Annotated in this window: 106 protein-coding genes, 7 tRNA genes, 1 other RNA gene and 1 pseudogene (2 of these 115 cut by a window edge); 109 read left to right on the forward strand and 6 right to left on the reverse strand. The window is 53.9% G+C overall.

The window, feature by feature from the left end:
• The 4 genes from WC891_05485 to WC891_05500 form a co-directional block, all read left to right on the forward strand.
• Positions 1-1402, forward strand: the 3' portion of a protein-coding gene (locus WC891_05485) for a DAK2 domain-containing protein (GenBank protein MFA5867397.1). 245 nt of this gene lie to the left of the window's left edge; only the last 1402 of its 1647 coding nucleotides appear in the window; the start codon falls outside the window, past its left edge; its stop codon occupies positions 1400-1402.
• 2 nt (positions 1403-1404) lie between these two features.
• A complete protein-coding gene (locus WC891_05490; protein MFA5867398.1) occupies positions 1405-2259 on the forward strand; it encodes a DegV family protein in 855 nt (284 codons plus the stop codon).
• A gap of 108 nt (positions 2260-2367) precedes the next feature.
• Positions 2368-3228 carry a DegV family protein gene (locus WC891_05495; GenBank protein MFA5867399.1) on the forward strand — a complete coding sequence of 287 codons (861 nt, stop codon included), beginning with the start codon at positions 2368-2370 and terminating at the stop codon, positions 3226-3228.
• A 48-nt stretch (positions 3229-3276) separates the two neighbouring features.
• The gene (locus WC891_05500) at positions 3277-4524 is read left to right on the forward strand and encodes a PucR family transcriptional regulator ligand-binding domain-containing protein (protein ID MFA5867400.1); all 1248 of its coding nucleotides are present in this window, start codon (positions 3277-3279) and stop codon (positions 4522-4524) included.
• On the opposite strand, the gene WC891_05505 is transcribed toward WC891_05500, so the two are convergent.
• The gene (locus WC891_05505; GenBank protein MFA5867401.1) at positions 4474-5667 is read right to left on the reverse strand and encodes a cation:proton antiporter; all 1194 of its coding nucleotides are present in this window, start codon (positions 5665-5667) and stop codon (positions 4474-4476) included. The two genes, WC891_05500 and WC891_05505, sit on opposite strands and share 51 nt — an antisense overlap.
• A 178-nt stretch (positions 5668-5845) precedes the next feature.
• Here WC891_05505 and WC891_05510 point away from each other — a divergent pair, with 178 nt between their 5' ends.
• The 49 genes from WC891_05510 (at position 5846) to WC891_05750 (ending at position 58809) form a co-directional block, all read left to right on the forward strand.
• Complete coding sequence (locus tag WC891_05510) at positions 5846-7474, forward strand: ammonium transporter (protein ID MFA5867402.1); 1629 nt, start codon at positions 5846-5848, stop codon at positions 7472-7474.
• Positions 7471-7815 (forward strand): P-II family nitrogen regulator, encoded by a 345-nt coding sequence (locus WC891_05515; GenBank protein ID MFA5867403.1) that lies wholly within the window; start codon positions 7471-7473, stop codon positions 7813-7815. Before WC891_05510 ends, WC891_05515 begins: the two co-directional genes overlap by 4 nt.
• A 212-nt stretch (positions 7816-8027) precedes the next feature.
• Complete coding sequence (locus WC891_05520; GenBank protein MFA5867404.1) at positions 8028-9260, forward strand: ammonium transporter; 1233 nt, start codon at positions 8028-8030, stop codon at positions 9258-9260.
• A gap of 12 nt (positions 9261-9272) precedes the next feature.
• Positions 9273-9611 carry a P-II family nitrogen regulator gene (locus WC891_05525; GenBank protein ID MFA5867405.1) on the forward strand — a complete coding sequence of 113 codons (339 nt, stop codon included), beginning with the start codon at positions 9273-9275 and terminating at the stop codon, positions 9609-9611.
• Positions 9612-9626: 15 nt separating this feature from the next.
• Positions 9627-11060: a type I glutamate--ammonia ligase gene (glnA, locus tag WC891_05530; protein MFA5867406.1), complete on the forward strand. Its 1434-nt coding sequence runs from the start codon at positions 9627-9629 to the stop codon at positions 11058-11060.
• 21 nt (positions 11061-11081) lie between these two features.
• A complete protein-coding gene (gene recG, locus WC891_05535) occupies positions 11082-13169 on the forward strand; it encodes an ATP-dependent DNA helicase RecG (GenBank protein ID MFA5867407.1) in 2088 nt (695 codons plus the stop codon).
• Positions 13170-13232: 63 nt separating this feature from the next.
• Complete coding sequence (gene rsmD, locus WC891_05540; GenBank protein MFA5867408.1) at positions 13233-13796, forward strand: 16S rRNA (guanine(966)-N(2))-methyltransferase RsmD; 564 nt, start codon at positions 13233-13235, stop codon at positions 13794-13796.
• A 1-nt stretch (position 13797) separates the two neighbouring features.
• Entirely contained in the window at positions 13798-14277 is a 480-nt protein-coding gene (gene coaD, locus WC891_05545) for a pantetheine-phosphate adenylyltransferase (GenBank protein MFA5867409.1), read from the forward strand.
• An 18-nt stretch (positions 14278-14295) separates the two neighbouring features.
• Positions 14296-14799, forward strand: a complete 504-nt coding sequence (locus tag WC891_05550; GenBank protein ID MFA5867410.1) for an ATPase — start codon at positions 14296-14298, stop codon at positions 14797-14799.
• Positions 14800-15354 carry a DUF177 domain-containing protein gene (locus WC891_05555; protein MFA5867411.1) on the forward strand — a complete coding sequence of 185 codons (555 nt, stop codon included), beginning with the start codon at positions 14800-14802 and terminating at the stop codon, positions 15352-15354.
• Positions 15355-15377: 23 nt separating this feature from the next.
• Positions 15378-15554, forward strand: coding sequence for a 50S ribosomal protein L32 (rpmF, locus tag WC891_05560; protein ID MFA5867412.1), 177 nt, complete (start codon positions 15378-15380; stop codon positions 15552-15554).
• Between the two features lie 27 nt (positions 15555-15581).
• The gene (gene plsX, locus WC891_05565) at positions 15582-16565 is read left to right on the forward strand and encodes a phosphate acyltransferase PlsX (GenBank protein MFA5867413.1); all 984 of its coding nucleotides are present in this window, start codon (positions 15582-15584) and stop codon (positions 16563-16565) included.
• 53 nt (positions 16566-16618) lie between these two features.
• A complete protein-coding gene (locus tag WC891_05570; GenBank protein MFA5867414.1) occupies positions 16619-17656 on the forward strand; it encodes a beta-ketoacyl-ACP synthase III in 1038 nt (345 codons plus the stop codon).
• An 18-nt stretch (positions 17657-17674) separates the two neighbouring features.
• The gene (locus tag WC891_05575) at positions 17675-18826 is read left to right on the forward strand and encodes an acyl-CoA dehydrogenase family protein (GenBank protein MFA5867415.1); all 1152 of its coding nucleotides are present in this window, start codon (positions 17675-17677) and stop codon (positions 18824-18826) included.
• Positions 18823-19608 (forward strand): electron transfer flavoprotein subunit beta/FixA family protein, encoded by a 786-nt coding sequence (locus WC891_05580; protein ID MFA5867416.1) that lies wholly within the window; start codon positions 18823-18825, stop codon positions 19606-19608. The genes WC891_05575 and WC891_05580 overlap by 4 nt, the downstream gene beginning before the upstream one ends.
• On the forward strand, positions 19609-20805 hold the full coding sequence (locus WC891_05585; GenBank protein MFA5867417.1) for an electron transfer flavoprotein subunit alpha: 1197 nt from the start codon (positions 19609-19611) through the stop codon (positions 20803-20805).
• Position 20806: 1 nt separating this feature from the next.
• Complete coding sequence (gene fabD, locus WC891_05590) at positions 20807-21718, forward strand: ACP S-malonyltransferase (GenBank protein MFA5867418.1); 912 nt, start codon at positions 20807-20809, stop codon at positions 21716-21718.
• Complete coding sequence (fabG, locus tag WC891_05595; GenBank protein ID MFA5867419.1) at positions 21711-22457, forward strand: 3-oxoacyl-[acyl-carrier-protein] reductase; 747 nt, start codon at positions 21711-21713, stop codon at positions 22455-22457. Before fabD ends, fabG begins: the two co-directional genes overlap by 8 nt.
• 110 nt (positions 22458-22567) lie before the next feature.
• Positions 22568-22810: an acyl carrier protein gene (gene acpP, locus WC891_05600; protein MFA5867420.1), complete on the forward strand. Its 243-nt coding sequence runs from the start codon at positions 22568-22570 to the stop codon at positions 22808-22810.
• A 24-nt stretch (positions 22811-22834) separates the two neighbouring features.
• A complete protein-coding gene (fabF, locus tag WC891_05605) occupies positions 22835-24076 on the forward strand; it encodes a beta-ketoacyl-ACP synthase II (protein MFA5867421.1) in 1242 nt (413 codons plus the stop codon).
• Positions 24076-24762, forward strand: coding sequence for a ribonuclease III (rnc, locus tag WC891_05610; GenBank protein MFA5867422.1), 687 nt, complete (start codon positions 24076-24078; stop codon positions 24760-24762). The genes fabF (WC891_05605) and rnc overlap by 1 nt, the downstream gene beginning before the upstream one ends.
• 2 nt (positions 24763-24764) lie before the next feature.
• A complete protein-coding gene (locus WC891_05615) occupies positions 24765-25586 on the forward strand; it encodes a PIG-L deacetylase family protein (GenBank protein MFA5867423.1) in 822 nt (273 codons plus the stop codon).
• Positions 25587-25690: 104 nt separating this feature from the next.
• Positions 25691-27358 (forward strand): dihydroxy-acid dehydratase, encoded by a 1668-nt coding sequence (gene ilvD, locus WC891_05620; protein MFA5867424.1) that lies wholly within the window; start codon positions 25691-25693, stop codon positions 27356-27358.
• Positions 27359-27375: 17 nt separating this feature from the next.
• Complete coding sequence (gene ilvB, locus WC891_05625) at positions 27376-29100, forward strand: biosynthetic-type acetolactate synthase large subunit (GenBank protein ID MFA5867425.1); 1725 nt, start codon at positions 27376-27378, stop codon at positions 29098-29100.
• Positions 29097-29585 carry an acetolactate synthase small subunit gene (ilvN, locus tag WC891_05630; GenBank protein MFA5867426.1) on the forward strand — a complete coding sequence of 163 codons (489 nt, stop codon included), beginning with the start codon at positions 29097-29099 and terminating at the stop codon, positions 29583-29585. Before ilvB ends, ilvN begins: the two co-directional genes overlap by 4 nt.
• Before the next feature lie 146 nt (positions 29586-29731).
• The gene (gene ilvC / locus WC891_05635; protein ID MFA5867427.1) at positions 29732-30721 is read left to right on the forward strand and encodes a ketol-acid reductoisomerase; all 990 of its coding nucleotides are present in this window, start codon (positions 29732-29734) and stop codon (positions 30719-30721) included.
• Between the two features lie 188 nt (positions 30722-30909).
• Positions 30910-32064 carry an alanine--glyoxylate aminotransferase family protein gene (locus WC891_05640; GenBank protein MFA5867428.1) on the forward strand — a complete coding sequence of 385 codons (1155 nt, stop codon included), beginning with the start codon at positions 30910-30912 and terminating at the stop codon, positions 32062-32064.
• 30 nt (positions 32065-32094) lie between these two features.
• A complete protein-coding gene (serA, locus tag WC891_05645; GenBank protein MFA5867429.1) occupies positions 32095-33681 on the forward strand; it encodes a phosphoglycerate dehydrogenase in 1587 nt (528 codons plus the stop codon).
• Between the two features lie 23 nt (positions 33682-33704).
• Positions 33705-34346 carry a histidine phosphatase family protein gene (locus WC891_05650; protein MFA5867430.1) on the forward strand — a complete coding sequence of 214 codons (642 nt, stop codon included), beginning with the start codon at positions 33705-33707 and terminating at the stop codon, positions 34344-34346.
• Between the two features lie 111 nt (positions 34347-34457).
• A complete protein-coding gene (locus tag WC891_05655) occupies positions 34458-35960 on the forward strand; it encodes a 2-isopropylmalate synthase (GenBank protein MFA5867431.1) in 1503 nt (500 codons plus the stop codon).
• Positions 35961-35992: 32 nt separating this feature from the next.
• Positions 35993-37252, forward strand: coding sequence for a 3-isopropylmalate dehydratase large subunit (gene leuC / locus WC891_05660; protein MFA5867432.1), 1260 nt, complete (start codon positions 35993-35995; stop codon positions 37250-37252).
• Positions 37252-37740 carry a 3-isopropylmalate dehydratase small subunit gene (locus WC891_05665; protein MFA5867433.1) on the forward strand — a complete coding sequence of 163 codons (489 nt, stop codon included), beginning with the start codon at positions 37252-37254 and terminating at the stop codon, positions 37738-37740. The genes leuC and WC891_05665 overlap by 1 nt, the downstream gene beginning before the upstream one ends.
• Positions 37741-37884: 144 nt before the next feature.
• A complete protein-coding gene (locus tag WC891_05670; protein MFA5867434.1) occupies positions 37885-38946 on the forward strand; it encodes a 3-isopropylmalate dehydrogenase in 1062 nt (353 codons plus the stop codon).
• 93 nt (positions 38947-39039) lie between these two features.
• Positions 39040-39954: a branched-chain amino acid transaminase gene (locus tag WC891_05675; protein MFA5867435.1), complete on the forward strand. Its 915-nt coding sequence runs from the start codon at positions 39040-39042 to the stop codon at positions 39952-39954.
• A gap of 531 nt (positions 39955-40485) precedes the next feature.
• A complete protein-coding gene (locus tag WC891_05680) occupies positions 40486-43719 on the forward strand; it encodes a hypothetical protein (protein MFA5867436.1) in 3234 nt (1077 codons plus the stop codon).
• Between the two features lie 53 nt (positions 43720-43772).
• Positions 43773-45335, forward strand: coding sequence for a citramalate synthase (gene cimA, locus WC891_05685; GenBank protein ID MFA5867437.1), 1563 nt, complete (start codon positions 43773-43775; stop codon positions 45333-45335).
• A gap of 97 nt (positions 45336-45432) precedes the next feature.
• A complete protein-coding gene (locus tag WC891_05690) occupies positions 45433-46185 on the forward strand; it encodes a fumarylacetoacetate hydrolase family protein (GenBank protein MFA5867438.1) in 753 nt (250 codons plus the stop codon).
• A gap of 36 nt (positions 46186-46221) precedes the next feature.
• Complete coding sequence (locus WC891_05695) at positions 46222-47298, forward strand: hypothetical protein (protein MFA5867439.1); 1077 nt, start codon at positions 46222-46224, stop codon at positions 47296-47298.
• Between the two features lie 238 nt (positions 47299-47536).
• Positions 47537-48058 carry an RcpC/CpaB family pilus assembly protein gene (locus WC891_05700; GenBank protein ID MFA5867440.1) on the forward strand — a complete coding sequence of 174 codons (522 nt, stop codon included), beginning with the start codon at positions 47537-47539 and terminating at the stop codon, positions 48056-48058.
• On the forward strand, positions 48045-49283 hold the full coding sequence (locus WC891_05705; GenBank protein ID MFA5867441.1) for a hypothetical protein: 1239 nt from the start codon (positions 48045-48047) through the stop codon (positions 49281-49283). Before WC891_05700 ends, WC891_05705 begins: the two co-directional genes overlap by 14 nt.
• Positions 49280-50377: a CpaF family protein gene (locus WC891_05710; protein ID MFA5867442.1), complete on the forward strand. Its 1098-nt coding sequence runs from the start codon at positions 49280-49282 to the stop codon at positions 50375-50377. Before WC891_05705 ends, WC891_05710 begins: the two co-directional genes overlap by 4 nt.
• A complete protein-coding gene (locus tag WC891_05715) occupies positions 50370-51074 on the forward strand; it encodes a type II secretion system F family protein (protein MFA5867443.1) in 705 nt (234 codons plus the stop codon). Before WC891_05710 ends, WC891_05715 begins: the two co-directional genes overlap by 8 nt.
• Positions 51071-51757: a type II secretion system F family protein gene (locus WC891_05720; GenBank protein MFA5867444.1), complete on the forward strand. Its 687-nt coding sequence runs from the start codon at positions 51071-51073 to the stop codon at positions 51755-51757. Before WC891_05715 ends, WC891_05720 begins: the two co-directional genes overlap by 4 nt.
• Before the next feature lie 66 nt (positions 51758-51823).
• Positions 51824-54424, forward strand: coding sequence for a preprotein translocase subunit SecA (gene secA / locus WC891_05725; protein MFA5867445.1), 2601 nt, complete (start codon positions 51824-51826; stop codon positions 54422-54424).
• A 4-nt stretch (positions 54425-54428) separates the two neighbouring features.
• Positions 54429-55527, forward strand: a protein-coding gene (gene prfB, locus WC891_05730) for a peptide chain release factor 2 (GenBank protein ID MFA5867446.1) whose coding sequence is annotated in 2 segments (ribosomal slippage) — positions 54429-54497 and positions 54499-55527 — 1098 coding nt in all. Because the reading frame shifts where the segments join, the coding sequence is not laid out codon by codon here.
• The gene (locus WC891_05735) at positions 55527-56246 is read left to right on the forward strand and encodes a phosphatase (protein MFA5867447.1); all 720 of its coding nucleotides are present in this window, start codon (positions 55527-55529) and stop codon (positions 56244-56246) included. The genes prfB and WC891_05735 overlap by 1 nt, the downstream gene beginning before the upstream one ends.
• Positions 56243-57025 (forward strand): DUF2993 domain-containing protein, encoded by a 783-nt coding sequence (locus tag WC891_05740; GenBank protein MFA5867448.1) that lies wholly within the window; start codon positions 56243-56245, stop codon positions 57023-57025. The genes WC891_05735 and WC891_05740 overlap by 4 nt, the downstream gene beginning before the upstream one ends.
• On the forward strand, positions 57026-57883 hold the full coding sequence (locus tag WC891_05745; GenBank protein MFA5867449.1) for a transketolase: 858 nt from the start codon (positions 57026-57028) through the stop codon (positions 57881-57883). It begins immediately after the preceding gene.
• Positions 57880-58809: a transketolase family protein gene (locus WC891_05750; GenBank protein ID MFA5867450.1), complete on the forward strand. Its 930-nt coding sequence runs from the start codon at positions 57880-57882 to the stop codon at positions 58807-58809. The genes WC891_05745 and WC891_05750 overlap by 4 nt, the downstream gene beginning before the upstream one ends.
• 45 nt (positions 58810-58854) lie before the next feature.
• Here WC891_05750 and acpS read toward each other — a convergent pair whose 3' ends face one another.
• A complete protein-coding gene (acpS, locus tag WC891_05755) occupies positions 58855-59244 on the reverse strand; it encodes a holo-ACP synthase (protein ID MFA5867451.1) in 390 nt (129 codons plus the stop codon).
• 108 nt (positions 59245-59352) lie between these two features.
• Between acpS and ftsE the strand changes: the two genes are divergently transcribed.
• The 6 genes from ftsE to WC891_05785 all read left to right on the forward strand — a co-directional run bounded on the left by ftsE (position 59353) and on the right by WC891_05785 (position 66371).
• Positions 59353-60024 carry a cell division ATP-binding protein FtsE gene (ftsE, locus tag WC891_05760; protein MFA5867452.1) on the forward strand — a complete coding sequence of 224 codons (672 nt, stop codon included), beginning with the start codon at positions 59353-59355 and terminating at the stop codon, positions 60022-60024.
• Positions 60021-60911: a permease-like cell division protein FtsX gene (gene ftsX / locus WC891_05765; protein MFA5867453.1), complete on the forward strand. Its 891-nt coding sequence runs from the start codon at positions 60021-60023 to the stop codon at positions 60909-60911. Before ftsE ends, ftsX begins: the two co-directional genes overlap by 4 nt.
• Positions 60912-60950: 39 nt before the next feature.
• Positions 60951-62165, forward strand: a complete 1215-nt coding sequence (locus tag WC891_05770; GenBank protein MFA5867454.1) for a peptidoglycan DD-metalloendopeptidase family protein — start codon at positions 60951-60953, stop codon at positions 62163-62165.
• Positions 62166-62187: 22 nt separating this feature from the next.
• Positions 62188-63405, forward strand: a complete 1218-nt coding sequence (locus tag WC891_05775; protein ID MFA5867455.1) for a S41 family peptidase — start codon at positions 62188-62190, stop codon at positions 63403-63405.
• A gap of 642 nt (positions 63406-64047) precedes the next feature.
• Positions 64048-65115, forward strand: coding sequence for a ribosome small subunit-dependent GTPase A (gene rsgA / locus WC891_05780; protein ID MFA5867456.1), 1068 nt, complete (start codon positions 64048-64050; stop codon positions 65113-65115).
• Between the two features lie 125 nt (positions 65116-65240).
• Positions 65241-66371 (forward strand): GGDEF domain-containing protein, encoded by a 1131-nt coding sequence (locus tag WC891_05785; protein ID MFA5867457.1) that lies wholly within the window; start codon positions 65241-65243, stop codon positions 66369-66371.
• Positions 66372-66373: 2 nt separating this feature from the next.
• On the opposite strand, the gene WC891_05790 is transcribed toward WC891_05785, so the two are convergent.
• On the reverse strand, positions 66374-66751 hold the full coding sequence (locus tag WC891_05790; protein MFA5867458.1) for a YggT family protein: 378 nt from the start codon (positions 66749-66751) through the stop codon (positions 66374-66376).
• 116 nt (positions 66752-66867) lie between these two features.
• On the opposite strand from WC891_05790, the gene smpB reads away from it, so the two are divergent.
• From smpB to WC891_05830, 8 genes are all read left to right on the forward strand, one after another.
• Positions 66868-67338, forward strand: a complete 471-nt coding sequence (gene smpB, locus WC891_05795; protein MFA5867459.1) for an SsrA-binding protein SmpB — start codon at positions 66868-66870, stop codon at positions 67336-67338.
• Between the two features lie 119 nt (positions 67339-67457).
• Positions 67458-67779, forward strand: a transfer-messenger RNA (tmRNA) gene (gene ssrA, locus WC891_05800).
• A 579-nt stretch (positions 67780-68358) separates the two neighbouring features.
• Positions 68359-68670, forward strand: coding sequence for a ribbon-helix-helix domain-containing protein (locus WC891_05805; GenBank protein ID MFA5867460.1), 312 nt, complete (start codon positions 68359-68361; stop codon positions 68668-68670).
• Complete coding sequence (locus tag WC891_05810) at positions 68667-69062, forward strand: type II toxin-antitoxin system VapC family toxin (protein ID MFA5867461.1); 396 nt, start codon at positions 68667-68669, stop codon at positions 69060-69062. Before WC891_05805 ends, WC891_05810 begins: the two co-directional genes overlap by 4 nt.
• Before the next feature lie 289 nt (positions 69063-69351).
• Positions 69352-69597: a CopG family transcriptional regulator gene (locus WC891_05815; protein MFA5867462.1), complete on the forward strand. Its 246-nt coding sequence runs from the start codon at positions 69352-69354 to the stop codon at positions 69595-69597.
• Entirely contained in the window at positions 69594-69992 is a 399-nt protein-coding gene (locus WC891_05820) for a PIN domain-containing protein (GenBank protein MFA5867463.1), read from the forward strand. The genes WC891_05815 and WC891_05820 overlap by 4 nt, the downstream gene beginning before the upstream one ends.
• 111 nt (positions 69993-70103) lie before the next feature.
• The gene (locus WC891_05825) at positions 70104-70364 is read left to right on the forward strand and encodes a ribbon-helix-helix protein, CopG family (protein MFA5867464.1); all 261 of its coding nucleotides are present in this window, start codon (positions 70104-70106) and stop codon (positions 70362-70364) included.
• A complete protein-coding gene (locus WC891_05830) occupies positions 70351-70788 on the forward strand; it encodes a type II toxin-antitoxin system VapC family toxin (protein ID MFA5867465.1) in 438 nt (145 codons plus the stop codon). Before WC891_05825 ends, WC891_05830 begins: the two co-directional genes overlap by 14 nt.
• 249 nt (positions 70789-71037) lie before the next feature.
• Here WC891_05830 and WC891_05835 read toward each other — a convergent pair whose 3' ends face one another.
• On the reverse strand, positions 71038-72423 hold the full coding sequence (locus tag WC891_05835; protein MFA5867466.1) for a DEAD/DEAH box helicase: 1386 nt from the start codon (positions 72421-72423) through the stop codon (positions 71038-71040).
• A gap of 153 nt (positions 72424-72576) precedes the next feature.
• On the opposite strand from WC891_05835, the gene murI reads away from it, so the two are divergent.
• The 36 genes from murI (at position 72577) to WC891_06015 (ending at position 108248) form a co-directional block, all read left to right on the forward strand.
• On the forward strand, positions 72577-73377 hold the full coding sequence (murI, locus tag WC891_05840; GenBank protein ID MFA5867467.1) for a glutamate racemase: 801 nt from the start codon (positions 72577-72579) through the stop codon (positions 73375-73377).
• A 55-nt stretch (positions 73378-73432) separates the two neighbouring features.
• Positions 73433-74158: a ribonuclease PH gene (rph, locus tag WC891_05845; GenBank protein MFA5867468.1), complete on the forward strand. Its 726-nt coding sequence runs from the start codon at positions 73433-73435 to the stop codon at positions 74156-74158.
• The gene (rdgB, locus tag WC891_05850; protein MFA5867469.1) at positions 74155-74751 is read left to right on the forward strand and encodes an RdgB/HAM1 family non-canonical purine NTP pyrophosphatase; all 597 of its coding nucleotides are present in this window, start codon (positions 74155-74157) and stop codon (positions 74749-74751) included. Before rph ends, rdgB begins: the two co-directional genes overlap by 4 nt.
• A gap of 57 nt (positions 74752-74808) precedes the next feature.
• A tRNA-Pro gene (locus WC891_05855) sits at positions 74809-74886 on the forward strand.
• Between the two features lie 10 nt (positions 74887-74896).
• Positions 74897-74972, forward strand: a tRNA-Gly gene (locus WC891_05860).
• Positions 74973-75065: 93 nt separating this feature from the next.
• Positions 75066-75140, forward strand: a tRNA-His gene (locus tag WC891_05865).
• Between the two features lie 124 nt (positions 75141-75264).
• Positions 75265-75341: transfer RNA gene (locus tag WC891_05870), tRNA-Arg, on the forward strand.
• 254 nt (positions 75342-75595) lie between these two features.
• A tRNA-Lys gene (locus WC891_05875) sits at positions 75596-75671 on the forward strand.
• A 109-nt stretch (positions 75672-75780) separates the two neighbouring features.
• Positions 75781-75865: transfer RNA gene (locus WC891_05880), tRNA-Leu, on the forward strand.
• 313 nt (positions 75866-76178) lie between these two features.
• On the forward strand, positions 76179-77600 hold the full coding sequence (gene tig / locus WC891_05885) for a trigger factor (protein ID MFA5867470.1): 1422 nt from the start codon (positions 76179-76181) through the stop codon (positions 77598-77600).
• Positions 77600-78199, forward strand: a complete 600-nt coding sequence (locus WC891_05890; GenBank protein MFA5867471.1) for an ATP-dependent Clp protease proteolytic subunit — start codon at positions 77600-77602, stop codon at positions 78197-78199. Before tig ends, WC891_05890 begins: the two co-directional genes overlap by 1 nt.
• A gap of 1 nt (position 78200) precedes the next feature.
• On the forward strand, positions 78201-79463 hold the full coding sequence (clpX, locus tag WC891_05895; GenBank protein ID MFA5867472.1) for an ATP-dependent Clp protease ATP-binding subunit ClpX: 1263 nt from the start codon (positions 78201-78203) through the stop codon (positions 79461-79463).
• A gap of 14 nt (positions 79464-79477) precedes the next feature.
• Positions 79478-82114 carry a valine--tRNA ligase gene (locus WC891_05900; GenBank protein MFA5867473.1) on the forward strand — a complete coding sequence of 879 codons (2637 nt, stop codon included), beginning with the start codon at positions 79478-79480 and terminating at the stop codon, positions 82112-82114.
• Complete coding sequence (locus WC891_05905) at positions 82114-83448, forward strand: folylpolyglutamate synthase/dihydrofolate synthase family protein (protein MFA5867474.1); 1335 nt, start codon at positions 82114-82116, stop codon at positions 83446-83448. Before WC891_05900 ends, WC891_05905 begins: the two co-directional genes overlap by 1 nt.
• A gap of 30 nt (positions 83449-83478) precedes the next feature.
• Positions 83479-83874 (forward strand): nucleoside-diphosphate kinase, encoded by a 396-nt coding sequence (gene ndk, locus WC891_05910; protein ID MFA5867475.1) that lies wholly within the window; start codon positions 83479-83481, stop codon positions 83872-83874.
• Between the two features lie 76 nt (positions 83875-83950).
• The gene (locus WC891_05915) at positions 83951-84199 is read left to right on the forward strand and encodes a DUF4321 domain-containing protein (GenBank protein MFA5867476.1); all 249 of its coding nucleotides are present in this window, start codon (positions 83951-83953) and stop codon (positions 84197-84199) included.
• A 44-nt stretch (positions 84200-84243) separates the two neighbouring features.
• A complete protein-coding gene (locus WC891_05920; GenBank protein MFA5867477.1) occupies positions 84244-85260 on the forward strand; it encodes a rod shape-determining protein in 1017 nt (338 codons plus the stop codon).
• 19 nt (positions 85261-85279) lie between these two features.
• On the forward strand, positions 85280-86104 hold the full coding sequence (gene mreC, locus WC891_05925) for a rod shape-determining protein MreC (GenBank protein ID MFA5867478.1): 825 nt from the start codon (positions 85280-85282) through the stop codon (positions 86102-86104).
• Between the two features lies 1 nt (position 86105).
• Positions 86106-86618 carry a rod shape-determining protein MreD gene (mreD, locus tag WC891_05930; protein MFA5867479.1) on the forward strand — a complete coding sequence of 171 codons (513 nt, stop codon included), beginning with the start codon at positions 86106-86108 and terminating at the stop codon, positions 86616-86618.
• Positions 86618-88534, forward strand: a complete 1917-nt coding sequence (mrdA, locus tag WC891_05935; GenBank protein MFA5867480.1) for a penicillin-binding protein 2 — start codon at positions 86618-86620, stop codon at positions 88532-88534. The genes mreD and mrdA overlap by 1 nt, the downstream gene beginning before the upstream one ends.
• A complete protein-coding gene (gene rodA / locus WC891_05940; GenBank protein ID MFA5867481.1) occupies positions 88535-89665 on the forward strand; it encodes a rod shape-determining protein RodA in 1131 nt (376 codons plus the stop codon).
• 88 nt (positions 89666-89753) lie between these two features.
• Positions 89754-90692 carry a DUF697 domain-containing protein gene (locus WC891_05945; protein ID MFA5867482.1) on the forward strand — a complete coding sequence of 313 codons (939 nt, stop codon included), beginning with the start codon at positions 89754-89756 and terminating at the stop codon, positions 90690-90692.
• Positions 90682-92469, forward strand: a complete 1788-nt coding sequence (locus WC891_05950) for a TIGR03960 family B12-binding radical SAM protein (GenBank protein MFA5867483.1) — start codon at positions 90682-90684, stop codon at positions 92467-92469. The genes WC891_05945 and WC891_05950 overlap by 11 nt, the downstream gene beginning before the upstream one ends.
• Complete coding sequence (locus WC891_05955) at positions 92457-92792, forward strand: TIGR03936 family radical SAM-associated protein (protein ID MFA5867484.1); 336 nt, start codon at positions 92457-92459, stop codon at positions 92790-92792. The genes WC891_05950 and WC891_05955 overlap by 13 nt, the downstream gene beginning before the upstream one ends.
• Complete coding sequence (locus tag WC891_05960; GenBank protein MFA5867485.1) at positions 92783-94096, forward strand: Rne/Rng family ribonuclease; 1314 nt, start codon at positions 92783-92785, stop codon at positions 94094-94096. The genes WC891_05955 and WC891_05960 overlap by 10 nt, the downstream gene beginning before the upstream one ends.
• Before the next feature lie 7 nt (positions 94097-94103).
• A complete protein-coding gene (locus WC891_05965; GenBank protein MFA5867486.1) occupies positions 94104-95126 on the forward strand; it encodes an HD domain-containing phosphohydrolase in 1023 nt (340 codons plus the stop codon).
• An 89-nt stretch (positions 95127-95215) separates the two neighbouring features.
• Positions 95216-95545, forward strand: coding sequence for a 50S ribosomal protein L21 (rplU, locus tag WC891_05970; protein ID MFA5867487.1), 330 nt, complete (start codon positions 95216-95218; stop codon positions 95543-95545).
• Positions 95535-95777 carry a 50S ribosomal protein L27 gene (rpmA, locus tag WC891_05975; protein ID MFA5867488.1) on the forward strand — a complete coding sequence of 81 codons (243 nt, stop codon included), beginning with the start codon at positions 95535-95537 and terminating at the stop codon, positions 95775-95777. The genes rplU and rpmA overlap by 11 nt, the downstream gene beginning before the upstream one ends.
• A 17-nt stretch (positions 95778-95794) precedes the next feature.
• Positions 95795-96805 (forward strand): GTPase ObgE, encoded by a 1011-nt coding sequence (gene obgE, locus WC891_05980; GenBank protein MFA5867489.1) that lies wholly within the window; start codon positions 95795-95797, stop codon positions 96803-96805.
• Between the two features lie 70 nt (positions 96806-96875).
• Positions 96876-97964, forward strand: a complete 1089-nt coding sequence (proB, locus tag WC891_05985) for a glutamate 5-kinase (protein ID MFA5867490.1) — start codon at positions 96876-96878, stop codon at positions 97962-97964.
• 27 nt (positions 97965-97991) lie between these two features.
• Positions 97992-99239: a glutamate-5-semialdehyde dehydrogenase gene (locus tag WC891_05990; GenBank protein ID MFA5867491.1), complete on the forward strand. Its 1248-nt coding sequence runs from the start codon at positions 97992-97994 to the stop codon at positions 99237-99239.
• A gap of 181 nt (positions 99240-99420) precedes the next feature.
• Positions 99421-101760, forward strand: a complete 2340-nt coding sequence (fabF, locus tag WC891_05995) for a beta-ketoacyl-ACP synthase II (GenBank protein MFA5867492.1) — start codon at positions 99421-99423, stop codon at positions 101758-101760.
• Between the two features lie 83 nt (positions 101761-101843).
• Positions 101844-102407: a HEAT repeat domain-containing protein gene (locus WC891_06000; GenBank protein MFA5867493.1), complete on the forward strand. Its 564-nt coding sequence runs from the start codon at positions 101844-101846 to the stop codon at positions 102405-102407.
• A 35-nt stretch (positions 102408-102442) separates the two neighbouring features.
• Positions 102443-104467: an HD domain-containing phosphohydrolase gene (locus tag WC891_06005; GenBank protein MFA5867494.1), complete on the forward strand. Its 2025-nt coding sequence runs from the start codon at positions 102443-102445 to the stop codon at positions 104465-104467.
• 899 nt (positions 104468-105366) lie between these two features.
• The gene (locus tag WC891_06010; GenBank protein ID MFA5867495.1) at positions 105367-106392 is read left to right on the forward strand and encodes a diguanylate cyclase; all 1026 of its coding nucleotides are present in this window, start codon (positions 105367-105369) and stop codon (positions 106390-106392) included.
• 26 nt (positions 106393-106418) lie between these two features.
• Complete coding sequence (locus WC891_06015; protein MFA5867496.1) at positions 106419-108248, forward strand: diguanylate cyclase; 1830 nt, start codon at positions 106419-106421, stop codon at positions 108246-108248.
• Here WC891_06015 and WC891_06020 read toward each other — a convergent pair.
• A complete protein-coding gene (locus WC891_06020) occupies positions 108229-108633 on the reverse strand; it encodes a helix-turn-helix transcriptional regulator (protein ID MFA5867497.1) in 405 nt (134 codons plus the stop codon). The two genes, WC891_06015 and WC891_06020, sit on opposite strands and share 20 nt — an antisense overlap.
• Positions 108634-108782: 149 nt before the next feature.
• Positions 108783-108938 carry a hypothetical protein gene (locus WC891_06025; protein MFA5867498.1) on the reverse strand — a complete coding sequence of 52 codons (156 nt, stop codon included), beginning with the start codon at positions 108936-108938 and terminating at the stop codon, positions 108783-108785.
• Positions 108939-108942: 4 nt separating this feature from the next.
• Here WC891_06025 and WC891_06030 point away from each other — a divergent pair, with 4 nt between their 5' ends.
• The 6 genes and pseudogenes from WC891_06030 to leuS form a co-directional block, all read left to right on the forward strand.
• Entirely contained in the window at positions 108943-110493 is a 1551-nt protein-coding gene (locus WC891_06030; GenBank protein ID MFA5867499.1) for a diguanylate cyclase, read from the forward strand.
• Positions 110471-111076, forward strand: coding sequence for a nicotinate-nucleotide adenylyltransferase (nadD, locus tag WC891_06035; GenBank protein MFA5867500.1), 606 nt, complete (start codon positions 110471-110473; stop codon positions 111074-111076). Before WC891_06030 ends, nadD begins: the two co-directional genes overlap by 23 nt.
• Before the next feature lie 10 nt (positions 111077-111086).
• Entirely contained in the window at positions 111087-112553 is a 1467-nt protein-coding gene (locus WC891_06040; protein ID MFA5867501.1) for an LCP family protein, read from the forward strand.
• Positions 112554-112925, forward strand: a complete 372-nt coding sequence (rsfS, locus tag WC891_06045) for a ribosome silencing factor (GenBank protein ID MFA5867502.1) — start codon at positions 112554-112556, stop codon at positions 112923-112925. It begins immediately after the preceding gene.
• A gap of 31 nt (positions 112926-112956) precedes the next feature.
• Positions 112957-113032 (forward strand) — tRNA-Ala (locus tag WC891_06050).
• Between the two features lie 44 nt (positions 113033-113076).
• Positions 113077-115343 (forward strand): annotated as a pseudogene (leuS, locus tag WC891_06055) (leucine--tRNA ligase); it runs 211 nt beyond the window's last position.

The raw sequence follows: 115343 nt of genomic DNA on the forward strand, positions 1-115343 counted from the left end.
GGATGGATCGCTAAAAGGGGCCAGAGGCAATTCGGGAGTCATCTTGTCACAGATCCTGCGCGGCGCCTGCGATGTCATAGCCGATCAGCCGGAAGTTAGCGCCAAGATCCTGGCGAAAGCCTTAACCAGAGGCAGCGATACTGCCTACGAGGCTGTTATGAAGCCGGTCGAAGGCACGATGCTAACCGTTGTCAAGGACATGGCCAGGGAAGCCCGCCGGATGGCCAGGAAGACTGAGAGCATACGCGAGGTGTTGGAGTCGGTGCTGGCCGAGGGGAAAGCGTCGCTTGAACGGACGCCCGATCTGCTACCTACGCTAAAGGAAGCAGGCGTTGTTGACGCCGGCGGGAAAGGCCTGGTCATTATGGCGGAGAGTACTTTAGCGACGCTGACAGGAGATAGGGTTTGGCTTGAACCCCCGGTGGACTATGTGAAGACACCTGCCGCCGCAGCGTTCGAGGAAGAAGAAATCGATCTGGAATATACATATTGCACGGAGTTTGTCGTGAAGAGCGAGGATTTCAACCTGAATGAATTTCGCGCCGAGCTCGACGGACTGGGCGGCAGTTTACTAGTTGTCGGCGAGAACGGTATCACTAAAACTCATATTCACACCAATCAACCGGGACGCGTCTTGACCGCGGCTGCCGTCAGAGGCGAGTTAACCGGTCTTAAAATCGACAATATGCGGGAACAAAGTGAGGCCAAAGCCGCCGGCAGGGAGGACGAGAGTCCCGTCAAACAAAAACCGTTGGGCGTCGTAGCGGTTGCGTCGGGAGAGGGGATAAAGAAGATTCTCCGCAGCTTAGGCGTGGAGGCAGTCGTCGACGGCGGTCAGACGATGAATCCTTCAACCGAGGATCTTGTCCGGGCGGTTGAGCAACTTCGGGCGGACAGCGTGATCATTCTTCCGAATAATAAGAACATAATCCTTACCGCACGGCAAGCGGAGAAACTGACGGATAAGCGCGTATTTGTTATTCCCACCAAAGCGGTTACAGAGGCTTTTGCCGGCCTACTGCAATATGACGAGAACCGGGACCCCGAAACCGTGGCGGCCGCTATGACGGGCGCGGCGGCGGCGGTCAAGACCGCTGAAATAACTTGGGCCAGCCGCGACTCCAACGCCAATAAGCAAAAGATAAAGAAGGGCGACATCATCGGCATCGCTAGCGGCGACCTTGTCGCGGGCGGCAGAACAATCGGAGAAACGGCCCTTAAGCTCCTGAAAGCGCTGATCGATAAGGATAGCGAAATAGTATCTCTCATTAGAGGAGAGAACTTTGACGAAGAGGCGGCCGCGGCCGTCGCCGCAAAAATAGAAAAGGACTATCCGGACGTCGAAGTTCATGTTTACGAAGGCGGTCAACCGCTATATCCGCTGATCATGGGGGTAGAGTAGCGATGCGAATCGGAATCGTGACTGACAGTACGACGGATAGGACGCCCGAAGAGTATAAGCAAATCGACGTGACGATGGTACCGTTGGTCGTCAGATTCGGAGACGAGGTAAAACGCGATTGGATCGATGTTGAGCCCGCTGAATTCTATAAGAGGATGCGGTCGTCCAATATTCTGCCGCAGACTTCGCAGCCGTCCGTTCAAGATTTCGTGGACGCGTATCACGCTCTCGCCAAAGACTACGATCATATCATCTCTATCCACTTAACCTCGAAACTTTCCGGAACAGTTCACAGCGCGGAAGCGGCCGCCGTGATGGTCAAGGATGAAATACCGGTTACGGTTATCGACAGCGAGGTCATATCGCTACTATTATGGGTGGTCGTAAAAAGGATCGACGCTGCCAGAAGGGCCGGGAAGAGCTTGGATGAAATCTTGAATATGATCGATGACAGTAAGCGACGCGCCAAGCTCTTTTTTAGCGTCGACACCATGAAGTATCTGGAAAAAGGCGGCCGGATCGGCAAAGCTCAGGCGTTCTTAGGCCAATTGCTTAGCATCAAGCCGATTCTTACGCTGACCGACGGCGGTATACCGACGCCGAAAGCGAAGGGGAAGGGTACCAAATCGGCGATCAGGGATATGGTCGCGTTCGCGCAAGAAGAGATAGAAAAACTACCGGTCGGGGAGCCTCCGGCTTTGGTTATGGCTCACGCCGACTGTCTTGATACGCTGGCTTATATGGAGCATTTGGTCGACGTAGCCGGGTTGCCTTATTCGGAGAAACTAACCGGTTGGATCGGAGCGGTGGTTGGGTCGCATCTCGGCCCCGGAACGCTCGCCATAGGCATCATTTAGAGGTGAGTAACGTGATGCTGGTGATGGAAGTGAACAAGAATCACTATCATCACTTAAATCACTTTTGTCACTTAACCTAAAAGATAGCAAGAACAAGAGGAGTCATATATGAGAATCGGGATAGTTACGGACAGCACGGCTGATCTACCACTCGAGTACTACACAAAGAACGACGTAGTTATGGTTCCGTTGACTGTACATTTCGGCGACGAAGTCTACAAGGACTGGACAGATATGCCGCCGGACAGGTTCTATCCGACCATGGAAGCGTCAGTGGCCGCGGGGATTCTGCCGAAAACAAGCCAACCGCCTGCCGGTGATTTTGTCGAGACCTATAATGATTTGGCGACCAAGGGCGTCGACCATATTGTCAGCATTCATATATCGGCAAAACTTTCGGGCACGCTGCAATCGGCCAAGGGCGCGACCGGGATTTTCAAAACAGTCCCGGTCACCCTGATAGACAGCGAAAACACGGCCCTGTTAATGGGATCATTTGTCAAAGAGCTGGTGGCAGCGAGAGACGCAGGCGCGGACGCGGACGAGCTGGTCGCCGTGGCGAATCGCTGCAAGGAATGGGGGCGAATGTATTTTACCGTAAAGACTCTTAAGTATCTTGAACTGGGCGGCCGGATCGGCAAGGCATCGGCTTTGCTAGGCACCCTCTTATCCGTTAAACCGCTTCTTACATTAGAGGACGGCGCGGTTAATGCGAAAGGCAAGGCCTCCGGCGCCAAGAAAGCCATGACTGAGATTGCCAACCTGGTCAAGGGGGAAAGTGACAAGCGGCCGGCCGATTATAAGAGCAAACTTATTCTAGCCTACACGGATAATCCGGAAGTCCTGGATTTGGCGCAAGCGGCTGTTGACGCGGCCGGCGTAAAGTACGATTCAGTCGAACGCGGTCAGGTCGGGTCGGTCATCGGAACGTATGTCGGACCGGGCGCGTATATGATCGGCATTCTATAGGCTGACGTGCTATACTCCTCTTGTACATTTGTATAATAGGAGTATCACATGGAAATAACCGTCGCCGAGATTCTAAAGAGCGATTTTCTTAAAGGCGCTAAGGTTATCGCTGGTAAGAAAGGCCTCTACCGGCCGGTATCGTCGGTTACCGTGGGCGAAGTGCCGGACATAGCGGACTGGCTAAAAGGCGGGGAGGCAGTCTTAACCACCCTCTACGCCGTAAGCGAAGACCCCCAAGCCCAACTTGAATTTGTCCGCAAGATTGTTGACAGCCCCGCGGCGGCTCTTCTCATTAAACCGGGCCGTTTCGTTAAAAATCTGAACCAGGATATCGTCAAGACCGCCAAAGAAGCCGATTTTCCTTTGATTGAGGTTCCTCAGGATGTCCGCTGGACGGACCTTGTTCGCGACATATACGACAGCATGATCAAGACCGAAGTGGAAATCCGCATGAAAGGCGACCTGATCGACGACTTGCTGGCCGGACAGTTCAAGGCGGACGAGCTGGTGAGGCGGGCTAGTTTTTTAGGTGCCGATCTGTCGGCCGGAAGCCTGGCGATGTATACGGATGTAGATTCCCTTAGCGCCGCCATAAGCAAGAACAATCTCGACGAGCAAGCCGTTCAGAAGCTTAAAAGAGAGATTCTGAACGCCGCCACCTGGGTGGTCCGCTCATATAGCCGCAACAGTCTGATCAGCTTGAAAAGCGATAACGTAATAATCTTTTTAACGCCCCCCGAAGGTCGGGCCGAAGTCGACATTAGACAGGATTCTGTACGGTTGGCGGAAGAGATAAAAAACAGCTTCTCCGCACGGTTCAAAGATGTGACTATTTCGGTCGGCTTGGGTCGTTTTTACCCCAGCCCGGAACAGATGATTGATACCTTAGAAGAAGCGAGGACGGCCTTAAGTATCGGTCGGACGCTGGGCCGCGTTGATAGCATCACCATGTTTGACGATGTTGGAACATACAAGTTGCTCTTACGCGCTTACGAACAAGAACCGGCAGAGCTGCAGCTGCTGTACTCCGAATCCGTCGCTCCCCTGGTTGCCTACGACAGACAACATAAGAGCGATCTGGTCGCGACGCTGGAATGTTTCCTGCGAAACGACCGTAACCTGAACGCTACAGCCGAAGAGCTGTATGCTCATCGACATACTGTTAGGTACAGACTGGAGCGGATAGCCGGGATATCAGGCCTGAACGTTGACAAGTCTGAAGACTTAGAAAGGCTGAGCTTGGGCCTAAAGGCTATGCGGTTGCTCGGTGGCTTGAATCCCGACAGCGTCACTTAAGCGCGGCCGGAACGCGGCTTTTAAGAAGAACGGGGTCACGAGCGTGGTCAAAACCGAGACCGCCACGATCATCGTGTACACGCTCGGACTAATCACATGCATAGATAGCCCCATCAATCCGATAATCAATCCTACCTCGCCCCGGGGAACCATTCCCAAACCTGTCTGCAACATGACGCGTTTGCCGTGACGGATCGTGCCTAAAGCCCCCGCGATGATTTTGCCAAGGATAGCCAGCATAAATAGGATGCCGATGGTCGATAAGATATGCGGCTTACCAAGGAAGCTCGCGTCGACATAAGTGCCCATAAGAACAAAAAACACGGGCGTCAACATGTGGCTGATCGGGCGCATCCGTTTTACCAGCTCGTCACTGTGTATCGTCTCGCCTAGAAAAACGCCTGCCAGAAACGAGCCTATGATAGCGGCTAAACCGAAACGATCGGCGCCAGCGGCGAACCCGAGCATTACGGCCAGAGCGACAATGAACGGCGCTTCCCCGGCGGCAAGTTTTTCAACCCAAGCGGAATGCTTGCGGGCGGCTCGGGTGCCGAAAATCATGAAGATTGCCAAAAAAGCCAGCATGCCGGCGCCAAGCAAGGCCAGACTGATTGGATTACCGTGACCGGAGGAAAAACCCCTGACGATCGCCAGGACCATCAAGCCTAAAATATCATCGATAACCGCCGCCGCCAGGATAATCCGACCGGCGATCTCATTTATTACTCCCATGTCCGACAGGACACGCGCCGTGATTCCGACGCTGGTTGCCACCAAGGCGGCGCCGACGAACGCGGATTCGTTCAAGCCGAATCCCAGATAGTAAAAGTACAAGAAACCGAACGACAGCGGCAGGACAACCCCTAGAATCGCGACGGATGAAGCCGCTCCCCCGATACGTTTAAGATCGTCAATGCGTGTCTCTAAACCCACCAACATCATCAGTACGACCGCCCCGATTGCGGCTATTGAGGTCAGTGTTTCCGACGGTTTTATAAGGCCAAGCAAAGATGGGCCGAGAAGGATGCCGACCGCTAGTTCACCGATAATCGCGGGTTGTCTAAGCCGGGCCATCAGTTCGCCAGCCGCGGCCGCCGCGATAACGATTATAAAAAGACTAAAAAAGACCGTTCCCGTACCCATCTCGCTCACCTCACATTAAATATTATTGCCCAACGGCGTTCAGGAGCATTATACAAATGGATAAAATAACGAGACCCATGTTTATCAAAAAGGCTGATGAAACTTACACGCCGAGCGTCTATCTTGTGAATATGTACAAGATTCATGGGCGGACCTGAAAAAAAAGGGGGGTGCTGTAATGATTGACGGTCCGGGAATTGATAACGACAACAAAGAAAGGAGGAAGATTATGTTAGGTAAGAAATTGAACGTACGAGTAATATATACCGCGGTCCTGACCGTAATCATGTTCATTATGATGACAGGCATCGCCCTGGCGGCCGACCAGACAGGTGCCGGTACGGACGGTAAGGCGGTATACGATCTCGTTTATTCCGGGCAAGCGCTTAAAGAAGCCATCGGTCGTAACTCCATCGCGATTAACTTCGTTTGGACGCTGGTGGCGGGCTTTCTGGTGTTCTTCATGCAGGCTGGCTTCGCGATGGTGGAAACGGGCTTTACCAGGGCAAAGAACGCCCTGCATACGATGATGATGAACCTGGTGATTTTCGTTGTCGGTTGCTTAGGGTTCTTTATGGTCGGCTTTGCCTTGATGTTCGGCGGTGTGGGCGGCGTCCCTTCGCTGGGCGGCGGCGCTGAATTGAATGGACTGTTTGAGATAATAAAAGGTTGGGGCATATTCGGCTACAAAGGATTCTTCCTGGTGACAGGCGGAACATATTCGGTCGTCGCTTATGCCTATTTCCTTTTCCAGGTAGTGTTCATGGACACGGCGGCCACGATTCCGACAGGCGCTATGGCGGAGAGGTTCCGCTTTAAACCATTCATTATCTACGGGTTTTTCATTTCCATGATACTTTATCCGTTGTACGGTAACTGGGTCTGGGGCGGCGGTTGGCTGGCCGCTTTGGGAAGAAATCTAAGTCTGGGGCACGGTGCGGTTGATTTTGCCGGTTCCGGCGTCGTCCACGCGGTTGGCGGTTTCTGCGCGCTGGCCGGCGCGCTCGCTCTCGGCCCAAGGATCGGTAAATACAATAAGGATGGGACGCCTAACGCGATTCCGGGCCACCATCTGCCGATGGCTTTTATCGGCACGATCGTCCTGATTTTCGGTTGGTTCGGTTTCAATCCCGGGAGCACCCTGGCGGGTACCGATCTCAGAATTGCCGTGGTGGCCGTCAATACTATGTTATCCGGTGTAGCCGGCGGATTCGCGGCGATGTTATTTATGTGGTTGAAATTCGGTAAGCCTGACGGCTCGATGACTGCCAACGGTATTTTAGCCGGGCTGGTTGCCATTACCGCGCCTTCGGCTTTCGTTGAGGGCTGGGCTGCCATCATAATTGGCGCAGTCGGCGGTATTCTGGTGGTAGTCAGCGTTCTATTCGTGGAAAGGAAACTGAAGGTTGACGATCCGGTTGGCGCGGTTTCGGTGCACGGCGTTAACGGGCTTTGGGGTCTACTCGCGCTTGGCTTGTTCGCAGACGGTACATATGGGATAGGCTGGAACGGTGTTGGCGCAACCGCGGCCAAAGGCGTAACAGGCTTGTTCTTCGGCGATCCGGGGCAGCTCATTGCCCAGCTGATAAGCATGGTGGTCGTGGTCGCTTGGGCGTTCGGCGCCTCGTTCATCTTCTTCAAGGTGCTGAACAGGTTCATGCGGCTCCGAGTGAAACCGGAAGAGGAGCTTGAAGGCTTGGATATGACTGAAATCGGCGCGCTGGCTTATCCTGAATTCTCGATTGTGCCGGGTACGGGTTATTCGGCAGAGAAAGTTAATGGCTTGAAAGGGGGAGAGCTGACATGAAAAAAGTTGAAGCGATCTTCAGACACATAAAGATGGAGGATGTTCGCGACGCGTTGGATAAGCTGGGCGTAAACGGGATGACCGTGACCGAGGTTAAAGGATCCGGCACGCAACGAGGCTACGAGGAAACTTACCGGGGCACCAAGATGACCATCCATCTGCGTCCCAAGATAAAGCTCGAGGCGGTTGTCGACGACGCCAAGGTTGATGTGGTAATCGAGACGATTATGGCCAATGCCAGAACGGGTGAGATCGGTGACGGCAAGATATTCATATACCCTGTTGAGGACGTTATCAAGATTAGGACCGGAGAACGCGAATTAACAAAGCCGGAAAAATAATCAGGTAGCAGAAAGGGCCGGCGTCCCTCGCGCTTGGGACGCCGGCCCGAAAAAGTAGTCATATTAAGATAAAGGTTTTGGCCATCGGGCCAAATAAATGCCCAAAAATATGGCTTTCCGCACAAAGACAATCTCGCCTCCTTTTTCTACGATAAAAACGTGGAAAGCGCGCCACATGTCATTTGACGTTCCTAAAATAAAAGGAGGCGAACATGAACACAGCAATAAATTCGGGCGATACCGCCTGGATTCTGATTTCGACGGCGTTAGTCATGTTGATGACGCCAGCGGTCGGCTTTTTCTATGCCGGCATGGTCCGGAAGAAGAACGCTTTATCGACCTTAACAATGAGCTTCGTTCTTCTGGCCCTGATTTCTATTCAATGGGTTCTGATCGGATACACTTTATCGTTTGGCCCGTCGGTGGGGGGTTTTATCGGCGGCTTGAAATGGATGGGGCTGACCATGGTCGGCCAGAACCCGAACGCCGATTACGCGGCGACAATTCCTCATCTGGCCTTTATGATCTTTCAGATGATGTTTGCCGCCATAACGGTTGCGCTGATAGTGGGCAGCGTGGTCGAGCGCATGAAGTTTAGTGCGTTTCTGATTTTCTCTCTGGCCTGGGCGACCCTCGTCTATGACCCGATCGCCCACTGGGTGTGGGGCGTCGGCGGTTGGCTAAGAACTTTAGGCGCGTTGGATTTCGCGGGCGGCACGGTGGTCCACGTAAACGCCGGTATTTCGGCGTTGGCTTTGGTTCTGATACTAGGCAAACGTAAGGGTTATGGCAAGGATAATATGGAGCCGCACAATATTCCTTTCGTCGTTTTGGGCGCGGCGCTCCTCTGGTTCGGCTGGTTCGGCTTTAACGGCGGCAGCGCCCTGGCGGCGAATGGTTTGGCGGCCAGCGCTTTCGTTGTCACGAACATAGCGGCGGCGGCGGCCGGCATCGCTTGGCTGTTGCTGGCCTGGCGGGAACGCAAACCGAGCGCCCTGGGCTTCGCCACCGGGGCGGTAGTAGGTTTGGTCGCCATCACTCCGGGTTCCGGGTTCGTTACGCCGTTGGCCGCCCTCGCGATTGGCGCGATTGCCGCAACCTGCAGTTATTATGCCATCAAGCTTCGCATGAAACTGCGCGTCGACGAGTCCCTGGACGTCCTCGGTTGCCATGGCGTAGGCGGAATGGTCGGCGCCCTGTTGACGGGCGTGTTTGCCAGCAAAGCTGTTAACGCGGCCGGCGCCGACGGGTTGATTTACGGCAATCCGAAACTACTGCTTATCCAAGCGGCCGCGGTAGCCGTAACAATCGTGTATGCGTTCGCCGCGACATGGGTGATCGCCAAGGTGATAGACCTGACGATAGGCCTGCGCGTGGCGGAGAAAGAAGAAGACGTCGGTCTGGATATGTCGCAGCACGCTGAGACGGCATACTCGCTGAGATAGGAGGGGGGAATAATGCTTAAGATAGAGGCCATAATCAAGCCGGAAAAGCTTGAGGGCGTGAAGGAAGCGCTTGACGCGAAGGGTCATAGCAGTATGACCATACAGGACGTTGAAGGCCGTGGCCAGCAGAAGGGTATCCAGCTGGAATGGCGGGTCGGCACCTATAACGTCGAGTTCCTTCCGAAAATCAAGGTGGAAATAGTCTGCGAAGAAGCCGACTGCCAGGAAATCATCGACACGATCGTCGAGGCGGCCCAGACAGGCGAGGTCGGCGACGGAAAGATATTCATTTCAGAGGTCAAGGATGTAGTCAGAATAAGGACGAAAGAGTCAGGCAAAACGGCCATTTAACAAGGAGGTAAGTACGTGAAGGCGCAAGACATCGGCAAAATAATCAAGGAACGAAACATAAAGATGGTGGATCTGAAATTCAACGATCTGCCGGGCCTCTGGCAACACTTTTCGTTGCCGGTTACCGAGGTGTCCGACATCGGAGATGAGACAAGCAGCATCTGGACCGAAGGAGTCGGGTTTGACGGATCGAGTATCCGCGGGTTTCAGAAGATCCAGGAAAGCGATATGATTCTGATCCCCGATGCCTCAACGGCGATCGTCGATCCAGTCTGCGAGATCCCGACGATTAGCCTCATCTGCGACATCTACGATCCTACGACCAAAGAACCGTACACGCGAGACCCGCGCTACATCGCCAAGAAAGCGGAGGCGTACCTAAAGTCGACTGGTATCGCCGACCTAAGCTATTGGGGGCCGGAGCTCGAGTTCTTTGTGTTTGATGACATCCGCTTCGACCAAACTGAGAACGCGGGATACTATTTTGTCGATTCGGTTGAAGGCGATTGGAATACCGGCCGCGACGAGAAGCCAAACCTGGGCTATAAACCTCGCTATAAGGAAGGGTATTTCCCGGTACCGCCGCACGATAGTTTCCAAGATATGCGCAGCGCCATGGTTCTGACGATGATTGAGGCCGGTATCGATGTGGAAGTCCATCATCACGAAGTCGCTACAGCGGGACAAGCCGAAATCGACATGAAATACAACACTTTGACGCTGATGGGCGACAGGATGATGTTATACAAATACATCGTCAAGAATATGGCCCGCAAGGCCGGCAAAGTGGCGACGTTTATGCCCAAGCCGGTCTTCATGGACAACGGTTCCGGCATGCATTGCCACCAGAGTTTGTGGAAGGGCAGCACAAACCTCTTTTACGACGCTAAGGGATATGCCGGCATCAGCGACACTGCCAAATGGTACATCGGGGGCTTGATTAAGCATGGACGCGCTCTGATGGCGTTCTGCGCTCCGACGACCAACAGCTACAAGAGGCTCGTTCCCGGTTATGAGGCGCCGGTTAACTTGGTCTATTCCAAGCGCAACCGGAGCGCCGCTATCCGCATCCCGATGTACAGCGAGAATCCGAAATCCAAGAGGGTGGAATTCCGTCCGCCGGATCCGTCCTGTAACGGCTATATGGCCTTCGCGGCCATGTTGATGGCGGGTTTGGACGGCATCCAGAACAAGATAGATCCGGGTAAAGCGCTGGAGCACGATATCTTCGAGATGACCGAGGCTGAGAAGATAGGCATCCCGCAGGTCCCCGGTTCGCTGGCCGAAGCGCTGGCCGCGCTTAAGGAAGACAGTGAGTTTCTGCTTAAAGGTGGCGTTTTCACGCCCGACGTTATCGACGTCTGGACGGAGTATAAACAGGCTAACGAAATCGACGAGCTGGCCTTACGGCCGCACCCGTATGAGTTCTACCTCTACTTCGATATCTAAGCTGTTTGATATAATCGGGGCGTGGTATCACTAACCGATTCAGTCAGGTACGTAACCGGAGTAGGTCCGAAGCTGGCCGAGAAGTTTCATTCGCTTGGCGTGGAAACAGCTCTGGACCTGCTCCGTTACTATCCCCGCCGCTATCTCGACCGGAGCGCCGTTTCCCCGATAAACAAAGTCAAAATCGGTGAAGAGGTCACCGTAATCGGAACAGTCGTCAAGGTCGATAAGAAATTCCTGCCCCACCGGCGCAAGAAGATTTTGACCGTTGATATTACCGACGGCGACGGGTACCTCTCGGCCGTCTGGTTCAATAACTGGTGGCATGCCGACAAGATGCCCGTGGGCACAGAGGTTTCGCTTAGCGGCAAGGTGGTGTTCAGCTACGGCAGGCTGCAAATAACTAATCCGGCGTATGACATTTTCGGAAGTGAAGAAAGTGATAAAGAAGAAAAGACTAGTGCGCCGCGCTGGAATACAGGGAGGATAACCCCCCTTTATCCAGCGAGCGGGGAAATCCAGACCAATACAATCAGGCGCGTTGTCGTCAACCTTCTTGAAAGTCTGCCGCCGCTTCCGGACCCGCTGCCCGGCGCGTTCATTAAGACCCGCGGCTTGATGCCGTTGCACGCGGCGATGCGCCAGGTTCATCTGCCGGACGACGCGGATTCGGTCAGGGCTTCCAGAAAGCGCTTGATTTACGACGAGTTCTTCTATCTTGAACTGGGTTTAGGGTTTAGGAAAGCGCGCCTGGAAAAGAACCTGAAGGGCTATAAACACGACACTCATGGCGAGTTGGTCGACACTTTCTTCGATGGATTGCCGTTCAAACTAACGGCCGATCAAATAAGAGTTATTGAGGAAATCAAAGAGGACATGGAAAAGCCGGCGCCGATGCACCGCTTGCTGCAGGGTGAGGTCGGGAGCGGCAAGACGGCCGTGGCCGTGGCCGCTTTGGTCATGGCGGTAAACGGCGGTTATCAAGGAGCGATAATGGCGCCGACCGAGGTCTTGGCCGAGCAGCACGCGTTAAAGATCGCCGAACTGCTGCCTGACGGCGTCAACCTGGCGCTTTTAACCGGGTCGACAACAACGGCTAAACGAGCTGACATTCTCGAGAAGGTAAAGAAAGGCGAGATCGATATCGTCGCCGGCACCCACGCGGTTATTCAGGAAGGCGTAGAGTTTAAGAAGCTTGGTTTGGCGGTCGTGGACGAACAGCATCGTTTCGGCGTACGGCAGCGCCTTGAGTTAAGAAAAAAAGGCGACGCGCCTGACGTCCTGGTAATGACGGCGACGCCTATCCCGCGGACGTTGGCCTTGACGCTTTACGGAGACCTAGATGTCTCCATTATTCGTGAATTGCCGGCCGGACGTAGGGAGATAGAGACCATCGTCGCCGACCAAAAACATCGCGCCGAAGCGTATGAGCTCATCAGGCAGCAGAGTGCGATGGGACGGCAAGCCTATGTCGTTTGCGCGCTGGTTGACGAGTCGGACAAGCTGGAGCTCAAAGCGGCCACAGTGGAAGCCGACCGTTTGAGATCAGAGGTCTTTCCCGATCTTAAGGTGGCTGTTTTGCACGGCCAGATGAAGCAAGCGGACAAGGAGCGGATCATGAGCGAACTCCGCGCCGGCGACCTGGATATCCTTATCGCGACAACGGTAATCGAGGTCGGCATTGATATTCCCAACGCGACAGTCATGCTTATTGAGAACGCGGAAAGGTTCGGCTTATCCCAACTTCACCAGCTTCGCGGCCGGATCGGCCGCGGCGAACATAAAAGCTTTTGCATTCTATTCGCCGACCCTACGACAGACGAGGCGAAGGAGAGAATGAAAGCTATAGCCGGGACAACGGACGGTTTTGAGCTGGCCGAAGCCGATTTGCGTATCAGAGGCGAGGGCCAGCTGTTCGGTCCGAGGCAATCAGGCTTGCCCGACTTAAGGATCGCCTCGGTCATCAGGGATCTGCCGCTTCTCATAGAAGCCCGCGACGACGCTTTCGCTCTTGTTAAGACCGATCCGGAACTCAACCGGCATCCGGCGGTGCTGGCCGAGGTCAAAAGCCGTTACGGCGACAGATTCGGCTGGCTGATGAGCGGATGAGAACCAACAACCCAACACTATCGTGCTCCAGGGCACGATAGTGGCACAGGTCAGAGGGATATTTTGAGAGTAATAGCGGGAATTGCCAAAGGCCATAAACTGAAAGCGCCGCCGGGGGACGCGACGAGGCCACCGCTCGACCGACAAAAAGAGGCTCTGTTCAGTATGTTGGGTGAGCAGGTCGAGGAGGCGGACGTTCTGGACCTGTTTGCAGGCAGCGGTTCTTTCGGTATCGAAGCTTTAAGCCGGGGAGCGAAGTCGGCGGTTTTTATCGACTCTTCACCGGAAGCCGCCGAAACCGTCCGGGACAACCTAGCACATACCAAAATGATAGACAAAGGTATTGTGATTAGGGATAATGTAATTACGTTCTTGGCCAAAAACGCCGCCGCGGGCGCTTCCTACGATTTGATTTTTTTAGACCCTCCCTTTAGAATTGATATGGTTGATTTATCGGCTGTCTTTGAGGCTCTCCTGAAAGGCAATCTGGTACGCGCCGGCGGTTTGGTCGTGCTGCGTCTTTTTTCTAAGATAGAGCCCCCGGACAGGCCCGGGTTTTCGCCAACGAAGAACCGCGCCTACGGAGATAGCCGTTTCTTGTTTTACGAGGTAGAAAGGACTGGTTAAAGTGAAGACGGCTATTGTTCCCGGCAGTTTCGACCCCATAACCAGCGGGCACCTTGATATCATCAAGAGAGCGGCGACACTTTTCGACTCGGTGGTCGTAGGGGTGGCCAAGAACGTCGCCAAGAAGCCGCTGTTTACGACAGACGAGCGGGTAGGCCTGGTCAAGAAAGCGACCAGCGATATCGCCAATGTGGCCGTAAAGGAATTTGACTCGCTACTTGTCGAATTCGCTGATAGACAGGATGCTCATGTCATCGTTAAAGGTTTAAGGGCGGTATCTGATTTTGAGCACGAGTTTCAGATGGCCCAACTAAATAGAGAGTTGAACGAAACGGTCGAGACGTTGTTTATGATGGCCAGCCCCGAGTACGCGTACTTGAGTTCCAGTTCCGTTCGGGAGATCGCCGAATATGGCGGGGCAGTAAAGGGCTTAGTGCCGCTGGTCGTCGAAGAGGCCTTAAGGAATAAGTTTTCTTCCTGATGAAAGGAGGAGGAACGAATGGATTTAGAGGCTCAAATCAATGAGCTTGAGGAAATGGTGTCCAAAGCGCGGCGGGTGCCGTTGAGCAGTTCGATCATGGTGTCGGAAAAAGGTATTTTTGACCTGATCGATCAGCTTCGCGCAAACCTGCCAGAGGAGCTTAAGCAAGCCAGGTGGATTATCAAGGAACGCAATGAGAGGCTGGACGAAGGCAAGCGCGAGGCTGACAAAATGATTGCGGAAGCCCGCATCAAGGCCGATGAGATGGTTACGGAAACGGAGGTCGTCAGAGCGGCCAAAAAGGAATCGGCTGAAATCCTGGAAGAAGCCAGGTCGAACGCCCGTAAGATCCGCTTGGAAGCCGAAGATTACGCGGATGAGAAGTTGGCCAACATGGAAGCCACACTGCATCGTATGGTTTCAACGATCCGTAAGGGCCGTGAGAAACTACAAGGAAAGGTCGAGAAGGTCCAAGACGTCGAGATGATTGAAGAAGACGCCTCGGACGAAACGCAGTTCTAGATGAGCGGATTAAGGGTTGACGTCTCGGGGCTCCTGAAAAGCACGGGGGGCGTCGAGACGCTTGTCGTTACGGAGCCTTTGCCGCCTGTTGAGAAGGGACATGACCGGATTGACGTTGTCGGTCCCGTTAGATCTGAGGTTGTTTTAAGGGAAGCGGGCGGAACGGTCTTAGCTGAAGGAACCCTGCTGACCGATGTAGTTTTGACATGCGGCCGCTGCTTAAATAAATATACGCAGCACGTCAAGCAGAAGTTCCGTGAGGTTTACAGGCCACACCGCGACTTTAACCGGGGAGATCCGGAAGAGCGCGAGGAAGAGCAGGCGTTCGCGATCGAAGAAAGCAAGATCGATTTGACGCCGCTTCTTACGCAGACGCTTGTGCTGGCTGTCCCGTTTAAGCCGTTGTGCCGGGAGGATTGCCCTGGTTTATGCCCGGTCTGCGGCGAAGCGCTTGATAAAGGAAAGCACAACCACGGAGAAACAGAAGAAGAAGAAACAGGGTATAAGGCGGCGCTAAAGCGCTATTTGGAAGAACACCCTGAGTTGGACAAGTAAATATTTGGGAGGAATCTAAAGAGATGGCAGTACCGAAGAGGAAGACCTCGAAATCACGCCGCGACAGCCGGCGGGCGCACCATAAGCTGACGGCCCCCAACACGGCGGAGTGCCCGCAGTGTCACCAGCCGAAATTGTCTCATCATGCCTGTCCTAATTGCGGCTACTACCGAGGCCGTCCGGCAATCGAAGTCGACTAGACCCGCACTTCCATGAATTCTGCGAAGATCACGATTGCAATCGACGGCCTGGGCGGCGACTACGCGCCTTTAGAGATCGTCAAAGGTGTCGCTGAATCCGCGCAGCTGCGCCCGGAGATTTTATTCATAATTACCGGCCCTGAAGCGGTCATTCACTCTGAGCTGGGCAAATATCCCTCGTCCGACAATATTAAAGTCGTTGACGCTCCCGAGCTCATAGAAATGGGCGAGGAACCGGGAAAGGCCGTCCGGGGTAAGAAAAACTCATCGATTGTCATTGGAACCGGGTTGGTTAAAGAAGGTAAGGCCGACGCTTTTATGTCGGCCGGTAATACCGGCGCGGCGATGGCGTCCGCGCTGCTGGATTTCGGCCGCATCGAAGGGATCAAGCGTCCGGCTATTGCAGTGCGGTTAACCACCAAAAAAGGCAATGTGCTTCTTCTGGACGCCGGCGCCAATGCGGACTGTAAACCGGAATACTTACCTCAGTTCGCGGTTATGGGCGCGACCTACTCGCGGGACGTATTGGGTGTGGAGAAACCGCAGGTTGGCCTGCTGAATATCGGCGGGGAAGCCGAGAAAGGCAGCCTGTTCACCAAGGAAGCGTTCAAGTTACTGAAAAACTCGCCGGTGGATTTCAGCGGCAACGTCGAAGGCAAAGAGATGTTCAACGGCGATATCGATGTGGTCGTAACGGACGGTTTTACCGGGAACGTGGTTTTGAAGATTGTTGAAGGAGTCGGCTCGCTCTTGCTAGGGATGTTGAAAAACGGCATCATGAGCAGCCCCCGCGCCAAAGCCGGCGGTTTTCTTCTGACGCCGGCGCTAATGGATATAAAGCGGGATATCGACCCGGAAGAGACAGGCGGGGCCGTATTGCTCGGACTAAACGGAGTCTGCATCATCGCGCATGGCAGTTCGTCGGCTAAAGCGATTAAGAACGCGGTGGGCGTAGCCGTCAAATCCGTTGAGAATGACGTGGTCAAGCATATTAAGCAGGGAATGTCATGATCGATTCTCCCAGGCCGAGAAAAACCAAGAAGAAACCGCCCAGCCCGATGCACATGCTGGGTTCAAAGATAAAGGACAGGGCGACAGGCCGGAAGGAACTTGTCTGGGCCGGCATAACCGGACTTGGCAGTTATGTTCCACCCAAAACGGTAACCAACAAAGACCTGGCCGCGACGATTGATACCACCGACGAATGGATCTTTGGCCGGACCGGGATTTCCGAACGTCATATCGCCGCAAAGGGTGTTAACCCGAGCGACCTCGCGGTTAAAGCGGCCAGGAAAGCGCTGAAGGACGCGGGCCGGGAAGCCGCCGACGTTGACCTGATTATAGTTACTTCGGCCTCACCAGACCAGTTGTGGCCATCGACGGCGTGTCTAGTCCAGGCAAAACTGGGCGCCGTCAATGCCAGCGCGTTCGATCTGCAAGCGGCTTGCGCGGGGTTTGTCTACGCGTTAACCGTAGGCTCCCAGTTCGTTGAAACCAGAAGGGCAAAATGCGTTCTGGTTATCGGGGCGGAGACCATGAGCCGTCTGGTTGACTGGACGGACAGGACGACTTGCGTATTGTTTGGCGACGCCGCAGGCGCCGTGGTTCTGGAACGGGTAGAGCACGGCTATGGTTTCATGGCCAGCTTCACCGGAGCCGACGGCACCGGGTCGGACCTTTTAGAGGTCCCGGCCGGCGGTTCAGCCATGCCGGCCAGCGAGGAAACCGTCGCGAAACGCATGCATTACATCAAGATGAACGGCAACGAAGTTTACAAATTCGCCGCCAGGGTTAGCTTGGAAGCAGCCGCCAACGTCTTAAGGCAGGCCGGTTTGCACCGCACGGATATAGATTTCTTTATCCCGCACCAGGCGAACGCCCGGATCACGGAAGCCGCGGCCAAAAGGCTGAAACTTCCGCCCGAAAAGGTGGTTAGCAATATTGAGAAATACGGCAACACGTCGACCGCGTCCATCCCGCTTGCGCTGGATGAACTGTGGCAAAGCGGCCGGCTCAAGTATGGTAACATCTTGCTCATGGTTGGCTTCGGCGGCGGTTTGACCTGGGGCGCCAATGTCATCCGTTGGGCGAAGAAACATTAGAAGGGGGCAACCAAGTATATGGACTATCAGCTGACTGAAGAGCAGCAGATGATTAAAGACTTAACAAGGACTATCGCCGAAGATAAAGTTCTGCCTGTCAGGGCGGAGCTTGACGAGAAAGAAGAGTACCCGACAGAGATTATGAAGGTCATGGCTGATTCGGATCTTTTCCGAGTTTTCGTGCCCGAGGAATACGAAGGCTTGGGCGGCGGGGTAATGGAAGAGTGCATCATAATCGAGGAGGTCAGCCGGGTTTGCGGCGGCGTCGCTTTGAGCTACGCGGCGACCTTGCTGGGCACGATACCGATTCTACTGTTCGGCGACGAAGACCAGAAGAAGAAATACCTGACGAAAGTCGCGGGGGGTTCGCTGGCCGCTTTTGGTTTGACCGAAGCCAGTGCCGGTTCGGACGCCTCCAACATGACGACAACCGCGACCGCGGACGGGGACTTCTATGTCTTGAACGGCACCAAGCAATGGATTACCAACGGCGGTCAGGCGGACGTCTATACGATCATCGCCATGACGGACAAGTCCAAGGGCAGCCGGGGTGCTTCAGCCATAATCGTGGAAAAAGGAACAGACGGTTTTACCTTCGGCAAGAAAGAAAAAAAGATGGGTATACGGTCGTCGGCGACCACTGAACTGATCTTTGACAACTGCCGCGTGCCCAAGGCGAATCTACTAAGCAAGGAAGGTATGGGTTTTGTTATCGCTCTGAAGACGCTGGACCTTTCCCGGCCCGGCGTGGCCGCCCAAGCACTGGGAATCGCCCAGGGGGCTTTTGAGGAAGCGCTTAAGTTCGCCAAGGAGAGAGAGCAGGGAGGCCAGCCGGTCATACAATATCAGGCGGTCGGACACATGCTGGCCGATATGGCTATGCAGATCGAAGCGGCCAGAGCGCTAACCTATGCGGTAGCGCGGACGATTGATTCGGGAGAAAAAACCTATACCAAGCACGCCAGTATGGCCAAGTGCTTCGCTTCCGACGTCGCCATGAAGGTAACGACCGATGCCGTTCAAATTATGGGCGGACATGGCTACATGCGCGAATACCCGGTTGAGAAGATGATGCGGGACGCGAAGATTACCCAGATCTACGAGGGCACGAACCAGATTCAGAGAAACGTCATCCAGGCTGCCTTGATCAAAGAGGCAATAAACAAATGAATCTGGTCGTCCTCATAAAGCAGGTGCCGGGGTCGACCGACATAAAGGTCGATCCTGAGACAAATACCCTAATCAGAGACGGCGTCGAAGCCGTCATCAACCCGTTCGACACCTATGCGGTCGAGGAAGCGGTTCGCCTGAAAGAAGCGCACGGCGGCACGGTGACGGTCATTACGATGGGGCCGCCACAGGCCGCTGAGGCCTTACGACAGGCTGTGGCCGTCGGCGCCGACCGGGGGATTTTGGTTTCCGATAGGGCTTTCGCGGGCGCCGATACCCTGGCGACCTCGTATACTTTAGCCGAGGCAATCAAAAAGGCCGGCCCCGCGGACGTGATTATCTGTGGCAAGCAAACCATCGACGGGGATACCGGCCAGGTAGGCCCGGAAATAGCGACCCACCTAAATATTCCGTTCGCGACCTATATCAAGAAAATAGAGAACGCCGGCGAAGGCAGGATGCGCGTCGAGCGCTTGGTTGAGGACGGCTACGAAGTATTGGACGTTCCATTGCCCTGCCTGATCACGGTGGTTAAAGAGATCAACGAACCCCGGCTTCCCTCACTCCGGGGCATTATGGCGGCTAAAAAGGTTGAGATAGAAACCTGGACGGCCGAGGACCTAGGCGGCGACGGGAAAAGGTACGGTTTGTCGGGCTCGCCGACGCAAGTCGTCGAGTCATTTGTGCCGCAAAGGGACAAGACCGGCGAGATATTTACCGGCTCATTGGAGCATCAGATCGACCAGCTCGTCAGCAAGCTGAAGGAAGCGGGTGTTCTCTAGATGGCCGTGAAGGTAACCAAAAAGTGCATCGGGTGCGGCGTTTGCGTCGATGTTTGCCCCTATAGCGCGCTTGAACTATTTGAAGGTCAGGCAATTGTTAGCGGACACTGCACGGTCTGCGGCGCCTGCGCCGAAATCTGCCCGGTCGACGCCATTGTCATCGAGGGCACGGCTTCGGAAGGGCTGGCCGCCCAGACCAAAACGGATTGGAGCGGTATTTGGGTGCTCGCTGAAACCGATGGCGGCAATATCGCCCCGGTGGCGCTGGAGTTACTGCACGAGGCGGACCAGCTGGCAGCGGAATTGAAGGAACCGGTTTCGGCTATTCTTATCGGTTCCGGAGTTACGGATCTGGCTAAGACCTGTGCCGCGAACGGAGCGAGCAAGGTTTACGTCGTCGATAACGAGGCCATGAAAAACAACCTTGTTGAGCCTATGACAAGGGTGCTTGTGGATATTATCAGCCGGGAGAAACCGGCCGTTCTCTTGGCGGGGGCGACGGTGCTCGGCCGGACGCTAATGCCGGCGGCGGCGGCGGTTCTGGAAACCGGATTAACGGCCGATTGTACGGCTCTGGCCATCGATACCGAGACGAAGCTCTTGAGGCAGACGCGTCCCACGTTCGGCGGCAATCTTATGGCGACTATCATCTGTCCGGAACGACGTCCCCAGATGGCGACCGTCAGGCCGCATGTCTTTAAGAAAGGTGAGCCGGATAGCTCAAGGACCGCCGACACAGTCCAGGTCAAACTCGACCCGGCCTTGTTTGCGTCCAAAATTACGTTCGTCGACAAACACACGGAGTTGGCGGCCGACGAAAAGCTGGAGGACGCCGAGGTTATCGTGGCCGGCGGCCGGGGCATGGGCAAGCCGGAGAATCTTCAGATTCTGAACGAGCTGGCCAAACTGTTCCACGGCGCCGTCGGGTCATCCAGGCCGCTGGTCGACGAAGGCTGGCTGCCGTATGTGCATCAAGTTGGACAAACTGGTAAGACAGTCTGTCCGAAACTTTATCTCGCCTGCGGCATTTCGGGAGCTATTCAGCACGCGGCCGGCATGGCGACCTCGGAAGTCATAGTTGCCGTCAACCGCGACGCCGACGCGCCGATCTTTGACCTTGCCGATTATGGTATCGTCGGCGACGTGAACGAAGTCCTCCCCGCGCTGCTGGAAAGGCTAAAAAAGGAGCGCGCTTAGCATGGGCGGCAAGACCGCTATTATGTTTCCAGGCCAGGGCAGCCAGGCAGTCGGCATGGGCAGGGATATCTGCGCCATTCATCCCGAGGCCGCGGCCGTTTTCGACCGGGCCGACCAACTTTTGAACCGGGATCTGACCGAGCTCATCTTCGACGGGCCGGCTGAAATCTTAAACGAGACCGTTAATACGCAGCTCGCAGTGTACGCAATGAATCATGCTGCTTATGTTTTATACAAGAAGTCAGGGCGTCCCGCCGATTTTTCCCTAGGCCACAGCCTGGGCGAATACAACGCTTTGGTCGCGGCGCGGGTGATTGATTTCGACGAAGGCCTGGCGCTGGTCGCCGAACGAGGCAGTCTGATGCAGGAAGCCGCGTCCCGGCGCAGCGGCAAGATGCTAGCCGTCTTAGGACTCGAAGACGACGAGGTCAGCCGAATCGTCTCAGACGCCCCTAGTGGCGGATTCTTAAGCGTCGCCAACTACAATTGTCCCGGCCAGGTTGTCGTGTCGGGCGAATCAACGGCGGTTGACGTGTTAAAGGAAAGGTTCGCCGACGCCGGCGCCAAGAAGGTCGTCGAGCTGAATGTGAGCGGCGGCTTTCATTCGCCCTTGATGGCCGCGGCGGCCGACGAATTCAAGGAGGACCTTAATAACGCGGAGTTCGCGCAGGCTTCAATCCCTGTTTGCTCTAACTTCACGGGTGAATTGTCAAGTGATCCGGAGGTTCTCCGGGACGCTCTGAAACAACAAATGACCGGCTCGGTTCAATGGACGAAGTCGGTCAAGACGGTGATGAACGCGGGAGCCGGCAGATTTGTCGAGCTAGGCGAGGGCAAGATCCTGAGCGGTTTGGTAAAACGGATTGCCGGTTCTGACGCGTCGATAGATAACGGGAGGAACGCTTATGAATAACCTTAAGGGCAAGGTAGCCGTAATTACGGGCGGAGCGCGCGGCATCGGCGCGGCTATCGCGCGAAGGCTGGCCGGCGAGGGCGCCGATATCGTTGTCAACGACATCGCCGCGGGGGATACGGCCGACCAACTGGTCGCGGAATTAACCGCCGCCGGGGTCAGGGCGAATTTCATCGCCGCCGACATTTCCAAATCGGTCGAGGCCAAGCGGTTGATCGAGGAGTCGATTGCGGCCATGGGCCGGATAGACGTTCTGGTAAACAACGCCGGTATAACTCGCGATAATCTGATTATGAGGATGAGCGAAGAGGAATGGGACGCGGTCATAGCCGTGAACTTGAAGGGAACCTTCAACTGTATTCAGGCGGTTACCAGGCCGATGCTCAAACAACGCTCGGGAGCGATCGTGAATCTGGCCAGCGTCGTCGGCGTCGCCGGGAATCCCGGCCAGGCCAATTATTCGGCCTCCAAAGCCGGCGTTATCGGACTGACCAAAACCGCCGCCAAAGAGCTGGCTTCTCGGGGAATCCGCGTAAACGCAGTCGCGCCGGGCTTTATCGAAACCGACATGACCAAGAAGCTGCCCGAGGAGTATTCAGGTAAGTTGAAAGAGCTGATTCCGCTCGGCGTATTCGGCGCGCCCGAGAACGTCGCCGACGTGGTTACTTTTCTGGCCGGAGACGACGCGGCTTACGTAACAGGCGAGGTCATTAAGATAGACGGCGGCCTGTTTATTTAGCTAAGAGCCTAGAGCCTAGAGCGGACAAAAGCTCTCCGCCCTGTGCCCTATGCTAAACGACCGGGTATAATGTAAACTCTTAACATTATGTGCTTTAAGGAGGTGGATTCATGGATCGCGATCAGGTATTTGAGAAAGTTAAGGAACTAATCGTCGAGCACTTAGGCGTAAACGAAGCGCAGATAAAACCGGAGGCGACCTTCGCCGACGACCTAGGCGCCGATTCCTTGGACATCGTCGAGCTGGTTATGGCTATGGAGGAGAAGTTCGGGGCGGAAATCTCGGACGAGGCCGCCCAGAAGATCGCCACCGTCGGCGACGCAGTCCAGTATATAGTTGACCAGCAAGGTTAGTCCCCGCTTTAAGGAGACGCGTATTTGTCGCAACGTGTAGTCATTTCCGGCGTAGGCGTAATCGCGCCGAACGGGTTGGGTAAAGAGACTTTCTGGAACGCCCTGACGTCGGGCAAGTCAGGCATCGGCAAGATCACTTGCTTTGACGCCAGCTCTTATCCCGCCCGTATCGCCGGCGAGGTAACCGATTTTGACCCGGCGGAATACCTCGACCACAAAGAAATCCGTCGTTTGGATAGGTTCTGCCACTTTGCGGTGGCTGCTTCAGGCATGGCTTTAGGAGACGCGGGCCTAAGCGACGGCGCGTTCGTTCCGGAACGGGCCGGCGTTATCGTAAGCTCCGGCATCGGCGGAATAATAACGATGGAAAAACAGCACGTGGTCCTGCTTGAACAAGGGCCGCGGCGGTTAAGTCCTTTTGTCGTACCGATGATGATCGTGAATATGGCCTCAGGCCATGTCAGCATCCGTTACGGTTTGAAAGGGCCGAATATGTGCATCGTTACCGCTTGCGCGACCGGCACCAACTCAATCGGTGAGGCCTTCCGGATGGTTAAGAATGGCCTAGCCGATGTTATGCTGGCCGGAGGCGCCGAAGCGGCCATCAGCGGCTTAGGTATCGGCGGTTTCTGCGCGGCCAAGACCTTGTCCACCCGGAATGACGAACCCGAGCGCGCCAGCCGGCCGTTCGATAAAGACCGGGACGGCTTCGTCATGGGCGAAGGCTGCGGCGTCGTCGTTTTGGAGGAGTTGTCGCACGCTTTGAACCGTGGCGCGAACATATACGCGGAGGTCGCGGGCTATGGCGCGACCGCGGACGCCTATCACATGACGACGCCTGACCTCGACGGGGACGGCGCGACAAGAGCGATGACGTTGGCGGTCGAGGAATCCGGTTTGAAACCTACGGATATCGATTACATCAACGCGCACGGCACCTCCACGGACTACAATGACAAGATTGAAACGCTGGCAGTCAAGAAGGTTTTCGGCGACTACGCTTACAAGATTGCTTTAAGCTCGACCAAGTCGATGACCGGTCATCTATTGGGGGCGGCCGGAGGCGTGGAAGCCGTTGTGACCGCCCTGGCCGTTAAATCGGGCGTTATCCCGCCGACGATCAACTACGAGAACCCGGATCCCGAATGTGACCTGGACTATACGCCGAACAAAGCGGTCAAACGGGAAATCAAAGCGGCCATGTCCAACTCATTCGGTTTCGGCGGCCAGAACGCGGTGCTTCTTTTTAAGGCATTTACGGCCTGATGAGCGGTTTGAAACAAGCCGCTGCCGATTTGGGGCTGGATTTTAATAACGAGAAACTTCTCCGGCAAGCCTTAACTCATCTTTCGAATGTCTACGAACACAATCTTCCGCTCCTCGACTCCAACGAGAAACTGGAATTCCTTGGCGACACGATACTCGGCTACGTCATCACTAACATAATCTATGCCCGCTTCCCGGATCTGTCGGAGGGACAGTTGTCTAAGTTCAGGGCGCGATTGGTTAACACGGGCATACTCGCCGATGTGGCCAGGGAAATAAACCTTGGCAGCCATCTGCTCCTGGGGCACGGCGAGGAGGTCAGCGGCGGCCGCGACAAGACGTCGATCTTGGCCAACAGCTTCGAGGCGATTATCGGAGCCTATTATCTCGACCAGGGATTGGACGCCGCGCACGATTTCATCTTCAGATTGTTTGAAAAGCGAGTCGACGAGGAGAGCACCAAAGAAGCGTCGGCCGACTTTAAAACGCGGCTGCAGGAGCTGACCGTTAAGAAATTCGGCCTGGCGCCGGAGTACAATATATATAAGGAAACCGGCCCGGACCATCACAAAATGTTCCACGCCCAGGTGTCGGTCGGCCGTCACGTTTACGGTAAGGGCAAGGGGACGAGCAAGAAAGAAGCCGAACAGGCCGCCGCGAAGGAAGCGCTGCAGATTTTGGAGTAAATGTGGGAAGGAAGAAACGCGTGCTGACCGCTGTAATGATAACCGTCGCCGTCATCGCATTTATCATATTATTGCTGCCCGTCGCCGCCGGCCGGTTATTTTCGCGCGTAGAAGAGGTCAAAGACCCGGTTAAGGCCAAAGCGAACGGCCGGCAGTTGCTCAAAGACGCTCGTGTTGTCCTGGCGGTTGGCGCCCACCCCGACGACCTGGAATACTACACGGGCGGCACATTGGCGGTCCTGGCGGCGGAGGGCAAGACCGTCATCGGGGTTCTGTCCGCGGACAAATCAAATATTCAGGCAACGCGGCGCGCCGAATCGCGTAAGGCGGCCAGCCTCCTCGGCTATAAGCCTTTGTTCATGGGACACTTTGAACGCGGCTTTAACGGCGGATTGTCAGACAAAGACAGGGCGGAAATCCGGCGGGAGCTTAAGGATATCATAAAGAAATATAAGGTCGACACGGTTCTCGCCTACGATTACGCCGATCAGGGGCCGGTGTATCATCACATCGATCACATTGTGACCGGCCGGGAAGCGCGGGCAGCCGCCAAAGAAGCAGGCGTCAAGAACGTTTATCTCTATTTCTCCGCCAGTCCCGACACGACCGTCGATATCTCCAGCGTCGTAGCCAAGAAATCCGAAGCGATGGCTGCGCACGTCAGCCAGCGAAACAAATGGTATATGGCGCCGCTAAGATTGATATTCGGTTGGGCTCAGCCGGCCAGGTCGGCCGGCAATGGGGACACCCAGGGCGAGGCGACCGGCACCGCGACGTCGGACGACCACCGCTTCGGTAACACCGAATCTTTTCGCAGATTATAAGAAAAAGCACTTCACAGCCACCGTCCGTTTATTATAGAATATGATTTATCCCATTTTTACGTGGGCATTCTTAATTATTCTCATTTTCAAGGAAAGAGGAGCGCATGGACCGCATCAGCAGAACGATGAAAGAGGGCATTTCCAAAGCGCCTCAGCGAGCCCTGCTGAAGGCCGTCGGTCTGTCGGACGACGACATCAGAAAGCCTCTGATCGGCATCGCCAACTCCTTCAACGACATAGTGCCGGGCCATATACAGTTGGACAGGATTGCCGGAATGGTCAAGGAGGGCGTGCGCGAAGCGGGCGGCACGCCGCTTGAGTTTTCGACCATCGGCATCTGTGACGGCATCGCCATGAGCCACGCCGGCATGAAATATTCCCTTCCCAGCCGGGAGATTATCGCCGATTCCGTGGAAGCGATGGCGCGGGCGCACGCTTTCGACGCGCTTGTCCTTGTCGCCAACTGCGACAAGATTGTCCCCGGAATGATAATGGGCGCGCTCAGGGTAAATATTCCCACGATTTTAATCAGCGGCGGACCGATGCTGGCGGGCACCTATAAAGGCAAGAAAGTTGATTTGATCAGTATGTTCGACGGTGTTGGTAAAGTCAGCGCCGGCGTTATGACTGAAAAAGAACTGTGTGAACTGGAAGCGGTCGCCTGTCCGGGCTGCGGCTCCTGCGCCGGTCTGTTTACGGCTAACTCGATGAACTGCCTGACCGAGGTCTTGGGCATTGGTTTGCCCGGCAACGGCACGATTCCCGCCGTCTATAAGGAGCGGATGAGTCTCGCTAAAACGGCGGGCATGGCCGTTATGAACCTCTTGGCGAAGGACATTAAGCCGGGGGACCTGATAACGCAAAAGTCCCTGAGAAACGCGATTATTACCGATATGGCGCTGGGCGGTTCGACAAATACCGTGCTCCACCTGGCCGCCATCGCCTACGAGGCCGGTCTTGATTTCGATTTGAACATGGTCAACGAGATAAACTCAAAGACACCGAACCTATGCCACATCAGCCCGTCCGGTGAGGACCGGATGGAAGACTTATATGAGGCGGGCGGCATCTCGGCGGTCTTGAACGAGTTGAATAAACGGAACCTGCTCGACACGACGAGCTTGAACGCCAACGGGCGGACGATGGCGGAAAATATCAAGGATACACCAGTGAAGGACCACAAAGTCATCAGACCGATTGACGATCCATACACGCCGACAGGCGGATTGACGGTTCTCTGGGGCAATCTGGCCAAAGACGGCGCCGTCGTCAAACAAGCTGCCGTCAATCCCGAGATCCTGGTTTACTCCGGTAGCGCCAGGGTTTTCGACAGCGAGGAAACCGCGGCCGCGGCAATCCTGGCCAACGAGATTAAACCGGGTGACGTCGTCGTCGTCCGGTATGAAGGGCCGAAAGGCGGGCCGGGCATGCAAGAGATGCTGGCTCCGACATCGGCCTTGAGCGGCCTCGGCCTGGACACAAAGGTCGCGCTGGTCACAGACGGCCGGTTCTCCGGCGGCTCGCGCGGCTGCGCCATCGGGCACGTCTCCCCCGAAGCCATGGAGGGCGGCTTGATTGCGTTGGTCGAGGAGGGCGACACGATAGAGATAGACATTCCGAACAGATCGATTAACCTGGCGGTTGACGAAGCTGAGATAGCCAAGCGGCGGTCGCGGTGGACCGCGCCGCCGGTCAAAGTGAAGACGGGATATCTGGCGCTGTACGCGAGATTGGTTTCTTCGGCCAACCGCGGCGCCGTTATCGAAAGATAGGAAAAGGAGGGAAGGGTATGAAGATGACAGGGGCGCAAGCCCTGGTCAAGAGCTTGGAGAACGAAGGTGTGAAACATATGTTCGGCATCCCCGGAGGGCGATTGATCGCCGTACATCACGAACTTCACGTATCCAAGAAGATCAAACACTTCCTGATGAGACACGAACAGGTTGCGGCCCACGCGGCCGACGGTTACGCCCGCGCGACCGGCGAAGTCGGCGTGTGCATGGCGACTTCCGGCCCCGGGGCGACAAACTTGGTCACGGGTATCGCCAACGCGTATATGGACTCTATTCCGATAGTGGCCATAACAGGGCAGGTCGGCAGCATGGAAATCGGCACCGACGCGTTTCAGGAAGCCGACATAACCGGCATAACCCTTCCGGTCGTCAAGCATAGTTATCTGGTTAAGGACGCTCGCAATATCGGGCGGTACGTGAAGGAAGCCTTCTATATCGCCAAAACAGGGCGCCCGGGACCGGTGTTGATCGACTTGCCCAGCGATATCGCCATCCAACAATTCGAATACAAGGAGCCTGGAGACATCAAGCTGCCTGGTTTCAAACCGATCTTCAAAGGCCACGCCAAGCAGGTCAAATCGGCAGCCAAGATGATTCTGGAAAGCCGGCGCCCCATCTTCTACACGGGCGGCGGTATTATCAGCGCCAATGCGGCCCCGGAACTTGCCAAGGTCGCGCGTCTGACGCAGATTCCGGTGACGACGACGCTGCTCGGCAAAGGCGGATTCCCGGAAACAGACCCGCTCAGCCTGGGTATGCTCGGAATGCACGGGACGGCTTACGCGAACCACGCCATATCCGGCAGTGATCTTATAATCGCCGTCGGGGCAAGATTCGATGACCGCGTCACCGGCAAGGTGTCGACGTTCGCGCCGCACGCCAAGGTCATTCACATCGACGTCGATCCGGCGGAAATCGGCAAGAACATCGCGGTGGCCATCCCGATAGTCGGCGACGCCAAACAGATTTTGAACGAGCTGTACAAAGAACTGAAGGAGGATTTTGCCAAGGTGAAAACCGTGCCTTGGACGGAATGGCACGATACTATTCTGGCCTGGAAAGCCAAGCACCCGCTGACCTATAAAAAAGACAAAGCGCTAAGGCCGCAATACGTTATCGAACAGATACACGAGGCGACCAAGAATAAGAACGCCATAATCACGACCGGCGTCGGCCAGCATCAGATGTGGGCGGCCCAATATATCAAGACGACAAAACCGCGGACGTTTATTACGTCCGGCGGCCTGGGCACAATGGGATTCGGGCTGCCCTCGGCAATCGGGGCGCAGGTCGGAAAGCCTGACGCACTCGTATTCGACATAGACGGCGACGGCAGTTTCCAGATGGTTTCTCAGGACATGGCCAGCGCGTCGGCGTTCGACCTGCCGATTAACGTCTGCATTCTGAACAACTCTTTTCTCGGCATGGTGCGGCAATGGCAAGAACTGTTCTGGGACGCTCGATACGCCGCGGTCAATTTGGCGCCCGGGATGCCGGATTATATGAAGTTGGCTGAGGCCTACGGAGCTCAAGGGATCAGGGTGACAAAGCCTGATGAAGTCCGTCCGGCAATTGAAAAAGCCATTAAAAGCAAGAAAGCGAACATCCTGGAATTCGTCATTGAGCGGGAGGAAGCCGTTTTTCCGATGGTCCCGCCGGGCAAAGGTCTGCAGGATATGATCTACGAAAAACCGGCCGCCAAGAAGGGAGGCTCACGATGAGACACACGGTATCCGCGCTCGTCGAGAACAAACCGGGCGTCCTGGTCAGAATAGCCGGCTTATTCAGCCGCCGGGGTTTCAATATCGAAAGTCTGGCCGTCGGCCCGACAGAACGACCGTCGATTTCGAGAATGACCATAGTAGTTGATATCGCTGACCGGCCGCTGGAGCAGGTCAACAAACAGTTAAATAAGCTGATTAACGTGTTAAAAACCAGCGACCTGAAAGCAGATGAAGCCGTCGAGCGCGAGCTGGCGCTGTTTAAAGTAAGCGCGGCTCCGGCCAAGCGCGCCGAGATCATCGAGATCGTGGACATCTTCCGCGCGAAGATTGTCGACGCGACGCGAGACGAACTCATCATCGAGGCAACGGGAACAGAGGATAAGATCGCCGCAATCGAGAACATGCTGAGGCCTTACCAAATTAAGGAAATGTCCCGCACGGGTAAGATTGCTCTAGCCCGCGGCGGCCATATGACAGAATAGAAGGAAGTGATGAGGTGATTTATGAAGTGATGGAAGTAAGTTTCGAAGTGATGGAAGTGAACTCATCACTATCATCACCCCCATCACCACAAATATCACTGCTAGTATCACTTGATTGAACAAGCAAGCAAAGAAGAGGAGTAACAATGGCAAAGATTTTCTATGATAGCGACGCGAACCTGGATGCCCTGAAAGGCAAGAAGGTCGCCATTATCGGCTACGGCAGCCAGGGCAGGTCGCACACGGCCAACCTGGCCGACTCGGGTGTCGATGTCATCGTCGGCAGCATCAAGGACGCTTCCTGGGACGCGGCGGCTGAGGCAGGCTTTAATGTGATGCCGATCGCCGAAGCAGCCGCGGCGGCGGACGTCATCATGATCCTACTGCCGGACGAGTTCCAGAAGGACTGCTATTACCAGGATATTCATCAGCATATGACCGAGGGGAAAGCGCTTTTCTTCGCGCACGGATTCAACATCCGTTTCAAACAGATCGTGCCGCCCGCTAACGTGGATGTCATCATGATTGCGCCGAAAGGACCAGGCTTCCTGGTCAGAGAGACGTATCTTGAGGGCAAGGGCGTGCCGGCGTTGATTGCTGTCGAACAGGACCACACCGGCCAAGCCCACGAAATAGGGCTGGCTTACGGCAAAGCGCTCGGGGCCACCCGCGCCGGTTTGCTGGAAACGACTTTCGCGGAGGAAACCGAGACGGACCTCTTCGGAGAACAGGCTGTTTTGTGCGGAGGCGTGACGGAGCTGATCAAAGCCGGTTTTGATACCTTGATTAACGCCGGTTATCAGCCGGAAGTCGCTTATTTCGAGTGTCTGCACGAGCTTAAGCTGATTACCGACCTCGTCCAGAAACACGGTATCTCCGGGATGTGGACGTTCGTCAGCAACACCGCCGAGTATGGCGGCTTGAGCCGGCGCGAACGTCTGATTACCCAGGGAACGCGGGCCGAGATGAAGAAGATGCTCGACGAGATTCAATCGGGCAAGTTCGCCGACGAATGGCTGAAAGAGAATGCCGACGGCCGTCCGAATTTCAACCGGATGGAAAACGAGGAGAAGAATCTTCAGATTGAGAAGGTCGGTCGCGAGCTTCGGCAGATGATGGACTGGCTGAAGAAATAGGAAGTGATGAAAGTGAAACAGGAAGTGATGGAGTGACATTATCACTAGCATCGCAACCTTTATCACCAGCATCACAATAAAGGCACGGCTATTAATCGCAAAAGATCTGTTTAGGTATATAAAGAAGTGCTTTGTTTGCGTTACTATATTGATAAATATTTCACTTATTCCTTAGAGGAGGATGCTGTATGAGGAAAGAGTACTTGATGACCCCTGGCCCCACCCCGGTACCCCCGGAAGTACTGCTGGCGCAGGCTCAGCCGATGATTCACCACCGGGCGCCCATCTACACCGAGGTCATTCTGGCGGTCTTAGCCGATTTAAAGTACGTCTTCCAAACCAAGAACGACGTCATCATGTTCGCGTCATCAGGCACGGGCGGCATGGAGTCAGCCGTCGCCAATTGTTTTTCAGCGGGCGACAAAGTCCTGGTAGTGTCCATCGGCAACTTCGGCGAGCGTTGGGCGAAGATCTCCGAGACATACGGTCTTAACGTGACCAAACTCGATTATGAGTGGGGGACGCACGCGAATCCGCAGGATATCGCGGACGCGCTGACCGCCGATCCGGACATCAAGGGCGTATTGGCGACTCACAGCGAGACCTCTACGGGCGTTGTTAACGATATCGAGGCCATGGCGGCCATAGTCGCCAAAACGCCGGCCATCTTTATCGTTGACGCGATCTCCGGTCTTGGCGCCTCCGACCTGCAAACCGACGCCTGGAAGGTAGACGTCGTCGTAGCCGGCTCGCAGAAGGCTCTCATGACTCCTCCGGGGCTCGCCTTTGTCAGCGTTAGCGACAAGGCATGGCAGGCCGTCGAGAAATCAACCCTGCCCAAGTTTTATTTCGATTACAAAAAGAGCCGCGACGCTTTGCACAAGGAACAGCCGCAAAGCCCGTTTACCCCGGCCGTGTCAACGATTCTCGGCCTGGCGGAAGCGTTGAGGATGATTAAGGAAGAGGGACTGGAGAACGTGTTCGCGCGGCATCATAGCAATGCGGCGGCGACAAGGGCCGGCGTTAAAGCCCTCGGCCTGGATCTATTCGGCACGGAGGACCCGAACGCGCACTCGGTGACGGCGGTCAGAGCGCCGGAAGGCGTCGACGGTCAAGCAATCGTCAAGGCCATGCGGGTAGACTACGGTATTACCGCCGCCGGCGGCCAGGGCAAGGTCAAAGGAAAGATATTTCGCATCGGGCACTGCGGTTATTACGACAGGTTCGACATATTATCGTGTATGGCCGGCTTGGAAATGGCTTTGTCCGACCTGGGTGTTAAAACCACGCCGGGCGCGGGCGTAGCCGCGGCCGAAGCGGTTTTCGAAGCCGCTAAAAAATAATCGATCGACATAAAACAAGGAGGTGTGTCAATGGGCAAGATGAGGGTTCTGGTCAAAGATAAGATCGCGGACGCGGGCATCGAGATGCTGAAAGAGCATTACGACGTTGACGTCAAGCAAGAATGGACTCAGGACGAGCTGAAGGAGCACATCAAAGACTATGACGCGGTGATCGTGAGAAGCGCGGGAAAAATCACTGAGGACATAATCGACGCTTCAGATCACCTTAAGATCATCGGCCGGGCCGGCATCGGTTTGGACAATGTTGACATACCTGCCGCGACAAAAAAGGGCATAATCGTCGCCAACGCGCCGCAGAGCAACATTATCTCGGCGGCGGAGCATGCGCTGGCGTTGCTACTGGCTGAGGCTCGGATGATTCCGCAAGCGCAGGCGACGCTAAAAGAAGGCGAATGGAAACGGAGTAAGTTTAAGGGCGTAGAGCTTTTCGGAAAAACGCTCGGCATCGTCGGGTTGGGAAGAATCGGCGGGTTGGTGGCCAGCCGGGCTCGCGGTTTCGGGATGAAGGTCATTGCCTACGATCCGTACGTAGCCGCGGACAAGTTCGACGAGTTAAGCGTAGAGATTGTTCTGGACCTTGAGGACCTTCTAAAGCAAAGCGATTTTATATCGATTCATCTGCCGAAAACGCCGGAAACCAAGGGCTTTATCGGCGCCAAGGAAATCAAAATGATGAAGGACGGGGTTCGCATAGTCAACGCGGCCCGCGGGGGCATCGTCGACGAGAAAGCCTTGTACGACGCGCTGGTAAGCGGAAAGGTGGGCGGCGCGGCGCTTGATGTTTTCGAGAACGAGCCGCCGGCGGACAGCCCGTTGCTTAAACTAGATAATGTGGTCGCCACCCCTCATCTTGGCGCCTCGACTAACGAGGCTCAGGATAAAGCGGGCGTTATGATCGCCGAGCAGGTAATCGCCGCGCTAGACGGAGACTTTGTCAGCGCGGCCGTAAACATAAGCGCGTCACCAATGGGAATCGCCGATGAGGTTAAACCTTATATACCCCTGGCCGAGACCCTGGGCGCGATTTTCACGCACCTTCATGAAAACAAACTGAACACTATCGATATTGAATACAGCGGGGAGCTGGCGGATTTCGGCGTTGAGATCCTGACGGTCGCCGTCTTAAAAGGCATGTTCTCGCCGGTCGTATACGAGCCGGTGACTTTCGTCAATGCGCCGCTTATGGCCAAGGATCGAGGGTTGGAGGTTCGAGAGATCAAGAACTCCAAAGCGCGTGAGGGATCGGGTTATATCAAGGTCAGCGCGGGCGGCAAGGATACGATGTACGTCAAGGGCAGCCTGGGCGGCAGCAGGGGCGAACCGCGTATCACCGAAATCGGCGGATTCGAATTGGATCTGAAGCCTATGAAATACATGGCTTTCTTCCGCTATCACGACCGGCCAGGCGTTATCGGGTCGATCGGGACGATGCTCGGGAAGAACAGCATAAACATCGGGATGATGCAGGTTGGTTTGGCGCCGGACCGCGAAGAGGCAATGATGGGACTGACTGTCGACCAGGAGATCCCGGATAAACTGATGAAAGAGCTCGTCAAAGTCATACATGTGACGATGGCAAAATTCATTACGTTGTAGGACGCTTAAGCGCCGGGGGTTGAATGGTCAGGATCATCTTAGTCAGGCACGGCGAAACCGCTTGGAATAAGGAAGGCAAGTTCCAGGGACGGCTTGATATCGAGCTGAGCGACATAGGCAGGCAGCAGGCCAAAAAGCTGGCTGAAGCCCTGCGGGATGTTCACGTGGACTACATTTACTCTTCCCCGCTGAAGCGGTCGTTCGAGACGGCCCAACTTATCGCGGGCTGGCATAGCAAGGAAGTTGTTCCCGCCGAAGAATTCAACGAGATTGACCACGGGTCATGGGAAGGCATGCATTTGGACGCGGTCATTGACGCTCACGGCGAGCTCTATGAGACCTGGTTGAACAATCCTCATGAGGCGAAGATGCCGGGCGGCGAGGAACTGCGGGATATCAGGGAACGGGCGGTCCGTAAGATGACCGAGATTCTGGCGCTCACGCCCGACGGAATGACGGTTGTGATCGCCGGCCACGACGCGACCAACAAGGTCCTGCTATGTTATGCTCTCGGCCTGGACAGCTCGCATTTCTGGCAGTTTAAGCAAGGCAACGCGGCTATCTCGATTCTCGAATACGAAAAGGGCATATTCCGGGTGACGTTGCTCAACGACACGTGTCACCTGGGCGGGGTGTTGGACGAAACGACTACTGGAGCACTCTAATAAATAAGAAATATTAAATAAGAAATAAAAAACCCGATAAGGGCGGCAGAAATATTTTTCGAGCGAAGTCGCCATAGGCGGCTAAGTCGAGAAGTTAAACAAAGGAAGAGCATGGATAGAGTATTAATTTTTGATACGACTTTAAGAGACGGGGAGCAAAGCCCCGGTATAAGCTTGAACTCTCGGGAGAAGCTGGAGATTGCCGAGCAGCTGGCTAAACTGGGCGTTGACATAATCGAAGCGGGCTTTCCGATTACCAGTCCGGGAGATTTCGAGGCGGTCAAGGCCATCTCGGAAAAGGTTCGCGGACCAGTTATCGCCGCGCTGGCCCGGGCCATAGACAAGGATATAGACCGGGCTTGGGAAGCGATACAGCCGGCCGAGAGGCCGCGCATTCACACGTTTATAAATACTTCCGACGTCCAGATCAAACATCAATTACACAAGACGAAGGACGAAGTCCTGGAGATGACCGTGGCGGCCGTCAAGCGCGCCAAGGGCTACTGCGAGGACGTCGAGTTTTCCGCGATGGACGCCAGCCGGAGCGATTTGGATTTTCTTTATAAGATATTCGCGGCCGCGGTCGGGGCCGGAGCGACGACGATAAACATCCCCGATACGGTAGGATACGCGCTCCCCGAGGAGTTCGGCGCTTTAGTTCACAACGTCATCAGAAACGTACCGGGGATTGAGGATGTTGTAGTCAGCGTGCATTGCCATAACGATCTTGGGCTGGCCGTGGCTAATTCAATAGAGGCAGTCCGTAACGGCGCCCGGCAGATCGAATGCGCGGTCAACGGACTGGGAGAACGCGCCGGCAATACGTCGCTGGAAGAGGTTGTCATGATCCTGGATATAAAGCAGGACATAATAGGGCCGAAAACCGGATTGAAGACTATTGAAATCGTCCGGACCTCCAGGCTCGTGAGCCGATTGACGGGTTACAACGTTCAGCCCAACAAGGCGATTGTCGGGGCCAACGCTTTCGCTCACGAATCCGGCATTCACCAGGATGGTGTCTTGAAAGAAAGGACGACGTTCGAGATTCTGGATCCGAAACAGGTCGGCTGGACGACCAGCCGGATAGTTCTTGGCAAAACGAGCGGCCGCCATGGCTTTAAACAGCGCCTGGGGGATCTCGGCTATAAGTTGAGTGATGATGAATTGAACAGCGCCTTTGAGCGATTCAAGGTTCTGGCGGATAAGAAAAATGAGATTACAGACGACGACCTGGAAGCCATCTTGGCTGAGGATATCCGGGCGGCAACGGCTGTTTACCGGTTGGACTTCATCAAGACGTCGAGCGGGACCGGCGAGACACCCCGGGCGACAATCCGTTTAAGCAAGAACGGCGAGACAATAGAGATGGAAGAAACGGGCGACGGCCAGGTCAACGCCGTATGTAAAGCGATAGATAAAGCGGTCGGCTTAGAGCCCCAGCTTCTTTCGTATAACGTCAGCGCCATCACGGGCGGCCTGGACGCCCAGGGCGACGTCTTAATCAGGCTAAGCATTAAGGATAAACAGGTTTTAGGCAGAGGCGTGTCGACGGACATAATCGAAGCCAGCGCGCGCGCCTATCTTAACGCGATTAATAAGTATCTTAGTAAGTGATGGGGAATAGGGGAAGAAGGGGATAAGGGAAGATGGGTTCAACGATAACCGAGAAAATACTGGCGGCTCACGCGGGCAAAGATACAGTCCGGCCAGACGACCTTCTGGAAATCGACCTGGACGTCGTCCTGGCCAATGATGTTACGGCCGCGATCGCCATAACCGAATTCCGCAAAGTCGGGAAGTCGCGCGTTTTTGATAAAGACAAAGTCGTGCTGGTCGCCGATCATTACGTTCCGGGAAAGGACGTTAAAAGCGCAGAACAGGCCAAGTTCATGCGGGAGTTTGCCGAGGAGCAGGACCTTACGAACTACTATGACGTCGGCTGCGGCGGCATAGAGCACGCCCTGTTGCCGGAGAAAGGCCTTGTTAAGCCGGGTGACGCCGTCATCGGCGCCGATTCTCATACCTGCACCTACGGCGCCTTGGGCGCTTTCGCGACCGGCATGGGTTCGACGGATATCGCGGCGGCCATGGCCACGGGGAAGATATGGGTCAAGGTTCCGGCCAGCCAGAGGTATATATATAAGGGAAGTCTCAGGCCCTGGGTGTACGGCAAGGACCTGATGCTGGCCGCGATAGGCCGAGTCGGTGTCGACGGAGCGCTGTATAAGGCGATGGAGTTCACCGGGCCGATCATTGACTCGATGAGCGTAGACCAGAGGCTAAGCATGACGAACATGGCCATCGAGGCGGGCGGCAAGAACGGCATCATGGCGCCGAATGTGGCCACTCTTAAATATGTTAAGGAGCGCGTTAGCAAGCCGTTTTCTGTGTATGAAAGCGACATGGATGCGGAATACGAAGCCGAATACGAATTCGACGTTACGGATATTGAACCGCTGGTCGCCTTTCCCCATCTGCCATCGAATATCAAACCAGTCGGCGAGGCGGCGGGAATCAAGATAAACCAGTCGGTCATCGGCTCGTGCACCAACGGACGGATCGAGGATATGCGCGTGGCAGCCGCGGTTCTTAAAGGGCATAAGGCGGCCAAGAACGTGCGCCTGATTATCATCCCGGCCACGCAGGAGATTTACCGTCAGGCGATGAAAGAAGGCCTGTTCGACATCTTCCTTGACGCTAACGCAGCCGTGTCCACGCCGACCTGCGGACCGTGTCTCGGCGGACACATGGGCGTCTTGGCGGAAGGGGAAAGGGCCATCGCCACGACTAATAGGAACTTCATGGGCCGGATGGGCCATAAAGGCAGTGAGGTGTATCTGTCCAATCCGGCAATCGCCGCGGCCTCGGCGATTTTGGGGCGGATCGGATCACCGGAGGAACTGTAATGAGATACAAGGGAAACGTCTGGAAATACGGACGCGACGTTAACACGGACGATATCATAGCGGCTAAATACCTGGTCAGTTGGGATGCCGTTGAGCTTGGCAAAAACTGCATGGAGACGTTAGACCCGGAGTTTGTTAAAAAGGTCAAAACGGGCGACATCTTGGTTGCCGAGGAAAACTTTGGCTGCGGAAGTTCGCGCGAGCACGCGCCGATGGCCATCAAAGGCGCGGGTGTGTCCGTCGTCATCGCCAAGTCGTTCGCCCGCATATTTTTTAGGAACGCGATCAACACCGGGCTGCCGCTGCTTGAAAGCAAGGCCGCGGTTGACGGGATCAGTAACGGCGATAACGTGTCCGTGGACACGGAAACGGGCAAGATCGTCAACGAGACGACGGGACAGACATATCAGGCCAAACCGTACCCTGAGTTCTTGCAGGAACTCATCAAGGCCGGCGGCCTGATCAACTACATTAAAGATAGAGCGTAGTGATGGAAGTGAATTGTGAAGTGAAGAAGGTGAGTATTGAAGTGATAGGAGATAAAGGTATTAACAGCTATCACATATATTACTATCATCACCTCTGTCATCACTTATTTCACTAGCATCACCAACAGATAAACAGGAGATCATATGTACAAAATAGGTGTTATGCCGGGCGATGGAACAGGGCCGGAGGTTGTCCGCGAGGGATTGAAAGTTCTCGAGTCCGCCGCGGAGAAGTACGGCTTTAAATACGAGCTGGTTCAGTATGATTTCGGCGGCGACCGGTACCTGAAAACCGGCGAGACTCTGCCCGATTCGGCCATTGAAGAATTCAAGAAGCTCGACGCGATATTTCTGGGCGCCATCGGGCATCCGGACGTAAAACCCGGCATTCTGGAAAAAGGCATCCTCCTGAAGGCTCGTTTCGCGTTAGACCAATATATTAATTTACGACCGGTAAAGTTATATCCGGGCGTCGAGACGCCGTTAAAGGACAAAGGCCCGGAGGATATTGATTACGTAGTCGTCCGGGAGAACACCGAGGGGTTATATGCCGGCGCGGGCGGCTTTCTGAAAAAGGGAACGCCGGACGAGGTGGCTATCCAGGAAAGTATCAACACGCGCAAAGGCGTCGAGAGATGCATCCGTTACGCCTTCGAGTATTGCCGCGCGCGGAACAAAGACAAGAAGCTTACCTTGTGCGGAAAGACGAACGTCCTGACCTTCGAGTTCGATCTATGGGAAAGAGCTTTCAACGAGATCGCGGTCGAGTATAAGGATATCAAGACGGACTACGCGCACGTCGACGCCATCTGCATGTGGATGGTCAAGAATCCCGAATGGTTCGACGTAATCGTGACGGACAATATGTTCGGCGACATAATCACCGACCTGGGCGCGATGACGCAGGGCGGCATGGGTATCGCCGCCGGCGGCAATATCAACCCGGAAGGCGTGTCGATGTTCGAGCCGATCGGCGGCTCCGCCCCTAAATATACCGGTCAGAACGCTATCAATCCTCTGGCGGCCATTAGCGCCTTGGGGCTTTTGCTGGCCACGTTGGGCGAGACTGAAGCAGCGGCCAAGATCGAAGCCGGCGTGGCCGATGTGACCGGCAACAAGCTTAAGAGCATGGCGGCCGGGAAAATGGGCTACACTACCTCAGAAGTCGGCGACCTAATAGTTAAATACGTACAAGAACAAGGTTAATCTGTCAGCCACGAGGCGCGAGCCACGAGCTATGAGGATGATATCAAACCAGCCTCACGGCTTATGGCTCATGGCTAACAAAGGAGGATATTAATGCCGATAACGGAAGTTAAGAAAATCTGGATGAACGGGAAAATGGTGGACTGGCACGACGCCAAAATCCACGTGCTGACGCACGCCCTGCATTACGGTTCGGGCGTCTTCGAGGGCATAAGGGCCTATAAAACGGCTGACGGGCCGGCGGTATTTCGTCTGACCGACCACATGGAGCGGTTGCACCGCTCGGCCAAGATCTATTACATGGAGATTCCTTATTCAACGGAAGAGCTGGTCGCCGCGACTAAAGAGCTCGTCAGGGTGAACGAGCTGGACGGATGTTATATCAGGCCGATCGTTTACCGCGGTTACGGAGAGATGGGTTTGAATCCCCTAAACGCAACGGTCGACGTCAGCATCGCCTGCTGGCCGTGGGGCGCTTATCTTGGCGAGGAAGGGATCAAGCACGGAATCCGCGCCAAGGTTTCCAGCTATCGTCGCATAGACGTAAACGTCCTGCCGCCGGCGGCCAAAGCCAGCGGCAACTACATCAACTCCATCCTGGCCAAAGTGGAGATCATCCACGCCGGCTACGACGAAGCCGTCCTCTTGAACACGTACGGATTCGTAACCGACGGTTCCGGTGAGAACATCTTCATGGTCAAAGACGGCGTCTTGTATACGCCGCCGACGCACGCCGGCGCGCTGGAAGGAATCACGCGCGACTCCGTCATCACCATCGCCAACGACCTCGGCTATACGGTTATCGAGGACAACCTGGTCCGTTCGGACCTTTACCTGGCGGATGAGGCTTTCTATACGGGTACCGCGGCGGAGATCGTGCCGATCCGCGAAGTCGACGACCGCGTCATCGGGGATCCGGGTCCAATCACCAAAGCCATCCAAGAAGTCTTCTTCGACGCCATCGTAAGCAAACGCGAGGAATACAAAGACTGGTGTGAGCTCGTCTAAGTCCTTGCCACCGGGAGATTTCTCATTGACAGAAACCTTAAAATATGGTAGGAATAACTGTATTCGGGGTGAGCCACTTTCTACATCACGGGGGCTGATGTGAAACTGTCAAGAAAAACTCCACTGCTTTCGTACGTAAGACTCGTTGTCGGAGTCATTTTAGTGATTCTCATCTCGCTAGCTGCCAATGCTACCCCAGGACTTGCTCAATCCGATATTGCCGATTGCTCAGCATGCCATGTAGCAGCGCTAAGGACCTTTGACGCAGATCCCGTAGGTTCTTCAGCTTGCGGGACATGCCACCAAGCCTTACTTCCCGGGACGTGTGATATTGGCACGATAGCGTCGCCTTTCGGTTTCTTCAAAAGCCCATATCCGACAATGGAAGCGTCTGCTCTTCATGTTAACCACTCGGGAGTGAACGGCAGGGCCGATCAACCTGAATGCTCGAGATGTCATAGTCAAGTCGACTGCAATGTGTGCCACGTTCAGGTATCTCACTCCAATCACGGGGCGGTTTTTCCTGGATTTATGCCTCTCACCGTAGCCAACGGGTTCACTCAATACCAGGTCAGCCCGACTTGCGCGAATCCGCAATGCCACGCCGTCGTCCAGAACTCGCCGATGACGAGAAGCTTCTGTTTAAAGATCGACAGTACGACATATTTCCCTCAGTCCCTTCCAAGCGGGAACAATCCCAAGAGCGTCGCGGAGAGCATGCTTCTAAAACGTATATATGTCGCCAACTACGCCGACAACACCGTTTCCGTAGTTGATAACGACATCACCAGTCCGCTCTATGGACAGCTATTGACAAATATTCAGGTGGGAGCCGGGCCGTGCAGTGTAACCGTTAGTGAAAGTACCGGCAAGGCCTACGTGGCAAACGCGTCTTCGAATGACATATCTGTTATCGATTGTTACTCAAACACCGTAGTGAACGTAACTCCTATAGGAGGCAGTCCTAAAGACGTTGCCATCGATAGATCTACGGGTTTACTTTATGTCTGCTTATATGACAGAGACGCGATAACCGTCTTGGACGCGTCCGGAGGAACGATAGTGAACTCGATACCTCTGACCGGGGGCGCGATTCGTCCGCAAGGCATAGAGATAGACCAAAGCGCAGGTAACATCTTTGTCGCCTGTTATGACAATAGTATGTTTACGGGCATCATCCAGGTCATTGATCGCGTCACCGGGACTACAATGGCGTCGGTGGCGATACCGGGTTTGATTTCCGACATGGCGTCCGATGATGCCACCGGTCGCTTGTTTATTGGTGGGACCGCCGGGCTAAACGTATTAGATACCAGGATGGGCATGAGCGTATCCTCTGTGTTCCTCGGCGGCAGCCCGACAACGAAAATAACTTTGGCCTTAGACGCCGCAAGCAGGCGCGTCTATGCGGTCGCCAATGCGTTTAGCGGCGCGAGCACCTTATATCTCATAAACGCCGATACCATGTCGCTGCTAATAGCCCTGCCGACCAGGATGTATTCGCAGGATGTTTTCCTGGGGAGCGACCAGTTTGTCTATACCGTGGGCGGCTCTTCAACACTAGTTCCGGAACCGAAGCCCCAGTGCATGAGCTGCCACACAAACGATCAAGTCGAGCCGCATAGAACGGTGCACGAACCCAATCCCTACGTGGATGGTTCTACTTGTCTGCCATGTCACCAGAACGATTTGTCAACCGAGCACAGCCAAAGGGGCCTTGCGTGCGACTCTTGCCATCTCGGCAAAGGGCCTCTTTACGGAGCAACGGCGCTTCGGGTGATCCAACAATATAAGATGAGTTTAAAAACCTATGGTGACAAGGCGGGCTGTCAGGACTGCCATCCGACGGTGCAGGGGACTAAGGGCATACCGGCGTCGCTGGCAAATCAGAACCACATAACTCTGCACTCAAATGTGCCCGATCTTGTAGGAACCTCCTGCGCTATGTGTCATGCCGGCAACTTGGCAAATGAACACGCGGCGCGCACCAACCCGGTGACGGCCAAGCCGTATGACTGTCAGACTTGTCACGGGCCGCAAGCACCTCCGGCAACCATGAGCGCCATTTCAAGGTACTCCGTGACCGGAGTCAAATCCGGATGTGCCGACTGCCATACGGGCATAAGTCCCGACTACTCTACGTATACGGGCCACGTTGCGTTACATGAATCAGCGGAAATAAATGCGACCTGCTCGATACCCGGATGCCATGCCAGCTCGAATCTCGCGAACGAACATCAAACGAGAGGATTAAGTTGCCTGTCATGCCACGACTATCAAGGAACGAGGTTAGACCCGGTTCAGGTGAAACAGGCGATAGAAACGAAGAACACAAACTGTAGCGGGTGCCACACATTACATAATATAAACGCTATACACACAGCGGTTAACATCGGAACGACTTATAGAGGCTATGAATGTGTGAAATGCCATAATACGGCGTTGATAACAGAGCATAATGACAAACCGTCAAGTTCAACTTATCAGGTGCAGTGCTCAACGTGCCACCCGACGCCACGGGACTCGTTCACGGTTTGGGATAAGAACTGTTCCCAGGGCGGATGTCATACCGTGACAGCCGGAAACGGCAGCGTGCACACCCTAGACGCGCAGAAACACGCCACAAGTTCTACTGAATGCGTAGAATGCCATTTAGCCGATGTCAGCGCGTTGCATTTGAATACGACAGCTATCAACGGAACGACGAGTTGCGGGATCAGCAACCTGTTCGGTGGCTGCCACGCGTCACCGGACGCGTTACCGACCACGAACCGCTGCCAGGACTGCCATGTTGACAAAACGACAAGCAACCACGGGTATGACGCTGTTCAACATACAGCCAGCTCATCGCCCACGGGGTGTTTCGCGAGCAACTGCCACAACAGCGAGTTGAAATCGGAGCATGACAAGTATATTTCGAAACTTGGATATTCGACGAGCTGCAATATCTGTCACACCGTATTGCCCGGAAGGAATATGACCTGGGCGAAGCAGGTAAAGCCATGGGACAAGACATGCGACGCGTGTCACGGCCAATCGCCTCATCACCTTAGGGAGCCATATAGCGCTTGCGGTGAATGTCACGAGCATACATCAAACGAGATCCACGGAGAGGATGACCATAAAGCAACCCCGTGCAGCACATGCCATGGACAGAACGCGCCGGCTTGCGTATCATGCCATGAGCATTCGGTGAGCGACATCCATGGGGAACACTCAGGTGAAGTATCCTGTAGTACCTGCCATACATCCGGTACACCTCAGCCGACACCACCGTCACCAATAATTGTATCGGCAAATAAAGCAACCTGGATCACCGGCTTGTACTCACCGTCGAGCAAGGAATCATATTATTCCAGCATTGACATAACCGCGGCGTTGAAAGACGGCATTTTGGTGAACGGATACGATGTTGTCAAAGCCACGAGCTCAAGTAAGGTAGTTACGGTTAAGCTGGCTACCGATTCGAGGGCATACTCCAAAGTGATTATGAAAGCTAATGTATCAAGCATCCTTACCGCGCCGGCCACTGTCCGCTTATATTGTTATTACAGTGACGGGGTAAATGTCAGATCATACATTGATATGCCGGTTATTTCGACCGGGTGGCAGCAATGGGATGTCACTTCTCTGGCTCAGATGATGAGGGGCTATGGCTGGATGAAGTTCCGGATCACATCCGCAAACACGACTTTTAGAGTCTCCGAGCTTGAGTTTGTTAACACTCCTGTTACAAGTTCATATTCAGACCATTCGCATGACTAGGAGTCTTAGGCAATATTTTGACTGAAGTTCCTGACTACTCCTATAATTAGCGAATGATAAGAGCAAGCCTTTATGACACCACATTACGCGACGGAGCCCAACGCGAAGGATTATCATTCAGCGTTGATGACAAACTGCGCATCACCAAGCGCCTGGACGATTTCGGCATCCACTATATAGAAGGCGGCTGGCCCGGCGCGAATCCGAAAGATATCGAGTATTTCGAGAAAGCTAAAAAGCTTGAGCTAAGCAACGCGACCATCGTCGCTTTCGGCAGCACCCGGCATCCAAAAAACAAAGTCGCCGACGACGAGAATCTAAAGCACCTGATGGACGCCGGGACCAAGGCGGTCTGCCTGGTCGGCAAGACTTGGGGTTTTCATGTCGAGCACGCGTTGAACACGACGATCGAGGAAAACCTGAAGATGATCGGCGAGTCCATCGCGTATTTAAAGGAAAAAGGACGGATCGTCTTTTTCGACGCCGAACATTTCTTCGACGCGTACCACTATAATCCCGAATACGCGATTCAGGCGCTGCAAGCGGCCGATAAAGTCGGCGCCGATTGTTTGATCCTTTGCGATACCAACGGCGGGGCGCTGCCGTCGGATATCAGCAGTGTCGTCAGGCTGGTCAAGAACCAGTTTAAGACAGACATCGGTATTCACGCCCACAACGACGGCGACTGCGCCGTAGCCAATTCAATCGTCGCCGTAGAAGCGGGCGCTACGCAGGTCCAGGGTACGATTAACGGATACGGCGAGCGCGCGGGTAACGCCAACCTGTGCTCGATAATTCCCGGGCTTACGCTGAAACGAAACATCCAATGCGTTACCCCGGAGCAACTGTCCTTATTGACCGAGGTGTCCCACTTTGTTAGCGAGGTCGCCAACGTTAGCCCGAACACCCACCAGCCGTATGTCGGGGAGAGCGCCTTCGCGCACAAGGGCGGCTTGCACGTCAGCGCGCTCACGCGCCACAACGCTTACGAGCACATCGACCCGGCCCTAGTTGGTAACATCCGCCGCGTCCTGGTCAGCGAGCTGTCGGGGAAATCGACGGTTGTCATGAAGGCCAAGGAACTTGGTCTTGACCTGACCGAAGAGCCTGAAAAGGTCCAGGATATTCTGAACACGGTTAAACAGCTGGAGCACGTCGGCTACCATTTTGAAGCGGCCGACGCTTCCTTTGAGATACTGATCCGCAAGTCGACCGGGACTTACTCGTCGTTTTTCCAGCTGGAGAGCTTCCGCGTCATCATGGACAAAACGGCCGAGGGCGGCGTCAATACAGAAGCCACCATCAAGCTTGGCTGTAAGGGAAAGCGATACGTGGAAACGGCTGAAGGCAACGGTCCGGTCAACGCGCTTGATACCGCGTTAAGGATGGCTATAGGACGCGCTTATCCCGAGGTAAACGACATCGAACTGACCGACTATAAAGTCCGCGTGCTGGACGAGAAGAAAGGCACCGGGGCCGTGGTCCGCGTCTTAATCGACAGCAGTAACGGCGAGCAAGTCTGGTCAACGGTCGGCGTATCCGAAAATATCATCGAGGCTTCGTGGCAGGCGTTGGTCGACAGCATCGACTACGGTCTGACCCACAAAAAAAGTTAAGAAAGAAGTGATGAAGTGAATCGTGAAGTGATGAAAGTGAAAATATTAACCTCCATCACCTCCATCACTAGCATCACCTGACGGAAGAGAGGGCCGCTTGCGTTTTTGCCGCTTCCTGTATAACCAGAATATCTCCTACGGTCTTATCGACGGCGATTATGTCTACGCGATAAATCCCGATCCCTTCGCCAAATGGCAAAAAACCGGCCGGGAGTTTCATTTGGCCAAGGTCAAGCTGCTTGCTCCCTGCGAACCGACAAAGGTCGTCGCGGTCGGCTTGAATTATGTGGACCATGCCGGCGAGCTTGATATGGACATCCCGACGGAACCGATAATTTTCTTAAAACCGGCGGAGGCGATTATCGGGCCCGACGACGCGATTATCTATCCGGAAACCTCACAACAAGTAGATTTTGAGGCGGAGATAGGCGTGGTCATTAAGAAACGGGCGTCGCATGTCGCGGAGGAAGACGCGGCCGGATTTATCCTCGGGTATACCTGCGCGAATGATGTGACCGCTCGTGATCTGCAGCGCAAAGACGGGCAGTGGACGAGGGCAAAAGGTTTCGATACCTTCGCGCCGATCGGCCCCTGGATCGATACGGATTTTGATCCCAGCGGCGTGACCGTTGAGTCAATCCTGAACGGCGAGGTCCAGCAGTCTTCGTCGACGAAGAATATGATTTTCGATATCCCGAAGCTGGTCAGCTTTATTACCGGCATCATGACACTTAATCCGGGGGATGTTATCATGACGGGGACGCCGCCGGGCGTCGGGCCGATGAGTAGGGGCGACGAGATAGACGTGGTCGTCGAAGGCCTGGCCACATTGAAGAACAAGGTCGTTTGAACTACCATTTAAGCAAGTAGTAGACAAGGAGGAGATATGAACCTCGATTTCTTTGATGTGATTAAGCGGGCCTGGCAGATTACCTGGAAGCATAAGTTCCTCTGGGTTTTCGGATTTCTCATCGCGCTGGGCGCGGGCGGATCCAACTTTAGCAATTCCACAAACTATTCGTTTAACGGGAATGAAGGCTCGTCGGTATCCACCGGCGCGGCTGGTTTCGCGGAAGCCTATCTTGTGGTGATACTCATCATCGCGGCCGTATTAATGCTCATAGGCCTGGTTATATGGATCTTATCCATCATCGCGACGGGCGGATTGGTCGGCGCGGCGGCCAAGATTGAGCGCGGCGAGACGACGTCTTTAAAAGACGGTTTCAAAATCGGCGCCAAGAATTTCTGGCGGGTTTTCGGATTGAACATAATCGTCGGATTGATAATCTTCTGCCTTGTCATCGTGGTTATTGTTCCCCTCATAATAATCATTGTTGTGATGGCCTCGTCAGGAAATAACGGTTCGGGGGCGGTGGCCGGCTTGATTTGCCTCATCCCGGTTTTTATCCTCGCCATATTCCTGATCGCCCTGGTAGCCGCGGTTCTGAGCTTGATCGCCATCTACGCTACCAGGTATATAGTGCTGGAAAAAGGGCGCGTCTTCGCGTCTCTCAGCAACGGCTGGCATTTGATGCGCCGCAGGTTTGCCGCGACCTTCCTGATGTTCTTGCTGGTCTTGCTGATTTCCGCTTTGGCCGGACTTGCCTTCGCGGTACCCGGCCTCTTGATCGGCATACCGGTGATCGTTACCCTGTTGTCTGGTATTGCCGCCAAGAACTTCATAGTCGTCTTTTTGGCCTTTATCGGCATAATCTTCCTGGTTATTGTCATGTCGTTCTTTAACGGCGTTCTGGAAACATACAGGTCGGTTGTCTGGACGCTGACGTTTATGAAAATAAGCGGCGGAGAAGAGGACAAGGACAAGGCGAAGCTTCCGGAAACCGCGCCAAAGCCGCCGCCTGTGCCGATGGTTATAGAGAAGCCAGAGGCAGCCGAGGCGCCGGAGAAGCCGAAGAAACCTGCGGCTAAAAGGGCCACCAAACCCAAGAAACCGAAAGAATAACACCTTGCGATTTCCCGGATATTCAATATTGTTCGAGTGACCTCGAGCGTAGCGGGGGTCATCGAGAACCGCTATATCGCCTCTCCATGCGCCCTGATTCCTAGATCGGGCTTAGTCGAGGAATATTGTTATTGCCGATCCCTGTTCCCATTAGAGTAAGTAGTTCGTCACCTCCATAACTTCTATTTCTCCCAAAGACCTTGACAGATTGGAAAAATTAAGGTATATAATAAACGTTATGAAAAGACAAAGCCTGTCGTTTAGCGGGAAGAAAATCGCCGCGCGTCCTCCCTGGGTTTACGCGGCGGCCGCTGGAGCGATAACGTTTCTGATTCTCGCGTTCCTGTCGACAAGCACGGCAGGCGGCAGCGGCTCAAAGCAACAATCTAAGGTCGCGGGGAAAAAACCGGTAGTCGCTACCGCGGAGGCTTTATCACCGGAGCGTGGTCGCCGGGGCTACGCGATCAGGACAAGCGCGGAGGACGCGACATTAGAATTAATAGGTGAAGGCAACAGGATAGACGTAATCGCGTCGTTTGCGGCCGGGCCGAATGGAGCGCCTATGACCAGGACGGTTATAAGCGGGATCCGCCTGCTGAGATATGACGCCAGTAAACGCATCGCTGTTGTTGAGGTTTCGCCGTCGGAAGCGGAGAAACTAGCCTTTAGTGAAGCTAACGGTCAGATAAGGTTGTCGGTCTGTCCGCCCGGACCGGACGCGGCGGTTCGCGGGCAGGGGGCGACCTTTGAGGACATCTAAGGAAGCCGGCCGGGAACGAAGAGTTTTTATCGCCGACGACGCGCCGGACGCATTCGAGTTTCTAAAGGCCGCGGTAACCGGCGGCGACGGCTTGATCATGGCGGGCGAGGCCAGAACGCTTGAAGGATTTATGGAGATTGCGAACGAGGCGCTCGCGGATGTCTGGCTGGTGAGCTCGGCGTGGCTCGGATTGTTGTCGAAGAGCGAACTTAAGCGAACAATGGCTGCCAACCCGGAAGTCATAATCATTGCGGTTACGGATTCAAAGGATTTCGCCGAGCTCAAAGCGGCTTTACGCCGGGGCGCAAGGGACGTTATTGTTCTTGGCGCGTCAGCCGAGGAAGTCCGTACTCTAATCCAGACACATTGCGAAGAATCGGTTAACCGTCGTGAACTAACTAATCTGCAAGCTCCGGCCGGAATGGCGGATGGCGTAGCAAGCGACGGTCGTGATTTTACCGCTGGTGAAAGCTGTCTCGTTTTGATTACGGGCGGAGACGGCGGAACAGGCAAGAGTTTTATCGCAGCCCAACTGGCCGGGATTATCGCCGAACACGCTAAGGTCAGGACCTGCCTGGTCGACATGGATTGTCTCTACGGATCGTTGACCGCTACTTTAGGCGCGTCCGACTCCGGACCGTCGTTGATGGACTTGGTGCAGGTGGCCGAGGAGCTGGAAGCGGACCAGATTGCCAACGTGATCACCGAACATCGGGCAGGTTTTAGCCTGGTTCCCGGCGCGGCGGCCTGCTCCTGTGCCGAGTACGATAGCGAGACGGGGAAGGTGCCGGTCCGCAAGATTCTCCGCATTCTAAAAACCCTTTTTGACGTGGTCATCTGCGATATCCCTCAAGTTTTGTGCGACGCCGAGATTCTTGAGGAAGCCGATGATGTTTATGTTGTCGCGACGCCCGACAAAACAGGAGCGCGTTGCGCGGGGATATTGGGACGGAGAATCGACGCCGGGCGGCTGATAGTCAACCTGGCTGACCGGCGCGGCGCTTTTCCCCCCGCTAAGATGGCGGAGCTGTGCGGGATGCCTGTAGAAGCCGCGGTTCCGGAGGACGCGGGCGCGGGCCGCCTGTTCGATAAGGACGGAGAGATTTTAGCCGCCCGAACAAACCTGGCCATAACCAGGTCGCTTATACCGGTTGCCCAGCGGTGCAGGCATTTCGACCAACTCGCGACGCGGTCCAGGCCGGCGTGGCTGCGGGGTTTTAGATGACAACCGAGTCTTTCAGCGGGTTTAAAGAAGCCTTTAAACGTTATTACGCTTCGAGACACGAGTCTTTAGGCGACGGGCCGACGCCGGCCGATATCAGACAGGCTCTATCGGCCTATATAAAGCGCGAGCGACTGATTATGAAGGCCGGTGATGTCCGGGCCCTAGAAGCCGGCTTGATAGAGGAGATCACTGCTTACGGACCGCTGACGCCGCTTTTCCAGGACGGCGAGGTTACCGAGGTTATGGTTAACGGGACAACCGGTGTCTACATAGAAAAAAACGGGACGTTATCGGCCGCCGAGAGACGGTTTGCGTCGAACACGGAAATCTTCAGGCTTATCGAAAGATTCTTGTCACCGATCGGCGCGCGCGTAGACGAAAGCAAGCCGTATGCTGACGGACGGCTTAACGACGGTTCGCGCATCAATGTAATTATCCCGCCTGTCAGTTTGGACGGCCCTGTTGTCACCATACGCCGCTTTCCCGACCGATCCTTAACGCTGGATAAGATGGTTGAATCAGGCTGTTTGACGGCGGCTCAGGCAAAACGGCTATCCCGGGCCGTACGGGCGAAGAAGAACATAGTCGTTTCAGGAGGCACCGGCACAGGCAAGACGACTTTCTTAAACGCCCTGGCCGGCAGAATCGCTAACTCGGAAAGGTTGATAACAATCGAGGACGCGGCCGAACTCAAACTGCCAAAACCGAACTTGGTCAGACTGCAAAGCCGGCCGCCCAACAACGAGGGTAAGGGAGAAGTAACCATTCGCGACCTGGTCCGTAACGCCTTGCGGATGAGACCGGACAGGATAATCGTCGGTGAGGTAAGAGGCGGGGAAGCGCTGGATATGCTGCAGGCGATGAATACAGGCCACGAAGGATCGATGACGACCGTCCACGCGAACTCGTGCGCCGACGCTCTCAGACGCTTGGAAATCATGGTTCTAATGGCCGGCGTCGGTCTGCCCCATGCAGCGGCGCGTGACCTTCTGCTGGCGTCGCTCGATATTGTTGTTCAGCTTGCCAGGGGACCGGACGGGCGGCGGCGCCTGGTGGAAATCTTGGAAGTCTCCGCCGAGGCCGTGGATGCTTAAAGCGGCTGCCGCGGGACTGGCGGTCGGTTTTGGCTGCCTGATCCTGCAAAAAATGCCAGGAAAGGAGACAATCGTCCGCTTTGTGGATCCGGCGCAAGATTACGGGCGCCGGCTTTTGCGCCCGCTGCTAAGGAAAACGGACGAGAGAAAAAGGAGACGAGAGATTGAAGAAACACTGCCGGTTTTCCTGCGGCAAACGGCCTCCTGTCTGCAAGCGTCGTTAACAGTCAGACAGGCGGTCAGTGAAGGCGCCCGAGCCATACCCGGTCCCTTGGGCGAAGAGCTGAGGGCGGTCAACAGAGAACTGGATTCGGGAATATCGCTGGATAATTCACTGGACAGCCTGGCCAAAAAGACTGACTTAAAGGAGATGACCATGTCCGTAGCGGTACTAAAGGCCGGCGCCAGATACGGCGGCGATATTTCAAACGCGGCCCAATCGCTCTCCTTGCTCGTCCGCAAAAGACAGGCGGCTAAACGCGAACAGAACGTGCTGACCGCCCAGGCAAGGTATTCGTCGTTGATTTTGGGCGCTCTGCCGGTCGCGTTCTTACTCTTCTTTCCCGCGGACAACGGCCAGGGACTTGGCGGCGTTTTGTCGTCTCCGGCCGGGTGGGCCGTAGTCTTAGCGGGATTGACCCTTAACGCCGGGGGATTTTTGGTTATGCGCAGACTGGCAGGCTCCGATTCCTTATGAACCCGGATAAACTGCTGGTTGCGCTGGCCGGCGTAGGTCGTTATGTTCCTGATGGTTGGCCGGTTTGGCAGGGAGGCGTTTCCGAAGGGGCGCCCGACGCGGCTGCCCGGGGCGCCGGCCTTATAGCGTGTTTGGCCGGCGTGATATTGTTGCCTAAACCGTTCGCGTACGCCGTTCTGATTCCGATATACTTTGTGGGAACACGGGCGCCCGCCCTGATCAGGCAGGCCGCAATGGAGAGAAGAGGCGCGGCCATTGACGCGGCTCTGCCGGATCTGGCCGATCTGATGACGCTCCTGGCCGAGGCGGGCATAAGTATCAGCCGCGCCCTGCCGATAGCCGCTGAAGAAGCTAACGGGCCTTTGCGCGAGCGGCTGGACGCCGCCTTGGCGCAGATCGAGATCGGTGCAGCCAGGCAGGAAGCGCTATTAAACTCGGCGGCCGTCTCGCCGTCAAAAGAGCTGAAGGCTTTCGCGGGTTTGTTCGCGGAAGCGGACAGGTACGGGACGCCAATCGCCGCCGCCTTGCGCGCTTTTTCCGACGACGCGCGCGATAAGCAGCTATGCCGCGCCCGCGAAGAGGCCCAGAAGCTGCCGATTAAAATGCTCTTCCCTCTGGTCTTCATGATTCTTCCCGCGTTTATGCTTTTAACCGCCGGTCCGCTGGTCGTGAGCCTGATTTAGGCGGGTTCAGAGACGCGCCCTATGCTATACTGAAAAGGCATTCTGTTACTGGATTGAGGTATTGATTTGGCTTTTAAGCAACTGGAAAAAATCCTACGGTTCGGCGAGGGCAAGCAGATTAAACAGCTTGAAGACCTGGTAGAAAAGGTCAACTCGATTGAACCGGACATCGCTCCGCTAACCGACAAACAACTAACCGCAAAAACGGAAGAATTCAAGAAACGACTGGTCAACGGGGAGACGCTGGAAGACGTTCTGCCTGAGGCCTTCGCTGTTACGCGGGAAGCAGCCAAGCGCGTGATGAACATGCGCCATTTCGACGTGCAGATAATGGGCGGAGTCGTTCTCCACCAGGGCAAGATCGCCGAAATGAAGACCGGTGAGGGAAAGACGCTGGTGGCTACGCTGGCTGTTTACTTAAACGCCTTAGCCGGACTGGGCGTGCACGTTGTGACGGTTAACGATTACCTGGCAAAACGAGACGTCCAATGGATGGGTCCTATTTACGATTTCCTCGGCCTGAAGGTGTCCGTGCTTCAGCACGAAACCGCTTACATGCTGGACTTATCCCTGGAAGCCGGGGATGAAAGCCTGGCTCACCTGCGTCCTGTCTACCGCGACGAGGCCTACCAAGCCGATATCACATACGGCACCAACTCGGAGTTCGGCTTTGACTATCTGCGCGACAACATGGCCACGTCCAGCGAAGAAAAAGTTCAGCGCGGACACGGCTTCGCCATCATTGATGAGGTCGACAGCATCCTCATCGACGAGGCCAGAACCCCGTTGATCATTTCCGGCGCGCCGGAGCAAGCGGCTAAAACATATCGCCAGTTCGCGCGCCTGTTGCCCATGTTGAAGACCGGCGTCGACTATGAGGTCGACGAGAAAACGCAGACCATTTCGGTCAAGGAGGAAGGCATCGCTAAGGTCGAGGGCCACCTCAGCATCGACAACCTTTACGACTTCGCCAATACCGGTCTTGTCCACCACCTAAACCAGGCGGTTCGGGCGCACGCCCTGTTCAAGAAGGACAAAGACTATATTGTCAAAGACGGCGAGGTCATTATCGTTGACGAATTCACCGGCCGGCTGATGGAAGGCCGGCGGTACAGCGACGGTCTGCACCAAGCCATCGAGGCCAAGGAAAACGTCGCCATCAAGGAAGAGAACCAAACGCTGGCGACGATCACCTTACAGAACTACTTCAGGATGTACGAGAAGTTAGCCGGCATGACCGGTACCGCGGCCACCGAAGCCGACGAATTCCTGCACACCTATAAACTGGAGACGGTTATCGTTCCGACTCACCGGCCGATGGTCCGCGACGACATGGCCGACCTGATTTACCGCAACGAAGAGGCCAAATTCAATGCTGTCATCGAGGATATCGCCGACCGTCATGAACAAGGCCAGCCGGTTCTAGTCGGCACGATCTCAATCGAAAAATCAGAGGTCTTGAGCCGTCTGCTATCCAAGCGGGGCGTCAAACACGAGGTCCTGAATGCCAAGCAGCACGAGCGCGAAGCGCACATCATCGAGGAGGCGGGCCAGGCGGGCGCGGTCACGATAGCCACCAACATGGCCGGCCGCGGCGTCGATATCGTGCTGGGCGAAGGCGTCACGGACGTTGGCGGATTACACGTGTTGGGCACGGAGCGCCACGAAGCCAGGCGGATCGACAACCAGTTGCGAGGCCGTTCAGGCCGGCAAGGGGATCCCGGCAGTTCGCAATTCTACATAAGTTTGGAAGACGACCTCATGAGATTGTTCGCCAAAGACCGCATCGCCGGTTTGATGGAACGGATGAACTTCCCGGAGGACATTCCGATCGAGCATCCGCTGATAAACCGGGCGATTGAAACAGCCCAGAAACAGGTCGAGCAACAGAACTTCGGCATTCGGAAACACGTTCTGGAATACGACGACGTTATGAATACGCAGCGCGAGTTAATCTACAAAGAACGGGACCAGATGCTGGGCGGCGAAGACATTCATGAACATGTAGTCGAGTCGATCGAGAGCATTATTTCGGAGTCGGTCGCGCTGTATGTCAATCGCGAGACACATCCGGAAGAGTGGGACCTGGACGGCCTGACGACGTATATCGAACAGCTCTACCCGGTGTCCTTCGGCAAAGAGGCCATAGACATCGCCGCGGATTCCCCGGAAAAGGTCAGCCTGACGTTTGTGGACGACGCCAAAGCCGCGCTTGAGCGACGGGAAAAGGAAGTAGGTCCGGAACTTTTCCGACAGATTGAACGCATGGTAATGCTGAACGTGATTGACGGGCTTTGGCGCGAGCACCTCTACGAGATGGATTATTTGAGGGAGGGGATCGGCTTAAGAGCGATTGGCCAAAGAGACCCCCTGGTTGAATACAAGAACGAAGGTTTTGCCATGTTTTCCGCGATGATCGACTCGATAAAGGAAGACTTCGTACGGATCATATTCCATTTGCAGGTCAGCGAGGCCGAGCGGGCGCCTGTCGAACGGGCAAAACAGCCGCTGGTAGAAACTGGCCCGACGCTGGACAGCCAGCTGGGCAAGGCTCCCCAACCGGAGAGGAGACAGGCTCCATCCGGCTCGGGCGGGCATAAGGTTGGCCGCAACGACCCCTGCCCCTGCGGCAGCGGCAAGAAATATAAGAAATGCTGCGGAGCCTAACGATATGCATGTAGATCACTCCAGCGAAATCGAAGACATAAAGGGTAAGATCGCGCTCCTTAAGGAGTATCTTTGACTTGCCGGGAAAGTCCGAGCGGGCGGCCCTGCTGAAACGCGAGGTCGAGAAGCCGGAAATCTGGGATAAGCCCGACCGAGCCCGCGACATCACTAGCGAATTATCCCAGTTAGAAAATGAGATAGCCGTCATCGACCGTCTAGCCAAAGAGGCCGATGAAATATCCGAACTGAACGGACTTAATCTGGCCGAGGAAGACGTCGAATTGTCGTCGGAGCTGGAAAAGGAACTCGCTGCCCTGGTCAAAGACGTAAATCGCCTGGAAATAGAGAGCCATTTTTCAGGCGAGTTCGACAGGAACGGGGCGATTATGAGCATTCACCCGGGCGCCGGCGGTACCGAGAGCCAGGACTGGGCTGAGATGTTGCTCAGGATGTACCTGATGTGGGCGGAGAAGCGAGGCTTCAAAACCGAGATCAACGACTATCAGCCCGGCGAAGAAGCCGGCTTAAAAAGCGTCACTTTGTCTTTCTATGGAAAATACGCGTTCGGCTTGCTGGAAAGCGAGAAAGGCGTTCACCGACTTGTCAGGATATCGCCGTATGACCAGGCGAAGCGGAGGCACACGTCTTTCGCCTCCGTCGACGTCATCCCGATCGTCGACGAAGACGCGAAGATAGAGATAAATCCCGAGGATCTGCGCATCGACACCTACCGGGCCAGCGGAGCGGGCGGACAGCATGTTAACAAAACGGATTCCGCGGTCAGGATCACGCACATTCCGACGGGTATCGTCGTCCAATGTCAGAACGAGCGCTCGCAGTTTAAAAACAAGCAGGGCGCAATGAAGATCCTTAAGGCCAGACTGTTCAACCTGGCTCGCGAGGAGCAGGAGAAAAAGGTCGCGGCGCTGCGGGGCGCGCAAAACGACATCGCCTTCGGCAGCCAGATCAGATCTTACGTGTTCCACCCGTATCAGTTGGTGAAGGACCACCGGACGGATTTGGAGACCGGAGATATTCAGAAGGTCATGAACGGCGGACTAGATGTTTTCATCGACGCTTATTTAAAAAAGGCCAAGGCTTAATGGAGCTATTAGTCGATCTTCATACCCACACGGTAAACAGCGGGCACGCTTATAGCACGTTAACCGAGAACGTTACCGTGGCTGCCGCGCGTGGCCTGAAAGCGATCGGTATTACCGACCACGGACCGGCGCTGCCCGGCGGGGCGCACGACTACCACTTCTGGAACCTGCGGGTTCTGCCTGACGAGATGGACGGAGTCAGGGTTTTTAAAGGGATAGAAGCCAATATCGTTGACGACAAAGGCCATCTTGACCTGGATGATCACGCATTGGAGGCGCTCGAAGTCGTGCTGTTCGGATTCCACCCGAAATGCGGATTTGAATCGGATGACATTAAGAGGAACACGACTACGCTTATCCGGGCGATGAGCAATCCACTGGTTCACGTGATCGTGCATCCCGGCAATCCCTGGTTTCCAGTCGATCCGGAAAAAGTCGTCGAGGCGGCGGCCAAATACAACGTCTTGATGGAAATGAACAACAGTTCGTTTGTTATGAGCCGGCCGGGCGGCCAGGATCTGTCTCGAGATATCGGCCGGGCGGTGTTCGAGTCCGGACAGGACATAATTCTTGGGAGTGACGCTCACTGGTCGGCGCAAGTCGGCCATCTGGACGAGGCGCTGGACGAGGTGGAGAAGATCGGATTTCCGCCGGAACGGATATTAAACACCTCTCCCGAACGTATTTATGAATTTCTGAAATCAAAGAGGCAGTCGTGACGGACGCAATCCCGAAACCGGCGCCAAAACCGTCAAGGAAACACGGTTGTCTTGTTACCCTGCTGCTGTTACTTGTTTTTTTCACCACACTCTCGCTGTTTGTGGAGTTCGCGACGCCTATCAGAGTCCGGTATCTGATCGCGGATCAGCTGCGGCAAAGTCTTAGATTGCGGGAAACGCCGACGGTCCGCGTCAGCCTGCACCCGCTGCTATACAAGCTGGTCATAGGCAGGGTCGATGACGTCTATGTAAAAGTGTCGGATATCGACGCCAAAGAGGGATTTACGATCGATTCGGCTGAGGTTCAGATCAAGGGTGTCAAGGTTGACATGCTGAATCTGTTGCGCACGCGGCAGTTGTCGGTGGAACGTATAGACGAGGGACAAATCAGGGTAGTATTATCGGAGAAAGCGGTTAACGATTTAATAGGCGGCCAATTGCCCGGATCGAAGGTTAAATTGGAGAAAGGCAAGATCGCCTACACGGGAGACTTGCCCTACCTGCTGCCCGGTTTTTCGTTTACGGTATCAGGGACGGTTTCGGTCTTGCCGGATAACACCCTGTCGTTTAAGCCAGCCCCGGAAGATATCGATAAATTGGCGGTGCCGCAGGAAGTAAAGGACTATCTGGGAGACGCCCTGTCGATAGACTATCGTGTCCTGGAGTTGCCGGACGGAGTGACGTTGACGGGCGTGAAAGTAACGCCGGGCCAGATGACCATAGAAGCGTCAATCGAATCGTTGGACGCTATCATACAAACCTCAGTGGGAGGAACGTAAGTGGGTAAGCCAGACAGCGGCCGAAGCGAACTCAGGAGCTATCTTGAGGAAAGAGCCAACACCCTAAGAAAACATTGCCTGGAAATGATCGGCCGCGCCCGATCCGGGCATCCGGGCGGCTCGCTAAGCGCGGCGGACATCGTCGCCGTCCTCTATTTCCACCACATGAAACACAGCCCCGCCAACCCCAAAATGCCGGACAGAGACAGGTTTGTTTTAAGCAAAGGCCACGCGGCTCCGGTCCTATATTCGGCTCTGGCTGAGAGCGGGTATTTTCCGGTTGAAGATCTGAACACCCTAAGACAATTGGACAGCAAACTGGAAGGCCATCCGGACATGAACAAAGTTCCCGGCGTGGAAATCACCTCGGGCTCTTTGGGTCAGGGGCTTAGCGCGGGAAACGGAATGGCGCTGGCCGGGCGGATAGATAAAAATCCCTACGGTGTATACGTCTTGTTGGGTGACGGAGAAAGCCAGGAAGGAATGGTCTGGGAAGCGGCCATGTTGGCCGGGCATTATAAGCTGGACCGGGTGACCGCGATAGTCGACTATAACAATCTGCAGATAGACGGCTTTGTCAGCGACATCATGGATGTCAGGCCTCTGCGCGACAAATGGGAAGCTTTCGGGTGGCGGGTTCTGGAAATTGACGGCCACGACGTTTTGGCTATCGTCGACGCCCTGGCCGACGCGGACGCCGCGAAAGACAAACCGACGGCCATCATCGCCAGCACCGTCAAATGCAAAGGCGTGTCGTTTATGGAGAATAAAGTCGAGTTTCACGGGAAGGCCCCCAACGCCGACGAGCTGGAGCGCGGCTTGGCCGAGTTGTCTTGCGTCGAGGAGGTCGGCGAATGAAAGCGACCAGAGAAGCCGTTCCGGCCGTCCTGATCGAGCTGGGCAAAGCCGGTAAAGACATCGCCGTTCTGGACGCGGACCTGGCCAAATCGACCGGCACGGAGAAGTTCGGCGCGGCTTTCCCTGAAAGGTATTTCGATTGCGGCGTAGCCGAACAGAACATGCTGGGGACAGCGGCCGGATTGGCCGCTTCGGGCAAGACAGTCTTTGTCGGCGGGTTTACGGTCTTCAGCGTCGGACGCGCCTGGGACCAACTCCGCAACGTGACCTGCTATGCCAACCTGAACGTCAAACTTTGTTCAACACACGCCGGCATAAGCGTCGGCGAAGACGGCGCGACGCACCAGACGTTTGAGGACATCGCCTTGACCAGGGTTCTGCCAAATATGACGGTGCTCGTGCCGGCCGATTATTATCAGGCGGCCGAGATGCTAAGGGCGGCGGCGGATATCCCGGGACCTGTTTTTGTCAGGATGGGCCGTCCCAAAACGCCCTTTATCTACGACGATTCATATAAATTCAAACCGGGAGTTGCCGAGATTTTGCGACCAGGTACCGACGTTACGATTATTGCTTGCGGTTCGATGGTCCAGGCGGCCTTGGACGCCGCGGAGGTTCTGGCAGGCGGCAGTGTAGAGGCTGAGGTCATTAACGCCGCTACCATCAAGCCTCTGGACGCCAAGACCATTCTCGGCTCGGCCGCTAAAACCGGACGCGTCGTCACCGCCGAAGAGCATTCCGTAATCGGCGGCCTTGGCGGGGCGGTCGCGGAGCTGCTGAGCGGGGAGAGTCCGGTTCCGGTCAAACGAGTCGGGATTCAGGATCGCTTCGGCAAGTCGGCGCCGTTCGAGGAGCTCTTTCCTTATTTCGGCCTGACGCCCGAAGCAATCGTCGAAGCCGCCCGGCAACTAGTTGTTGGCAGTTAGTACTTAGCTGTTAGCAAGTACCTTTTAACAACCAACCACCAACTACTAATCACCAACTTCAAGTATGACTATCGCGGCCGCGTATTCACGGCTGTGCGTCAAAGACACCGCGATCCTGGTAAGGCCGGCCGCCTCGACGATTTCCCGCGACCGCCCGTAGAAGGTAAAGCCCGGTTTCTTCAAGCCTTCGCCGGCGACCAGTTCGATTTCGTTAAGCGACAAACCATCGGACGATATGGGCGACAGCGCTTTGATGAAAGCCTCCTTGGCCGCGAACCGGGCGGCCAGCGACGGGTAAGGATTGGCCTTGCCCGAAGCGTAAGCTATCTCCCGCTCGCTGAAGACGCGTTTTAGCAAACGGTCTCCGAAACGCGAGACGGCTTGCTCTATGCGATGTATTTCGATAAGGTCTATGCCTGTTCCGTTGATTGCCATATGTAGTATAATAATAACGTTAATTGAATAGTTTTAGACAAATGGCCTGTTTGTCAGCAGGCCTTATGTTTGTTAAAGTTTTTTCGAGGAGTTGGTTGCGTGATAAAAATGCGAGGGGTCACCATGAACTACCCCGGTGGCCATCTGGCTCTCGACAATGTCAGTCTTGACATAGAAAAGGGAGAATTTGTGTTCTTGGTGGGCCCCAGCGGGTCCGGAAAGAGCACCTTAGTTAGACTTCTCTTGAAGGAACTTGAGCCCTCAACAGGCAAGATATTCGTCGCCGGCCGTGACATCGGCCGTCTTTCCAGGTCAAAGATACCCTATTTAAGGCGCAACATCGGCTGCGTTTTCCAGGACTTCAAACTTCTGCCGAACAAAACGGTTTACGAGAACGTAAGCTTCGCGCTGGAGGTTATCGGCAAGCCGCGGTATATGACTAAGAACCAGGTGGAAGACGTCCTGAAGCTTGTCGGGTTGGGTAATAAGATGGAAAGGTATCCGAACGAAATATCCGGCGGCGAGATGCAGCGAGTGTCGATCGCCCGCGCTTTCGTCAATCATCCGCCGATCCTGCTGGCCGACGAGCCGACAGGTAATCTCGACCCGGTCACCACGATGGGCCTGATGAAACTGTTCAATCGCATCAACCGTTTGGGCACAACTGTTGTCGTCGCCACTCACGATAAGGAAATGGTCGACAGCATGCGGAAACGCGTTGTCGCGTTGGAAGCCGGCCGGATTGTCAGAGACCAAGCAAGGGGAGTGTACGGACATTGATCGCTAGCATCACATATTACTTCAGAGAAGCGTTTGTCAGCTTCCGCCGGAATATCCTGATGAGCGTAGCGGCTATCTCGACCGTGGCGATATCGCTGTTCTTCCTGGGCTTCTTCATCATTGTCGCCCTCATCTTCAACGCCAAGTTCGGCGGTCTGGAAGCGGAAGCGAACATCAACGTGTACCTAAAGGACGATATTTCGGTCGAACAGACCAAGACCATAAACAATAAAATCACCGGCCTGAAAGAGGTCCAGTCGGCGACCTATATTTCAAAGACGGAGGCCCTCAACCGGTTTAAGACACGGATGAAAGACTCACCTGGTCTTTTGGACGCCTTGAGCGGCAATCCGCTTCCGGCCAGTTTCGAAGTCAAATTCAAAGACCAGTACAAAACAGCCGCCAGCGTGGATAAGTTAAAAGCCGAGCTCAAGAACAACAAAGAAATTGACGAAATAATAGGACAGGAGGTCGTTAAGCGACTCTTCGCCATAGCGAATGTTGCCCGGTGGATCTTCGTCACGGTAATCGTCCTGATGAGTTTCGCCGGCGTTACGCTTATCGTCAACGCGATACGTCTGGCGATCTACGCGAGACGTAAGGAGATAGAGATCATGAGACTGGTCGGAGCGTCGAACTGGTTCATCCGCTGGCCGTTCATTATTGAAGGCGTGATGTCGGGTTTCCTAGGCGCGACGGCGGCGGCATTGTTCTTATTTATCGCCAACTCCCAGCTTTTTAAGCGGGTTGAGACCATGGTTCCGTTCATGACATTTTCCGTGAACCAAACCACGTTTTTATACGTTGTCCTGATCTTGTTCGCCGTGGGCGGCCTGATCGGCGCGCTCGGCAGCAGTTTCGCGCTGCGGAGATTCCTCAAGATCTAACTCTCCGCATAGCGGGAAAAACCGGGAAGGTAGTCGGCAATGGAAAGAAAGCCGCATAACACAAGAAAAATCTTAGCGCTAATCCTGGCGCTCGCCCTGGCGCTAAGTCTGACAGGAATTCCGGCTTCAGCACGTACCCTGAAAGACATCCAGGATGATATCTCCGATACGCAAAACCAGCGTAATTCCGCCGACCAGCAGCAAAAAACAGTCGCCCAACAGCTGGCTGAAGCCGAAAGCAGGCTGCACACGCTGGAACAAGATATCGCGGTGCTGCAGGACCAGCTCACAGTGGTAGAAAGCACTCTGGCGACCGCCGAACAGGACTTGATCCGCCTGCAGGCCGAGCTTACTGTTACGGAAGAGCACCTCGACCAGCAGACATCCGTACTTGATACCCGCCTGTCCAGCATCTACAAGCAAGGCGATATGGGATATGTCGAAGTCATCCTGGGCGCGACCGATTTCGACGACTTCATCAACCGGATCACCTACCTGCAGATGGTCGTCAAATCGGACAAAAAGGTTCTTGATGAGATAACGACGACCAAGGATGAGGTCGAAGAGGATCGCGACCGGGCGGCCGCTAAGAAAGAAGAGATCGACAACAAAGTCAGCGCCATCAAGAACATCAAGACGCCGCTCGACATCAAGCAACAGCAGATCGTAGCGGAAAAAGAATACAAGCAAAGCCTGTACGCCCAGCTGGCTACCGATATCGCGTCGAAAGACCAGATATTAAAGGATCTGATCGCCGAGCAGCAAGCGGCGGCGGGCAGGTCGGTCGGCGGCGGGGAGAGGCCGGGCTACTTCGGTGTTTGGCCGGCGGGCAATGCCGCCTGGGTCACTTCTTATTACGGATACCGGACGCACCCGATTTATGGCGACATCAGGTTTCATTACGGATTGGACATTGGGGTTGACGAGGGCACGCCGGTGCTCGCGCCGGCCGCGGGGACGGTTATCTATATCGGTTGGAACGACGCGGTCGGAAATACCGTGGAAATAGACCACGGCGGCGGCGTCAAGACGCGGTATTGTCACCTGCTGACAAACGGCATTTCGGTCAGCGAGGGTGAGCATCTGGCCATGGGCCAGCGGTTCGCCCTCTCAGGCAACACCGGTTATTCCTCGACGGGCGGGCACCTGCACTTTGAGGTGTTCGACTACCAGCTGTCGAATAACGAGTACGTCCCGCCTTATAATACATATCAGAGAGCTTACACGGTCGACCCGCTGGGCTGGCTGCCTTAAAATGCAAGAGAACGGACCTTAGTTGCGTAATAGAATACTTAAAATAATAGGCATCGTAATACTATCGATCTTCGTTGCCGCTTGCGTATTTGCGGGCGGCTTGTTTATTGGCGAGAAGAAAGCCGTTAGCGACTTTATGAACGCCCACGTCACCGTGGGATCGGCCAAGAACGGCGACTTCAAGATCCTGGACGAGATCTACGGCGTCATCAACGAAGAGTATGTTGACAAGGTCAGCAAGGACAAACTACTCGAGGGCGCTATTACAGGCATGCTCAGTTCGCTGGGCGACGATTATACGCGGCATTTCAAGGCCAAGGATTTTCAGCACATAAACGAGGTCACAGAGGGTCGGTTTGAGGGCGTCGGTATGACCTTAGAGGTTATCGACGGCACTCTGAATATTATCAGCGTCATCGAGAATACCCCCGCGGCAGCGGCCGGCTTAAAGGCGAATGACAAGATTCTGGAAATCAACGGCAAGACGACCAAGGGTATGGCGATTGATAAAGCCGTGAGCCAGATTAAAGGGAAAAGCGGTACCGATGTGACGGTAAAAATCAGCCGCGCGGGCGCCGATCCTTTCGACGTAACCATGAAGAGGGCTGAAATCCGGATACCCAATATCCAGTCCCGGATGGAAGGGGACGTCGGCTATATCCGGCTAATCCACAGTTTTGACTCCTCCGCCGGTGAGGATGTGCGGAATGAGGTTAAGAAGCTTAAAGAACAGGGCGCCAAAGGAATAGTATTGGACTTACGCGGCAACCCGGGCGGCCTTTTGATGTCTGGCGTCGAAGTCGCCAGCGATTTTATCGAGAAAGGCGTCATCGTATCCATTAAGGAGAGGAAGGGCTCCGAGCGCAAGTATACCTCCGTCGGTAACTCCGATAAGGACATCCCGCTAGTTGTGCTAGTGAATAAAGGCAGCGCTTCGGCTTCGGAGATTGTAGCCGGCGCCATCCAGGATTATGAGCGCGGCCCGGTTATCGGCGACCAGACATTCGGCAAGGGCAGCGTGCAGAGTGTGCTAGACCTGAGCGACGGCAGCGGCCTCATCATCACCACCGCGAAATACTACACCCCTAAGGGGCGCAGCATCAGCAAGGTCGGCGTAACCCCCGATATCAAAATCTCCAATCCGGAGGGCGAAGGTCAGCCGGATCTACAGCTGGAAAAAGCCAAGGAAGTCCTGGCAGCGATGCTGGCCGGCACCGACTGGCGCACCCTCAAGAACTAAGAAAAAAGACCCACATGCCGCTCGCGGCCTACCATCGTTAGTGCTTTGGGGTCAGGCCCTTTCTTCTTATGCGATAGGGCCTGACCCCGTGTTTCAAGTCGCAACGCCTTCGCAAACAATGCTCTCCGCTTGGCCTTTCAATGATTTCCTCTCCCCTGCGGGGAGAGGATTAAGGTGAGGGGGCCGTTACTCTTCGAGTGAGCGCAGCGAATCGAGAAGCTCACCTCGCAACTGCGGAGAGGAAGGAAACCCAGGTTCGACGTTCCCGCCTTGACTTCACGGCACGATTCTAACTGGAGTGAAAGCATCGTCTGAGCTCCTGCGCTCACATAGAACGTGAGCCCAGGATGACTCTTCGCGGGCTGGGGCGCTCGATATACATATTTATATCTGCGCATATATGATATATGCGCAGATATAAGCATGAGGTTATGTCACTCTCGTTCTTTAGAGAGTGAAAGTGCCGCCAGATTCTGCTGACCAGGGGCTATGGTATTATGGTCAACACAGTAAGACTAAGCATCTTGTTTTTGTTTGGGGGAAGTAGGTGGCTTCGGAGATTAAGATAATCACGCTGGCTGGTGTGAATAAATTGAAACGCAAAGACATAAAAACCGTTTACTCGATAGTTGAGGATGAAGAATGAGCATTACAGATCTGGAGACGCTTGGATGGAGTCCGTTTTTTGCATCCGCCTTTAAACTTTTTTCTAAATCTGGATATTCAGTTGGCAGGGTGTATGAGGCGCATAAGAATTTCTATCGTCTTCTGACGGAGAACGGCGACTTGCAGGCGAAAATATCGGGTAAGATGCGTCATGAAAGCGTCGTCGGCGGAGATTTCCCCACGGTCGGCGACTGGGTCGTCATCCAGGTAAGAAACGAAGAAGGTGAAGCCACGATCCAAGCCGTTCTTCCCAGATTCAGCAAGTTTTCCCGCAAGGTGGCAGGCGGCGTGACGAGAGAGCAGGTTCTGGCCGCCAACGTAGACACAGCCTTCCTGGTCAGCGCCCTCAATAATGATTTCAATGTCAGAAGGATGGAGCGGTACTTCGCGGTCGCTATGGAGAGTGGAGCCAATCCGGTTGTCGTGCTGAACAAGGATGATCTATTTAGCGACGATGTCATAGAAGCGAAGATCGCCGAAGCGAAGAAATCCGCGTCAGACGTGCCGATCTTTGCTGTCAGCGCGTTAACCGGTCATGGTATGCAAGACCTTGCCGGCTATATTCCCAAAGGGAAAACGGCCGTCTTCCTGGGTTCATCCGGAGTCGGCAAATCCGCCCTAATCAACGCTCTGCTCGGCAGATACACCCAGAAGACAAACACGGTTCGAGAGGGTGACGATAAGGGAAGACACACAACGTCTTTTCAGAAACTGATTATCTTGCCTGACAAAGGTATGGTAATAGACACTCCCGGCCTTCGCGAACTCCAGCTTTGGGATATTGAGGGCGGTTTGGGCGGCGCCTTTAAAGACATAGAGGACATCGGGGCCGGCTGCAAGTTCCGAGACTGTTTGCACGAGAGCGAGCCGGGATGCGCGGTTAGAAAAGCCATCAGTCAAGGGACTGTCGATGCTTCCAGATTGGAAAACTATCTAAAGCTACAGCAAGAAATCGCTTACACGGCCGACAGGAAAGAGTTTCTAGCGAAGAAGAACGAGCGGGAGCGCCACATCAGCAAAATTGCCAAGAAAATGCGCCATTGATAGAAAGAATGGGCTTAGACAACTCTCATATCTTGAAGCACTCCGCAAACAAAACTACGAATAATTTGTTATGCTTGCTTAGCAAATTATTAAGCTGCGTACCGCCATGCTGAGGGGGCTCTGAAGTGAAGAAGAAAACGCTTTCGAATAAAGAACAACCAAAGGCAAAGTTAGGCCAGAGTACGCAAAACTTGCAGCAAAAAACGACTCATAGGAAAAAACTCGACACAAAACTATCAGAGGTAAAATCTCAAAGCAAACACCGAGAGACCAAGGCCGCAGCCGTCACCGCAGCTGCGGCTGACCTTGCTGCCGACGAGACCAACACCGCCGCTGCCGCTACCACCGCAGCCGCCACCGCAGCCGCCACCGCAGCCGACGCTGCCGCTGCTGCCGCTGCTGCCGCCGCGGCTGCTACTGTTGCTGCCGATGCCGTGGCCGATGCCGTGGCCGATGCCACAAATACGGCCGCTGCTGCCGCCGCCACTGCGGCCGTCACTGCCGCCGCTGTTGTCCACGCCGCTGTTACGGCCGCTGCCACAGCCGCCACTGACGCTGCCACTGCTGCTGCCACTGCTGCTGCCACTGCTGCTGCCACTGCTGCTGCCACTGCTGCCACTGCTGCCACTGCCGCGGCCGCCGCAGCCACCGCCGTCACCACAGCTACCGCTGCCGATACCGCAGCTACCGCTGCGGCTGATGCGGCCACCACCGCTACCTCTGCCTTAGTTGAATCTGAGATTCGGCGCGGCCGGCAAGAAGAACTTGCGCGAACCGATAGACTAACTGAGCTTGGAAATCAGAGCGGATTCTTCGAGGATCTCGATCGACAATTAAAGGTACTTATCCGCTATAAACATCCGGCTGCTCTTGCGGTAATTGATATCGATGATTTCAAAGATGTCAACGACACCTTCGGTCATATAGCCGGTAACAGACTCTTGAGAACTGTTGGACTTGCTATCCGTCAGTCAATTCGCTCATCCGATATGGCCGGCAGAATCGGCGGCGACGAGTTTGCCATCTTATTCCCTGAGACGGAACCTAAAAAGGCGAAGCAAGTAGTGGACAAATTGTTGGCCGCCCTTTACAGAGTCACGAAAGATGAGTTTCCGGACGTTACCTACAGTGTCGGGATAGCTGGCTATAAAAGCGTGCCAACCGCCTATAAGGATATGGTACGGGCGGCCGATCTATTGATGTATGAAATTAAGAAGAAGGGCAAGAATGGCGTAAAGCTTAAGATTATCAATTAATACTACATTTCTTCCTGCGGCGCTCGCGCCACAAACACATTTATCAATTGTACGATGCCGAACGCGATTAGCAAGTAAAAAGCCATGGCAAGGAGAATCGGCCATTCAAAGACATTATTACCGATGGTGGAAGACGGGAAGATCAGATTAAATGGAGCCATAAACGGTGCTGAGACGGTGTCGATGAACACCACAATACCCGAAGCCGCGTTGGCAGCGAAGAGACGGAAAATGAAGCGGAAGACAAGCAGAACCTCGATTACTCCCGCTAAGTAATAAATGATGTTCACGGCCTTGAAATGGCGGATCTCCCGGCGGGGCGCCGGAACAACGTCTTGCGGTTTCTCTGGGGTATCATTTCTTTCTTGAATATCATTCATGATATCACTCCCTCTGCGTAAGGATTGGCTGAACACTCTATGCCGATAGCGTAGTCTAGAGCGTCATTACGGTCAAGCCGGACGGCGGCGGTGTTATACTTGTATAAGGGGTAAGATTGAAAACCGTCGCTACGAACAAAAAAGCCTTTCACGATTATTTCATCGAAGAGACCTACGAAGCCGGGATGCAGCTTAAGGGAACCGAAGTTAAATCGCTGCGGGCCGGCCGGGCGAACCTGAAGGACAGTTTCGGGCGGATAAGCGGCAACGAAGTCTTCGTGCTGAACCTGCACATCAGCCCCTATGAACAGGGCAACATCGCCAACCACGAGCCGACAAGGGAACGAAAACTTCTGCTCAACAAGGCGGAGATCGGGCGGCTGACGGGTAAGGTAAAAGAGCGGGGATATACGCTGATCCCACTGAAGATATATTTCAAACACGGTTTGGCGAAAGTAGAGATTGGCTTAGGCAAGGGCAAAGCGCAGTACGATAAGCGCCACACCATCGCCGAGAAAGAAGCCAGACGTGAGATGGAAAGGGCTTTCAAAGCCAAGCACCAACCCAAGCAGAAGCAGAGAGCTTAGGGCGCATAGCAGTTAGTATTTGGTGGTTAGTAGTTAGAAAGTACTTACTAACGACTAATAACTAACAGCCAACAACTAGGCAATGTAACTTGAAAAAGACCGTTCGACCGAGGGGGTGCACTGGTTTCGACCTTGGGGATACGGTAAGAGAAGCGAGCCGAGTCCCGGTCCTCGTTAAACAGCCGGAACGGCATTAACTGCCGACACTGAACTAGCATACGCTGCCTAATTAGTTAGGTAACGTCGTCTACCGGGGAGTCCCACGGCCCCGAATAGGCGTCGCAAGTGGGAAACCGTAAGGCCGGACTCCCGCTAAGGCCTGCGGTAACCAGCGGGATGGCTGTCCGAACCCTGTCTTTGGGGTCCCGGGCGGCGAGATTTAAACAAAGGCTACGCTCGAAGATGCTCTTATCTAGGCTCTAAGGGACGCGGGTTCGATCAACATAATGGTCGCCCTTGGCAGTAACGCCAAGCGGAAAACGAGGCTTACATCGGTGAACTCTAAGTCCCGTACAACGGGATACGACAACGCCGAGGGGTCGAAAGGCCCTGTAGAGACTGACATAGCTGTCAGTGCTGGAAGGCAAATCTAAGACGGCTATTATACGCCTCGCTCCTCTATTAATAATAGAGGATGAAGACATAGTCCCTGCCCGACGGAAACGCCGGGGATTCAGGTCCCGCCACCTCCACCAGTTGACAGAAAGGTCGCCTACCAGGCGGCCTTTCTGCATTTCTTAACAGAAACAAAAACGAAAACAGAAACTAGAACAGAAACTGCCATAAAAGAGTCATCCTGGGATTCGACCCCAAAGTCGAATCGCAGGAACTGACACGCCACCCACTATCCAGGAAAAATCGTGTTTGGTGGATCAGGAACAGAGGCATCGGCCATTTTTTGTCGCTGAAAATAAAAATCCCCTCTGATTTGTTGTCCCCACCCAAACAACAGCCTCGCGGAAGAGGGTGCTCGATGATATAATGGTTTACAACAGTTATAGACCGCAAGGAGTGATTAGAATGTCAAGAACAGCAAAGACATTGGGGTTCTCTGTAGCCCCGGAGCTTAAAGAAGAAATCGAGGCAATGGCCGCAATAGAGGGTGTTTCCAAAAGCGCGCTGTTCAGGGAAATGGTAAAAGCGTATAAAGTGATGAAGAAAGAGGAAGGATTCTTCGCAGTACAGCGAAATATCGTTAAGCGAAGAAAAGAAAAGAGACAAAATCACGATTTCGATGAGTTCTTTGGTGCTTGGAATAAAGAAGAAGCGGACGAATTTGACAAGGTCATCGAGGAAATGTTTGAACAAATTGATGAGGATATGTGGAAATGAGCGCAGCGATTATTGATACTTCAGCATATTCGGCAATGCAGCGGGGAAGCCAGGGCATAAGAGATGTGCTGCGGAAGAGTGACATGATTGTCGTATGCCCGATTACCCTTGGGGAATTGCAGGCCGGATACGCGTCCGGAAATCGCGAGCAGCAAAACAGAGATGAACTAGATCATTTCTTGAGTAAATCCAGCGTTTTATTAATAGACATAGACGAAGACACAGCTGATCGCTATGCACTGATCATGAAAACCCTTAAAGAAAACGGTACGCCGGTGCCGACGAATGATGTCTGGCTGGCGGCGTTGGCCTGGCAGTATGGGTATAAGATTCTGACGCTGGACGACCACTTCAAAAGAATCCCCCAAGTGGCCTTAGTGCCTTTAAAATAGCGCGGACAAACCCGCCCCCAATATCTCCAAAATAGTGCGGACGAACCCGCCCAAAATATCCCTCGCCCCTTCGGGGAGAGGATTGAGGTGAGGGGGCCAGACCCAGACCATTGCTCTTCGAGTAAGCAAAGCGAGTGGAGAAGCTGAGGGTGCCGCTTGCAGAAACAGAAACCCCCTCAGATTGATTGTCCCCACCCACCCTATAAATAGACTCGCGGGACAGTTGCTCGATAATAATAGAAGTGATAACATAACTGTAAGAGTGATTACACAACATTTGGAGAATGTAATGGTCAGAACTCAGATACAATTGACGGAAATACAGTCGGAAAAGATTAAGGCAATGGCGAAAGAGCGAAAAGTATCAATGGCTACCATCATCCGTGAGTCGCTTGATGCAACTCTGGCGGGAGAGATTACGATTTCAACTCGTGAGAAGCGCGAACGAGCCAAGAAAATCGCCGGGGCGTTCCGTTCCGGCATGCCGGATGTAGGCAAGGAACATGACAAATACTTGAACAAGGCTTTTGAGTGATTGTATTTGTAGATACTTCAATATTATTTGACACACTAGACGCCTCCTCTAAAACGCACAAAATCTCGAGCAAGAGGTGGTCTAGAGCACTGGACGGCGAGGACGTCTTGTTTACTCATAACTATGTGCTGGTCGAGACGCTAGCTCTTATCCAAAACCGGTTAGGCATGACGGCTGTGACCGCTTTCGCAGAAGACGTGCTGCCAGTTCTTTCGGTTCGCTGGATCGACGACGCAACGCACAAGGCCGCTCTGGCCGCCTTGTTAACGGCCAAACGCCGACAGATGAGCTTCGTTGATTGCGCAAGCTTCCAAATAATGCGAGAACTTAGTATCAAGTCCGCGTTTACCCTGGACTCTCATTTTAAACAACAAGGATTTAGGATTTATAGATAAACTCGGCTAGTAGCATCCCCTCTGATTTGTTGTCCCCACCCACCCAAAAAGGTGAAGGTTGAAGTTCAATAAAGGAAGTGATATCATAGTGATATCATAAAGGAGGTTGCCGTGAATCGTTTTCTTGTATCGATGCCCGACAGTTATATTAAGGATCTTGACCGCCAGGCCAAGCAGGAATCCAGGTCCCGTAGCGAAATCATCAGGGAACTAGTGAAGGACCATTTCGAACGCAAGAAGCAAGAGAAGGAAGTCGAAAAACGTAGGGAGGCTGCTCGGCGGGATATGGACCGGATTCGTGCTCTGACGAAAGGCTCCGGGTTCAGCGGTTCCGATTTCATTCGTGAATGGCGGTATCGTGACGAGAAGTAATTTAGAGTCGCCTTACCTTATCGACACAAGTGTTCTGGTCAAATGGTTTATTGAAGAACATGGTTCTGAAAACGCGATTCGGCTGCGTAACAAGTCGGCCGTCGGAAATATAGATATTGCGACAACAGAGCTGGCCTATTATGAACTTGCCAACGCTCTTAGGAACAGCCGGCTTCTGCCGGAAGCCGAAATCCACCGAGCCGTAGAGGATCTCCGCGCGGAAAGAATCCATGTTGTTCCATTTGATATGGACGCTCTGCATATTGCCATTGAAAACGCTGTTGAATATGAGATATCAATCTACGACGCCTACTTTGTCGCCTTGGCTGATCTAGAGGGAATGACTCTAGTGACGGCAGATGAGAAGCTGGTCGCCAAAGTCAGCGGCCGTTCAGCTGTCATAGCACTTCAAGACCTCGCGTAAATAGCCCTGCACACCGCGCGAACTAAAATGTAAAGGATGTCCGGTTTGCACATTCTTTATGGGGAGAGGGAGCTTCTCGATTCGCTTCGCTCACTCGAAGAATATAGTAGGCAATAAAAAGGCCGCTGGTGGGCGGCCTTTTTGGTTGTTAGTGTGACTTCTCGATTCGCTCGATGAGCTTCTCCAATCTCTCTCGACAAGCTCGAGATCAGTCGAAGATCGAGATCAGTCGAAGAATATGTTTTAGGTTTAGCTTGATTTTGCGGCGTAGTGGAAGTCTTTGAGGGTGCGGCGTTCGATGGGACGGCCTAGAGTCTTTTCGATGTCTCTGACGGTGCCGTGATCGTCTTTCGTGACCAGGGTGAAGGCGTCTCCTTCATTCTCCGCGCGTCCTGTGCGGCCGATCCGGTGGATATAAGAATCGGCGCAGTCGGGAACGTCGTAATTGACAACGTGAGACACCATAGCAATATCTAAGCCGCGGGCGGCGATGTCGGTCGCGACCAGTAGATGTGTGCGGCCCGACTTGAAATCGCGCAGGGCGGCTTGGCGCTGCGACTGGGATTTATTGGAGTGAAGCACGTCTGTCTTGAAGCCGGCCCGGCCGACCTGCTGGGCGACCCGGTTGGCCCGGTGTTTCGTCCTCGTAAAGACAAGGACGGACGACGTGTCTGTGTTCTTCAAAAGATGAATCAAGAGCGAAGTCTTCTGGTGATGGTCGCAAGGATAAAGCGCGTGCGACACTGTCTTGGCCGGCGCGATAATATCGACGGACACCCGTTCGGGGTTCTTCAAGGCACCCGCCAGCGGTTTCAAGCCCGCCGGGAAGGTCGCGGAGAACAGCATCGTCTGCCGCTCCTTGGGAAACTCGTTTATTATTCTGGTGACATCCGGGATAAAGCCCATATCCAGCATCCTGTCGGCCTCGTCTAAGACGGCGATCTCAACCCGAGTTATGTCACCGGTCGCGCGCGTCATGTGGTCAAGCAGACGTCCGGGACAGGCCACGATAATCTCGGTGCCGTCGCGCAGCGCGTCTTCCTGCGGGTTAAATCCGACGCCGCCATAAACGGTCGCGGAGCGGATATCCGTAAACCGGCCAAACTCGCGAAATGCTTCATTGATCTGTTCAGCAAGTTCGCGCGTCGGCGCGAGAATTAAAACTCTGGTCGCTTTATAGTTTACGGGATGATCGATCAGATATTGCAGAATCGGAATGGCAAACGCGGCGGTTTTTCCGGTGCCCGTTTGGGCCGTGCCGATGATGTCGCGTCCTTCCATAAGAATCGGGATGGCGCTGGCCTGGATGGGCGTCGGTGTGACGTATCCGGCCTTGTTGATGCTCTTAAGGAGCATCTCGTCCAAGCCAAAGTCCGAAAAGACGATTCCTCCGGAAGCGACACTGGCGGACGTGGTGACTGGTTTGTGTTCCGGACGCATTGAATGATGTCTGGCCTGGCGTTCGGCTGAGTTCGACGGAACTCGCTCGCGGCCAGCCTTTTTCTTAGCCCGACATTCCGGGCATCTGACTGGCGGATTGAATCCGCGTGAAGCGAAGAACTCCTGTTCTTCTGTGGTAAACATGAATTGCGCGCCGCATTCACGGCACGACAACGACGTGTCGGTGTAGCTCAATATTCTTCTCCTTCGACTAATGAACATACGCATTGTCTCGAAGGCTTGAAGAACAAGAGCCGGGGAATTCCGGAGGGCCAAACCCGCGATAACAACCTTATCAGTATAACACATCTGCTATAATTGGGTTTCAGCTTGCACGGAAGGAGAGCCTTGAACAACAGGCCTATCGGCATATTTGACTCAGGAGTCGGCGGTTTGACCGTTGTCCGGGCGGTGCTGGAGCACCTGCCCGAAGAAGACATAATCTATTACGGCGATACGGCCCGCTTTCCATACGGGCCGAAAGATTTGAGGGACGTCAGGGGTTTCGTCTTCGAGATCGCGCAATATCTGATCGACCAGGGCGTCAAGATCATAGTAATCGCCTGTAATACGGGAACCGCGGCCGGATTAGTAGACGCGCAGAGGAAGTTTGACATACCGATCATCGGTGTCGTCGAGCCGGGCGCCAGAGGCGCGGCGCTGGCGACCGTCGACCGCAGAGTCGGGGTAATCGGAACGGAAGGTACGATAGCCAGTGGCACCTACCAGCGGGCCATTGAAGCGCTGGACGCGGGCATCAAAGTGACCGCGCAGGCTTGCCCGAGGTTCGTCGAGTTCGCCGAGAGCGGGGAGACGGAAGGACCGGCCATTACCGCCGTCGCGGAGGAATATCTGGCGTCTTTGAAAAAGAGTAGAGTTGACACGGTCATTCTCGGTTGTACGCATTACCCGCTGCTGACCGAGGTCATTCAGAAAGTCATGGGGCCGGACGTGAAGCTGATTAGCTCGGCGACGGAAACCGCGACGGAAGTCGAGGAGAATCTGACCAGACGCGGGTATCTGGCGGAAAACAAGGACGGCGCGACGCATCGCTTTATCGTTAGCGGCGATACGACGTCCGTGCACGATCTGGTAAAAAGGTTTCTCGGCCGGGACGGCGAGAGCGTTGAGCAGGTAGTGATTGGGTAGTGATGTAAGTGAATATAGAAGTGATGAAGGTGAAGATAGTGATGGAAGTGAGAGATTGAAACGGGCGGATGGAAGGGACTTCGGCGAACTGCGCGAAGTCACCATAACAAAAGACTATATAGAATGGGCCGAAGGGTCATGTCTATACGAAGCTGGGAACACCAAGGTCATATGTACGGCCAGCGTTGAGGAACGCGTCCCGATGTGGCTGCGCGACTCGGGCGGCGGCTGGGTGACCGGCGAATACGGGATGTTGCCCCGGGCGACGCACACCAGGAAGCAGCGGGAGGCGTCCAGCGGCCGTTTGGGCGGACGCACCCAGGAGATTCAGCGCCTGATCGGACGGGCCTTAAGGTCCGTCGTCCATTTGGATAAACTAGGCGAAATTACCGTTTGGGTTGATTGCGACGTGATCCAGGCCGACGGCGGAACCAGAACGGCGGCGGTAACGGGCGGATTTATCGCTCTTTATGACGCGCTGATGGGACTGGCACCCGGGATGGGCTGGAAAGAGCCGCCGGTCACGGAGTTTCTGGCGGCGACTAGCGTCGGCATTGTCGGGCGACAGTATTGCCTGGACCTGAACTACGAGGAAGACAGTAAGGCGGAAGTTGACATGAACCTGGTAATGACGGAGAGCGGCAAGATCATCGAGGTTCAAGGTACAGCCGAAGCCTATCCCTTCAGCAGGGACGGAATGGACAAAATGATCGACCTGGCCGGCGCCGGAATAAAACAACTGACTAAGAAACAAAAAACAGTCTTGGGGCTGATTGAGTGACAGACATAATTATCGCGACCCAGAATGAGGGCAAAATTGACGAGATTATCGCGGCTTTAAGTATGCCCGACATCCGTTGGCTAACCTACAAAGACTTCAAGGATTGGCCGGAAATCATCGAATCGGAGCCTGATTTTGAAGGAAACGCGCGGAAAAAAGCAATAACGCTAGCAAATTACTTCGGGAAATACGCCCTGGCGGACGATTCCGGGCTGGAAGTGGACGCTTTAAGCGGAGAACCGGGCGTTTTAAGCTCCCGTTTCGCCGGAGAACCCCCAAATACTGAGAATAATAACGTAAAACTGCTTAAGCTTTTGGAAGGCGTGCCGTATGAGAAAAGGACGGCACGGTTCCGTTGCGTTATTGCGTTGGCCTCTCCAAAAGGCGACGTGAAAGCGTCCGAAGCCTCTGTTGAGGGCAGGATAGTTCTAAAACCATCGGGAGACAGCGGATTCGGCTATGACCCGTTGTTTATTCCGAACGGACACGAGTCAACGATGGCTGAGCTGGAGTTAACAGAGAAAAACAAGATCAGCCACCGCGGTTTAGCCCTCGGCAAGCTAAGAGGAGCGATCGAGAGCCTAGCGCGCTAGGTTGCGTGTCATCAGCCCATTCCTTTATCATAATAGGGTTAGGGTGTTGGAGGTCGACGGGGTGTGGCGCAGCTTGGTTAGCGCGCGTGCTTTGGGAGCACGAGGCCGGAGGTTCGAATCCTCTCACCCCGACCATTAATAATCAGCGGGAGTAGCTCAATTGGTAGAGCCCTAGCCTTCCAAGCTGGTGGTCGCGGGTTCGAATCCCGTCTCCCGCTCCAGAAGTACGGTAGTTGGTTGTTAGTTGTTAGGAAGGCTTTGCTTGAAGATTCTTCGCCAACTACTAATGACTAATTGCTAACAACTTGTGTGTGGTGATCGTAGCTCAAAGGCAGAGCACCGGACTGTGGTTCCGGTGGTTGGGGGTTCGAGTCCCCTCGGTCACCCCAAAGTTTAAGGGTGAGAACGCCCCAAAGTACGGTAGTTGGTTGTTAGTTGTTGGTATTTAGATGGGATTTGGCCGAACGTTCTTTGCTAACGACTAATAACTAACCACCAACAACTAGTATGTTGGCGCCCGTAGCTCAATTGGATAGAGCATCGGACTTCTAATCCGGTGGTTGGAGGTTCGAGTCCTCCCGGGCGTGCCATCCCCAACCTAGCGGTTGGGTAACAAGGAACGGATAACTGACAACTAACAACAAAAGAGCAGACAGAAAGACAATGTTGTAGGTTGTTCGTAGTAAGTTGTAAGTTCGAGCGATAGCGAGATGGGCGTGCCATCCCCAACCTAGCGGTTGGGTAACAAGGAACGGATAACTGACAACTAACAACAAAAGGGCAGACAGAAAGACAATGTTGTAGGTTGTTCGTAGTAAGTTGTAAGTTCGAGCGATAGCGAGATGGGCCGTTAGCTCAGCTGGTAGAGCAGGGGACTCTTAATCCCAAGGTCACAGGTTCGATCCCTGTACGGCCTACCATTCTTCGCGGTTAGGCTGCGAAGTTTTGTAGGGCTCCGCCTTAAAAGGCGCTACGAATGGCAGGCCATTCTAGAATAGAGCGAAGTATAGTAGAGTCCGTCATGTACGTGCGAGGATGGCGGAATTGGTAGACGCGCCAGGTTTAGGACCTGGTGCCGAAAGGCTTGGGGGTTCGAGTCCCCCTCCTCGCACCAGACCGATGACGAAGACGAGAACCCCCAAGCAAGGGGGAAATCTCCAGGGGGAAAGGTTCCCCCGGGAGTCTATTGTAAGGAAGGGGATATATTAAAGGGGAAACCGTTGGTTGCCCTTGTGAGGAGGGCAGACGGTTAGGTGGCTGCCCGACGCTTGGGCGGTTCGAGTCCCCCTCCTCGCACCAGAGCCGCCAAAAGGCGGCAACTGACAACCGACAACAAACGACACACAACGTGTCGACAAGATGAAGAAACCAGTTGTTGGTTGTAAGTGGTAAGTTATTGTTCACGAACGTAGCAGAGCGGAGGAAGTGTGAAAACGACCGTTAAGAAACTTGGAGACAGCAAGATTCTCCTAACCGTAGAAGTATCCGAAGTAGACATGAAGCGGCTTCTCAACGAAGCCGCCAGGGAATTATCGCTCCGCATAAACATACCAGGCTTCCGGAAAGGCAGCGCCCCGAGATCCGTCCTTGAGGCCAAGGTCGGCCCGACCGCGATTGTCGAAGAATTTCTGCAAGGCGGCGGGTTGCCCAACCTCTACAGCAGGGCCGTTGCCGAGTCCGGCTACGAACCAATCGCTCAGCCCGAGGTTGACATGAAAGACCCGCCGGAACCAGGGAAACCGTTTAAATTTACGGCAACCGTCGAGGTCAAACCGGATGTGGATCTGACCGACGTCAAGAAAATCAAAGTCAAGAAACCCGAAGTCAAAGTAGCTGAGGAAGAATTGGAACACGAGATTACCGGGCTACGGGATCGGTTTGCGGAGATTCAGGACGCTGAGGCGGCCAAGATTGAGAACGGATTGTTTGCCATGATCGACTTTGACGGATCGGTCAGCGGCCAGCCGCTGGAAGGCGGAAAGGCGGAAGACTATCTTTTAGAGATCGGCTCGAATATGTTCTGGCCGGGTTTTGAGGAACAAATTATGGGCGCCAAGCGGGGCGAAGACAGGAAGATAACGGTAGCGGTTCCCGAAGAATACTTTGAGAAGTCGCTGGCCGGCAAGACCGCGGAGTTTAAAGTCAAGGTCAAAGACATAAAGAAAAAGATCGTTCCGCCGTTAGACAAGGAATTTGCTAAGAAGGTCGGATTTGAGTCCGTCGAAGGCTTTCGCAAGGACGTGAAGGACAACATCAGACGCGTTAAGGAAAATCAAGCGCGTGAAGCCTTCGGGGCGGATGTTGTTCGGGCGGCCGCGGCGGCGGCCAAAGTTGAGGTCCCGCAGTCTATGACGGACCAGTATACCGAAAGGATGATTTCCTCTTTCATGCAGCAGCTCCAGGAAGTCGGAGCAACCATGGAAGATTATCTCGCCACGCAGGAAGGATTGACGATAGAGAAGTTCAGAGAGGGGGTCGCGGCCGACGCCGCGATAACGGCGAAATCCGATTTGGTGCTGGACGCCCTGGCCAAACAGGAAAAGATTATTATCAGTGATCCTGAGCTGGACGAGTCTATTAACAAGTACATTAGCAGCATGGGAGACGAAGGCAAGTTTTTCACTGAGGGGCCGGACGCGCTAACCAACCGGGCCAGGTTGCGGACGGCGATAAAGCAGGACCTTTTGAAAGCCAAGGCCGCGGATTTTCTTCTTAGCCTGGTAGATAAGCCTGTCAAAAAAAAGAAAGCTGAAACTGCGGACGCTGCCGATAAACCTACCGCGGCAAGCAAGCCGGCTAAAGCCGATAAACCTGCCAAGGCAGGTAAACCCGACAAGGAGGATAAATAATGAGCCTAGTACCGATTGTCGTCGAACATACATCACGCGGTGAGAGGTCGTACGATATCTTTTCGCGGCTTCTTAAGGACAGGGTTATCTTTCTGGGGACGGAGATCAATGACGATATCTCCAATCTTATCATGGCTCAGATGCTTTTCTTGGAGAGCGAGGACCCGGAAAAAGACATTAACCTTTACATAAACTCTCCGGGCGGTATTGTTACCTCCTGCCTGGCGATATACGACACTATGCAATACATCAAGCCGGATGTCGCGACCACATGCATAGGCCAAGCCGCCAGCGGCGCGGCGGTCCTCTTGGCGGCTGGGGCCAAAGGGAAGCGCTATGCCACCCAGAATTGCCGGGTGCTGATGCATCAACCGCACGGCGGCACCCAGGGACAGGCGGCCGATATAGATATCCAGGCCAGGGAGATACTTAGGACGCGTAAGCTGTTGGATAATATTCTGGCTAAGCATACCGGGCAAAGCGTCAAGAAAATCACGTCGGACACCGACCGCGACTACATCATGACGGCCGAAGAGGCCAAAGTGTACGGCGTGATTGATCAGGTCTTTGTAAACAGGAGCGAAGCCAAGGGGGCATAACATGCCGAACGGCGAAGAAAACGAACTGCTGACCTGTTCATTTTGCGGAAAAAGTCAGCGCCAGGTCAAGAAACTGATTGCCGGACCGAGCGTCTATATCTGCGACGAATGCATCGAACTCTGCAATGACATCATTTTGGAGGAACTGGAACCCGAGGCTGAGATGCCGCAGATGGAGCTGGCTAAGCCTAAAGAAATCAACGAGTTTCTTAACGCCTATGTTATCGGACAGAATGACGCCAAGAGAGCCTTGGCCGTGGCGGTATACAACCACTATAAAAGGATTAAGATGCCGGTCGACGACGAAGTCGAGCTGGAGAAAAGCAATATCCTTTTAATCGGACCGACGGGTTCCGGTAAAACCCTGCTGGCCCAAACGCTGGCCAGAATGCTGAACGTTCCTTTTGCCATCGCCGACGCGACCGCGCTAACCGAAGCGGGCTATGTCGGAGAGGACGTTGAAAACATCCTCTTAAAGCTAATCCAGGCGGCGGACTATGACGTTAAGCGCGCCGAAGCCGGCATCATCTACATCGACGAGATCGACAAGATCGCCCGTAAGGCGGAAAATCCTTCGATTACCCGCGATGTTTCCGGCGAAGGTGTTCAGCAGGCTCTCCTGAAGATTCTGGAGGGATGCGACGCCAGCGTACCTCCGCAAGGCGGCCGCAAACATCCGCATCAGGAATTAATCCAAATCAACACGACCAACATCCTGTTTATATGCGGGGGCACGTTTGTCGGCTTGGACAAGATCATTGAGTCGAGAATCGGCAAGAAAGGTCTTGGGTTCGGCGCTGAGCTGGCCAAAGCCAAAGATGCGCGGACAACAGAGGCGCTTAAACACTTATTGCCGGAAGACCTGGTAGCTTTCGGTCTGATTCCTGAATTCGTAGGGCGGCTGCCGGTCGTCACAAATTTGCAGACCCTGAGCGAGCAGGACCTGGTACGCGTCTTGACGGAGCCAAAAAACGCGCTTATCAAACAGTACATTAAGATTTTCGAGGCGGAAGGCGTCGAGCTGTCGTTCAAGGCCGACGCGTTGAAACAAATCGCCAAGAAATCGATGTCTCAACACACCGGAGCCAGAGGCCTCCGTTCGATTCTGGAGGGTTTGCTGCTCGACGTGATGTATGAGATTCCGTCTATGCCTGATGTCACCAAGTGCGTTGTCACCAAAGAAGCGGTAAAGAAAGGCATCTCGCCGACTCTAGTGACCGAGGGCATGCCGGCTGACAAGGCTTTGGGCGAAGAAACGGCTTAGAGGGACAATCAGTCGTGGAGAAAACCCCCCTCGCCAAAGCCTATGAACCGAAGGTCGTAGAGGCTTCCTGGTACGCGAAATGGCTGGAAGGCGGCTACTTCAGCGCACCGATCGATCCGGCTAAACCTTCATATTCCATTGTCATCCCGCCGCCAAATGTAACCGGTTCCTTGCACATCGGCCACGCGTTTAACAATACCCTGCAGGATGTCGTCATCCGGAAGAAGCGCATGCAGGGTTTCTCCGTTTTGTGGCTGCCGGGCACCGACCACGCCGGCATAGCCACCCAGAACGTCGTTGAGCGGGAGCTGGCCAAAGAGGGCAAAACGCGTCAGGATATCGGCCGTGACGCGTTCGTCGAGCGTGTTTGGGAGTGGAAGGCGCAATACGGAGAGACGATTATCAACCAGCTTAAGGTCCTGGGCTGTAGCTGCGACTGGGACCGGGAGCGCTTTACCATGGACGAAGAGTACTCCCGCGCGGTAAGGGTGGTATTCAAGAAGCTCTACGACGAAGGATTGATCTACCGGGGCAGTTACATCATCAACTGGTGTCCAAGGTGCCGGACTGCTTTATCGGACATCGAGGTCGAGCACGAGGAAAAGCAAGGTAAACTCTGGTACATAAAATACCCGTTCAAAGACGGAAGCGGTTTCCTGACAGTGGCGACGACTCGCCCGGAGACGATGCTGGGCGATACGGCGGTCGCGGTGAATCCGGACGATAAACGCTATCGGAATGTGATCGGCTCAACGGTTATTCTGCCCTTGTTGAAGAGGGAGATTCCTGTCATAGCCGACGAATTCGTCGACGCGGCGTTCGGCACGGGAGCAGTCAAAGTCACACCGTCGCACGACCCCAACGACTTCGACATGGGGATCCGGCATGATCTGCCGCAGATAAATATATTCACCGAGGACGCGGTCCTCAACGAGAACGCGGGGCAATACGCGGGTCTGGATAGAAACGAAGGGCGGGAAGCCGTCCTAAAGGACCTGGCCAAGGGCGATTTCTTGGAGAAGGAAGACGCGCATGCTCATGCCGTCGGCCATTGCTACCGCTGTCATACGATTGTCGAGCCATACCAGTCGCTGCAATGGTTTGTAAAAATGAAACCGCTGGCGGAGCCGGCCATAGAAGTCGTCAGAAACGGGGGAACGACGTTCCATCCGAAGCGCTGGGAGAAGATCTATTTCGAATGGATGGAGAACATCCGGGACTGGTGCATCTCGCGCCAGCTGTGGTGGGGCCACCGGATTCCGGTCTGGTATTGCGCCGGCTGCGGCGAGACGATTGTCGCTATTGACGATCCGGCGGCTTGTCCTAAGTGCGGCGGCGCCGATCTAAAGCAAGACGAAGACGTCCTGGACACCTGGTTCTCTTCCTGGCTTTGGCCCTTCGCCACAATGGGATGGCCTGACAATACTCCAGACCTAGAATATTTCTACCCAACAAGCTTGCTGTCCACGGCTTTTGATATTATTTTCTTCTGGGTAGCCAGAATGATAATGGCCGGTTTGCACTTCACCGGAGAGACGCCGTTCAAGGACGTATATGTCCACGCGCTGATCCGGGACGAGCACGGCCAGAAGATGAGTAAGTCGCGCGGCAACGTCATCGATCCACTTGATGTTTTGGAATGGAGCGGGACGGATGCGTTGCGTTTCACACTAGCCTCTCTGGCCGTTCCGGGACGCGACGTGATCCTCAGTAAAGACAGGATTGAAGGATACCGACATTTCGTTAATAAGCTGTGGAACGCGAGCCGGTTCGTTCTTATGAACCTGGACGGCTATGATCCGGCGTTCACTCCGGACCACGACTCGATGACGGTCGCCGATCGATGGATATTAAGCAGGCTGACAACGGTAACCAAAGAAACCGACAAATACCTGGAGGCCTATAACTTCAGCGAGGCCTGCCGGACGCTATACGCCTTTGTGTGGGGCGATTACTGCGACTGGTATATAGAATGGTCGAAACAACGTCTGAACGGCGAGGATCGCGCAGTCGTTCAGTATGTGCTGGCGCATGTGCTGGAGACGGTACTGAGGCTGCTTCATCCGGTCATGCCGTTCGTTACAGAAGAGATCCGGCAGAAGTTGCCGGGCGTTGAGGGTACTATCATGCTGGCCGACTGGCCACAAGCCGATAAAAGATTAGTCGACAAGAACGCCGAAGCCGAGGCGGCGCTCCTTATCGAAGCGACCGTCGCGATCCGTCAGATTAGACATGACCTCAAACTGTCTCCTAAAAAGCCCGTCGACGCCATCTTCGCCTCTTCCGACGCGCCTAAGATCGGCTTGATAAAAGACCACGAAGACGAGATTAAGATGCTAGCCGGTCTGGGAACCGTTTCTTACGAACAAGCCGGCCATAAACAAGGTCAGGCCGCGAAAGCCGTGGTCGGCGGTGTCGAGGTCTACATTCCGCTGGCGGGTCTGGTCGATTTGGAGAAAGAAAAAACACGGCTGCAAGGCGAGGTGGACGCGATCGCGGCGGACCTGAAAAAGGCGACCGCTAAGTTGGACAACCCCGGCTTCGTGACGAAAGCGGCGCCGGAGATCGTGCAAAAGGTTAAAGACGCGGCGGCGGACCTTACGCAGAAACAGGAGAAACTACGCCACCAGCTCGAGCTGTTGAGCGGCTGATGGATTACCTGGAAGCGATCGGATACCTTAATACCGAAACCGCCGAAGGCATCAAACCAGATATCTCCCGCATGAATAGAATGTGCCGCGACCTCGGCCATCCCGAAGCGGCCTTTCGCGTTATCCACGTTACCGGCACCAACGGTAAGACTTCGACAGCCCGTATGATCAGGTCGATCCTTTCCGGCTTGGGATTCACCACAGGACTTTATTCGTCCCCGCACCTGGTGTCATATACAGAACGCTTGTCAGTCGACGGCGTGGAGATTTCCGAAGACGAATTCGCGGCTGCCCTCGAGCGCGTTATCCCAGCTATAACCGACACCAACAGGGCGGGCCTTGGCGGTATCGTTACCCAGTTCGAAGCCTTAACGGCCATGGCATTGGCGTGGTTCGCGTCGATGGAAATTGACGCGGCGGTTATCGAAGTGGGGATGGGCGGCCGTTGGGACGCGACCAATGTCGTCAAACCGGATGTGGCCGTGATAACGAACATAGCTTTGGAGCACGTCGACCGTCTGGGCATGACCATCGAGGCGATCGCCGGCGAGAAAGCCGGCGTTGTCAAATACGGATCGACGATTATAACCGGCGTCGACCAGCCGTCCGCGTTGGCCATTATCAAGGAGCAGTGCAACCAGACGGGGGCTGATTTAAAGATTTTCGGCCGGGATTTCGACCTCTTGGACGCCGAATTCCATCCCGACGGCTTGAGATATCTGACAATCAAAGGCTTGCGCCGCGTTTATCCGGGAATACCGCTAGCGCTAAAAGGCTCTCACCAGGCCCTGAACGCGACGATGGCGACAGCCGCCGCAGAAGCGTTCCTAAACAAATCTAAGGACGCCGAAACTTTTTCCCTTGGGGAGACCTTGGCTCGCATTATGCCGGAGGTAGATTCGCCCGGCAGGCTGGAAATCGCGGCCAGAGATCCTTTGCTTGTCCTGGACGGAGCGCATAATCCCGCGGGCGCCGAGACGCTGGCCGCGGCCCTAAGGAACGAGTTTGAATATGATAAACTAATCCTGGTTTTGGCCGTTCTGGAAGACAAAGACGCGGAAGGAATCGTCAGAGCTATAGGCCCGTTGGCCGACAGGATTATCACGGCCGCCGTGCGATCACCACGGGCTATGGACGCCGACAGTCTGGCGGGCATGGCGGAAGCATACGCGGACAATGTTTCGGCCGCCGCGTCTGTCGGGGAAGCGTTGACGCAAGTGCGCCGGGAAGCCCGGCCCGGCGACATGATACTAGTTACCGGGTCGTTATATACGGTAGGAGAAGCTAAAGAATCTCTCGATAGCGGAGAGCAAAGAGCGGAGAGCAAAGAGTAAGAACACAAAGGAGTCTTAAGTATGGCTGATATGCAGAAATCATTAGTATTGATCAAGCCGGATGCGGTCAAACGTAAATTGATCGGCGAGATAGTCTCGAGGTTTGAGAAACGAGGCCTGGACGTAACGGCGCTTCGACTGCTTGACGTCGACAAGGCTTTAGCCGGCCGGTTATATGATATCCACGAAGGCAAACCCTTCTTTAACGACCTGGTAGCGTTCATAACGTCAGGCCCGATTGTGGCCATGGTAATCGAAGGCCCCGATGTAATCCAGCTTGTCAGAACCATGTTGGGAGCTACCAATCCCGCCGAAGCCGCCCCCGGAACTATCCGCGGCGATTACGCTTTAATCATCGACTCTAACGTAGTGCATGCCAGCGACGCGCCAGAGCGGGCGGAGTACGAGATCTCCCTGTTCTTTTAGGCAATCTCCAAGCCTGTGGTAAAATAGAACGGTACGCGAAAACGCGCATTTCAAAGACTGGAAGCAGAGGTCTTTTTTGATTATTAGGAGAGACGATCACGTCGGGCAAGCCGTTGCCCTGCTCATAGGGGCTGTTATCGGTGGCGCTATGGGAGAGGTTTTCCGGCCATATGTGCCCATCCTGGGCAGCGGTGTAGTCATAGGTTTTAAACCTGTCACTGTTGACCTGCATGTTATTACCATGACGCTTGGAATGATGTTTAAGGTCACCATTTCAGCCGTCATCGGTATCCTGCTGGCCTTTCTGCTAATTCTTAAGAAATGATGGCCGCATTTAATAGGAGTAATTTGAAAATTTTCGATAACCTGATGAATATTTTCGGCCGAGACATGGCCGTTGACCTTGGGACAGCCAATACGCTGGTATTCGTCCGCGGGCGGGGAATCGTCCTGAACGAACCGTCGGTCGTAGCGATCGATAAAACGACCGGCAGCGTTCTGGCTGTCGGCTTGGAGGCCAAACGGATGATCGGCCGGACGCCGGGCAATATCGTCGCCGTCAGACCCCTGAAAGACGGCGTGATTGCGGATTTCGACGTTACGGAACGTATGCTCCGGTACTTCATCCAGCAGGTTCATAAGCGTCGTTTTCTGGCCCGTCCTCGCGTTATCGTCGGCGTGCCTTCGGGCATCACCGGCGTCGAGCAAAGGGCCGTCGAGGAAGCCGCGGAACAGGCCGGCGCACGTTCGGCCCACCTGATTGAAGAGCCGATGGCCGCGGCGATCGGCTCAGAACTGCCGATTCACGAACCGTCGGGGAACATGGTCGTCGACATCGGCGGCGGCACGACGGAAGTGGCGGTCATCTCTCTGGGCGGCATCGTCGCCTCGGAATCCATTCGCATCGGCGGCGACGAACTCGATGAGGCAATCATCGCTTATATGAAGCGCGAACATAATCTTATGCTGGGTGAACGGACCTCAGAGGAGCTGAAGATCGAGGTCGGCTCAGCCTATCCGTTAAACCAGGAAGAGCAAGCCGAGATCCGGGGGCGAGATATGGTTACCGGGTTGCCGAAGACGCTCATTATATCTTCCGTAGAGGTGCGCGCGGCGATCGAGGAACCGGTCGCGGCCATCATCGATGCGGTTAAGTCAACGCTTGAAAAGACGCCGCCAGAGCTCTCCAGCGATATTATGGACCGCGGGATCGTACTGACCGGCGGGGGAGCGTTACTACGGGGCTTAGACGAGCGCTTACGTCAGGAAACCGGTATGCCGGTTCACATAGCCGAACAACCCCTCAACTGCGTCGCGATCGGCGCGGGTAAATGTCTGGAAGAATACGAAAGCTTGAAGAAAGTCCTCGTTAGTTCGCGGCGTTAACCCGCCTTAAACCAACATCATGCTCGAACGCAAAGTCAATTGGGGCAACCGAATAGCTCTGGCGCTACTCATCCTCATCAGCGTTTCCGTGTTAGTAATCCATTTCCGCGAATCCGACAACGGTTTTCTGCACAACCTTCAGCGGTTTTCCGTTAACCTTCTGTCGCCTCTTCAGGCCGGCTCGTTCAGCGTCGCCCGAGGCTTTTCCGATACCTGGCAGTCGGTAACGAACTTCGGCCGCCTTCAGGAAGAGAACAGAGCGCTTAAGAAAGAAGTGGCGGGGCTGCGGAAAGACACGATCGACTTAAAAGAGCTTCAATTGGAGAACGCCAGGCTTCGTAAGGAAGTCGGCGCGCCGGTGCGCGAACAGTTCGTCACCACGTTCGCTACGGTTATCGGCAAATCGGTCAATACCTGGCAGGCGACCGTTATATTAGACAAAGGCAGCAAAAGCGGAATTCACACCAAAATGGCCGTAGCGACCTCCGACGGGTTGGTCGGCCAGGTCATGTCGACGACGGCCAACTCATGCTTGGTCCAGTTGATCATGGACCAAAAAAGCGCCGTCGGCGTAAGACTGCAGAATAGCCGAGCGACCGGCATCGTCGAAGGCGAAGGTGAGAACGCTCTAAGACTGAATTATCTTGCCAAGGACGTTAAGACAGCCAATAACGAGATCGTCATCAGCTCCGGACTCGGCGGGCTCTATCCGGCGGGACTTGTCGTCGGTACGGTATCCAAGGTCGGCCAGCGGACGGACGGGCTGTTCCAGGACGTCTCGGTCAGCCCGGCGGTCGATTTCTGGACGATTGAAGAGGTCTTCATCATCACCGGAACGAGGTAACGTGCAACATCTTCTCTTATCCTCACTCATACTCATCGGAACCTTTCTGGCGCAAACGGTCATCGTTCCCCACCTGACGGTAGCTGGTATCCAACCGGACCTAATGCTCGTGGTGATCGTATGTTTCGCGCTAACGGAAGGTATGATGAAAGGGGCCACATCGGGCTTTGCCGGGGGACTTCTGGAGGACCTGGTGATGGCCAACTATATGGGATTCAACATGGTGACCAAGACGATTATCGGGGCGGCCGCATCGCTGTTTAAGGACTTGGGCCCGCGAGAGGGGATTCTGTGGCCTCTGGTGGCGGTATTTTCGGCTAGTTTGGTTAGCCAGGTTATGACGGCTCTGCTGGCGTTCCTTTTTGGGGAAACGGTCGTCGTCCGGTCGATTCTTAACTGGTCCATGATTCCCACGGCAATCTACAACTCTTTATTCACCCCATTCATCTATCCGGCTTATATCTGGTTCCTCAAATGGCAGGAACGAGTCGCCTGGTATCAGGGGGCGAAATAATGTACGAAAACGAATTGGTGGAACGGCGCGTCGCCGTTTTGGCCTTCCTGATTCTGGCCGCAGCCGTGATTATCCTGGTAAGGTTGTTGTTTCTACAGGTTATTCAGGGGCGTGAATTCGTCGCCATCGCGACGGAGAACAAAATCAGAGAGGTCGCTCTGGACGCCGTCCGCGGCGACGTCTACGACCGCAACGGCGTTCTAATGGTCGGCAACCGTCCCAGCTATGTCGTTTCCATGACGGACGTACAAGCATCAAAGGGAGAGGATGACGTCAAGGAAGAGAAAGACGTCATCAAACGGTTGGCCGGTGTGTTAGGAGTTTCCCCGAAAGCGATCGAGGAGCGGCTCAACAACCGTCGCATCGATCCATACAAACCCGCCCCTATCAAAGAAGACGTTAACGAGCAGGTGGCAGTCTACCTTAAGGAGCACCAGCTGGAGTTTCCGCATATCTTGATCGAGGGCAAGCCAGTGCGGGAATATCCCAACGGCAATACCGGCGCCCATATCCTGGGTTATCTGGGCGAGGTAACAGACAAGGAGCTTAAAGAAAACAAGTTCAAGGACTATCATATGGGCGACGTGATCGGTCGGGAAGGCGTCGAGCTTTCTTACGAGAAGGAGCTGGCGGGCAAGAGCGGCTTGGAGAGGATCGAAGTAAACGCGGCCGGTTATCCCGTATCCTCGGTAGTAATCCGCAAGCCAAAACCAGGTCAAGATATCACCATGACCATCGATAAAAATCTTCAGGCCTTATCGGAGAACCTCCTGGCCGAGGCGCTGATACAGGCGCGGCAAGCTTATGACAAAGACACGCAGAAATACTATAACGCTCCGGCCGGGGCGGTAGTGGTCATGGACCCGAACAATGGCGAGATTCTGGCGATGGCCAGCCAGCCGTCGTACGATCCCAGATTGTTTTCACACGGCATATCCGACACCGACTGGAAGGCGTTGAACGATCCGGCCAACCACTATCCTCTCAACAACAGGGCCATGGCCAACAGTTTCCCGCCTGGCTCGACTATCAAGGGTATTACAGGGTCGGCCGCTTTGCAGGAAGGCGTCGCCTCGGCGGTTTCGGAATACAATTGTACCGGCAAGTGGACCGGGGCGGGCGATCAGTGGCCTCAATTCTGCTGGCTGAAAACCGGCCACGGCAGGCTTACCCTAGAGGAAGGGATCATTCAATCATGCGACACGGTCTTCTACGAAATAGGCCTGGCTTTCTACAAACTGATTTCCTCCAAGGGTGAAAAAATGCAGGAGTACGCGGCTAAATTCGGCCTGGGCAAACCGACCGGCGTAGATTTGCCGGGCGAGGACGGCGGAAGGGTTCCGACCAAGGACTGGAAAAGAAAATGGAATAAGAACGACCCCGAGTATCAGATATGGTATCCCGGCGACTCGACCAATATGGCGATCGGACAGGGTGATGTGCTGGCGACGCCGCTCCAGATGGCCAATGTTTACGCGGCCATCGCCAACGGCGGAACGCTATTCAAGCCCCACATCGTCAAGAAGGTGGTCTCTCCCGATAAAGGCGCGGTCAGCGAGGTTAAATCAGCGAAAATCAGAAATGTGGGCATTGACCCGGCGCTTCTTGGAATAGTCCGTGACGATTTGGTTCAAGTTGTAACGGACGGAACGGGCAAGAGCGCGTTCGGCGGTTGGCCGCTGGACTCGATTCCAATAGCCGGCAAGACCGGCAGCGCCGAGATGTATGGTAAGCAAGCCAGCGCCTGGTTTGTCGCCTACGCGCCGGCCGATAAGCCCCAATATGTCGTGGTCGTGATGATCGAGGAAGGCGGGCACGGCGTGTCGGCCGCCGCCCCCGTGGCCAGAAAAATCCTGGAGAGCTTATTTGGCTTGAGCTCAGATTCCGAAATCAGAATCGAAAGCTCGGTGGATTAAGTGGCCAGAAAGCTGTCTGCGTCGCACCCGATCAAGCATATAGACTGGACGTTTGTCGCCCTAATCATTGCCCTGGCGGCTTACGGCGCCCTTTTCATCTACAGCGCGACGGCGGCGACGGACGGATACCATTTTCTGCGCCTGCAGATCGGCTGGATTATCGTCGGCCTGCTGGGGATGGCCTTCATGGCCAGTTTCGATTATCTGAAGTTAAGGACTTACTCCGGCGTTATCTACGGCGCCGTGGTCGTATTGCTGATTCTTGTTTTTATTATTGGCCAGGTACTGCTGGGCGCCCAGCGCTGGATTCCTTTGGGACCCTTTACGCTACAGCCATCGGAACTCGCAAAACTTGCGCTGATCATTATGCTGGCGACGCTGCTTAGCAAGAGGAAAGACGCCGGGGTGGAGAAGCAGGACTTCTTTGTCGCGCTCGGCTACACCGGCCTTTACTTGATACTGGTGTTCATCCAACCGGATTTGGGAACGGCGCTCGTTTTCGCGGCCATTATGTTCGGCATGATGTTCGCCGCAGGCGTCAATCTTTGGGCTTTGACCGGGCTGGGCACGGCGGGGGTGTTGGGCGCCATCCTGGCCGTTAAACTGAATATTCTTCATCAATATCAAGTGACCCGTTTGTTGGTTTTTCTGAATCCGCAATCCGATCCCACCGGAGCCGGTTATAACATAACCCAGTCCAAGATCGCGGTCGGCTCAGGCCAGCTTTTCGGCCGAGGCTTGTTCCTCGGCAGCCAAACGCGGCTGAATTTTATCCCACACGGTTACGCCGACTTTATTTTCGCGGTTTTGAGCGAACAGCTAGGTTTCTTAGGCGGTTTGGCGCTCATCGTTTTGTTTAGCCTGCTCCTATGGCGGATTCTTAAGATTGCCAGGGACAGCCGTGATTTGTTTGGTACGTTGCTTTGCGTGGGCGTCCTTTCGTCATTCTTGTTTCAAGCCTTTGTAAATATCGGGATGAATATCGGCATCATGCCGGTTACGGGAATACCGCTGCCTCTGATAAGCTATGGGGGTAGCTCTTTTCTGGCGACGATGATGAGCCTGGGATTGGTTCTAAACGTAGCGATGAGAAAATACGGGGGCGTAGCCGAGAGGGCGCAGACATTTTAGTGAAGTGAAGGAAGTGAAGTTAGTGATGGAAGTGAGAAAATCACCAGAATCACTGGCGTCACTTCAAAATTAACTACCGGGAGAGTTTTTGGCGAGTACTGTAAGCGTTAACAAACTGAGAGAAATCTACGACGAGGTCATGGGCGAGGTTGATCGCACCATTACGATCGCCATCCTCGGGCGAAACAAGACCGGCAAAGCCGAAGTCGGCGCCTGGTTTTTGCTTGACCGAGGCAGCCTGGCCGAGCGGCAGATAGCCGATATCTCCATCTGTGAGTTCGGACCTAAGCCCGAGAGCGTTGCCTCGTCCCTGGCGACGGCAAGTCAAGCCGATATCGTGCTGTTCGTCGTTGATATTTCCGTCCGCGATAACAAAAAAGACCTTGCCGTCTGGCAAGCCGTAAGGGACATGAAAAAACCTTATCTGTTGGTCGGGAATAAACTGGATTTGGCAGGCGAGGACGCTAAAGACATCAAGCACAGACTGGCTGACGTTTTCGGGGCGCCCATGAATCAGATCGCGGTCATTTCGGCGACAGCGGGAACCAATGTTTTGGCCGAATTGATGCCGCGGATTGTCGCCCAGGCCAAGGACGTAGAGATTCCGCTTGCCCGGCGTTTCCCGGTTTTCCGCAAAGCGGTTGCCAACCGGATTATCACGGCGACGGCGGCCGAGAATGTGGTCATAGGCGCGCTTATATTCCTACCCGGCGCCGACATGCCGGTTATGACCGCCAATCAGGTAAAAATGATTCTTAAGATAGCCGTAGTTTACGGTCAGGATATCGGAATCGAACGACTGAAAGAATTACTGGTCGTCTTCGGAAGCGCAGTCGCCTTCCGCGCGGCGGCCCGCAATCTGGCGGCTTTCATTCCAATTCTAGGTTGGGCTGTTAAGGGCGGTATCGCTTACGCGGGCACGGTTGCCCTAGGTAAGGCCGCCATTAAATATTTCGAGAACGACGCGGAATTGAGATTGCCCGGCGCGAAAGCGCTCAAAGCGGGGCAGGACGTTATTGACGTTTGATTATGAAGAGCTCTTGATCTCGGTGCGCAGACCGGGACGCTATATCGGCCGGGAGTGGAACACGGTTGAGAAAGACTCCGCTTCGGTCGATGTCAGCGTTGCGTTGACATACCCGGACGCCTACGAAATAGGCATGCCTAACCTTGGGCTGGCCATCCTTTACGAAATCATCAACAAAGACCCTAAAGCGGCGTGCGAGCGCGTTTTCGCGCCTTGGCTGGACATGGAAGAGGCCATCCGCGAATCAGGCGGTGTTTTATGGTCGCTGGAAACCAAGCGGCCGTTAAACGAGTTCGATATCGTAGGTTTCACCCTGCAATCGGAACTAAACTTCACCAATATCCTGACTGTTCTCGATTTAGGGAACATCCCGCTTAAATCAGTCGATCGCCGAGAGGGAGACCCCGTTGTTATCGCCGGCGGCCCCTGCGCATTTAATCCCGAGCCGATGAGTGCGTTCATCGACGCTTTTGTAATCGGCGACGGAGAAGATGCGGTAACGGAGATAGTTGAAGTGGTAAGGGAGCATAAGAGGGGAATAGGGGAAGAAAGGAAGAAGGGAAGAAGGAACGATTTGCTGGAAAAACTAGCGAAGCTGGATGGGGTGTACGTGCCGTCGTTATACGATCCCGCGAGCGGACCTGTGAGAAGCCGCGTCGTTAAAGATCTGGAATTATTCGCGCCCCCTTGCCGGCCGCCGGTCCCGTATCTTGAGGTTGTTCACGACCGTTATCAGGTCGAGGTTATGCGCGGCTGCGGACGCTCCTGTCGTTTTTGCCAGGCGGGCATGATCTACCGGCCGGTCAGGGAGAGAAAAGCCGAGTCGGTAAAGCAGGCGGTGCGGGAAGGATTGGCCAATACCGGCTATAACGAAGCCTCACTGGTATCGCTAAGCAGTAGCGACTATTCGCATATCCTCGAGGTCAGCCGGGAGCTGGTGCCGGAGTTAACCGCCAAGGCGATTACCTTATCTTTGCCGTCGCAACGCGTCGACGCTTTCTCGCTGGAGCTTGCCAAGATCATAGGGGCGGGCAAAAAAACCTCTTTGACTTTCGCTCCCGAGGCCGGTACGCAAAGAATGCGTGACGCGATTAACAAGGGAGTCACCGAGGAAGACTTGCTGAAGACAACAGCTATCGCCTTCCGCAACGGATGGCGGAAGCTTAAACTCTATTTTATGATCGGCCTGCCGGGAGAGACTATGGAGGACGTGGCCGGCATAGCCGATCTGGTTTATAAGGTGCGCGCCGCGGCCATGGACGAAACGCCTCGCGAAGAACACGGCCGCGTGAATATAACCGTCAACATCAGTTCCTTTGTCCCGAAGTCGCACACGCCTTTTCAATGGGCGGCTCAGGATAGCTTAGATTCGTTAACGGAGAAAAGCATGCTGCTACGGGACAAACTGAGGAAAAGTCATCTTAAATATCGCTGGAACGAACCGGCGATGGCTCTGTTGGAAGGCGCGATAGCGCGAGGGGACAGGCGCGTCGGCGCGGCGATTGAAGCGGCCTGGCGCTCGGGCGCCAGGTTTGACAGTTGGCACGAGCAATTCGACTTCGAGCGCTGGCGGTCGGCTTTCGCGTCGGCCGGTTTGACGATGGAGGACTATAACGACCGGGAGCGTGCCACCGACGAAACGCTGCCGTGGGATTGCGTCGCCGACGGCGTTTCGAAGAAGTTTTTGATCAGCGAATACGAGAAGGCAAAGGCAGCCGTGACAACTGTCGATTGTCTGGCCGGATGCGCAGGCTGCGGAGTAAAATGCCCAGGATAAGGATGACGTTCGACCAGAATGGGCTGCTAAAATACATATCGCATCTGGATACGATGCGTTTGTTCGAGCGGGCGTGCCGAAGAGCCGATTTGCCGCTGGAGCTGACTCAGGGGTTCAATCCGCATCCGAAGATTTCCGTTACGCCGGCGAGACCGGTCGGCCAGGATTCGACTAATCAGTTTGCCGACATAACCCTTAAGGTTATGATTCCTTTAAGGGAGTTGGCTGAGAGAATGAGCAGAAACCTTCCGCCGGAGGTTCGGATGACGGGCGCCCGCGAGATAAGGAAGGTAAAAATAGGAGGAAAATCCCAATGGGTGTAAAACAGATTCTAATTATGGTAAAGGAGCAAGAGACGCAACTCGCTATTTTAGACGGGAAGCTCCTGCAGGAAGTCTACGTCGAGCGCCGCGACACCGGTTCGATCACCGGGAATATCTATCTCGGACGCGTCCAGAACGTTCTGCAAGGCATGGAGGCCGCGTTTGTCGATATCGGAGAGGCGCGTAACGCGTTCTTGTCGGCGGACGACATTATCGGCGAGGGGACCGAGGGTGACGTCGGCCAGCACCACAGAGAGCCAAATGGCGATGCCGGAGAGCATATCGGCAAGAAGCCCAAAGAAATCGGCGTCCGCAAAGGGCAAAGCGCGCTTGTTCAGGTCACTAGGGCGCCGCGCGGCTCCAAGGGAGCCCGCCTAACGACACAGATCGCCTTGCCCAGCCGCTATATGGTCCTGGCGCCTTACAAGGATTTTGTCGGCATATCCCGGCGGATAGAAGGCAAGGAACGGGAGCGGCTGCAAAAGCTGGCGACCGAGATAAAACCCGACAATATGGGGATTATCGTCAGGACGCAGGCCGAAGGCCAGAGCAAACCGACGCTTATTGGCGACCTGACCTATTTGAAAGATCTGTGGGAAAAGGTGCAGCAGGACGCGACCAAGGCTTCTCCCGGCACGCTTGTTTACCGGGAAATGGACTTGCCCATGAAGATTATCAGAGACGTTTTCGGTCCGGACGTAAAGCGGATCCTAGTTGACGACAAAGAAAAATATCAGGAAATAGTTTCGTATATCGGGGACATTGAACCCGGCCGGTCGTCGGTCGTCAGATATTACCGGAAGCGCGATCCTCTGTTCGCCAGGTACGGCGTGGATAGCCAAATAAATAACGCGCTTAAGACAAAGATTTGGCTAAAGAGCGGCGGATATCTCATAATAGAAGATACCGAGGCCCTAACCTCGATTGACGTCAACACCGGGCGTTATGTCGGCCGGGTGAGCCTGGAGAAAACGATCATCAAGACGAACCTGGAGGCCGCCAGCGAAATCGGCCGCCAGCTGCGTTTGCGAGATATCGGCGGGCTTATCGTCGTTGATTTTATCAACATGGGCAGCGCGAGCGACCGCGACAAAGTGCTAAAAGAGTTTGAGGGGATTCTGGAAGAGGACCGAGCCAAGTCAGAGGTGGTCGAGATTTCTCGCTTAGGGCTAATTGAAATGACCCGCAAGAGCTTCACGCCAGGTCTTTTGCACGCTTTCACACAGAAGTGTCCGACCTGCGAGGGACGCGGTTTCGTTCCAAAGGAGTACGAACCCTGCCCGGACCACGCCGAGAACAGCTAGGAGGGCTATGACACTAACGCGACCCAAAGATAGACTCATCCTCATCGTCGGAGAACGGGGTTCCGACACTAACATGATCAAAGGCTATTTAAAGGAAGACGGGTACCGGATTGCTTCGGCTTTTAACGGCCAAGATGTCGTAGACCTGGTTAACGGGGATAGACCCGACCTTATCATCTTGGACGACCATATTCCGGGTTCGGATCCGTCCAACCTGTGCGAATGGCTTAAGGGCCACGCGTCTCTTATGAACATACCGGTCGTTATGCTGTTGTCGTTTGCCGGCCTGGCGGACAAACTGACGTGCATCGAAGCCGGCGCCGACGAGGTTCTGGTTAAACCGGTGGACAAGCGCGAGTTGTTAGTCAGCGTTAACCGCTCAATGAAGCTGCAGACGTTTCACGAACAGCTCATTTCCGTAGAAAACGTAATCCAGAGTCTGGGCATCGCTATCGAGTCTAAAGACCATTTCACGCGAGGGCATTCTATCAGGGTCGCCGAATACAGCGTGCAGCTGGCTAAGACCGTCAGCGTACCCGAAGCGGACGTAAAGATCATCTATCGCGCCGCGATGCTGCACGACATAGGTCAAATCGCTATCGAGGAAAGCGTTCTGCATAAGCCGGAGAAATTGCAGCCGGATGAATTCGAACAAGTCAAGCAGCATCCGGACATCGCCGTAAAGATTCTGGAACCGTTGCACCTGCCTAACGAGCTACTGGAGATTATCAAGCATCACCATGAATGGTGGAACGGACACGGTTATCCGGATGGATTGGCCAGACAAAATATCCCGTTGGGCGCAAGGATCCTCTCAATCGCCGACGCCTTCGACGCCATGACCAGCGAGCGACCTTACCGGGCCAAGATGAGTATGCCGATGGCCTTGAACAGGCTTGAAGACGGAGCTAACAAACAGTGGGACCCGGATCTGGTCAGGACATTTCTTGGCTTCGAGCGCGCGATGCTCGACCGGAAACCAGCTGAAATCCGGACCGAAAACCTCTGGTCGGACTACAAGCTGCGGTAAGTTTTACCCTGTTAAAACCACACGAAACCTTGCGACAACACCGAAAATCCATTATTATTATTTAGTTACGCACGAATACGGGAGGATTAATGTACGCAGTTATAAAAACCGGTGGCAAACAATACCGGGTTGAACAAGGCGACACGCTGACCATTGAAAAGCTTGACGCTGAAGCCGGCAAGACGGTTACTTTTGACGACGTTCTGCTGATTGGAACCGAAAAAGAAACCATAGCCGATGGTAAAGCGCTGGCTAAGGCGTCCGTTAAGGCAACCGTTCTTGAGCAGATGAAAGACGACAAAGTGCTGGTCTTCAAGTACAAAGCCAAGAAGGGCTACAAGAGGACGCAGGGACACAGACAGCGGTTAACGAAGATCAAGATAGACGATATTTCGAAGGGAAAAGACGTTGGCTCATAAAAAAGGCTTGGGCAGCTCCCGGAACGGGCGGGACAGCAATTCAAAAAGGTTGGGCGTAAAAGCCTATGGCGGCCAGATGGTTAAGGCCGGCACGATAATCATTCGCCAGCGAGGTACTAAGATTCGACCGGGGCAGGGCGTCGGAATCGGCAACGACCACACGTTGTTTGCCACGACCGACGGCTACGTCCGGTTCAACGGCGGCAAGGTAGACGTCGTAGAGAAACTTTAAGGCCGCTGAACTAGGCGATGTTTGTCGATGAAGCCCGGGTCCTGTTAAAGGCAGGCAAGGGCGGCAACGGCGCGGTAGCATTCCGTCGTGAGAAGTGCGAGCCGAAAGGCGGCCCCAGCGGGGGCGACGGCGGTCGCGGCGGCAACATAATATTCATAGTCGATTCCGGATTAAAGACGCTGATGGATTTTAGACATCAGCGTCGTTTTTTTGCCGGAAACGGCGGCGCCGGACAATTTAAGAACATGACGGGGAAGAACGGCGATGATCTGTTCATCAAGGTCCCGGCCGGCACGTTGATTAAAAACGAGGATGGAGACATCCTGGCCGACCTGACTAAAACGAGCGAGCAAGCAGTGGTCGCCAAAGGCGGCCGCGGAGGCAGAGGAAACGCCAGATTCGCGACCTCGACCAACCGGACGCCAAGGTTCGCGCAGCCAGGCGAGTCGACCGAGGAGTTTACGGCAATCCTGGAGCTCAAGCTGCTGGCGGACGTGGCCATTATCGGGCTGCCGAACGCGGGAAAGTCGACGCTGATCAACGTTATGTCAACGGCCAAGGCGAAGGTGGGCGATTATCCGTTTACAACAAAGGCGCCTAACCTGGGAATGGTACGGATCGAGGACGACCGGGATTTCGTGGTCGCGGACATTCCGGGGCTGGTGGAAAACGCGCACCTCGGTAAAGGCATGGGTATCGCTTTCTTAAAGCATGTCGAGCGGGCAAGGCTTCTGGTGCATATTTTGGACCTGTCGGCCGGCGACGAAGATACGGTTTTGAAGAATTTTGATTTGGTTCAGAACGAGCTGCGCTCTTACAGAGAGGACTTGAACAAGCTGCCGGTTATGGTGGCCGGCAATAAGATAGATTTGCCGGAAGCCAGGAAACGAGAGAAACGACTGGCCGAGGTCTTTAAGCAACGCGGCTTTGCGTTTTTCGGAGTCTCGGCTGCCACGGGCGAAGGCGTGGATGCGCTGAAGTTTGCTCTTGCCGACAAGATTGATAGCATAGAGGAAGAAACACAATAATTATTCTTCGAGCGAGCGGAGCGAGTCGAGAAGCATGAGAAAGGCTTGTATTTCTAAAGCCAGGCGAATAGTGATCAAGGTCGGATCGGCGGTTGTAACGAAGGAAACCGGACGGCTCGATCACAAAAGGCTGGCCGCCATCACAGAGCAAATCGCCGACTTAAAGGCGGAAGGTAATCAGGTAATGCTGGTAACTTCCGGCGCTATCGCCGCGGGATTGGAGCGGTTGGGTTCGGATGAGCGTCCTTCGTCTATTCCTGAGTTACAGGCGGCGGCGTCGGTCGGCCAAGGTCTTCTACTCCAACAATATACCGGCTTATTTGAGGAGAGAGGAATCCACGTCGGCCAAGTCCTTCTCACACAATACGATATTACACACAGAGAACATTATTTAAACGCGACCAACACCTTCGAAAAACTATTGGATTTCGGCGTCGTGCCTATCGTCAACGAGAACGATACGACAGTTGTCGAGGAAATCAAATTCGGGGACAACGACACGTTGGCGGCGCTTGTCACCAATCTTACTAAGGCTGACCTGCTTGTTATTATAAGCGACATAGAGGGCTTACACACCGCCGACCCCCGCAAAGACGGTAAGGCTAAACTTATAGCGGAGGTTGAGGACATTACTCCGGAGATAGAAAAGCTTGCCGGCGGAGCGGGTTCAGTATTCGGTTCAGGCGGCATGATTACAAAAATCAACGCGGCGAAAATCGTTACACTAGCCGGCGCCGGTATGCTTCTGATTGACGGGCGGAAAGCAAACGCTTTGACGAAAGCCATGCGGGGCGACAACATAGGAACGTTTTTCAAACCCCGGGGCAAGAAGATGGCCAGCCGCAAAGCATGGATCGCTTTCGGCACCGTTGCCAAAGGAACGATTACCATCGACGACGGAGCGAAAGACGCGTTAATCGGGAAGGGCAGAAGTCTGCTGCCGGCCGGAGTGATCGGAGTCGGCGAGGATTTTGAGGACGGCGATACCGTGGATGTCGTCGACAGGGAAGGCAATGTTGTTGCTAAGGGTTTGGTGAATCTGAATTCAGGTGATTTGGTAACGATAATGGGCCGGTCAAGCGATGATATCCGCAAGATTAAACCCGAATTGGCGGGACGCGAAGTAATCCATCGCGACTGCTTGGTAATCTTAAAATAGGATTACGAAGAGTACAAGGAGACAGCCATGTCTGATGTTAAAGAACTTGGTAAAAACGCAAAAGCGGCGGCGCTAAAACTCGCGACGCTTTCTGAGGGCGCTAAGAACGAGGCGCTGTACGCGATGGCCGACGCTTTGTCGAAGAACATGGGATTCATTCTGGCGGCCAACGACAAAGACATGGCGGCAGGCAAGCGCAAGGATTTGACGGAAGCCCTGCTGGATCGCTTAACGCTAAACGAGGAGCGTCTGGAGGAAATCGCCGACGCGGTTCGCGAGGTCGCGGCGTTGCGGGATCCCATCGGTGAGATAATTTCGGGCTGGAAAAGGCCGAACGGATTGGAAATCAATCTTACCAGGGTGCCGCTGGGAGTTGTCGGGATGATATACGAAGCCCGGCCGAATGTTACCGTTGACGCGGCGGCTCTATGCGTGAAGACCGGCAACGCGGTTATCTTGCGCGGCGGTTCGGTGGCTGTAAATTCATGTCTGGCCTTAAGCGATATTGTCGCAGCGGCGGCGACCAAAGCCGGCTTACCGGAAAACTCGATTCAATCCGTCAGGACTACGGACAGGGCGGCCGTGACCGAACTCATGCAGCTCAACGGATATGTCGATGTATTGATTCCTCGCGGCGGCGCGTCGCTTATCCAGTCGGTTGTCCAGAATTCGACGGTTCCGGTTATCGAGACAGGGATTGGGAACTGTCACGTCTATGTAGACAAAGCGGCCGATCTTGATATGGCTGAGAATATAATTATCAACGCTAAATGCCAAAGGCCTGGCGTGTGCAACGCGGCCGAAAGTCTGGTTATCCATAAAGACGTGGCCAAGAAGTTTTTGCCCAAAGCGGCTAAAGCTCTGCACGAGCGCGGAGTGGTAATGGTTGGCGACGACCTGGCAAGGTCGTTCTCTGACAAGATAACGCCAGCAATGGACATCGATTGGGGCACTGAATTCCTGGCACTAAAGCTGGCAATAAAGACGGTTGGAACGCTAGATGAAGCGATAGACCATATCAACACTTACGGCAGCGGTCACTCAGAGGCCATCATAACCGGCGACTATAAGGCAGCCAGACGATTTACCGCGGAGGTCGACGCGGCCGCGGTCTACGCCAACGCGTCAACCCGCTTTACCGACGGCGGACAATACGGTCTGGGCGCCGAGATCGGCATCTCAACGCAGAAGCTGCATGTGCGCGGCCCGATGGGCTTGGAAGCTCTGACGTCTACGAAATATATAGTTTATGGAGACGGACAGGTTCGGGAATAGCGCATAAAGCTTTCCGCATAGTTGCTCCCATCTTGACACTTATTCTAGTAGTGTTAAAATTGTTATCTGTTGTTAATTAATGTTACTTAGAGTTACTTAAAGTTATTAACTGATAACAATTACTGAAAAGGAATAGATGGAAACCTCCCTGGGTGCGAGTAGCGTTAACGATCTAATAGGGATGTTTGAGGGCTGGGAGAAAGTCCAAGACCTGGCTGCTCAGTTGAGCGGGGTAAAAGCCCAGTTGCTCGACTCGCAAGGCAAGGTCATCTCCGGCCGTGAAGCGCTGCCCGAATTCTGTCGGTTGATCCAATCCTCAAAGATCGGCGAGACGCGATGCCGTAAGTGTTACGAGCAAAACGTCTTAAGGGCAAACGCGGAGAAGAGAAAGACCAATGTTTTTACCTGCCACGCCGGCTTAGACAACATCGCCTTCCCCCTGTCGGTTGAAAATCGCGTTGCCGGAGCCGTGGTCTGCGGGCGCGTTCTTAATCCCGAAACCCGTCCCGATAACCGTGACTTTCAGAGTCTTGCCGGCGAACTCGGCGTTGATATAAGAGACATTGAAATGGCAATCGGAAGTCTGAGTTCAGCGAGCGCGTCCGACCTGGCCGCATACGCCAAAGTCCTAAAACCGTTTATCGACGTTCTAGGCGCGACCATCTTCCGATATTTCTCGCTCCTCGAAAAGAGCGAGGCGCTGATTGTTACGGCGAAGGAGAGCGAGAATCATTTAAGTGTCGACATCCTAACGGGACTCTTCAATAGGAAGTATTTCGACTCTCGTCTGGAGTCCGAAGTATCCAGAGCCGTTCGTTACCGGCACCCGTTAACACTTGTCCTGATAGAGTTGGACAGCTTTGACTCTAAAACCGACGACTTTGGGTTAGCCGTAAAGGATCTTGTCTTAAAGGAAGCCGCGGACGAGGTTGTCGGAAACGCCAGGCAGGCCGAGGTGGCGACCCGATATGACAATAACCGGTTCGCCATTATCATGCCGGAATGCGACCACGAACAGGCTTTCCGGTTAGCTGAAAGAATTCGAAAGAACATCGCGATCAAGTCGTTTGGGCGGGCAGGCAACGCGGATATTCAATTGACGGCGAGTTTCGGCATCACCGCCATGTATGAAGACATGACCAGCGAGAGGTTGATCGAGAAAGCCGAACAGATGTTGGCGCAGTCGAAAAGCGACGGCGGAAACAAGATTCGCCTTAGTCCCATGCAGGGAGTCATCCAAAGGGATAAACAGACCCCCTATGTGTACGTCCCCAACGCGACCAAAAAACGCCGCGTCGTCATCACCGGCCTCGGGCCGGTCACTCCAATTGGCATTGGCAAGGAAGCTTTTTGGAAATCCTTGAGGAATGGGTATAGAGGAACTGCGCCAATAACCTTATTTGATCCCGCCAATGTAAAGAGTAAGGTAGCGGCAGAAGTAAGCGGTTTTGACCCAACAGATTTCATTCCAGCGCGAGACGCTCGTCGGATGGACAGGTTTACGCAATTTGCAGTAGCGGCAAGTCGTTTGGCTGTTGATGATGCAGGAATAACGAATCGTGAATCATCACGAATGGGCGTAAGGTTGGGGACCAATATTGGTGGTATAGGTTTTGCGCAAGATCAGTATGATGTGTTGCTTGAGCGTGGGAGCGGCGCCCTAAGCCCATTTCTAGCAATTGCGTTTTCTATAGGGTCGTCTTCCAGCCAAGTTGCATTGAATATTGGAGCGAAAGGATCAAGTTTAACAATTGCAGGGGAATGCACATCAGGAGCGTCAGCAATCGCCAGCGCATACGACGAAATTGTTATAAACAATGCCGATATTATGATTGCTGGCGGCGCAGAGGCCCCCATACGCCCTATGTTCTTTAATTCTCTGGAGACAATCAGACTGGTTTCAACCCGCAACGATGAGCCGGAAAAGGCGAGCCGTCCTTTTGACTTGCACCGTGATGGCATCGTAGTAGGTGAGGGAGCTGCTATGCTCGTCTTAGAAGAAATGGAGCATGCGCAAAGACGCGGAGCGCACATATACGGTGAACTTATGAGCTATGGAATGACCTGTGATTCATTTCATATGGTTCAACCAGATCCGGAAGGAACTGAAGCGTCTCGCGCCGTTGAAATTGCACTAAGAGCCGCCAATCTAAGACCTAATGACATCTGTTATATAAACGCCCACGGGTCTTCAACACCGATGAATGACGTTATTGAAACCAAGATTATCAAGAAAGTATTTGGGGACCATGCCAAAAACATTCCTGTTAGCGGCACAAAGGCAATGACAGGGCATGCCATTGGCGCGGTTTCTGCCATGGAGGCAATAGGGACAACGCTTTCGCTTAGTCAGAGTTATTTGCCTCCTACGATGAACTACGAAGAGCCTGATCCCGACTGCGACTTAGACTATGTTCCAAATATTGGACGCGACCACGTTGTGGACTTTGCGATATCCAATTCTTTTGGATTTGGCGGTAAAAATACTATCCTTGCGCTGGGCAAGATTGATGAAAATTAGTGTTGAAAAGCTAAAGTATCAGGTTAGATTTGCCGAAATGGTTAAGTACCTCTAATACAAACGAGATGAGGGGGCTGATCTCATTGGACGACGGCATGAGGGTTCTAAACAGACTGGTTGAGCAACTCCACGATTCGGATTCTATTATCCGCGAGAATAGCGCGTACTTATTGGGCGAAATGGCTTTAGAGGCTAAGGCGTTATCACACAATACTCTGAAGAGTATGGAACAGCTTGAAGGATTAAACATACTGGCAAATCCGAAAAACACAGCTATTGTTGTCAAAGAACTAATTAAAGGGTTGGTTGACGTTGACCCATGGGTTAGAGGGAATGCAGCCGACGCATTAGGGAAAATTGGCAGCATCGAAGCGGTTGTACCGTTATCTGCCCTTCAAAAAGACAAAGATAAAGTAGTTAGATACAGCGCAACAGAGGCGATAGGTAGTATCGGAAGCGCCGAGTCTGTTGATTACCTGATAGAGGCATTGTTAGATGAGGAATGGAGCGTCAGGTTGATTGCGGCAAAATCTTTGGAAAGAATTCCTAACAAGCGGGCTGAGTCGGCGCTGAAGAAAACTGCAAAAGACTCAAATGCCGATGTGAGACAAAGATCCTTATCGGCATTGGCAAAACTACCAGCCTAGCGCCCTAATCGACAAAGCCTATGCATAAATACTACATGATATACGCCATCCCTCCTTTAGTGGCCAGCCTTGGCAATTTGTTCCTTGGCGGACTTGTGCTAGGCAAAAAACCAAACAGTAGAATGCACCAGATATTTGCGCTATTTAGTCTTTGCGTGGCTATTTGGAGCTTTGGCTTCTTTATGGTTTACGTAAATACTGACAATAAACAAGCAGCGTTATTGTGGAATAAATTCTATAGCGTTGGCATGGTAATGATTCCCGTCGTCTATCTCCATTTCGTTCTAATCTTGACAGATACCAAGAACAAGCTCCTATGGACGCTCTGCAGATTCTTCTATGTTGCTAGTGTTTCCATAGTATTGACAGTACCAACTCATCTATTCAACAAAGATCTTACGCTTCTTTATTGGGGCTACTCCCCGATTAGAGGCATATCAGGAATGATTTATGATGTCCTCTATCCAATAATCATTACAATTGGAGCCGCACAGTTATTTAGGGGGCTTAAGACTAGTTTTGGACATCGGCGGGCGCAGATTAAATTTGGGATTCTAGCCTCAGCCATTGGCTTTGGATTGGGGCTAACTAATTTTCTACCACTGTATGGTGTAAGAATGTATCCGATTGGGCATATTGGTAATTTTGTGGCCAATTGCCTAATCGCATATAGTATCATGAAGTTTTCTTTCTTAGACATGAACGTAATCATCAGGAAAAGTGCTGTATATACAGTTCTAACTGGCATGGTTGCCGCGGCCTACATAGGCGTCGTTTTCTTTACACAAGCATTTTTGCAGGGATTGACTGGGTATAAGTCAGCTTACCCTGTGATTATAGTTGCCCTAATAATCGCGATAACTTTTGAACCAACTCGTCGAAATGTTCAAAAGTTTGTTGACAAGGTCTTTTTCCGAAAGAACTATGAATACCAAAAAGTAATCAAGACAACCAGCGAGAAATTCCGCACATTGATAAATCCAATAGAGATCACATCGTATCTTTTACAGGCGATTACGGACACCTTACAACCCAAGAATGCTTGGATCATGAGCTACGATCGGCAGAGCGACAAGTACCTAATTGTCGCAGCACGAGGAATACCGGCGGAGCTGCAAGTTACGATGGCTCTAGATCGTCATGAACGGCTTGTGGAGCATATAGAACATCACAATAGGCCGGTCTGGTTTGACGACAAAGATGAACAAATATTAAGAAGAAAGGTTGATCGCGGATCTCGTCGCGAACTTGAAGGCCTCGGATTAAACATGATTTGCCCCGTACAAGGCAAGAGTGGTCTATTGGCAATCCTTTTTCTTGGAGATAAAAAATCTGGCGCGGTGTTTACAGACAACGATGCCGAATTGCTTGAGACTTTATGTAGCCAGGCTGCGTTTAGTATTGAGAACTCGAAACTATATGATGATTTGCAGGCAAGTTATCTAAACACCGTAAGGTCACTCGTGGCTGCGCTGGAAGCGAAAGACGAGTATACAAAAGGACATTCTGAGCGTGTCGCGAATTATGCCAAGTCAATCGCCGTGGAGATGGGCTTGTCGGACAAGGAATGTCAACTACTGTACGAAGTATCACTTCTTCACGACGTCGGTAAGATCGGAGTCAGCGAGCAGGTCTTAAATAAAAAGTCTAAACTTTCAAGGTCAGAGTTCCTTCACGTCCAATCCCACACAATAATGGGTGAGAAAATCTTAAGCTCTGTTGAATCGATAAAGGATGGCTTGTCGGCGGTTAGACACCATCATGAACGTTTAAATGGGGATGGATATCCGGATGGGCTTTCTGAGTCAAATATCCCGCTTCCCGCGAGAATACTTGCCGCAGCGGATGCTTATGATGCTATGATCACAAAGCGGCCATATCGAAAGGCAATGACTTCGATAGAAGCAATCGACGAGCTAAAAGCCCATTCTTGTCAGCAATTTGACCCGCAAGTCGTTAGAGCATTTATTTCAGTGCTAGTTAGATCGCAAAAACGTGGCGCGAAACCTGTTCTCACCTTGAACAACGCGCGCCGCCGCGGACACCTGAAAACAGCATAGACTAAAACCTTTCTAAAATATCCTAACTTCTGCTAGAATGATGCCCTGTTTAGCATTGGCTGATTGGGGAAAGAGCAATGATTTACGGGGCTTTTGATAGTCATTTTTTTGCACTAATCTTATCTGGCAGTCTTCATGTTCTATTATCATTGTTTATTATCTGGAAAAGCCCGCGGAACAGGCTCTGTCTTTCATTTGCCCTTCTGAATATCTTTGTTGCATTTCTTTTAATAGGGGATGCGTATGTCTATTCAAGTGGAGACGCAGTTACTGCGGTGATTCGATCTTGGGCATATGAAGCAGGTATTTGCTTCACGATGCCGACTTTTCTGCTTTTCATTGCTTTCTTTGTTGAACCTGAGCGTAGAAGAAGGGTCAGCCGGATTCTAATCCTCTTTACCTACATTTGGGCTGCCACGCTCTTCCTACTGGATAGGACTTCTTTAGTAAACCAACAGGCCTTAGAGTTTATGAACGGCTATTATTTGAAAGCGATTCCCATACAGTACTTTCTTATTACTCTAATAATTCTTTGCTTCTTATCGTGCATTCACTTGCTTGCTCTCGGATATTACCACGCAAATGTGAAGCGCCGTCTTTTATATAGACTTATTATGGCGGGTACTGTTTTGAGCGTATTGCCGTTTTTTTCATATTTTGCCGCACCAGTTGGAGTAGTACTACCGCCCGTTGGATATATAGGGTCATTGACTCTTACCGCCATAATTGCATACGCAATATCGAAGTATCAGTTTCTTGATATAGCCGTAATTATAAAGAAGAGTATCGTATACTCGACCGCATCGGCAATATTGGTCGGTGTATATGTGTCAGTCATTTTTGCCTGTCAGCAATGGTTTCACATCAGCCGGTTTGGTAGTGCAGCTTCTCTCATGTTTATGACTGTGTTCGGCATTCTAATTGCCATTGTATTTGAGCCTTTGCGGAGTGTGATCCAGAAGTTTGTCGACAAGAGGTTTTTCAAGACGCATTATGATTACCGGGAGGCAATCAAAGAGTTCTCCCGCATGGTCGTGATGATACTGGACCTTGACCAGCTTCTGCAAAAGACCGCTGAGACAATCAGGCAGACTCTTCAGCTTGATCAAGTCGTCGTGTTTTTAAAGAATGCCGACACAAATGTCTTTGAAGTCGCTGCTTTTACTGGCGGTGATGAATCGATTATCGCGAACTGGTCTTTTAAAGAGGAAAGCGGCCTGGTGCAGCGGCTGGCCGCGGCGAAACAAAGCGTTATCCTGGACCGAGATCAAGGCGTCGCCCAGGCTGTTATGTCATTGACAATAGACAATAAGATTCGCGGGTTCCTTGTTTTGGGGGAGAAGCTTTCGGGCGATGTTTATACGCCAAATGATATCGATCTGCTGTCGACGTTGGCTGACCAGCTCTCGATCGCGGTTGAAAACGCCAGGCTTTATAGGGCTGCGGTTACAGACAAAGTCTCCCGGTTATTCAGCGGGACGTATTTCTACGACAGGCTGGAGGAAGAACTGGCGAGAAGCAAGGAGCATAAGACATCTCTGGGTGTCCTCATGCTGGATATTGACGGTTTTACTTTGATAAACGACAGAGAAGGCTCGGCGGTCGCGGATTATATTATCTCAGCGATCGGTGCGGAGATAGAAAACGAAATACGACCTTATGATATCGCCGCGCGGGTGGGCGACGACGAGTTCGCGATAATGTTGCCCGGGGTCCAGCGCGATGAGATACATTTCTGGGAAAGCAAAATGCAGGCCAGCGTGGCCAGGCTTCGGATAAACGGCGAGACGGGATTGGTGACGGTGAGCGCGGGAAGCGCGTTTACGGAAAACGGCCTCAAGCCGTCAAGGCGGCTACTGAACGAAGCCAAACGGGATTTAATACAGACGAAAAGCCGCCGAAACGCTAGCGGCCTTTATTCTTGACGATTTTGATAATAGGGGATCGATAAATGGATGTAATATTCTTGCTTACGGTAGCGCTAACCGTTATGGCGTCATTTGGAATCGCTTTTATTGTTGCGCTCAATAGACCTCGTAGTCGATTACACGTCAATTTCGCAGTACTTGCATGTGCGATAGGTTTGTGGAGTCTAGGAATTCTGATGATGTGGTCTAGTCCGTCGACACAATTGGCGCTGTTTTGGGCTCGACTATCTGGTATTGGCCTTGTTTTTATTCCCTCAGCGTTTCTCAACTTTGTTCTAGAGTTTCAAGAATCATTTGGTTCAACAAAGATTAGCCATGCGTTCGACGTGACACTCTATGCGGGAAGCAGCGTTTTCGCTACTACAACGTTCACACCATATTTTTATAGAGCTGCAACTTATGTAAAAGGCGGGTTTTATGTTCTGCCGGGTTTGTTGAGCCGCGTTTTTGATGCTCTATTCATTATGATAATGCTGATCAGCGTTTACATACTTTTACGTGAATTACGTTTAACTGACGGGGCAAAAAGGAATCAGGCAAAATGGATATTTTTTGCAGCAGCGATTGCCATTACAAGCGGTATTGTCAATATTATGCCACTCTATGGGATTTGGCTTATCTTTCCACTTGGTCATTTTGGCATCGCGGCATCCATCTTACTCGTAGCTTACGCAATTTTAAAACAAAGGTTAACGAGGCTCGATATCATTGTCAAGAGAAGCGCTGCTTACTCGATTCTTACAGCTATGATTGCTGTTGGATATGTTGCCTCTACGTTTATAACGCAGACAATGTTTCAGAATCTGACGGGCTATAAATCCTTAGCTCCGGTTGCTCTAATGGCTTTAGCGGTTGCGCTAACTTTTGAGCCTGTGCAGCGCAATGTTCAACGCTACTTAGACACAGTTTTCTTCAAAACGCATTATGAATACCAAGACGCAATTAGCGGGTTTTCAAAGATGGTAGTAAAGATTCTTGACCTTGACGAGCTACTTCACAAAACCGCTGCAACGATTAAAGATACGCTGAAACTGTCTTACGTAGAAGTCTTCTTGCATGACTCGGAACGAAGAGAGTTCTCCATTGCGGCTTTTGCGGGAAAGGACGAGAGTTTTATTGGCGAGACGAGATATGGGGAAGACAACAATCTCGCGGCCAAGCTAAGGAGTAACGGAAATCGTGTCATTATGGGCGTCGACAAGCCTGTCAATGTCTACATATCATTGTTCGTGAAAAACGAGCTGATTGGATTCCTTGTTTTGGGGGAGAAGCTTTCGGGCGATGTTTATACGCCAAATGATATCGATCTGCTGTCGACGTTGGCTGACCAGCTCTCGATCGCGGTTGAAAACGCCAGGCTTTATAGGGCTGCGGTTACAGACAAAGTCTCCCGGTTATTCAGCGGGACGTATTTCTACGACAGGCTGGAGGAAGAACTGGCGAGAAGCAAGGAGCATAAGACATCTCTGGGTGTCCTCATGCTGGATATTGACGGTTTTACTTTGATAAACGACAGAGAAGGCTCGGCGGTCGCGGATTATATTATCTCAGCGATCGGTGCGGAGATAGAAAACGAAATACGACCTTATGATATCGCCGCGCGGGTGGGCGACGACGAGTTCGCGATAATGTTGCCCGGGGTCCAGCGCGATGAGATACATTTCTGGGAAAGCAAAATGCAGGCCAGCGTGGCCAGGCTTCGGATAAACGGCGAGACGGGATTGGTGACGGTGAGCGCGGGAAGCGCGTTTACGGAAAACGGCCTCAAGCCGTCAAGGCGGCTACTGAACGAAGCCAAACGGGATTTAATACAGACGAAAAGCCGCCGAAACGCTAGCGGCCTTTATTCTTGACGATGTTAATCACGATGGACTGCGCTCGGGGCGTTGTTGTTTCGGCAATGCGCCGGCGGACATCCTCGTCTGATAGAGCGTTCAGCGATTTGTAGAAGTCGTTCCTGAGGTCGTCGCGCAGCTTGTCGGCACCTTCTTCGTCGTAAAAATAGGTAATCGGGACCCCGAAAAACTTGGAGAGCGCTTTGATTTTGCTCATGCTCGGATTACTGAACTTGCCGTCGCGGAGATTCATTAAATATGTCGGGGAGATTGAACCGTTGGTGCCTTCGGCTACTTCAAGCAAAGTGAAAGGATCCAGATCGGGTGATAGACGCGTCTCGAACAGGAGCGTCAGCTTTTCGGCGAGGGTTTTGTCGCCGCAGTCTTCTTTCTTTACTCTCATGTCTAGCTCCTTCTCTAATAGTTCCGCATCGTAACCACATTCTATAAATAGTTTACAGTCATTATATCAATTAGGAGTTCATTTTAACAACCAAGTATCCGATAATAGACAATAAGTCACCTGACGACTTTGAAAGGCGCAGCAGGAGGTTAAGTTATTTCTACAACAATTGAGGCGATTCTGGCGATATTGCTGGCGCTAGTGCTGGTCGCGCTGGTAATCATGATCTGGCTGAACGTCCGGCGGACATCTTTCCCCTCGGGTTCTTCGGCGGTAAATCCTGACAGATATTTAAGTGAAGTCACTATCTTGTCGGAAGTTGCGCGCGCGATTTCCGGCGATTTCGATTTGGATAACCTACTGGACAGGATTCTGGCTTTTGCCATCCAGGTCATCAGCCAAGCGCAAATCGGGGAGATTTTGCTGATCGAGGAGGCGAAGCGAGATCGTCTGGCCGTTCGCGGCACCTACGGATTCACCAAGGACATGAAAGGCAACGAGCATTTCATGGGCGAGGGTTATACCGGCTGGGTGGCACAAGAGAAGAAGCCGTTGATTGCCCACGATGTCCCAAACGACTATAGCCGGGGCAAATTCGTCAGCCGGTTCACGCCGCTCAAGATGGAAATGAATATCCAATCATCAATAGCTGTTCCGGTTATGATTCGAGATAAAATATACGGCGTAATCATTCTTCACTCGACCAGCGAAACCCACGCTTTCGACCACGAGGATCTACGGCTTCTTACCGTTATTAGCGACCAGGTCGCCATCGCCATTGAGAACAACAAGCTGTATAACGAGACGCAGGCTTCATTGATAGAGCACCAGGCCCTCTACTCCATCGGATTGATGCTCACGCGGACAGAGGATATGTCGGGAACGCTCGATTTGATTGTTGACAGCGCTGTTAAGATTACGGGCGCGCCCGCGGGCAGCCTGGCTTTATATGACCGAGACAAAAGGGAATTCTATTTGGCGTCCTCGAAGGGTTTCTCGCCGGCTTTTGCGACTCTGCCGCGCTGGAGGTTACGAGAAGGCGGTCTGACAAGTAAGATTCTTAAAGAGGAAACGCCGTTGGTTATATCGGATATATCGGACACGATCGACGACGTGAGCTCGATTCTCATCAAAGAAGGCATTAAGTCTCTGGTCGCTTTGCCGCTGAGGCTGGAGAACCGAGTCGTCGGAATTCTCTATGTTGACGATTTTGAGCCTCACGATTACACAAAGCGCGAGCTGTCAGCCCTGGTCCTTCTGGCCAACCAGGCGACGATCGCTCTTTTAAAGGCCCAAGCGCTTGAACAAACGATGGAGCTGGCCATCACCGATGGATTAACCAAGCTCTTTAACCACCGGTATTTCCAGGAGAGACTGGATCAAGAGGTCCGGCGAAGCCGCCGCTATAAACACAAGCTCTCTATGATTATGGGTGATTTGGATTTCTTCAAAACCTACAATGACCAATTTGGCCACCCCAGAGGCGACACGGCGCTTAAGACCGTCGCCAATGTCATGCGTGGCATGACGCGGGAGACCGACATCATAGCCAGGTACGGCGGGGAAGAATTCGTAATTATTCTGCCCGAAACCGTCAAGGACGAGGCGATCAATCTGGCCAACCGGATCTGCAGCGCCATTGAGGAGGAGGAGTTTTTCGGCGAGGAAGCCATGCCGAACGGCAAGTTTACCATCAGCCTCGGCGTTGCCTCAATGCCTGAAGACGCCGGCAACAAGCAAGCGTTAATCGACGCAGCTGACAAGGCACTTTATATGGCCAAGAAACAAGGCCGCAATCAAGTAGCCATAGCGAAGAAATTAGGGAAGCCGGTCAGGAATGTCGCCAAAAAAGCTGGTTGAGTCCCACCGACTCGGCCTTATGGGCGGGTCGTTTAATCCAATCCACTACGGCCATCTGACCGCCGCCGAAGAAGCCATCGCCCGGTTCAATCTGGACAAGATAATATTCATTCCATGTGGGAAACCGCCGCACAAAGACGTAAGCGCGTTGGCGCCGGCCGAAGACAGATATTTGATGACGGCGATTGCTATCGCAAACGATCCTCGTTTTGAAGTCTCCAGGTACGAAATAGACAAACCGGGGCCATCTTATACTATTGATACAATGCGGCACTTCAAGGAGGAGCTGCCGGATACTGAATTCTATTTCATTACCGGAGCCGACGCCGCGCTGGAGCTTGACACCTGGCGTGAACCCGAGCAGATTTATAAATACGGCCACTTGATAGGCGCTACCCGTCCAGGATACACTGTTGACAAAGCTCCTGCGGTCGCCGAACGCGTGATTTGGATGGAAATTCCGGCGCTGGGGGTCTCGTCGACGGATATACGTCAGCGATTGCGGGACAATCTTCCGGTGACGAATCTGCTGCCGGCGGGTGTTCTGGAGTATATTAAGAGTAGGAGTCTATACCAAGGGTAGTATGAGCGAAATGTCGAGATACCGGGCCAAACGGACCCGGAACAAACAAAAATATCTTCGTAAGCGCAGACGCCGCGTCTTTATTTGGGCCGCGGCTGTTTTGCTTATTATTGCCGCCTTGATTGTCGGTTTGTTCGCGCTAATCGGTTTTGATTATAGAAATATACCGTTCTTGAAAAAGCAGGCCGTCGGACCGGTTTACAAGCAACCGGCGGAACGCGTGACCGCTTTGATTATCGGGGTGAAGGACACATCTGTAGGAGAAGAAGCGGACGCGTTCTTGCTGGCCACCTATGATCCCAAAACAAAGAAACTTGACGTGATTTCGATGCCCAAGAATCTCATGGTCGAGATTCCAGGGAAAGGCGCTGGGGACCTAAAGCAGGCTTACACGACCGGAAAAATCTCTCTGAGCAAAGCTACTGTTGAGTACCTGACGGGCGTAAAGATAAATCACTATTTTAAGGTTAGCGAGAAAGCTTTGGCGAGGATTGTTACCGAGCTGGGCGGTGTTACGGTCGCCGGTAAGAAGCTGAACGGGGAAGGGGTAACCGATTATCTCAGCCCGAACACGGCTGATGAAAAGGAGATCGACCGTTTGGGCCGGCAGAATAAGTTCATCACCGCGCTAAAGACCAAGGCCGCCGGCGCGGACGTTTTTGACAAGTTGCTGTCTATACTCCCGAAGCTTAGGGGCGCTTATGATACGGACATCGGGGCGGCTCAAGTTGAAAGCGTGATCATGGCCTCCGTTACCACCACCGCGAGTAATTTCAAGGTGGCCACACTACCGGTCAAGGAAGTTCTGGTGGACCAGAAATATTACTATCAACCGGAAAAAACCGCGGTCGACGCCATGATAACCAGGATATTTTACTCAGACAAGAGCAACACGGCTAAGAACCTCAGGGTGCGCGTATTGAATGGAGCGGGCGACCCCGGTATCGCAACGGAGGTAGCGGAAAAGCTTATCAACAAGGATTACAGGGTTGTCGACACAAAGAACGCGGACAACTTCGACTATGCGGAAACCCAGATTATTATTTACGCCAGCAGCGCGCAAAAGACGGCGTTGGCCGATAAGATTAAAGACATACTTGGCGTCGGCAAAATCGTAATCAACAACCTGCCGCAGGATGTAGCGGACGTTACCGTTATTGTCGGGAAGGACTACGTCAACAAAAACAAAGCCTACACGCTTACTAAGAAGGTTGAGGTCTTGAACGGAGCGGGACGCTCCGGGCTGGCCCAGACTTACGCGGACAAATTGAAAGCCGGCGGATACGACGTCGTCAACACAGGAAACGCTGACCGGAATGACTATAGCACGACTGTCATAACGGTATACGTGGATAACACGGTGGTTCGTAAAATGGCCGAAGACATTAAAATTCTTCTAGGGGCGGGAGAGATTAAGACCGCCGCTACGCCAAGGACTGATATCGAAGTCGGGATAATACTCGGGAAGGACCTCTAGTTGCGGGAAACCTCATCCGATAAAAGGACGTTGGACGCCGTTAAGGTGGCTGTGGCCGCGGCGGAGGACAAGCAAGCTGAGAATATTCAGGTTCTGGACATGAGAGAAACATTCCCCATCACCGACTATTTTATTGTCATGAGCGGCTCCAATACCCGGAAGCTCCGGGCTATCGCCGGGAACGTGGAAGCGGAGCTCGGCAAGATCGGGTTGAAACCTTACATGCGCGAGGGAACACCGGACAGCGCCTGGATACTTCTGGATTACATCGACTTTGTCTTACATATTTTCCGGACGGAGGAGCGGGAGTTCTATCAGATCGAGCGCCTGTGGAAAGACGCACCAGTGGTCAAATTGACGGGTGAAGCATGAAGCCCGTATACTACTCTTTGTTCCTAAAATTGGGGGTGTAGCTCAGTTGGGAGAGCGCGTCCTCGGCATGGACGAGGTCAGGGGTTCGAATCCCCTCACCTCCACCAATAAAAAGAACAGTCCTTCTAAGAATTCAGAGACCCCCGCTAAGTACGATTTTGCTGCCGTTGAGAAGAAATGGCAGCAGGCTTGGGCGGAGTCCGATCTGCACAAGGTGACGGAAGATCCAGACAAGCCCAAAAAGTACATCCTCGAGATGTTCCCTTATCCTTCCGGCGAGCTCCATATGGGTCATGTTCGTAATTACGGTATCGCCGACGTTGTAGCCCGCTATTTCGCCATGCGCGGCTTCAATGTCTTACATCCAATCGGCTGGGACGCTTTCGGCCTGCCGGCGGAAAACGCGGCCATCAAGCGTGGCATCCAGCCGGCTGAATGGACCGACCGGAATATTACCGCGATGAAAGAGGGATTAAAGGCGCTTGGTTTCTCGTATGACTGGTCGCGAGAGATAAACACTTCCCAACCTGATTACTACAAATGGGGACAGTGGATTTTCCTGAAGTTTATGGAGCGGGGTCTGGTTCACCGGAAGAAGGCGGCCGTAAACTGGTGTCCTTCTTGTGATACCGTCCTGGCCAACGAGCAGGTTAACAACGGGAAATGTTGGCGTTGTGAAACCGCCGTGGAAAACCGGCAGCTCGCTCAATGGTTCTTTAAGATCACCGATTATGCCCAGGCACTGCTGGACGGACTTGATAAGCTGCCAGGTTGGCCGGACAGAGTCAAGTTGATGCAGGAGAACTGGATCGGCCGTAGCGAAGGCGCGTCGGTCGATTTCAAGGTGGTCGGGGATGGCGAGGTCATAACGGTCTTTACGACGCGGCCTGATACGCTGTACGGCGCGACGTTCTTCTTGCTTGCCCCGGAACATGAGCTGGCGGACAAGCTGATCGTCGATCCGAAGCTGTCGACCGGTTTGGAGGAATTTCGCCGGCAGGTCGCCTTGGAGAGTTCAATTGACCGGACGAACGCCGAGGTGGAAAAGCTCGGCTTCTTTACCGGCCGTTACGTATTAAATCCGCTGAACGGTGAGAAAATCCCGGTTTATCTGGCCAACTATATTCTGACCGGTTACGGGACGGGCGCGGTTATGGCGGTGCCCGCGCATGACCAACGTGATTTCGAGTTTGCCAGGAAATACGGGTTGCCGGTCAGAGTTGTTATTCAGCCTGAGGACTTAGTGCTGGACGGCAACGGTATGACTGAAGCCTATGTTGGCGAGGGCGCAATGGTCGGTTCGGGAGTTATAACCGGGCTGCCGAGCTTGGAGGGCAAGGCGCGGATTACTGGTTATCTTGAGGAGCAGGGCATTGGCCAGGCGGCGGTCAATTACAAAGTGCGGGATTGGCTGATCTCCCGACAGCGTTACTGGGGCAATCCGATTCCCATCATCTATTGCGGGAAGTGCGGGACGGTACCGGTGCCGGAAGAGGATCTGCCTGTGGTATTGCCGGTCGAGGTCACGTTGGGCAAGAAGGGACACTCGCCGCTTCCCGATATGACTTCTTTCACTGATGTGGTTTGTCCTATCTGTGGCGGCAAGGGCCGGCGCGAGACGGACACGATGGACACGTTTACCTGCTCAAGCTGGTATTTCTTAAGGTACACAAGTCCGAGCGAAACGGAAACGCCTTTCACCTATAAGGCGGCCGCCTACTGGATGCCGGTTGATCAGTACATCGGCGGAATCGAACACGCCGTGATGCATCTGCTATACGCCAGGTTCTTTACCCGCGTCTTTAACGACATGAAGATGGTGCCCACGCCGGAGCCGTTTACGAATCTTTTGACTCAGGGTATGGTCATAAAGGACGGCCAGAAGATGTCTAAGTCAAAAGGTAATATTGTTGACCCGCAAGCGATCATGCAGCGTTACGGCGCGGACGCTTGTCGTTTGTTTATTTTGTTCGCCGCGCCGCCGGAGATGGATCTGGAATGGAGCGACCAGGGCGTTGAGGGCGTGCATCGTTTCTTGAATCGCGCTTACCGGGTGGCCGCGGACAACATCGCGTTCGCGGGGTCTGGTGGTGCGGCTGCGGGTTCTGCGGCTGGGGCTACGGGCGCCGATGGTGCGAAAGAATTACGAAGTTTGACGCACCGGACGATCCGAAAAGTCGGCGAAGATATCGAGAGGTTTGGATTCAATACCGCCATCAGCGCGATTATGGAACTCGTCAATGGGATGAGCAAATATAACGAAACCGTTGGGACGTCTCGGGACGTGGACGCCGTCACGGAGGCGACTCGAGCGCTCGTGCTGTTATTGTCGCCGTTCGCGCCTCATATCACGGATGAGCTTTGGAGCATGATGGGCGAGACAGGCAGTGTTCATGTCGCCGACTGGCCTCCTTATGA

This window comes from Actinomycetota bacterium (genome assembly GCA_041658625.1).
Lineage (GTDB): Bacteria > Actinomycetota > JAHEXW01 > JAHEXW01 > JAHEXW01 > JBAZZW01.

Excerpts from the sequence above, each read along its gene's own strand:
- ilvD (MFA5867424.1), top strand. The coding sequence starts at position 25,691 with ATGGACCGCATCAGCAGAACGATGAAAGAGGGCATTTCCAAAGCGCCT.
- ilvC (MFA5867427.1), top strand. The coding sequence starts at position 29,732 with ATGGCAAAGATTTTCTATGATAGCGACGCGAACCTGGATGCCCTGAAA.
- serA (MFA5867429.1), top strand. The coding sequence starts at position 32,095 with ATGGGCAAGATGAGGGTTCTGGTCAAAGATAAGATCGCGGACGCGGGC.
- WC891_05655 (MFA5867431.1), top strand. The coding sequence starts at position 34,458 with ATGGATAGAGTATTAATTTTTGATACGACTTTAAGAGACGGGGAGCAA.
- ftsE (MFA5867452.1), top strand. The coding sequence starts at position 59,353 with ATGCGAGGGGTCACCATGAACTACCCCGGTGGCCATCTGGCTCTCGAC.
- WC891_05500 (MFA5867400.1), top strand. The coding sequence starts at position 3,277 with ATGGAAATAACCGTCGCCGAGATTCTAAAGAGCGATTTTCTTAAAGGC.
- rsgA (MFA5867456.1), top strand. The coding sequence starts at position 64,048 with ATGAGCATTACAGATCTGGAGACGCTTGGATGGAGTCCGTTTTTTGCA.
- WC891_05640 (MFA5867428.1), top strand. The coding sequence starts at position 30,910 with ATGAGGAAAGAGTACTTGATGACCCCTGGCCCCACCCCGGTACCCCCG.
- WC891_05580 (MFA5867416.1), top strand. The coding sequence starts at position 18,823 with ATGAATCTGGTCGTCCTCATAAAGCAGGTGCCGGGGTCGACCGACATA.
- WC891_05505 (MFA5867401.1), bottom strand. The coding sequence starts at position 5,667 with ATGGGTACGGGAACGGTCTTTTTTAGTCTTTTTATAATCGTTATCGCG.
- WC891_06020 (MFA5867497.1), bottom strand. The coding sequence starts at position 108,633 with ATGAGAGTAAAGAAAGAAGACTGCGGCGACAAAACCCTCGCCGAAAAG.
- WC891_05495 (MFA5867399.1), top strand. The coding sequence starts at position 2,368 with ATGAGAATCGGGATAGTTACGGACAGCACGGCTGATCTACCACTCGAG.
- WC891_05550 (MFA5867410.1), top strand. The coding sequence starts at position 14,296 with ATGGATTTAGAGGCTCAAATCAATGAGCTTGAGGAAATGGTGTCCAAA.
- WC891_06015 (MFA5867496.1), top strand. The coding sequence starts at position 106,419 with ATGGATGTAATATTCTTGCTTACGGTAGCGCTAACCGTTATGGCGTCA.
- WC891_05770 (MFA5867454.1), top strand. The coding sequence starts at position 60,951 with ATGGAAAGAAAGCCGCATAACACAAGAAAAATCTTAGCGCTAATCCTG.
- cimA (MFA5867437.1), top strand. The coding sequence starts at position 43,773 with ATGATAAGAGCAAGCCTTTATGACACCACATTACGCGACGGAGCCCAA.
- WC891_05555 (MFA5867411.1), top strand. The coding sequence starts at position 14,800 with ATGAGCGGATTAAGGGTTGACGTCTCGGGGCTCCTGAAAAGCACGGGG.
- WC891_05695 (MFA5867439.1), top strand. The coding sequence starts at position 46,222 with ATGAACCTCGATTTCTTTGATGTGATTAAGCGGGCCTGGCAGATTACC.
- WC891_05805 (MFA5867460.1), top strand. The coding sequence starts at position 68,359 with ATGTCAAGAACAGCAAAGACATTGGGGTTCTCTGTAGCCCCGGAGCTT.
- WC891_06040 (MFA5867501.1), top strand. The coding sequence starts at position 111,087 with ATGTCGAGATACCGGGCCAAACGGACCCGGAACAAACAAAAATATCTT.
- WC891_05815 (MFA5867462.1), top strand. The coding sequence starts at position 69,352 with ATGGTCAGAACTCAGATACAATTGACGGAAATACAGTCGGAAAAGATT.
- WC891_05585 (MFA5867417.1), top strand. The coding sequence starts at position 19,609 with ATGGCCGTGAAGGTAACCAAAAAGTGCATCGGGTGCGGCGTTTGCGTC.
- fabG (MFA5867419.1), top strand. The coding sequence starts at position 21,711 with ATGAATAACCTTAAGGGCAAGGTAGCCGTAATTACGGGCGGAGCGCGC.
- clpX (MFA5867472.1), top strand. The coding sequence starts at position 78,201 with ATGCCGAACGGCGAAGAAAACGAACTGCTGACCTGTTCATTTTGCGGA.
- leuC (MFA5867432.1), top strand. The coding sequence starts at position 35,993 with ATGGGTTCAACGATAACCGAGAAAATACTGGCGGCTCACGCGGGCAAA.
- rplU (MFA5867487.1), top strand. The coding sequence starts at position 95,216 with ATGTACGCAGTTATAAAAACCGGTGGCAAACAATACCGGGTTGAACAA.
- WC891_05955 (MFA5867484.1), top strand. The coding sequence starts at position 92,457 with ATGCCCAGGATAAGGATGACGTTCGACCAGAATGGGCTGCTAAAATAC.
- WC891_05810 (MFA5867461.1), top strand. The coding sequence starts at position 68,667 with ATGAGCGCAGCGATTATTGATACTTCAGCATATTCGGCAATGCAGCGG.
- WC891_06010 (MFA5867495.1), top strand. The coding sequence starts at position 105,367 with ATGACTGTGTTCGGCATTCTAATTGCCATTGTATTTGAGCCTTTGCGG.
- WC891_05990 (MFA5867491.1), top strand. The coding sequence starts at position 97,992 with ATGTCTGATGTTAAAGAACTTGGTAAAAACGCAAAAGCGGCGGCGCTA.
- nadD (MFA5867500.1), top strand. The coding sequence starts at position 110,471 with ATGTCGCCAAAAAAGCTGGTTGAGTCCCACCGACTCGGCCTTATGGGC.
- WC891_05650 (MFA5867430.1), top strand. The coding sequence starts at position 33,705 with ATGGTCAGGATCATCTTAGTCAGGCACGGCGAAACCGCTTGGAATAAG.
- mrdA (MFA5867480.1), top strand. The coding sequence starts at position 86,618 with ATGTACGAAAACGAATTGGTGGAACGGCGCGTCGCCGTTTTGGCCTTC.
- WC891_05525 (MFA5867405.1), top strand. The coding sequence starts at position 9,273 with ATGCTTAAGATAGAGGCCATAATCAAGCCGGAAAAGCTTGAGGGCGTG.
- ilvN (MFA5867426.1), top strand. The coding sequence starts at position 29,097 with ATGAGACACACGGTATCCGCGCTCGTCGAGAACAAACCGGGCGTCCTG.
- WC891_05665 (MFA5867433.1), top strand. The coding sequence starts at position 37,252 with ATGAGATACAAGGGAAACGTCTGGAAATACGGACGCGACGTTAACACG.
- obgE (MFA5867489.1), top strand. The coding sequence starts at position 95,795 with ATGTTTGTCGATGAAGCCCGGGTCCTGTTAAAGGCAGGCAAGGGCGGC.
- rpmF (MFA5867412.1), top strand. The coding sequence starts at position 15,378 with ATGGCAGTACCGAAGAGGAAGACCTCGAAATCACGCCGCGACAGCCGG.
- WC891_05520 (MFA5867404.1), top strand. The coding sequence starts at position 8,028 with ATGAACACAGCAATAAATTCGGGCGATACCGCCTGGATTCTGATTTCG.
- WC891_05960 (MFA5867485.1), top strand. The coding sequence starts at position 92,783 with ATGGGTGTAAAACAGATTCTAATTATGGTAAAGGAGCAAGAGACGCAA.
- WC891_05570 (MFA5867414.1), top strand. The coding sequence starts at position 16,619 with ATGCTGGGTTCAAAGATAAAGGACAGGGCGACAGGCCGGAAGGAACTT.
- WC891_05680 (MFA5867436.1), top strand. The coding sequence starts at position 40,486 with ATGCCTCTCACCGTAGCCAACGGGTTCACTCAATACCAGGTCAGCCCG.
- WC891_05490 (MFA5867398.1), top strand. The coding sequence starts at position 1,405 with ATGCGAATCGGAATCGTGACTGACAGTACGACGGATAGGACGCCCGAA.
- mreC (MFA5867478.1), top strand. The coding sequence starts at position 85,280 with ATGCTCGAACGCAAAGTCAATTGGGGCAACCGAATAGCTCTGGCGCTA.
- acpS (MFA5867451.1), bottom strand. The coding sequence starts at position 59,244 with ATGGCAATCAACGGAACAGGCATAGACCTTATCGAAATACATCGCATA.
- WC891_05965 (MFA5867486.1), top strand. The coding sequence starts at position 94,104 with ATGACACTAACGCGACCCAAAGATAGACTCATCCTCATCGTCGGAGAA.
- WC891_05750 (MFA5867450.1), top strand. The coding sequence starts at position 57,880 with ATGAAAGCGACCAGAGAAGCCGTTCCGGCCGTCCTGATCGAGCTGGGC.
- WC891_05890 (MFA5867471.1), top strand. The coding sequence starts at position 77,600 with ATGAGCCTAGTACCGATTGTCGTCGAACATACATCACGCGGTGAGAGG.
- WC891_05670 (MFA5867434.1), top strand. The coding sequence starts at position 37,885 with ATGTACAAAATAGGTGTTATGCCGGGCGATGGAACAGGGCCGGAGGTT.
- WC891_05790 (MFA5867458.1), bottom strand. The coding sequence starts at position 66,751 with ATGAATGATATTCAAGAAAGAAATGATACCCCAGAGAAACCGCAAGAC.
- WC891_05720 (MFA5867444.1), top strand. The coding sequence starts at position 51,071 with ATGAACCCGGATAAACTGCTGGTTGCGCTGGCCGGCGTAGGTCGTTAT.
- WC891_05575 (MFA5867415.1), top strand. The coding sequence starts at position 17,675 with ATGGACTATCAGCTGACTGAAGAGCAGCAGATGATTAAAGACTTAACA.
- fabF (MFA5867492.1), top strand. The coding sequence starts at position 99,421 with ATGTTTGAGGGCTGGGAGAAAGTCCAAGACCTGGCTGCTCAGTTGAGC.
- WC891_05510 (MFA5867402.1), top strand. The coding sequence starts at position 5,846 with ATGATTGACGGTCCGGGAATTGATAACGACAACAAAGAAAGGAGGAAG.
- WC891_05735 (MFA5867447.1), top strand. The coding sequence starts at position 55,527 with ATGGAGCTATTAGTCGATCTTCATACCCACACGGTAAACAGCGGGCAC.
- WC891_05905 (MFA5867474.1), top strand. The coding sequence starts at position 82,114 with ATGGATTACCTGGAAGCGATCGGATACCTTAATACCGAAACCGCCGAA.
- rnc (MFA5867422.1), top strand. The coding sequence starts at position 24,076 with ATGAGCGGTTTGAAACAAGCCGCTGCCGATTTGGGGCTGGATTTTAAT.
- WC891_05700 (MFA5867440.1), top strand. The coding sequence starts at position 47,537 with ATGAAAAGACAAAGCCTGTCGTTTAGCGGGAAGAAAATCGCCGCGCGT.
- WC891_05920 (MFA5867477.1), top strand. The coding sequence starts at position 84,244 with ATGAATATTTTCGGCCGAGACATGGCCGTTGACCTTGGGACAGCCAAT.
- acpP (MFA5867420.1), top strand. The coding sequence starts at position 22,568 with ATGGATCGCGATCAGGTATTTGAGAAAGTTAAGGAACTAATCGTCGAG.
- WC891_05710 (MFA5867442.1), top strand. The coding sequence starts at position 49,280 with ATGACAACCGAGTCTTTCAGCGGGTTTAAAGAAGCCTTTAAACGTTAT.
- WC891_05675 (MFA5867435.1), top strand. The coding sequence starts at position 39,040 with ATGCCGATAACGGAAGTTAAGAAAATCTGGATGAACGGGAAAATGGTG.
- WC891_05515 (MFA5867403.1), top strand. The coding sequence starts at position 7,471 with ATGAAAAAAGTTGAAGCGATCTTCAGACACATAAAGATGGAGGATGTT.
- WC891_05715 (MFA5867443.1), top strand. The coding sequence starts at position 50,370 with ATGCTTAAAGCGGCTGCCGCGGGACTGGCGGTCGGTTTTGGCTGCCTG.
- ilvB (MFA5867425.1), top strand. The coding sequence starts at position 27,376 with ATGAAGATGACAGGGGCGCAAGCCCTGGTCAAGAGCTTGGAGAACGAA.
- ndk (MFA5867475.1), top strand. The coding sequence starts at position 83,479 with ATGCAGAAATCATTAGTATTGATCAAGCCGGATGCGGTCAAACGTAAA.
- WC891_06005 (MFA5867494.1), top strand. The coding sequence starts at position 102,443 with ATGATATACGCCATCCCTCCTTTAGTGGCCAGCCTTGGCAATTTGTTC.
- fabD (MFA5867418.1), top strand. The coding sequence starts at position 20,807 with ATGGGCGGCAAGACCGCTATTATGTTTCCAGGCCAGGGCAGCCAGGCA.